The organism is Microcoleus harperi Pol14_C6, from assembly GCF_036701295.1.
Taxonomy (GTDB): domain Bacteria; phylum Cyanobacteriota; class Cyanobacteriia; order Cyanobacteriales; family Microcoleaceae; genus Microcoleus.
Window position 1 is genome coordinate 1 of the sequence record NZ_JAUBQN010000005.1, and the last position, 115,343, is coordinate 115,343.

Here is a 115,343-nt window from a genome sequence, read left to right on the forward strand (position 1 = left end):
GTAAAAGAGCGAGAGGAGAAAAACCACTAAAAAGGGGAACCAATATTTCTTTGATATCTGCTTTATCGAGTACAAAACTGGTGGCATCAAGGAATATTTATGGTGCAGTAAATGGAATAACATTTGAAGCATTCATCCTGAGAGAATTAGTCCCAAAACTTTGGAAAGGTGCTTGTGTAGTTATGGATAATGCTAAAATTCATTGCGGAGAAATGGTGAAAGAATTTATCGAAGAGGCAGGAGCAAAGTTAATTTATTTGTCTCCTTACTCTCCCGAGTTTTCCCCGATAGAAAATTTTTGGTCAAAAGTGAAATCTCTGTTAAAAAAATTTAAAGCCAGAAATTATTTAGACTTAATTGATGCAATTACAGATGCTATGCTACAAGTTACTAAAAAAGATATTCATAACTGGTTTGCTCATTGTTGTTACTGTACCTCATGACTATAGTAAACGCTATAAATCCCCTGATCGTCGACCACCTCAGTGGCAATCCAAATCACTGGCTTAACTTTGATTGATTGCAACTCTTACAACTGTTGACCTGACTCTTCTAAAATATCGATCGCGTGAGTGAGAATATTCAGAAAAGCTTGATTGATCCGAGCTGCATAATGCTCAATCTATGGCAAATTTCAGACTTCTTTCATCAGCTTGATGTCTAGCCGTCCCTCGCAAATGGTCACGTTTTTTAAATTTGCACCCAGAAAGTCAAATCTTCGCAGCGTTTTATTGCTAAAATTGAAAAAATAGTAAATAAGTGCATTCATCATTATCAATGTGACGATTTTGCATAATATTTATTAGCACCATAAGCAATAAGGGTTAAAACACTCAATGTCTGCTCAAGGGTTTTATCGTCGTTCACTCCCCGATTCAGCTATTGCCTTTTCCTCCATAGAGGGAAAGCAAATATTTCGAGAAGCGTTGGCATTGGGAGGTATGGAAGGGTATTTTGCTCTAGCGGAACAGTTTCATACTCAAGCAGAACCCGCTTTTTGTGGATTGGGTAGTTTAGTTGTTGTTCTTAATGCCTTATCCATCGATCCTGGTCGCATTTGGAAAGGGGTGTGGAGATGGTATGGAGAAGAATTTTTAGACTGTTGCTTACCTCTTTCAGTCATTAAAGAAAACGGTATCACTTTTGATGAGTTTGTCTGTATCGCACGTTGCAACGGTGCTGTTGTAAAACCTAACCGCTACCACCAAAGCAGCTTGGAAAAATTTCGGCAAGCAGTTGAGGATGTGACTGCGGCGTCAGGTGATATTCATCTAGTTGTTTCCTACAGCCGAAAGGTATTGGGACAAACGGGTGATGGTCACTTCTCACCAATTGGTGGCTATCATCCACAGCGGGATCTAGTTCTTCTGCTGGATGTTGCCCGTTTCAAATATCCACCTCACTGGGTTTCTCTGCCTTTGTTATGGCAAGCATTTGAACCTGTCGATCCCGTCACTAATCAATGTCGAGGTTATATTTTATTGCAGAAGAGTGAAAGGTTGCCAGAAACCTTCTTTCATGTTGCTTGTGATTTACATCAGTGGCGTAGTGTTGCTCCTTACTTTACAGAAATACTCCCAGACATTCTAAGAAAAGAGCAACCTGATTCAATTGCTTCATTTGTCAGTACCATCCTGCACCATTGGCCTGTTGAGTTCACAACTATGGTGCATACCTCCTCAGAGACGGCAGAGATACTTGAGAAATTACGGGCAGCTATTCAGTTAAATTCACTGTTTGATATTGTTCACCAATGCTTGTCAAGCGATGACTCGGATGCAATGTCTGTTGTACGCAAGTGGCCGCACCAGCCATTCGTAGCAGAGATAATAACAGCAATATTACTCTCGTGTCCAGAAACGCTCTATGCAACCCTCAAACCCGAGTTAAGACTGTGGTTTAGTGAGGTTCGCCACTTTGAGAAACTACTCCCTCCCTGGGATATAGAGATATCTAGATTGAGAGAACAAATGTCAGCACTCCAGGAGTTTTACACTTTATATTCCAAGGGAGATCAGTGCAATATCCCTCAGAGTTAGCACCTACCGCCTTTTGAACTCCCCAAACCTCGCCTAACGACAAAAGTTAAAATTAAAAGCAAGATTTAATAATCTGATGCTGGTGGCGGTTGTGGATGAAGATTCGTCACAGCGAAATATTAGGCTTGTAACTGATGCGAGTGACGAGTGGACAACGGAAAAAGTGGAAGTAGTGGGAAAAAAATGTAGGGCGAACATCTGGTTGGCTACAGGTTTTTGCCTAAATTCTATTTGATTGACTGTTGACTGAGGTAATCAGCACACATCTGTTTATCCTCTTCTGTCACTTTCGGGTTTGTTCTGAGATAATCGTCGATCCAATTGCAACCTAATGCCATTAGTTTATCGAAATCCCAAACCCACAGTTTGATGGTGTTGTCACTGCTTGCAGAAGCCAAAGTTTTGCCATCGGGACTAAAGGCGACGCTCCAGACCAAACCTTGATGCCCGGTGAGGGTAGCGAGGGGTTTTTGGCTTTGCAGGTGCCACAGTTTGATGGTGTTGTCACTGCTTGCAGAAGCCAATGTCTTGCCATCTGGACTAAAGGCGACGCTATAGACCGAATTGCTATGCCCGGTGAGGGTGGCGACGGGTTTTTGGCTTTCCAGATTCCACAGTTTGATGGTGTTGTCACTGCTTGCAGAAGCCAATGTCTTGCCATCTGGACTAAAGGCGACGCTCAAGACCTCATTGCTATGCCCGGTGAGGGTAGCGATGGGTTTTTGGCTTTCCAGATTCCACAGTTTGATCGTCTTATCGCTGCTTGCAGAAGCCATATTCAAGCCATCTGGACTAAAGGCGATGCTATAGACCGGATTGCTATGCCCGGTGAGGGTAGCGATGGGTTTTTGGCTTTCCAGATTCCACAGTTTGATCGTCTTGTCGTCACTTGTAGAAGCCAATGTCTTGCCATCTGGACTAAAGGCTACGCTATAGACCGGATTGCTATGCCCGGTGAGGGTAGCGATGGGTTTTTGGCTTTCCAGATTCCACAATTTGATCGTCTTGTCAAAGCTTGCAGAAGCCAATGTCTTGCCATCTGGACTCAAAGCGACGCTATAGACCGAATTGCTATGCCCGGTGAGGGTAGCGAGGGGTGTTTGGGTTTGCAGGTGCCACAGTTTGATGGTTTTGTCACTGCTTGCAGAAGCCAATGTCTTGCCATCTCGACTAAAGGCGACGCTATAGACCGGATTGCTATGCCCGGTGAGGGTAGCCGTGGGTTTTTGGCTTTCCAGGTGCCACAGTTTGATGGTGTTGTCACGGCTTGCAGAAGCCAATGTCTTGCCATCTCGACTAAAGGCGACGCTATTTACCTCATTGATATGCCCGGTGAGGGTAGCGATGGGTTTTTGACTTTGCAGGTTCCACAGTTTGATGGTGTTGTCACTGCTTGCAGAAGCCAATGTCTTGCCATCTGGACTAAAGGCGACGCTCAAGACCTCATTGCTATGCCCGGTGAGGATAGCGATGGATTTTTGGCTTTGCAGGTGCCACAGTTTGATGGTGTTGTCACGGCTTGCAGAAGCCAATGTCTTGCCATCTAGACTAAAGGCGACGCTCCACACCGGATTGCTATGCCCGGTATGGGTAGCGATGGGTTTTTGGCTTTCTAGGTGCCACAGTTTAATCGTCTTATCGCTGCTTGCAGAAGCCAATGTCTTGCCATCTGGACTAAAGGCGACGCTATTAACAGAATTGCTATGCCCGGCGAGGGTAGCGAGGGGTTTTTGGTTTTCCAGGTGCCACACTTTGATGGTGTTGTCACTGCTTGCAGAAGCCAATGTCTTGCCATCTGGACTAAAGGCGATACTCCAGACCGAATTGCTATGCCCGGTGAGGGTAGCGATGGGTTTTTGGCTTTCTAGGTGCCACAGTTTGATGGTGTTGTCACTGCTTGCAGAAGCCAATGTCTTGCCATCTGGACTCAAGGCGACGCTATTAACAGAATTGCTATGCCCTTCCAAATGATTGCGCTCTTTTACTGCGGACACTGCTTGTTGCAGCACAGCTATCACTCGTCCTCTAATATGTTTTGTCGTCTCGGATGAAGAATCTAGCTGTTTGAATGCTTGCCCTGCCTTTAATGCTTCCAACAGTGCTTGGAATGTCTGTCCTGAACGAAATGATTCATTAGAAAAAGCAGTTTCCTGGATTACATTTGCTAAATTCTGGGCTTGAGTGACTTTATACGTGGCTAATTGCTCTGCTTTAATTAGCGTCTGATTGGCTTGAGTCAAAATTTTATTCGCTTGTTTTTGTGCTTCTAACTCTCGTTCAACTTCCCGTTGTTGGACTTCCCGACTGGCATTTAAAAACTGATAATCCAAATCGCTCAAACTTTTATCTGCTGCCCAACTTTGAGCATCGTGCAAGGCTTGACCCCGCAACAGTCGCGATTCATCTTGGCAATCAGACTCTATCCAAGCTTTAAAACTTTCGCTGTAAGGGCGGAGTTCCGCTAATTGTTTTTCCACCCAATCCAGGTTAAAAACCGATTGATAAATTGGGTTATAAACTTTAAGTTTGCCAGACTGCTTAACCACCAACCCTGTTAATCGCAGTTCCATTTGTTCGGGAGTATCATCAGTCGCTATTTCATTGTGCTGCAAAATTTGCTGATAGAGTCCCAATAACCGACTGGCACGCTGTTCGCTGCGTAAAATGCGTCCTCTAATCGTTTTTAAATGTTCTGGTTCATCCTGTGCTTCCCAATTATCAATCACCTTTTCTTGGACTAAACTTTCTACCCACTCAGCGGGATTTGGAATGGGTGTATAATTTGCACTACCGAGCATTAGTTTACAAAGCTTTTGTGTTAAAAATGGCTGTCCGCCCGTCCAATATAATACTGCTTCTAACACAGATTGAGAATTTTCGGCTTGAGTTTCTAACCCCACTGCCAAAGGTTGGGCTTCTGCTAATTGAAACCCCGTTAACTCTATTCCTCGACCAATATTAAACGGAGTGCGTCGCTTGTCTTGAATTAAATCTGAGGGAGTAGCTACCCCTAACATCGTAAATGTTAATCGACGATAGTCGGGTTTATCAGCTCGATTATTATAGCAATCACGAATCACAGCAAAAAAATCTTCTATTTTAAAATTTAAGCTGAGTAAACTATCCGATTCATCGACAAAAATTACTATATTTTCTGAAATTATTTTGAGTAATACTTCTTCAAAAAATTTACTGAATCGTTTAACATTCGATAGTAAGCTGTTCTGCTCCCACCATTCATCTAAATCAAAAACGTCATACAAATCTAATCGGCTGACGATGCTATCAATCACGCCTGCATACCACTCTTCTGGCGTAATGTCTGAGGTGCCAATTTCTGTGATATCAATGCTACTACAGGCAATTCCCTCTGCTTGTAACCGCTGCATTGTCCGCACTCGCAGGGATGATTTTCCCATTTGTCGGGAATTAAGAACATAGCAAAATTCTCCAGCTTTTAAAGCTTGATAAAGTTCTTCATCCGCCTTTCTAGTGACATAAGTTGGGGCGTTTGCAGGCAGGCTACCCCCAACTTGATATTGATAATCCTTCATAAGTCATTATTAATTTATAGGTGGAAAATCCGAGAATCAAGGAATCAATTTGTACAGCCGTACAGGTTCAGTAATTCCCTTTAACTGTTGCATACCTAAGTCAATCACATTTAAAGGAGAGTGGGTTTTAACGACTTGATAAACTGTTTCAGAAATACAGATTCCTCCTGGCTCTGCTTTCCCTTCTAAACGAGCCGCTAAATTTACACCAGCCCCCCTGATATCATTATTAAGAAAGAAGATTTCCCCCAAGTGAATACCAATCCGGTGTTGCAGGACATGACTCGCAGGTAAGGTTGTAGCAGCTTCGGCGAGACTTCGCTGTATTTCTAGCGCACAGGCTACTGCTTTTACGGCACTTTCTGGAAAGAAAATTAATAAACCATCGCCCATTTCTTTAAGGACTTTGCCTTGATGTTTAGCGCAGATGTCTCGGATGATGTTGAAATCTCGATTCACTAATTCTAGTGTCAGCTTTTGGTTGGCCACTGATAAAGCGGTGGAATTAACTACATCGGAAAAAATAATAGCTGCTAAATTACTCTCTACGCTCAAGCTTAATGGGTTATTAGATTGTTGCACAGCAGTCATATTTGGTTGGGGAAAGGCTAGGCGATGGCTAAAATATTGACGATACAAACCACACAATGGCATGACAGCATTTCCCTGAAATTTGATCAACCCCATGCTTCGCAATTTAAAAGCCTCTCCGGTATTAATTTCTACAGGTTGTTCGCTGTTAATGACTTGTCTAATTGTTGCTGCTAGTTCTGCATCTTGTTCCAAGTTAACTAAATGCCGTCGTAAATGATCGTAGTAAGGGCCTTCTTCAGTAGGAGCGACTTTTAGCAAGCTATCTAAGCTAATTCTCCCTCTGGCAATTTGGTAGAGAGCAACTCGAACTAAATAAGGATGACCGCCCACCATTTCCATCAGGTCACAAATCTCTTGATTTGACCAATTTAATTGGTGTCGATTCACTAAATCTGTTACCTGTTTGTGATTGAGTTCAGGTAATTCTATGGGCAATCCCACGTTAAATGGCGACTGATTAATATTGAGAGGAATATAAACTTCTTGAGAGTGAGAAATGACCAACCTCAGCTTTTTCCAAATTTCCTCATTTTTTCCCCGTTCGTGCCAAGCTCGTAATAATCCAAAGAAGTCAGTGGCTATTTCGGAATGCTCAAAAATGCGATCGACTTCATCTAACCCTAAAACAACAGGCCGATCGCTGTTAGATAGTAGATAGCGTTGGAAATACTTCGTGCTTTTATTTTTACTGCCGAGAACGCCTTTCCAATATTCTCCTAACCTATCTTCTAAATTTAATTCATTGGTAATCTCACCACAAAACCACTGCAACAGCTCATCAAGATTGGTGAGAAAACTGCCATCAGCCCATTGAAAGTTTAAATAAGCCGTTTGATAACCCTGTTCCTTGGCGTTGTATAAAATTCGCTGCAATAAGGAAGTTTTTCCCATTTGTCGGGGGGCTTTGATTCGGATTAAAGCTCCGGCCTTAACAATAGTTTGGTAGCAGTCAGATTCAATGGGATGCCGATCGATATATAGGGGTGAATCTAAACTAACAGAACCTTCTGGGTTGTCTAAGTTGGAACTCGAAACGGGAGATACGGCGCTAGATCGCGGATTTTCCACCACAGGCGACGACTCCTCAACGATATCGCTAACAGAAGCATCGCCCGATCGCCCTGCTGCATCCAACTCAGAAAAATCCGACTTTTTCTTTAATACCGGAGTCAGCTCTTCTGGAATACCAGCCATGCTGATGCTAACGCAACCCAATTTATAGGCAAATTCGATCGACTCCCCCGCCGCCAACGTATCGTAAAAACCTACAGCAAATTCTCGTGCGGCGCTATCTCCCACCGCTTGCTTCATGCCGATCACATAGGGAATGTGACGTGCGATCGCAGCCGCTTGCACTTCTGAATAGCAAGCGTTGAGTATTACGCACTCCACGTACTCATTAAACGCCTCAAATAAAGCTGCCAAAGCTTTGGTATTGACCAGCTTAATTTGTCCCGCCTCATCTTCCAAGGCTAAACCGCCTTCTCCTGCACCATGCCCAGAGAAATGCACAATCTCTGGTTTATAATCTAATATGGCTCGCTGCATTTCTCTGGGTGTCACCGCCCACTGTTGCTCTAGTTCAAACTTGTCGCCCTTTTTAGAGCGTTGCAACCCCTCTGCAATTTCCTTCGCCTCTTTCTGTAAGTCCACAGGGGTGGTATTTTTGGGGTTGGCTGCCAAAAACAGGATAGTTTTTTTATGTATAGGAGAAATACTCATTAATGGAACCTTTAGGAGAGGAGATACAGGAGCTTAACGACACTACCTCAGTCAGGGCGAGATATTTCTTGCCTTTAGGGTATTTAACCACAAACATCTTTATTTTTGTTGAGCAGTAAACTGGCAGAAACGATCGCCCTCACTCAAGCATAACCAATCAAAAAGGCGATCGCTACTTTCAACCAATCATTTGAGCTAGGTATTTACTTGATGGATTTTTTTTTAACACCTTCAATAAAACCTCTAAAACTTGGTGTTTTAGCTACAAATTAAACATTAGTTGAAGCTACAATAAAAACTCTTGAGGCACTTTTTCCTGTTAAATATCCTCCCATTTCTTCGGCTAGTCTACCAAGCCTTGCTCCCAGTACATCTTCAAATTAAATTGCTATAATAAGTTGTTACCTCTTGCTTCTTCCTTCTGCTCTTCCTCTACGTCTAGAGGGGTGGGGAAAATAATTTAGTGATTTTGGATACAATTCCCGGCTCAACAGTCGATCGAAGCCTCAATTTTGTGTGGGGATCTAAAATTCACCTAAAGTTCGACGCCCTTTCGCAAAACCCTCCCTAAGATAGAAGTTAGGGGACGATCGGTCCAATAGCCGATTCAGGAGCAAGTGTCAAGCACTCCATCGAACCCAAACTCAGAGCCGCAAGACAGGGAGGTTATCAATATCATGGTACAAGCGCCGACAGGGGAAGCCCGATTGGGCCCGATCGATCAGGTGCAAGCCTTAGACCGCGATTGCACGACTCTATCCCGTCACGTACTCCAGCAACTCCACAGCTTTTCAGCAGATGCTCAGGATCTCAGCGCTCTGATGAATCGCATCGGACTAGCTGCCAAGCTGATCGCGCGGCGGCTCAGCAGAGCCGGGTTAATGGCAGATGCCTTGGGGTTTACAGGGGCTGTGAACGTGCAGGGAGAATCCGTCAAAAAGATGGATGTCTATGCCAACGAAGTGTTTATCTCGGTATTCCAGCAAAGCGGATTGGTATGCCGCTTAGCTTCCGAGGAAATGGAGAAACCCTACTACATTCCCGAAAATTGTCCGATCGGGCGTTACAGTCTGCTCTACGACCCCATAGACGGTTCTTCCAATCTTGACACCAATCTCAATGTAGGCTCTATATTCAGCATCCGCAAGCAAGAGGGGGACGATGCAGACGGTTCGGCTTCCGACTTGCTGCAACACGGACACAAACAAATTGCCGCTGGTTATGTACTCTACGGCCCGAGTACCATGCTGGTTTATTCGATCGGTCAGGGTGTTCATTCCTTTACCCTCGACCCCAGTTTGGGCGAGTTTATTCTAGCTAACGAAAACATTAAGGTTCCCGATCGCGGCCCGATTTACAGCGTTAATGAAGGCAACTTCTGGCAGTGGGAGGAATCTTTGAGAGACTACATTCGCTACGTACACCGCAGCGAAGGCTACACCGCCCGGTACGGTGGGGCTTTAGTGGGAGATTTCCACCGGATTTTGTTCCAGGGAGGCGTGTTTTTGTACCCCGGAACGGTGAAAAAACCGGAAGGCAAATTGCGTTTGCTCTACGAATCGGCTCCCTTGGCGTTTTTGATGGAGCAAGCCGGCGGGCGGGCCAGTACGGGAGTTCAAGACATCTTAGACGTTGTGCCAACCCAACTGCACGAGCGATCGCCCTTGATTATCGGCAGTAAAGAGAATGTAGCGATGGTCGAGTCTTTTATTCAAGATCGATCGCGCAATCCTAGAACAGCCCAAGAGTGAAGGCAGAGGGAAGTTCGGCAACGAGCAATGTACGGGATGTAACGGAGGTAACGGATGTCAGGAAGAGGGAAGAAGGAAGAGGGTTTTAACTTATAACTTTCGACTCCCAATTACCAATTTCCCATTGCCAATTTTCAATTTTCAATTTTCAATTCCCAATTTCCAAGTCCCAATTAACAGCTATCAAATTGTAGGAGTTACAGTAATGACAGCAACGTCAACGAATCACCTGTTAGAAATCAAAGAAATTGGCCAAAGTATCTGGATGGACAATTTGACTCGCGATCTGATCGAGTCCGGTGAACTCAAACAGATGATTGAAAGTAGGGGATTGCGCGGGATTACATCCAATCCGGCTATTTTTGAGAAAGCGATCGCGGGTAATGTGATTTACGACGCAGATATCGAAGCCGGCATCCGGGCTGGTAAATCTGTGATGGAGATTTACGAATCTCTGGTATTTGAAGATATCCGCAACGCTTGCGACATCTTCGCCCCAGTTTACGCAGAGTCGAAGGGTTTGGACGGTTACATCAGTATCGAAGTGCCACCGACGATCGCCAACGACACAGAAAGCACGATTAGCGAAGCCCTGCGCTATTACCAAGCCCTCGGCAAAGAAAACGTGATGATTAAGATTCCGGGAACCGCTGAAGGTTTGCCCGCAGTCGAGCGAGTCATCAGCGAAGGCATTAACGTTAACGTGACTTTGCTGTTCTCAGTTGACAGCTACGTCGAAACCTTCTGGGCTTACATTCGCGGTTTGGAAGCGCGGGCGGCTAAAGGTTTGGATGTGAGCAATATTGCTTCTGTTGCCAGTTTCTTCTTGAGCCGGATCGACATCAATGTCGATGGCAAGATTGACGAGAAACTCAAAAATGTCACAGATATTTCCACAAAAGCCAGACTGGAAGCGGTGAAGGGGAAAGTGGCGATCGCCAATGCGAAGATAGCTTACCAGAAGTATAAAGAGATCGTAGCGAGCGATCGCTGGCAAGCTTTAGCAGCCAAAGGAGCGAAAGTGCAGCGCTTGCTGTGGGCTTCCACCAGCACCAAAAACCCCAACTACAGCGATGTCATGTACGTCGATGAACTAATCGGCCCCGACACGGTTAACACTTTGCCGCCGAACACCGTGGAAGCTTGTTTCGACCACTGTGATGTCGCACCCCGGATTGAGAACAACGTTGCAGAAGCGTACACCCTGATCGAAAGTCTCAAAGATCCCGACATCGACATCAACTTGGACAAAGTGATGGCAGACTTGCTCCTCGACGGGATTGAGAAATTCGTCAATCCGTTCCAATCCCTGATGGATTCCTTGCAAGAGAAAGTCCAGAAGTTGTCACCCGTCGCTTAGGCAGATATCTGTATCCTGAAAGGCAGAAGCATTTAGGAATTGGAATAGATAATTATTTGAGTTCTTAAAGGCTGAGTTTTAAATCCTCTCTGGGAATTTTGAGATTAATGGGTGTCAGAGTTCCTAGAGAGCAAAATCATCTGCCTCCTCTAGCAGTATTAAGAATCGATTAACTATCTCACCCAGCAACTAGCAGAAATGACCGCAAACTATCATGGTGTCTTGGCAGGGTTAACACCACTAGAACAAGGAAAATAAATAATGGTAACGCTACTTGAAAATCCACTGCGGGTCGGTTTGCGAAAAGAACGGGTGCCGGAACCACAAATTCTGGTAATTTTCGGAGCTTCTGGGGATCTCACCCAGCGCAAACTGGTACCTGCAATTTATCAGATGAAGCGCGATCGGCGCTTGCCACCGGAAACTACCGTCGTGGGAGTAGCCCGCCGCCCTTGGAGTCACGATTACTTCCGAGAGCAAATGCGCGAGGGCATTGAAGAATTTGGCGGCGGCATTGGCAGTGAAGAATTTTGGCAAGATTTCGCTCAAGGTTTGTACTACTGTCCGGGCGACATTGACAACCCGGAAAGCTATCAAAAACTCAAAGCTTTCTTAGCGGAACTCGACGAAGAAAGGAGAACTCGCGGCAATCACATATTTTATCTCTCAGTTTCCCCGAACTTTTTTCCAGAAGCAATTAGGCAACTGGGCGCGGCTCAAATGTTGGTTGACCCAGCAAAACACCGCTTGGTAATTGAAAAACCCTTCGGCCGCGACTTGAGTTCGGCAAAAGCTCTCAACCGAGTCGTGCAGCAGGTTTGCCAAGAACAGCAAGTTTACCGGATCGACCACTATTTGGGTAAAGAAACTGTTCAGAATTTAATGGTATTCCGATTTGCCAACGCGATTTTTGAACCGCTGTGGAATCGGCAATTTGTCGATCACGTACAAATTACAGTTGCAGAAACAGTAGGCGTAGAAGACCGGGCCGGTTACTACGAATCATCTGGGGCGTTGCGGGATATGCTGCAAAACCACTTGATGCAGATTTTCTGTCTGACGGCGATGGAACCGCCGAATTCCTTGGACGCTGACAGCATCCGCACCGAAAAGATGAAAGTTCTGCAAGCAACTCGCTTGGCAGATTTGAATAACTTGGACTTCTCAGCGATTCGGGGTCAATATTCCGCAGGTTGGATGAAGGGCAAACCCGTCCCGGGGTATCACGAAGAACCGGGGGTTGCTCCCAACTCGACAACGCCGACTTTTGTGGCGATGAAGTTTATGATTGACAACTGGCGCTGGCAGGGAGTGCCTTTTTACCTGCGAACCGGCAAACGGTTGCCGAAAAAAGTTAGCGAAATTGCTATTCAGTTCCGCGAAGTTCCGCTGCTAATCTTTCAGTCCGCGGCCCAACAAACTACTCCTAACGTTTTGACTATGCGCGTGCATCCCAATGAGGGGATTTCGCTGAGGTTTGAGGCGAAAATGCCGGGGCCGGATTTGCGGACGCGGACGGTGGATATGGATTTCAGTTACGGTTCTTCCTTTGGGGTGACATCTTCGGATGCTTACGATCGACTGTTAATTGACTGTATGCTGGGCGACCAAACTTTGTTTACCCGTTCTGATGAAGTGGAAGAAGCTTGGCGGGTGGTAACGCCGGCGCTGATGGAGTGGGAATCGTCCAGCGACCAAGATTTGGTTCCTAAATACGAAGCGGGTACTTGGGAACCGGCGGAAGCAGAACTGCTAATTAACAGAGACGGCCGCAAGTGGCGCAGACTTTAAGAGTCATTAGTCAGCAGTCATTAGTCATTAGTTATTGGTCAGCATTAGTATTAGTGATTAGCTAAGAGCTACTAACTTATAACTACTAACTAATAACTTAATGACTAATAACCAAGGGCTAATGACTAATGACTAATAACTAATGACTAATAACAAAGGAGAAAAAATTTATGACGATGACACCGATGAAAGCTCCACCTCTGGTTTCGCTGCAAAATCCTAAAGATGTGTCGATCGACCAAATAGAGGCCGAATTGAGTCAAATTTGGGAAAGTTACAGAGAATCTGGGTCAAAGAGCGATTTTCCGATCGCTAGTAGGGCAACAACTTTTACTTTTGTAGTCTACGAACCCGAAGAAACTCAGCGGTTATTAGCGGATCTGGGGTTTTACGACGGGCCGGTGGACGGTATTACCGGGCCGATGACGGCATCTAGCATCAGGGCGGCTCAAAAAGCTTACGGGCTGCCGAGAACTGGCAAACCTAACGCTGAATTGCTGGCGACTTTGCGGGAAGAAGTGGCTCGCAAAAATTCCAATGGCGAGGAGATGGGATCGAGTGGTTTGGGTTCCGGGGGCTCGGGGGTGGCTGATGCGATCGTGGCTGCCAATCCCTGCCGGATTATTGCTCTGTGCCCGACGGCGGGGGAAGATACGGGCGTGCAGGCTCAAGTCGCTGCTTATTGTCCTGTCCACAAGCGCACCACCGGCAATCTGATCTGCTGCGAGTACATTACCCTCCGAGGTACGGAAGAGGCGCTGGAACGGGTGAGCGGCATCGTGACGGCGTTGACGATCCCCGATTTGCCGACGCTGCTGTGGTGGAAGGCGAACCCGGATGCCGATCGAGGTTTGTTCCAGCGGCTGGCGGCAATTAGCAGTTCTGTGATTGTTGACTCTAGCAGCTTTGCTGAGTGTGAAGCGGAATTGCTGTTGATGCAAAGTCTGATCGAGGAGGGAATTCCGATCGCGGATCTGAATTGGCGCCGGCTGGCCGCGTGGCAGGAGTTGGCTGCTGAGGCTTTTGACGCCCCGGAACGTCGCGCTGCGATTCGGGAAATCGATCGGGTGACGATCGATTTCGAACAGGACAATTCTACTCAAGCGCTGATGTATTTGGGTTGGCTGGCGAGCCGGCTTCAGTGGCGTCCGGTTGCTTTCAAACAAGAAGAGGGCGATTACTACATCAAGCGAATTAAATTCGCGGGGCCGGACGAACGGGTTGTCGAAGCCGAGTTAGCTGCTATTCCTACTGCTGATACGGGCGATGTCCCGGGCGATTTGATTGCTCTGCGTTTGAGTTCTACGAACGAGAAGGCTGACTGCGGTACGGTTCTGTGTTCGGAAGTGGGTGGCTGTATGCGGATGGAAACGAAGGGTGGCGCTCAAACCGATCGGTTTAACCAGGTGAGTCCTCTGTTCGATCAGGTAACGGAACAGTTGCTGGGCCAACACTTGCAGAGTTGGGGCCGAGATGTGCTTTACGAAGAAAGTTTGGCAGTGACGGCTCAAATGCTGAAGTTGGCTAAGCGGTAAAAAGAGGGAAGAAGGAAGAAGGAAGAAGGAAGAAGGAAGAAGGAAGAAGGATTGAGTTAATATTCAGTGGGGCAGGCAATGTCTGCCCTACTTTTTTAGGAGCTATGAATTTTAAGTTAGGAGTTTTGAATTAATCCTGTTATTTAACTCAAAACTCTAAATTACTTCCCAAAAGCCACTAAATTACCTCTCTTCTTCTCATTCTTCCTTCGCGCCCTAGCGCTTACGCGCTGCTTCGCCTAACGCGTATTCGCGGTTCGTTAAATATGTATTTTTTGTAACTAATCTAGAACTATGGCTTTAGTAATTGCTGGCGAACGCAGCGGGGCGGGAAAGACTACTGTAACGATCGCCCTTTTAGCTTATTTAATCCGCCGCGCCTTGAATGTTCAATCTTTTAAGGTGGGTCCCGATTACATTGACCCCATGTTTCATGCTTTTGTTACTGGTCGCCCCTGTCGGAATTTAGACCCGGTATTAACGTCTGAATATTATGTAAAAAAGTGTTTTTCTCGTCATACTCAAGATGTCGATTATGCCTTAGTTGAAGGGGTGATGGGACTATTTGATGGAGTGAGCCGAAAAAATCAGGAATCAGGAAGCCACGACACGGATACACGGATTAATTATCGAAAAGAAGAAGGCAATTATGATTTTTCCTTTGCTTCTACGGCTCATGTTGCTTATTTGCTGAATTTGCCGGTATTGTTTGTGATTGATTGCAGCAGGCTCTCTGGTTCTGTGGCTGCGATCGCCCACGGTTTTCGTTCTTTTAACCCTGACCTTAAATTCGCGGGTTTGGTTCTCAATCGGGTGGCGAGCGATCGACATTTGGAACTGCTTCAAGATGCTCTCAAACCGCTCAATTTACCGATTTTGGGCGTTTTGCGTAGGGATGAGGCTGTTACTATTCCCGATCGACATTTGGGTTTGATTCCTGCTGAGGAGTTGCCGAATCTTCATGCTGCGATCGATAAATTAGCTGATTTGGCTGCTGTTAGTTTTGACTGGGAGCAACTTTTGCCTTTGTTGGCTGCAACTCGAAATGGGGGGGGTGAGGGGTCTGAGCAACTTTTGGGTAGACACAATCTCCCTTACGAAATTATAACTAAAAAAGATGATGTTGTCAACAGTTTGGGAAAACAATTTGGAGTGAGGATTGCAGTTGCGCGCGATCGGGCTTTTAATTTTTACTATCAGGACAATCTTGATTTGTTGGAAGAGTTGGGTGCGGAGTTAGTATTTTGGAGCCCGCTTGATGATGCGGTTTTTCCTGACAATGTGCAAGGGTTATATTTTGGTGGTGGTTTTCCCGAAGTTTTTGCTCAGGAATTGAGCGGTAATGTTTTAATTCGGGATGCGGTAAGAAATGCGATTTTTTCGGGAATGCCGACTTATGCGGAGTGCGGCGGTTTGATGTATTTGTGCGATTCTATTGTAGACTTCGATGGCAATTCTTGGCCAGGGGTGGGTGTGTTGGAAACTGCTGCTGCGATGGGAAAGCGTTTGACGCTGGGATACCGAGAAGCTGTGGCGGTGAGGGATAGTTCGGTGTTAACTGCTCTTGATGAGGTTTGGGGACATGAGTTTCATCGATCGCATTTAACTGTGGAACCGAGTAATCCAGTTTATCACAGTTGGAGGTATGGGAAGCGGGGGGAAGTTGAGGCGGTTGCTGAAGGTTGGGGAGTTTGTCAGGTACACGCTTCTTATTTGCATTTGCACTGGGGTGCTCGGCCTGATATTCCGGCTCGTTTTTTGCAGCAGTGTGCTGATTTTGATTGTAAGGGTGTTTTGGGCGATCGAGAAAGCGAACTAGATTTTTTTATTTAATTAACCGCAGAGGACACAGAGAAGAGAAGAGAGCAGTGCGCTAAATTTGATTGTAAGGGTAATTTGGGCGATCGAGAAAGCGAACTAGATTTTTTTATTTAAACCGCAGAGGACACAGAGGGCACAGAGAAGAGAAGAGAGAGGATTTACTGTATTAGAATGTTCATGACGGATCAAGCTAGGGATGTTGGGATTTATGAGCGAATCAATTTCGACTAAGCAGTTGTTCGCACAATGGGTGACACCGGAGAATTTTCGGAGTTACGGTCAAGTTATCTTTGCGGCTGTTGATGGTAAGTCTTTCGATGGTGAGGATGCTCAGTTAAATTTGCAAAATGGTATTCCTAGATTTTACATTATGCGGCTGCACCATAAAGGTCGCAAGTTTGGCAAAATTACACGACACATTAAATGTACTCAGTGTTTGGGTTCTTTGGATGGGAAAGATTGGTTGATGGCGGTTGCGCCTCCTGGGGATAGCTATAAACCGAGTTTAGAGGATATGGCTGCTTTTCGGATTCCGGGCAATTGTTTTATTAAGTTAGATGTGGGGACTTGGCACGCTGGGCCGTATTTTGATGCGGATTTTGTTGATTTTTACAATCTGGAGTTGAGCAATACTAATGTGGTTGACCATTTTAGCTTTGATTTGGTGAAAAATTACAATCTGGAGTTTGAGATTGTCTGAGGTGGGCGATTTGTAGTTGCGCTTTATTTTTGGTGATTATTGTTATAGGTTGGTTTTTTGAGTAAGATTTTTTAACCGCAGAGGGCGCAGAGGACGCAGAGGAGGAGAAGGAGGGGCTTCGCAAGTAATTGGGGAATTCTTTTGGTCTTACTAGGCTGAGTAGCAGCTAGGAAGGATTACGTTTACAAGTGTTAAATTTAGGTGCAATTGTCATGCCTGAGCAAAAGTATAGCATTGTTCTGCGGCAATGTCGTTTGTTAGGTGCGATCGACGATCGCCCAACGGTAGATATTGCTATCGAGGATGACCAAATAGTCGCCGTTTCGCCTCGCATCTCAGGACTTGGCGAACGCGAAATCGACATTCAAGGCAATTTAGTTAGTCCTCCTTTTGTGGAGTCGCACATTCATCTCGATTCGGCTTTGACTGCGGGGGAACCGCGATGGAATCAAAGCGGCACTTTGTTCGAGGGAATTCAAATCTGGGGGGAACGCAAGCAAAGTTTAACTCTCGATGATGTCAAAAAACGGGCTGTTGAAACTTTAAGGCTGCAAGCGTCTCAAGGGATTTTGTTTGTCAGGAGTCACGCTGATGTTAGCGAACCGACGCTGACTGCTTTGCAAGGACTTTTGGAAGTTCGAGAACAAGTCAAAGATTGGATGACTCTGCAAGTTGTGGCTTTTCCCCAAGACGGGATTTACGGAAGTCCAGAAAATGACAAACTTTTAGAGAAATCTCTGGATATGGGTGCGGATGCTGTGGGCGGGATTCCGCATTATGAGTTGACGCGGGAAGATGGGGTGAAGTCGGTTGAGCGAATTTTTGAACTTGCTGAAAAATACAATAGATTAATAGATGTTCACTGCGATGAAATCGATGATGAACAGTCGAGATTTTTGGAAGTTGTAGCAGCTTGTGCGATTAGAAGCGGGGCTGGTTCGCGGGTGACGGCTAGCCACACTACGGCTTTCGGTTCTTATAACAATGGTTATGCTTTTAAGCTGATGGGAAGTTTGGCAAAATCGAGAATTAATTTCATTGCCAATCCTTTAATTAATATCACCCTGCAAGGCCGCGCTGATACTTATCCCAAACGCCGGGGGGTGACGCGGGTTAAGGAGTTGTGGCAGCAGGGATTGAATGTGAGTTTTGGCCACGACTGCGTGCAAGATCCTTGGTATAGTTTAGGTACGGGAAATATGTTGGATGTCGCTCATATGGCGGTTCATGTTTGTCAGATGACGGGAATGGCTGAGATTGCAGCTTGTTTTAATATGGTGACTGTCAACGGTGCTAAAACTCTCAATCTGGGAGATGATAATTATGGGATAGATGCGGGGAAACCTGCAAATTTTATTGTGTTGGATGCTGAGAATTGTTATGATGCAATTAGGAGGCGCGCTGCGGTTCGGTATGTGATTTCGCGGGGAAAGTTGCTGGCGGAAACTGAACCTGCTAAGGTTAGTTTTTATTCTCAGGAATGTGCAAGTCTCACATAAAGTAAGGTGGGTCAGAAGCCAAACCCTAAATAATCGCTATAACTACGAAATTATGACGCACCCTACAATTTGATTGCCTTGTCAAAGCGAGCGTAACTCCTGATTCTGTCTATAATTATAAACACCATGCAAGTTCGCTGTATTGCCAATACAGGTAATGCTCTCTCTGAAAGTTACCTCAAGTCTGATTTCTCTTTTACGAAAGAAGTGGAATTTCCGCTAACCCTTGGCAAGGAATATGTTGTCTACGCTCTTTACCAATCGCAGGGTAATGTTTGGTACTATATTTGTGACGATAACTACACCTCTTATCCCATGCACAATCCTGCACCGCTGTTTGAGGTGTTTGATAGTAGGGTTTCTAAGTATTGGCGGTTTGAACTAGCACCGAATGGACGGTTAGAGATTGCTTTTGAGCAGTGGTTTACTGACCCTTGTTTTTAGGATAAGCTAATGGATCAAGAAGAGGCGGAGGTTGAGATTTTTGAGCAGGTTAAGGAATTGATGGATGCTGAAGATTTTGCTTTGCCTCCGCTGGATGTTGCCGTTGAGAGGTTGCGGGAAACTGTCAGTGTTTGAGTTGGGAAAGTGGGATAGTAAATTGATTTTGTTAACCAGCTTGACTCACACACCTCCAAAGAGTATAAAATATCAAGTAGCAGAATTTTGTGAAATAAAATGGACGAAAAAGTTGAAATCCATAGAACCTATGAGACACTAGACGGCGATGATGATGTTTTGTTATTGGGTCAAGCTACTTTTACGGTACGCCGATTTAAAGAGCTAGCCTCCAGTAAGTTTAACAAGGTAATGCTTCAGACTTATGTAGCAGAAACTAACCAACGTGAGAAATCGATAATTCAGTGGATACAATATCTGTCGATTAACGAAGAAACAAAAATTATGGGAGGGGATATAAACTGGAACTCGCCTCAAGAAGGAATTGATTGTCAAATTCTAAAAATTGGTTCCAAGGGTTGGCAAAAAGGAAAGCTTCAAATAGAACTTAATCAAACTTTGCAGTCTTGGCAAACGCAGGTCTGTATAAAGTTTGCTCCTGATGAACCACCCGATCAAAAATCGCCTCTAGATGATATCAGACAATCCGAGGAATACAAAAAACTGAGCAATAATAACTGACAGCCCGATCGCGATTACAATACAATAATCGATCGCACTTATATTTGAATCTTAGATTTTTAACCGCAGATGAGGGCGGATGTACGCGGATGAACGCTGATGTTTTTTTGGGAGGGACTCATGGTAAATGTAGAAGAATATGTCGATCGCACCGCTGAACTGATAAACTTACCCTTAGACCCGGAACATCGGCCGGGTGTTGTGGTAAACTTCGAGAGGATAGCTGCGATCGCCCGACTCGTTACTGAGTTTTCTTTACCCCCAGAAGTAGAAGTCGCGCCGGTGTTTGAACCTTAGATTTTTAACCGCAGATGAGGGCAGATGAACGCTGATGAACGCAGATGTTTTTTAGATAAGGCTGATGCGGTTGCTACGGCAGCGGCGGTTAAATGTGGTAAGGTTACGGCTACAGTGGCGGTAAATGCTGCTTTGGAACGGATTGCTGTTAAGGATAAAGCTTTTAATTGCTTTACTGCAATCACTGCATCAAGCGCACTCGCAGCAGCCGAAAAAATAGATAATTCCATCGCAAATAACGAAAACCCAGGCCCTTTAGCAGGTGTTCCCTTCGCAGTTAAAAACCTGTTCGATGTCGCCGGAATTACTACTCTAGCAGGGTCAAAAATCAACGCTGACAATCCTCCGGCTACCCAGGACGCGGCTGTGGTCGCTAGACTAAAACAAGCCGGGGCTGTCCTCGTAGGTACTCTCAACATGGACGAGTACGCCTACGGTTTCGTCACGGCAAACAGCCACTACGGGCCGACTCGCAATCCCCGCAATACTACCCGCATCGCCGGCGGTTCCAGCGGCGGTTCCGCAGCAGCAGTCGCCGCCGGTTTTGTACCCATCACCCTCGGTTCTGATACTAACGGTTCCATCCGCGTACCGGCTGCTTTGTGCGGTGTCTTTGGGTTTAAGCCTACTTACGGCCGTTTGTCGAGGGCTGGCGCTTATTTATTTTCGAGTAGTTTGGATTGTGTGGGGCCGTTTGGGCGATCGCTCCGAGACATGGCGCTGCTGTACGATATCCTGCAAGGCCCTGATTCTCGCGACCCAGTTTGCACTCAACGCCCGCCTGAACTTTGTTCGCCGCAGTTGAATCAAGGCATCGAAGGATTGCGAATTGCTGTTGCTGACGGCTATTTCGCCACAGGGGCCGAACCGGAAGCAATGGATGCTGTAGAAATAGTTGCTAAAGCCTTGACAAATCTCTTGGATTGTGGTAGAGACAGAGAAAAAACAACAAACCCCCCAAAAATAGGGGGGCTTGCAACTGTCACCATACCGGAATCCGATCGCGCCAGGGCTGCGGCATTTATCATTACCGCTTGCGAGGGGGGAAACTTGCATTTAGACAATTTGCGATCGCGCCCTCAAGACTTCGATCCTGCAACGCGCGATCGCTTTTTAGCGGGAACCCTGATCCCTGCGACTTGGTACTTGCAAGCGCAGAGATTCAGACAGTGGTACCGCGATCGAATTCGCGAAATATTCCAACACACAGAAATCATCCTCGCACCCGCAACCCCGATAGCTGCCCCTGAAATTGGCGTCGAGAAAATGGTAATAGCCGGACAAGAAATCTTAGTGCGTCCCAATCTCGGACTGTTCACCCAACCCCTATCATTTATTGGCTTGCCCGTTCTTTGCGTGCCCGTACAGCGGCCCGGCGCTTTGCCCTTGGGGGTACAAATTATTGGTGCTCCCTACAGCGAAGCGGTGATTCTCCGAGTCGCTGCGGTACTAGAATCGCAAGGCATTATATCTGCCGAATCAATTTAGTGCTAATAATTCTAGGGCTTGTTATTGCGGTGAAAGCGTCTCTTAGTCCTTCTGGCAATAGCTTTGCGCTTCTGCTTTTCCAACGGAGTTTCAAAGTGGCGGTGCTTTCTCATGTCGGGGAAAATACCCGCTTTAGAAACTTGTCGCTTAAACCGTCGCAGGGCTGACTCAATCCCTTCATTTTCGCCTATTACAACTTGGGTCATTATTTCTCCTTAGTGTTTGTCAGATCAAGTTTTATCATATCAAGGTTTTTGGCCGCGCGACCTGTTGAAGGTCGCGCGATCGGCCAAAACCCCAAAATTATAGCAAATCCGCTGCCATCACTGCTCTTGATTCTTTAGTCTGCACAGCCCGACTTTCTATGTCAAGGCGCGAATTAGATTCGCGCGGTTGAATCGGTTTGGGCTATCAACTGATTTTCCTGCCGCAGGTAAGCTTGAATAAACGGGTCTAATTCGCCGTTCATTACATCTGCGATTGCCGTTGTTTCCACCCCAGTACGCAAATCCTTGACCATTTGGTATGGGTGAAAAACATAATTGCGAATTTGGTTCCCCCAAGCCGCCTCCACCATATCGCCGCGAATCTCGGCAATTTCCGAAGCCCGCTGTTCCTTAGCAATGACCAACAGCCTAGCCTTGAGTAATGCCAAAGCTTTTTCCTTATTTTGCAACTGACTGCGTTCTTCAGTGCAACGGACTGCTAAACCACTAGGAAGGTGAACGATGCGGACTGCGGTTTCTACCTTGTTAACATTTTGCCCGCCCTTGCCACCAGCGCGGGAAGTAGTGACTTCCAAATCTTTTTCTGGAATGTCCAACTGTACGGATCGATCGAGAATTGGCATCACTTCGACGCCAGCAAAACTGGTTTGACGCTTGTCGTTAGCGTTAAAAGGCGAAATTCTGACCAAGCGGTGAGTGCCTTTTTCCGATCGCATATAACCGTAAGCGTAGCGGCCGACAATTTCCAAAGAAGCCGATTTAACACCTGCTTCCTCTCCCTCGGAAATTTCCATTAAATGTACTTTGTAACCTTGACTTTCCCCCCAGCGGGTGTACATTCGCAGCAGCATTTCGGCCCAATCTTGAGCATCTGTGCCGCCGGCCCCGGCGTTAATCGTCAAAACAGCGCCGCCTTCGTCGTAGGGCCCAGATAGTAATTGTTGCAGTTCCCACTGGTCGAGTTCGCGGGTTAACTGAGAAAGACTTGATGAGGCTTCTTGGAACAGGGACTCGTCGGCTTCTAACTCCAGCAGTTCTAAAATAGCTTTAGCATCTTCCAAGCTAGTTTGCCAGCCGCGATATTGTTCTAAGTGAGATTTGAGGTCATTCAGTTCTTGGAGAGTTTCTTGAGCTCTATCTTGGTCGTCCCAAAATGCTGGTTGGGCGCAGATTTGCTCTAAGTCTTGAATTTTGGCTGTAAGTGCGGGGATGTCAAAGATAGTCCTGGGTTGTACCCAGTCGATCGGACAATGTTTCGATATTATGTTTGATGTCTAGAACTTCCACTGTTACTTTTCCTAGTTGTGGGGTGTATTGTTGATTTTAGCTGAAATTTCGACATTTCAGCAATTAATCCGTGTATCCGTGTCTAAATCCGTGTCGTGCCTTCCTTCTTATATATACTGCGAACCTGTTGAATTGAAAGTTTTACCGCATTCGTGAGCGCATACGTCCAACCTTTTAGAACAGGAAAAACTTTTTGTGAGGTCTTCGCGAAACCAATCTCTGGCGATCGCATCTTTCACCGATTGAGTTCTGAGAGAATTAAACCCCTTGCCATACTGTTCAATTAAAGCCAGAAATTGCGGTCGGTAAGTGTGGTTGTAAACAGCGTATTTAGTATGGCTTACCCAACAGCAAGGCCAGAGTTCCGCTTCAAAACTAATGAAAATTTCTTGGCTGGCTTGAGTTTGACAGCTAATTTCTACATTGCGGTAGTAATTATTTAGGCTACCAAATTTTTCTACAGCTTGGATAAATTGGTCTCCCTGGGGGTTTTTATATTGTTCCAACGATGGGGGTTGGAGTTCTTCGCTGGCGGGCTTTGATGGGGTAGGCGGAGTTTGAGCTGGTGCTTGAGAGGTTTCGATAGCTATAGCTTGGTACCAAGCATAATTTGCTTTTTCTGGTTGCCCCAACTGCGTCAACACTTTAGCTAAATTGCGATAAGCTCCGGCAAAATTGGGTTTAAGCTCGATCGCCTTTTGGTAATAAGCACTAGCTGGCTGCCACTGTTGCTGTTGAGCATAAAGACTGCCGACATTAGCATAAACTTCTGGAAAATTAGGCTGAATTTGGAGTGCCTTGGCGTAACAGTCTGCTGCTGCTTGCATCTTCCCCAAACCTTGAACAGCATTGCCTAAAGTTTTCCATGCTGCTGCAAAATTAGGCTGAATTTTTAGGGCTTGTTGGCTGGCGGCGATCGCCTCTGATAGCTTTCCTTGTTTCAAACATTCCTCAGCTTGTTGGTGAAACCCAACAGCCGTCTGTGTTTGATTTGGAGGGGCTGACGCATTAGTCGTTGCTGGTTGGTTGGGGCGATCGCTCTTAGCATCTACCTGAGAGTTTTCTGCCTTCTGAGGCTGTTGATTTGCGGACTCTTTGTCATAAATCTCTTTCGCCACAAAACGAGAGGTAGCTTTCGGTACAAACTCGACAAATCCTAATTGTTGGGCTAAATCCCGCGCTGCTTCTACTTGGTGCTGGTTGTGTTCAAATATCAAGTAATGCCATACAGCTTTTCCGCCAGCTTGGATAAAGGCATTAACAGACTGCATTATCCTGTCCCAGTTCGTATTTTGGCGGTAGATGCTGTTAGTATCAGCCAACCCGTCGATACTAAAAATGACGCGATCGTGTTCTCCTGTCATCGCCTTTGCCAGGGCTTGCCACCAGTCTGGATTGCGTCCGCTACCGTTAGTGTACAGGGAGATATGAGGAACTCCCATGCGGTGCAAATACTCGATCGCGGGAATTGTGGTATTGCTAGTCATAGCATCGCCGTAGTTGCCGCACATATACACCAAATCCAACTGAGAGCAAAACTCTTGTGGGAAAATTCTCTCAATATCCTCCATCTTTAATTCCGCCCCCGGCAAAATCGGGTTGCCGGTGCGGGGACACTGCGGGCAAGCCGCATTGCACCGGGAGGTAATTTCTACGCTGACTCTCCTAATATCTTCATATTTTAAGTACATGAGTTTTCCCCGATTAATTTGTGATTAATATTGAAATCGCGATCGACACAATTAGATAGCAAGAGTTTTGATTGAGAGATTAAAAAGTAAAATTATACCTTATGCCTGCCGGCTCTGAACATGATATAAGTTTTTTGTATGAGGGACAGAGGAGGCAATCACGACTATCTGGATTCCAAATCTTAATTAAAAAAAACCGCGGCCGGATGTCGATCGAGCCGCGGTTTTTTTTTAAGCTAAAGTTTCAATTACTCGCGGCCGTTGAGAGCAATCAGCAGGCGCAGAATGAAAATGAACAAGTTGATGTAGGTCAAGTACATAGACAGAGCGGCGGGCAAATACTGGTCGTCGCGGTAGCTGCGGGGTAATATGTAAAAATCGACGATCGCAGCGCCGGCAAATATAAACACGCCGATGCCAGAAATGCCAATTTCCAACCAGGTTGGGGTGTAGACGCCAAAGAGAGAGAGCAGAAACTGACCGCCAACGACGACTAACAAAGCAATCACACCTAAACTGATAGTTTTGGTGAGGGCCATGCCGTCTTGTTCAGAAAGGTTGGAGCCAATTTGGCGGGCGGCGATAAAGGTAATGCCGCATCCGAGGGCTGCAAAAGCGATGCCGGAGATGCCGACGCCTTGGGTTCTGAGCGCTGTAAATACCAATCCGCTGAGGGTGTAGCCGGAAAGCAGGCTGTAGGTTGCCAGCAGGGGCAAAGCGGTGTTTTTGTTGCCTTGTTCGGCGGCACCGCGGGCGATGAAGAAGAGAATTAATTCTACGACGATCGCAGCAATGAAGGTGGGAAAGAAGATCTCGGGATAGTTGCGGATCACTCCCAGGCCCCCGTAGGTGCCGACAGCAGTTAAGACAAGTCCGCCACCCACGAAGGGGAGAGCGTTGGAGATGACGTTCGGGCCTACCAGCGCGTGGTTTTTGGCCTCGCGCACGGCTTCGCGGAAATTGCTAGTGTTACTCACGAGGATTTACCTAATTTTGGCTGAGAATTGCTATCTATCATTTTGACAGCTTTACACTTTGTTTGCAAAACCTGAAAGAGTTTAAAGATTTGATAAAGAACGGGGGTGAAATCACTCCAAACCAGGGATCGATTGTTTATAATAGACTGCGTACAAGTCGGTGCCGTTTCGCTGTCTCGTGGTAAAGCTATAATTGAGTTTAAAGGATCGGCGCTATCTGTGGCCAAGGGCTAGCTTAAAGTCGCGCAAATTACAGATAGCTGAAGTCAATCAATTTGGGAGGGGGGATTTACGATTGGGGATTATGGAGTATATGCTAGAGGCAGGGACCCAACTTGATTTTAGGTTTTTGATTTGCGACTTAGTTGAAACTAGGGACAAGAAACTTCAATAATCTAAAATATAAAATATAAATAAAATTTAAAATCTAAAATCGGTTCCGTTAATTGCTAAGGTAGCTCAGACAGTAGCTAAGACAAAGGGTACCGAGAAAATCAAGGAAAAGATCGAGTTCTATCAACAAACTGCTAAATAGGTAATGTCCAATGCCCACCTTTTTTGAGCGCAAATTATTGCCCCCTACAGCCGGGATTTTATTGGCTGCCGCCGCCGTTATTTCCGGCGGTCAAGCTGCAGTTGCAGCTAATGTCCGAGCCGTTTATACCGCTGCTTCATCGCAGGGTTCAGAAAATTTGCTGCTGGCTCAGACAGGTCAACTCCCCCAAAGTACAACTTCTGCAACCCCGAACCGGGGGACGACAGACCGCGTACCTCTGCCGGTAAGAATTCCTGAGCCTTCGACGGTGGTAGGGTTGGGTTTAGTTGCGGGTTCGCTGGCGGTGAGTCGCCGGAGAGCGAGAGTAAAAAATTAGACTTTTGGCCAAAAGTCTAATTTTTTGGTTTTTAACTGCAGATAAACCCAGATAAATCCGGGTATCAGGATTTTAGCCGATCGCGTCGCGCAGAGCATTTTTAGTCATAGCTGCGATCGACTGTTCGGTAGCTTTGGGCAAGTGATAGTATTTCCCTCCAGAAGTCTTGGCCAATTCCTTCGCAAAGCCAGTCGAAATAAACTTGCTCTCGGTATCAATCACCAGCAACTGCATTCCCAACCCGCGAATTTTGGCAGCAATTTCTAACAATTCCTGCTTAATATCAGGCTTTTCTCCATCTACAATGGGTTCGCCCAAAGAACGAGCCAAAGGAATATTCCCGCGTCCGTCAGTAATGGCGACAATCGCAACTTGACCGATATCTCCCGACTGCCGCGCGTTGACTCCCACCCGCACTGCTTGAGTCAAACCGTGGGCCAGGGGGGAACCGCCTCCGCAGGGCAACCGTTCCAAACGCTTGCGGGCCAAGGCTATCGAGCGAGTCGGCGGTAGCAGCACTTCTGCTTGTTCTCCGCGAAAGGGAATGAGAGCAACTTGGTCGCGGCTTTGATAAGCTTCTGTGAGTAGTTGCATGACTGCGCCTTTGGCCGACTGCATCCGGTTGAGGGCCATCGAACCCGAAGCATCGACGACAAATACGACTAAAGCTCCAGCTTTTCTGGCCAAGCGCTTCGCCCGAATGTCTCCCTGTTCCACAAATACACGGCGCTGAACCCCCTCTTGCCCCCCCTTGCTAAGGGGGGGTTGGGGGGGGTTAGAACTCCTGTCGCGGCGGGCTTTTTGGTAGGGTGCGGCGGCTCTGAGGGTGGCGTCAACGGCGATGCGGCGGACGGGGCCTTTGGGCAATACCGGCTTGACGTAACGGCCTCTATCTTCCGAGAAAATGGTGCTTCTACTGCCCGATTTGCCTTGGCGGCTGGCGGCTTGGGCGAAGAAAAGCACGCTGGGGTCGAGAATTACCCCTTCGGGGTCGAAGAGAAATTCTTCGGGAATGGTATCTTTTTCTGGTTCTTCTTCAGGTTCCGGGTTGTCTTCATCCTCTTGATCTTCTTCGTCTTCTTGCTCGTTTTCTGGTTCGTCTTGTTCTTGTTCTGACTGCTTTTGGGGAGGCGGTGGAGGGGGAGGAGGAGGAGAGTTTTCGTCTGGGGGACTTTGGATGATGGTGGCGCGGGGTACGATGACTAATTCTACGGCGCGGCGCAGGTCTTCGGCGTTAACTTCTGTGCGTCCCTCCATGGCGGCGGCGGCTTTGGCGACGCGGACTGCGAATATTTCGGCCCGGTGTCCTTGAACGCCACCCCGGATGGCTTCTTCTACTAGGTAGGCAATTTGTTCGCGTTTAATGCTGACATCTTTGAGCCATTCTCTGGCTAGGATGATTTGGGTTTTGAGGTTGTCGGTGTCTTCGCTGTATTGATTGAGAAAGTCTTGGGGGGAGCTGGAGTAGGATAAAGCTTGTTCTACTGCATAGACTCTTTCTTCTATTTCGAGTGCTGCGTCGGCTGAAAGTACGATCGCGATGCGATCGAGCAAATGTTCTCTCAGCGGCCCTTCTTCGGGGTTGTAGGTGGCGATAAATAGAGGTTTGCAGGGGTGTTGAAAGCTAATGCCTTCGCGTTCTATTTGGTTTCGCCCTTCGGTTAATACTGTTAGCAATTGGTTGGAAATGTTGTCATCGAGGAGGTTAATTTCGTCTACATATAGTACGCCTCGATTTGCTTGTGCTAAGAGTCCGGGTTGAAATACGGTTTGGCCGAATTTTACTGATTGTTCGACATCGACTGAACCTAAGAGTCTGTCTTCCGTGACACCCAAAGGAATTTGAATGAATGGTGTGGGAATTATTTCAGTAGTTAAGGAATTAGTATCGGCGGTGTGGGCATCTTGTCCGCCATTTTCTGCTAACAAGCCTGATGCTTGTTCTGCAAGAATATCATTAGGTTCGGCGTTGCAAAAAGAATCTTTAACAATTTCAATGGGTGGCAGTAATGAGTGCAAGGCGCGGGCCATTACTGATTTTGCTGTGCCGCGGCGACCTGCGATCGCAACTCCTCCCAATCCGGGATCTACTGCTGCTAACAGCAGGGCTAATTTGATTGCTTCTTGCCCGACTACGGCGGTGAGGGGAAAGGCTGTGGTGGAAGGGCTAAGGTTGGCTGCGGGCATAGGATTTTCGGATGTAAAAATTTGAACTTAATGTTTAGCTTACTTCTTGGAGTATTTTAACTTCTTGCGGCAGAATCACGGTAAAAGTTGAGCCGACTCCTATTTCTGATACTAACTCGATTTTGCCTTGCAGCAGCGTGACGAGCCGCGATACTATTGCTAATCCCAGACCAGTGCTTTCGGTGGGAAAGAGCTGTTTGGCTGCTTCTCCTGCTTGAAAGAAGGGGTCAAAGATGCGCTTTGTATCTTCCGGGGCGATGCCAATGCCGGTATCTGTAATTGCGATCGCCCACTTTCCGTCTCCAGCAGGATGGCAACTTAATTCGATGCTACCAGATTCTGTATAGCGAATGGCATTGCTCACCAGGTTGATCAGAATTTGTTGCAGCCTCTGTGCGTCGGCGATTACTTGTCTTGGGGCGCAGTCGCTGGTAACAGCGAGCTTTAATCCTTTAGCATCAGCAATTGGCTGCATCATTTCTACTACGGTGTTAATTACTGATTGTACATTAGTTCGCTGCAGGTTAAGTTTAATTTTGCCGGCATCGGCGCGAGAAAGTTCTAGTGTGTCATTAATCATGCGAAGCAAGTGTCTGCCGTTACGCAATACTCGCTCGATGTGTTCGATGCCGGGGAGGGTATCTTTGACTTCTGATTGCCATTTTTCTTTTCGCAGGAATAGTTCGGAATAACCAATAATTGAGTTGAGAGGAGTTTTGAGTTCGTGAGCCAAATGGTAGACGTTTTCTTGATGGACGTTGACGAGGCGAGAGAGTTCTTGATTGGTGAGTTGTAACTGAGTTTGGATTTGTTGAAGTTCCTGCAGCCTCTGAGCGACGTAGCTGTTGAAACACTGGGCAATTGCTTCGTCTAGTACGGCATCTATCAGCCGAAAAGCTCTGAATACGTCGGCGGTGGTTCCTGCTAGCAATTCTGATTCTAATTGCGAGAATATTACTTGACGCAATAAGTGGTATTCCTGGGCTACTTCGGCAGCATCGTAGCCTTGTTCGGCTCTGAGAAATCCGTGATCTAAACTGGCTTCAATTATTAGTTTTATTTCGCTGTTTTGATATTGGGAAAGCACTGTGGTCATCGCCTGCAGCAGGTGAGGTATGTGATTTTCGATTGCTGAGTGCGGTAAGGCGTCAGCGGTTTCAATTTTCCGATCCTGACGAACTGCTTCAATCCAGTTTTGGACGATAGTATCGGTTTTGTCGGCGAGCACTTGGCTGTAGTCCATGATGTCTGCGTGGGGGTTGGGTTTGGCAGAGATTGCCCATGCTTCATTGTAGTTGAGCGATCGCCCGATCGCCATACCAAACTTCTGCCGATCGCGACCCTCCCAAAAGAAGTAGTTTTGAGGTGATTTTTTCCGTGTACCGGAGAGCTCTTGATGAGTCGCTCCCAGCTTGTTGCTGCCAAAATCAGCACTTAAATTTATTGACAGAAGAGCCAGAAAGTAGTATATTCACTCGAACCGAGAGTTTTTAATTTTTAAGTTTTATTATTTTCAGGGGACTAAATGGAAAACGTGCAAGCTGTGATTGCTGCAACAACATTTATATGTGTAATTTTCTTAATAATTACAGAATGGATACACCTCACAGTTGCGGCCTTTCTGGGAGCGGTGATTCTGGTTTTTACCCACGTAATGACGTTAAATAACGCGATCGAATATATCGGTCGGAGTCACGCCACGCTGGGCTTATTCTTCGGAGTCATGGTAATGGTAAGAGCCTTTGAGCCTACCAAAGTATTTGAATACTTGGCAACTCAAATGGTGCTTTTAGCGAAAGGCAAAGGCAAAAATCTTTTGTTGGGTATTGTCGGGATTACTACGCCAATTTGTGCAGTTTTGCCCAATGCCACGACAGTCATGCTCCTAGCACCATTAATTCCGCCAATGGCCGAAGAAGTCGGTGTAGATTTTGTGCCGCTGCTAATTTTAATGGTATTTGTGGCTAACAGTTCGGGACTGCTGACAATCGTAGGCGACCCGGCGACATTCATTGTCGGTGATGCTATTAACATGAGCTTTGTAGATTACCTGGTAAAACTAAGTTTGGGCGGGGCAATATCATTAGCAGTTATATTAGTTATTCTGCCTTGGATGTTCCGAGAAATTTGGAACAAAAAATTAGACGATTTGGAACATTTGCCACACCAAAAAATCAATCACCCGCGAGTTTTAGCAGTGGGCGGTGTAATTATAGCTTTCGTGCTGACATTTTTTGTAATAGGAGAGTCTCTGCCCGTGCCTATTTCACCTGCAGCGGTTGCTTTGTTGGGTGCTGCTTTGGCAATGCTTTTAGCTCACCATTCCCAAATTGATTCTGTTAATAATATTTTGCGGGATTTAGATTGGAGTACCCTGCTATTTTTTATGTCTATCTTTGTGCTGATTGGCGGTTTGGAAAAAACCGGCGTTATCGCCAGTATATCTGGAATATTAGCAGTGATTTTAGGTAAAAATATTTTTCTGGGTTCTTTAGTTTTGTTATTTTTTGTAGGTTTGATGTCGAGCGTGGTGCCAAATATTCCGCTGGTAGTGGCGATGGTACCGCTGCTAAAAGAGTATGTTGTCAATGTCGGGCTCGCACCGGCAGAGGTGCTGGCTCCGGATTTTACAGGGCAGTTTCCACCTGCTGTGCTGCCGCTGTTTTATGCGATGATGTACGGAGCAACTTTAGGCGGAAATGGCACTTTGGTAGGAGCTTCTTCTAATATTGTGGCAGCGGGAATTTCTGAACAGCACGGGCGCCGGATTTCTTTTCAAACTTTTCTGCGTTACGGGCTGCCTGTGATGGCGCTGCAATTGGTGGCTGCGGCTGTTTATGTAACTATTCGGTTTTTGATTTAAAGAAGTCATTAGTCATTAGTTGGCAGTTGGCAGTTGGCAGTCAACAGTCAACAGTCAACAGTAATCTAAAACCCTTCCAATTCTAAGGGGAAAATTACAGTGAAAGAGGAGCCAACCCCTACTTCAGAAACTAATTCGATTTTACCTTGCAAGAGCTTGACTAATCGAGCGACAATTGCTAGCCCTAAGCCGGTACTGTCAGGAATGCCAGAGCTTAGCGAGTTGTCGGCTCTAAAATAGGGTTGAAAAATCCGATCGCAGTCTTCGGGAGCAATGCCAATTCCTGTATCTGAGACAGTTACTGTCCAATATTTATCTGGCAAAAGTTCGCTTTTTATTGTAACAGTACCGGCTGTGGTGTAGCGAATGGCGTTGCTGGTTAAGTTTGTGATAATTTGCTGTAAGCGCAAGCAATCTGTCACCACTTGCTCGTCTGAGAGATGGCACTCAACAGCTATCTCTAAACCTTTGGCTTTCGCTAAAGGCTCGATTATTTCAACAACAGTGTCGAGTACATCTGGCAGTCTGATTGCAGCTAGCTGTAACTTTATTTGTCCGGCTTCGTACCGCGAAATTTCCAGAGTATCGTTGATCAATCTCAGCAACAGTCGGCCGCTGTTAAGGACTCTATCAATATGTCCTATATTGGCAACAGAACCTTTAAATTCGGAATAATTTTGTTGCTGGCGCAAAAACAAATCTGAGTAGCCGATAATAGAGGTGAGGGGAGTTTTTAATTCGTGAGCTAAGTGAGATAAGTTCTCTTGATTGGCGCGAACTAAGCGAGTCAGTTCTTGATTTGTAAGTTGCAATTGGTTTTGCAAATCCTTTAGTTCTTGGAATCTTTCCTGGGTAAAGGTTTGAAAACATTTAGCAATTACTTCGTCGAGCGCCGTGTCAATTAACCGATAAGCTCGGCTGACTTCGGTGGCAGAGGCTTTGAACAATTCTGGCTCTAAAGCCTCGAAAATTACCCAGCGCAGCAAGCGGTATTCCCGCGCAATTTCTTCGGCGTCGTAGCCTTGTTTTGCCCTGAGAGTTCCGTGTTCTAAACTTTTTTCTACGAGTGTGCGAATGTCGCTCTCTTGGGATTGGGAAAGCATGGTTACGATCGCTTGCAGTACCATTGGAACGCTGTCGCGCACGCCATTGTAGGTGAGTTCTTTAGCGCTTTCGAGTTGGTCGTCGGAGCGTACAGCTTCGATCCAGTTTTGTATAATTATGTCGATTCGATCTTGCAGCGCGAGGCTAAAGTCTCTCATGGCTTAAGTAGAGAAATAAGTGGGCGATCGCATTTTATCTCTCTAGGTGAGTTTAATTAACTTTTTGAATTTTCTCTCAACTTTTGGGCTTTGTCGATCGCCAATAGCTACTCCTAAAGACATATTGACAAACTTAAATGCTCGTGCTGGCTTATGTTAAATTGGCTTAAAAAGTCAAGCCTAATCCAGCATTGCGCCATCAAACCAAGCGTGTGGCTGGAGCGGAGGAACCAATTTTCGGGGCTAATTTCTACAAAATTAAAAAGCCAAGTTAAAAATTGCTAAGTTTGAGTGAGTGTAATTTTTAATCTTTAATTATGTAGAGAAGGACATCTCTCAGTCCTAGCCCGTCAGCTAACTTCGCAGGTATTGAGAAGAGACTGAAAAGCCAAATTTCTAAAAAATATAGTTTGGCTTCGTCAGTGTCTCAGGTTGGTATTGTTCAAGATTCTTGTACCTGCCCTGACTCTGAAGGAGATTGAAATGTTCATACAGCTTAATTTATCTGCGATCGCACTTGCAGGAGTTGCAACGTGGAAGCGGGTAAAACCCGTTGTCATCCGAGATGCTGTTTTGTTGCTTGCTGCGGGTTTTGACTGCACGGGCGTCGGATTTCTTTTCAAACTTTTCTGCGTTACGGGCGACCTGTGATGGTGCTGCAATTAATAAGTGCGGCTGTTTATATAACTATTCGGTTTCTGATTTGAAGAAGTCATTAGTCATTAGTTGGCAGTTGGCAGTTGGCAGTCATTAGTCAACAGTCAACAGTAATCTAAAATCCCTCCAATTCTAAGGGTAAAATTACAGTGAATGAGGAGCCAACTCCTACTTCAGAAACTAATTCGATTTTACCTTGCAAGAGGTTGACTAATCGAGCGACAATTGCTAGCCCTAAGCCGGTACTGTCAGGAATGCTAGAACTCAGGGAGGTGTTGGCTCGAAAATAGGGCGTAAAAATCCGATCGCAGTCTTCTGAAGCAATGCCAATTCCTGTATCTGTGATGCAGATACTCCAATGTGTGTCTGACAATAATTCGGTTTTTATGATAATAGTGCCAACTTGGGTGTAGCGAATGGCGTTGCTCGCCAAGTTGGTGATAATTTGCTGCAAGCGCAAGTAATCTGTCATTACTTGATCGAGAACCGGATCGCAGTCAACGGCGATATCTAAATTTTTTGCTTTAGCCACAGGTTCCAGTATTTCCACAACAGTGCCGATCGCCGATCGCACATTTGTGGCAGTTAGCTGCAATTTTATACGTCCCGCGTCGTACCGCGAGATTTCGAGAGTATCGTTAATTAATCTAAGTAAGCGTCTGCCGTTGCTGAGGACTTTATCAATATGTGCCAAATTGGGAGCCGAATCTTTAACTCTAGGATTGTTTATGTGGCGCAAAAACAATTCTGAGTAGCCAATAATAGAGGTGAGGGGAGTTTTCAATTCGTGAGCTAAATGAGATAGATTCTCTTGACTGGCGCGAAGTAAGCGAGTCAGCTCTTGATTTGTAAGTTCCAATTGGTTGTGCAACTCCTGTAGTTCTTGCAATCTCGCCTGGGTATAGGTTTGGAAACAGTCAGCAATTGCTTCGTCGAGGGCACTGTCAATTAAGCGATAAGCTCGGTTCACTTCAGCGGCTGAGCCTTTTAGCAATTCTGGCTCTAAAGCATCGAAAATTACCCTCCGCAGCAAGCGGTATTCCCGCGCAATTTCTGCGGCATCGTAACCTTGTGTTGCCCTGACAGTCCCGTGGTCTAAACTTTCTGCTATGACTGTCTCAATGTCACTTTCTTCTGATTGGGAAAGCAGAGTTACTATCGCTTGCAGTACAATCGGAAGGCTGTCGCGCACGGAATCGTAGGTGAGTTGCTTGGCGGTTCCGATTTGCTCGTCGGCGCGAACAGCTTCGATCCAGTTTTCGGTAATTATGTCAATTTGATCTTGTAGCGCGAGGCTAAAATCAATCATGGCCCTTATTAATATATAAATCAAGTCAGCGATCGCATTTTATCTCTCTAGGTTACTTTAATAATTAACTGTTTGAAAAATTTGTCAACTTTTGGGCTTCGCCGATCGCCAATAGCTACTTCTAAAGACCTATTGACAAACTTAAATGCTGGTGCTACCTTATGTTAAATTGGCTTAAAAAGTCAAGCCTAATCCAGCACTGCGCGATCGAACCAAGCGTGTGGCTGGAGCGGAGGAACCAATTTTCGGGGCGAATCTCTACAGAATTAAAAATCAAAGTTAAAAATTGCCAAATTTGAGTGTAATTTTTGATTTTGAAATCTAAGGAGAAGGACATCTCTCAGTCCTAGCCCGTCAGCTAACTTCGCAGGCATTGAGAAGAGACTGAAAAGCCAACTTTCTGAACAAGATAGTTTGGCTTCGTCAGTGTCTCAGGTTGGTATTGTTCAAGATTCTTGTACCTGCCCTGACTCTGAAGGAGACTGAAATGTTCATACAGCTTAATTTATTTGCGATCGCGCTTGCAGGAGTTGCAGCGTGGAAAAGGGTAAAACCCGTTGTCATTCGAGATGCTGTTTTGTTGCCTGCTGCCGGTTTTTTAGGAATTCTTGGCTTGTGGTGGATTGTTGCCAGCTTCAACAGCGATTTGATTCCCACTCCGTATCAGGCGTTAATCGCTAATTTAGATTACATATTCCATCCATTTTATCAGCGCGGACCTGGAGATTTAGGTATTGGCTGGCTGCTACTAGCGAGTTTGCGACGGGTGTTGGTGGGATTTTTCCTGGGTGCAGCAGTTGCGATTCCCGTGGGATTTCTGATCGGGATGTCGAAACCGGCAATGATGGCGCTGAATCCGCTGATTCAAATCTTCAAACCGGTATCGCCGCTAGCTTGGCTGCCGATAGCTTTATCGATTTTTAATTTAGCAGAGCCGTCGGCAATTTTTGTCATATTTATCACATCTTTGTGGCCGACAATTATCAACACAGCTTTGGGAGTTTCTAGCGTTTCCCAGGATTATCTGGATGTGGCGCGAGTTTTGGAAATCCCGCAATGGAGGCGGATTACCAAAATAATTTGGCCGGCGAGTTTGCCCTACATTTTTACAGGTTTGCGGATTAGTTTGGGGATTGCTTGGCTGGTGATTGTGGCGGTGGAAATGCTGACAGGCGGTGTGGGAATTGGCTTTTTTGTTTGGGATGAGTGGAGCCGCTTGAACCTGAGTTCGGTGTTTTTAGCGGTGTTTGTAATTGGCTTAACTGGATTGTTGCTGGACGCTGCAGTTGACAAAGTTCAGGAATTGGTAACGCATCGCTCGGTCATTAATCATTAGTAATTAGTCATTAGCTCAGGGTTATTGATGACAGACATTTAGTTATTAGCGATCGAGAATTAAATATGAGTGACAAGTTTTCCAATGAATGGAACCGCCGAGAGTTTTTGCAAGGAATCGGATCGGCGGCGGCGGGAATGGCTTTATCTGGTTGTGGAATTAGCGCGGATCGATCGGCAAAAGGACTCACTGAAGAAGCCTTAGCGGTAAAGCCGGTAGTCGATTCCCGAACCTTAGAAAAACCCAATTTAACCGTAGGATACGTGCCCGTTAACGATTGCGCGCCATTTGCGATCGCCTGGAAAAAAGGCTTTTTCCGCAAATACGGTTTAAACGTCCAACTCAACCGCGAAGCAAGCTGGGCAACCTCCCGCGACGGCGTAATCTTCGGCCGCCTCGACGCCTCCCCAGTCGTATCCGGCGCCGTCACAAACGCCCGAATTGGCGCCGAAGGAGCGCGCCACGCACCCCTGTGCGCGGCAATGACCATTCACCGCCACGGCAACGCCATGACGATGAACAAAGCTATGTGGGATTCCGGTTTACGCCCGTGGCACGAATACAACGGCAATTTGGAAGAATTTGGCAAACAATTTCGGGCTTTTTTTGACAGTCAGCCGTCGGAAAACAGAGTTTGGGCAGTGGTTCTGAGTTCTGCTATTTACGAATACTTTGTCCGCTACATATCGGCGGCTGCCGGTGTCGATCCGTTCAAAGAATTTCGGGTAATTATTGTGCCGCCGCCGCAGATGGTAACGAACATCAGGATTGGCGCCATGCAGGCTTACATGGTGGCCGAACCTTGGAATACGCGGGCAATTCAAGGCAATTTGGGAGTGGGTTTTACCTTCGTGCAAGGGAAGGAAGTTTGGCTGGGACATCCCGATCGCCTTTTGGGAGTAATGGAATCATTCATTAAGGAAAATCCCAAGACTTATTACTCGCTGGTTAAGGCAATGGTGGAAGCTTGTCAGTATTGCAGCAAGCCGGAAAATCGCAGTGAAATATCGGCGCTGCTGACTGAGCGATCGTTTACGGGGGCGAAACCGAAAAAAGGGGCGATCGACAAATTTACGCGACCGGCAATAGTTGGCGACTACAACTATGGAGGGTTTGACGAAAAAGACCGCACCATACAATCGGAAGATGCAACTATTTTCTATGACATTCCTAAGAATTTACCTCAAATACCCGGAAATCATTCAACATTTATGTGGCAGTCTCAGAGTATTTGGTTGATGACTCAAGCCGCTCGCTGGGGACAGATTAAAGAAGTGCCAAAAAATGCTGAGGAATTAGCTAAAAAAGCTTGGAAAACCGACCTTTACCGCAATATTGTTGCCGAAATGGCGATCGATTGTCCGAAGGAGGATTACCAAGTGGAACCTGCGGAACTTTTCATTGATAAAAAGGCATTCGATCCTAGCGATCCGGTGGGTTATTTGAATAGTTTTGAAATTCGAGCAAACCGCCCTCAGTCTTTTTTTCTGTCTTAATGTCTAAATTCGTGAACGCAGAACCTCTGCGAGGGCGTACACCTTACAGCTTACGCAACCGTTGGGAAATCAAATTAACACTTTACTACTTTTTAGGAGAAAACCGTGAGTCAATACTTTTCTACTTTTATTGAAGCCAGCAGCCAAGTTAAAACCAAATCTGAATTTCTCGAAATTGACAAGTTGTTCAAGTCGTATAAAAGTGCGGATGGTAGCGATTATAGCGTTTTGGAAAATATCAATTTAAGTATTGGAGAAAACGAATTTATTTCGGTAATCGGTCACTCTGGCTGTGGCAAATCAACGCTGCTAAAAATAGTGGCTGGTTTGGAAAAACAGACCGGGGGAATGGTGACACTGGAAGGAAAAGAAATTCGCAAACCTGGAGCCGATCGCATGATGGTATTTCAGCACTACGGACTGCTGCCTTGGCTGACGGTGCGAGAAAATATTCGGCTGGCAGTTGATGAAGTTTTGCAAAATCTTAGCCGTCCCGAGAAGATTAGTCTTGTCAACGAACACCTAGCAATGGTAAACTTAACGGCAGCAGCCGATAAATATCCAGACGAAATTTCAGGAGGCATGAAACAGCGGGTTGGAATTGCGCGAGCTTTGGCGATTCGACCAAAAATGTTATTAATGGACGAACCGTTTGGAGCGCTGGATGCTCTCACTCGCGGCAAGTTGCAGAAACAAGTGCTGGATATTTGGGAAAATCACAGACAAGCTGCAATGATGATTACTCACGATGTTGATGAAGCTATCTATATGTCCGATCGCATTGTGCTGATGACAAACGGTCCGGCGGCGACAATAGGGGAGATTTTGTCAGTGCCGTTTTCGCACCCGCGCAATCGCCAGGAGTTGCGGGAATCGAAGGAGTATTACGAACTCCGCAACTATGCTTTGAATTTTCTCGATCGCTACTTTACTCAAGACGAATAACACCCGACGGATCGACATAATAATTCACTTAAGAGAGGTTAAGCCTGTGAATCTCAAAACAATGTTAGCGCGTTTTGAAAGTGCATTGGGATACCAAAATTTAGCAGAAGAAATGGTATTGCTGCCAGAGCAAACATTACCAGTTTCTAAAAAATCAAAATCCCCAAAACAGGCAAAAACTATCAATTTTATTGTCGGTTACAACAGTTCTCCCCAAAGTCAAATAGCTCTAGATATTACTCTTTGGATGGCGCATCAAACTCGTTTAGTAACAACTAAAGAAGTCACGGTTCAAGTCGTCTACGTGATCGACGAATCGCCAAAAAGTTACGGTGAAGATACTTGCAAATTTGCTGTAGCAAATGCCTTGGTCGCACAGCAGAAAGTGTCTAATTTAGAGGAAGCATTCGCCCTTAATTGTGCAGCGCCTGCGCTGGCTTTACAAACCGAAATCCCATCGGTCTCCCAGCAAAAAAGTTGGATCGATCCGCATTATTTTCGAGAAATTTTTGGTCAAAAAAATGAGTACGAAGTAGCAGATAAGTTGCTGTGGCAAGCGCGCTGTTTGGCTGAGGAGTGGCGCGGTTTATTCAAAGCTCATTTACGCATCGGGCGGGTTGCTACAGAGCTGAGAAATGTGGTTGAATTAGAATCAGCCAACTTACTTTTCTTGGGCTGCGATTCGGGAAACTACTCGCTGGTTAGGGAACTAGGCAATAATTTTCCGTGCTGCGTACTCGGGATTCCTTCGGCACTCAGCTATCAGATGGATGTTCAGCCTGAAGAAAGTTTGAGCAAGTTACAGTTGGCTACAACTATACCTGCACATTAAACTTGTTCAGCACTTACGCAAAACTATATGTAAGGTTCGCAGTGCGAACGCTACCGCTATAAATTCGCACGCTAAACCTTTTTTTGCGTAAGTTATATGTCGATAAAAAATTAACAATAGTTTTCTCGATCGAAGTCCCAACTACCAGACAGTTGGGACTTTTTTGATTATTGAGATGTTTAAAATTACTATTAAGGAAAAATGTCGTCACTTACCTGAGCATAGACAATTCGTTCACTAATTTTATCCTTCCCCGGCACACAGAGCGCAGCAGCCGATCGATCGAGCGTTTGTCTTCCTCAGTCAAATTTTCGTCAAAAATAGCAGCCATCAAACCATACCTATCGGCTAGAGTAATGTAGCCATTTTGATTCACTTCGGCAAACAGCTCGGCCAAAGCAGATGGAATCAGGTGGACAGGAGTTTGCATAGCGATTGAGTCTAAATTCGACGATCGCGCGATCCGATGTTTTTGCATTAACACAAGGCGATCGCACTATAAAAGTTTAAGCTGTACTGCCTTTAAACGTGTGACAATAAACAGCAAAATTTGTGAAGTAAATCACATTTAAAATTTGCGAATTATGATAAAGCACGCAGGTGCGTTTTAGGGCAGACCGAGCAACTGCCAACTTAATGTTTTCTAAAGATTGAAAATCACCACTTCCTCCACAGGTTCAGCCAACTCAAACTTAAACACCCGCGAATAGAAATAGAATTCGCCGTCAAGAGTTCTTTTGATATTTTCAGCGCGGCGAAAACCGTGGTGTTCCCCTTCATAAGCAACATAAGCAACCGGCAAACCTTTAGCTTTCAATATTTCTACCATCATTTCCGCTTGATTGGGAGGAACCACTTTATCTTCTAATCCTTGAAAAAAGATAACGGGACAAGATAAACGTTCGGCGGAATGAATGGGCGAACGAGCCACATACAAATCTTTTCTTTCGGGATAAGGCCCTATCAATCCATCCAGATAGCGCGCTTCAAACTTGTGAGTATCTGTGGCCAAAGCTTCCAAATCGCTAACTCCATAATAGCTCGCACCCGCTTTAAACACATCGCGGAAAGTAAGAGCGCACAGAGTAGTGTACCCCCCTGCGCTGCCTCCGGCGATCGCCATTCTTTCGCCATCAACTAAACCTTTTTGAGCTAAATATTTAGCACCGTTAGCGCAGTCGTCAACATCGACAATTCCCCAACTATCTTGCAGTCTTTTTCTGTATTCTCGGCCGTAACCAGTGCTGCCGCCGTAATTAACATCGAGCACGGCAAAACCGCGACTCGTCCAATATTGAATTTTCAAATTCATGCTGCTAGAAGTAGCAGCAGTGGGGCCGCCGTGACTTTTGACCACAAGCGGGGGTTTTTCACCCGCAGGCGCTGCGAAATCTTGATTTTTCGGAGGATAGAAGAAACCGAAAGCAGTCAAATTGTTTTCTGTGGGAAACTCGATCGGTTCCGGTACAGAAAGATAACCCGGATTGATGCTTAAATTGCTCGATTGGCGCAATATTTCTAGTTGATTTGTTGCTAGATTTAGTTGTACAATAGCTGTAGATTCAGTCGGCGAACCTGCCAGAAAAACAACAGTTTCTCCCCGCCCTTTGACAGACGAAATATCAGTGTAAGGCGTCTCAATAGTTGTCAACTGCTTAGTCGTTAAATCGAGACTCGCTAAATACCACTGGCCTTGCTGAGTGTAGGTGCAAATAATTTTGCTTTCCGAGACAACGGCATAAGTAGACATTCCAAAAACCCACTGAGGAAGTCCGAATTCAGCCGCCATTTCGCACAAGCTGGTTTCTATCTCTGCTTGCCTGCTTACCAAGGAGGGATTGAGGGGGGTTCTAGATTGCCAGCGGTAGAAATTCCACCAGTTAGATTTGTCAGAAACAAAATACAAAACTCCATCGGGCGACCATTCCGGTTGAAAAATCGACTCATCAACCCCGCCAGCAACTAAGTATTTTTCCCCTAAAGAACCGTCAGCATTAATTTCTGCTACCCACAATTCTGTGCCATCCCACGGCATATTTGGATGGTTCCAACAAATCCAGGAAAGTTGAGAACCGCCAGGACTCAAACGAGGGGAAGCATAAAAATCATTGCCCTGAGTTAAGATTTGAATATCTTCGCCGTTATCTAAATTAATGCTAACAATAGTATTGACAGGTTCGCCCTCACCTGCATGGTCTTCGCGCACGCAAATCAGGCGATTTCTTTGCTTGTCAACTATCGCATCTGCATAGCGAGAATTAGCAGTAGGTGTCAGAGGTTCGGGTTGAGAATTTAATGTTTGAGTATAAATACGTTGGTCGGCAAAATGAGAAAAATAGACCACACCGCCAGCAACTGCAAAAGCAGCGCCGCCGTATTCGTTAACGCGAGTGCGAACATTAAAAGGATGCGGTGTCACGTCGCTGATTGTACCGTCAGGAGTGCGCCGCACGAGGACGCTTCTTCCGGCTTCCGAAGGCCTTCCCTCAACCCAGTAAATATCATCGCCGTCAATAGCAATTTGTCCGAGTCCGACAGTTCCAGAAACAATTAAATCGGAAGAAATAGGCGATTTCCAAGATCCGTAAGGTGATAGTGTATTCATATAGTTGAGGCAGTTGTGTTTCTCGCACAAAAAATTAATATTTGTACTTTACACTAATTCAGTTACCGGGAAGCAAAATGCCCAAAAAACTCGTACTAATGGATCACGACGGTGCAGTTGACGACTATCTCTCAGTCGTTTTGCTGATGACAATGGAAGAAGTTGAAACTCTGGGAGTAATTGTAACTCCTGCGGACTGCTACATTCAACCGGCTGTAAGTGCAACGCGCAAAATCCTCGATTTGATGGGGCGTTCAGAAGTTCCAGTGGCGGCGAGTACGGTGCGGGGACTCAACCCATTTCCGGTTTTATTTCGGCGAGATTCCTTTGCAGTCGATCGACTTCCCATTCTAAATGAAAAAGGAACCATTGACACGCCGTTAATATCAGAACCCGGACAAAACTTTATGGTGCGAGTTTTGCAAGATGCAGCCGCACCAGTCACATTAATGGTAACGGGACCGTTAACAACAGTAGCGCAAGCTTTAGATATCGCGCCCGAAATTGAAAGCAAAATTCAAGAAATTGTCTGGATGGGAGGCGCACTCAATGTTAGCGGCAATGTTAGCAAAGATATGGAACCCGGACAAGATATGTCGGCGGAATGGAATGCTTACTGGGACCCGATAGCAATCGAGAGAATTTGGCAAACCCAAATTCCCGTTGTCATGTGTCCTTTAGATATCACAAATAATGTACCGCTGACTGTAGAATTTTCCAATCTCCTAGCAAGACAGCGCAAATATCCAATTTCCGACTTAGCAGGACAGTGTTATGCCCTAGCAATATCTCAAGATTACTATTTTTGGGACATTTTGGCAACAGCTTATTTAGCGCATCCAGAATTTTACCAACTGCGAGAATGGGAAACAGAAATTGTGGCCGAAGGCATCAGCCAAGGACGCACAAAAGTTAAATTTGGAGGGCGAAAAATTCAAGCAATGGATAAAGTAGACACCGCAAAATTTTACCATTACATATTACAACAGTGGGCACGGTAAACATCGCAATATCGGCGAGGAACGAGTGCGCTAAATCTCCGTACAAAACCCGCCCTGACACGAAGATTTACCTCTTCTCTTCCTTCTTTTTCTCTGCGCCCTCTGCGGTTAATCAAAAAACCTCTCACCGAACAAATGCAAAACATTAAAAAATGCTGCCATTTCAATCAATTATCCCCTTAGCTCAAACCCCTCCCGCACTTCAAGAAATCGTCCAAATCCAAGAAGTGCGACCTCTCCCCGGACAGTTAGACAACATACCAGTATTTAACAGCAACAGTCCAGAAGTAGTGCTGCAAGAAGGAATTTTGCTTTCGACATTTCCCCCGGATGGTAAAAGATTTCCGGCGGCACATTTAAACTTTCCGTTTCAAGGACGTTTCGACATATTTGCCCACCACATAGCCCGCGCACCTTCGCCGGAAGATTTGCGAACCTTGTATCAAGGAGTAATTGTTTACAATCCGGGCAATAAGCCAGTAAAATTAGATATATTGCAAGCGGCGAGTTATCTCAGTCAACCCGATGCACCTTTTATTGAATTGCCGCCGCAAGCCGATAATTCAAACAGTAATATTTACGCGGGGCCGGGAAGCCGCGCTGTGAATGATATTCTCAGAGGTAGGAGACAGTCTGACTTTGGGCCTGGGCTAATTATTCCACCGGGAAAAAGCCAAATGTTGATGAATCATCCGATACCGGTGCGGGGATTGGTACCGCCGCTAAACGGTCGATCGACCTTGATGCGGTTACGCAGCGATGGTATAGTCTATGTTGCCAGTCTGGCGATGTTTGCCCGAGTTGACGCACAGGGAAACGAGCGATCGCCCAACTTAGCAGAATGGCAAAACTTATTAGACAATGGTAATATAGCCGGGCCGCGCGATCGAGCTCCCACACCGCCAGAAATCACCGAAGGTCAACTAATTTACGGTCGAGTTGCCGGTGTAGCATTAGGTTCAGAATGGCGAGCACTTCTTTCAGACAACCCCGCCACCTCAAACCTAGCAATTCCCCAACCCGGAACAGCCTTTTCCTATCCATTAAGCAGCCTCCCGCGTGGAATGCTGGGCACCAATCAAGTGCAAAGTGCGAGCATGTTAGTCCGCTACCCAGATACAGCATACCGCGCCCACGGCAATTACGGAATTCAATACAGTCTCAGCTTACCGCTGTACAATTCTACCAGCAAAAATCAAACTGTAACTGTCGCAATTCAAACTCCAATTAAGACAGACAAATTAGCTTCAGGAGGACTTAGTTTTTTAGAACCTCCGGCACCTCAAACTTTTTTTAGGGGAACGGTCAGAGTGCGGTATACTGATGACAATAAATTGCCTCAAACTCGCTACGTGCATTTAGTGCAGCGGCGGGGACAGCAGGGGGAACCTTTGGTAAAATTAGAAATAAAATCGGGAGAAAAGCGGCTTGTAGAAGTAGATTTTATTTATCCGCCCGATGCGTCGCCTCCACAAGTTTTGACTGTGAAAACAAATTAAATTTAACCGGCTGCTACGGCTAGGCAGACACCTACAAAGACAATGCCTAATTAACCAGGTTTGATATTTGTTTCGCGTGGCGCGAACTTGGTTGGTGTCTAGTCGGTATTGGCAAAAAACAAGATGAACTTCTCAAAAAGATTCTGGGTAATTGCTTGCTTTGTGTACGTTTTAATTCTTCTCATTATCATGCTTTTAGCAGGTACGGGGAAATTAGTCAACTTTCCTCTCGCTCATCCGCCTTATGACAAACTCGGTCACTTTATTTTGTACGGAATAGCCTCTTTTTTGTGCCATAGAGCAACTGGCAAAAAAAAGATCAATTTGTTTAATTATTCAATTCCTTTCGGGCCCGCAATTTTTACTATGTTCACTGCAGCAGAAGAAATGCTGCAAGTCATTTTACCAAATCGTACTGCTAGTATTGAAGATTTTTTATATAGTTTTTGCGGGATTGCAGTTTTTTATTGGATTGGAGAAGTTTGGGATAGAACAAAAGGGCATTGATGATATAGAAGGAAGTTCGGCAACGAGCACTGTACGGGATGTAACCGATGTCAGGAAGAAGGAAGTTCGGCAACCGATTCTGCAACGGATGTAATGGATATCAGGAAGAAGGAAGTTCGGCAACGAGCACTGTACAAGATGTAACGGATGTCAGGAAGAAAGAAGAAGGAAGTTTCTAGAGTGCACAATGCGAACCTGTTGACGAGTGTCAGCAACTTTTTTTACTGGTGACTCTGCCCGCACGGGTTAAGAGATGTGCTTACCACAAACGGGAGCAAATGTCAATACGCTGGCGGCGGCTGCCGCAGTGAAAATTTAATTCTTTTTGAAATTGTTTAACATTAGCAATTTACCTAGATTTCCCATCTGGACAATGTGTTTGAGAGCCTTCAATCACTCTCTTCCAAAAAGGTTTGTACTCGACCGCTTGGTCGCAAAACAACTCTAATTTTCGGGTTTTTGCCATTAGAAACGGCAGAAACAAACGGCTCGCCGACTAATGGCATATTAGCTTGCTCGATATAATCTGCTGCTGCTTTTCCCATCGGCACAATACTTTGAACTGACCCATTTTCATCGATCAGCACGCTGTATTCCAAAGTTTGTTCCATTCCTTCTGGAGGCTTCCAGCGTTCCTCAAAGTAAGTTCTAGCTTCTGAAACTTGAGGAATTGTATCAAATAAAGTGCGGTTTTTTTGGCTTGCCGCAGCCTGGTTGTTGTCCTCGGACTCGGTGGTTGGTTGAGCGTCCTCAAGGGGTGGGAGTTCGGTACTGGCGGGGGGGACAATCGGCTCGATCGGGCTGGGGAAAGGCTGCGGCGGGGGAACGGGAAATCGGGAAGCCGACAGCGAGGGCGGCAGGGGGGGCGGTACGGCGGGAGCTAGTCTCGGCGGTAGGGGAGGCAGCACGTAGGGTACTGGTGCGGGTGCTTGGGGGGCGGAAATGGGGGGTTCTTCGGGGGCGGGAATAGTGATTGTTTGCCCTTGAGGGAAAGCTGGGGCGCTCTGTGGGGCGCTGGCTGCGCTGCCGTTGGGGGGAAATAGCAGGGCTGGCTGCTGGATGGGGCTGGGTTTGTTGGTGGGGGGAGTTGGGGCGAGGGCGATGGGGGGCAAGCTGGGGCTGGGGGAGGCGGCGGTGTTGATGGGCGGGGGCGGCAGGGGCGGTAAAGTGGGTGTGGCGGCGGGTGTTGGTGCTGGGGGTGTCGGTAGGGCCGCAACAGGACTGGGGGAGACGCCGGCAGCTAACTGGGGGTTTCCTGGATCGGGGGCTGTGGCGGTTTGGGGGGAGGTGGCGGATCGATCGAGCATTTTGATAATTCCTGTCGTCAGGCCCGCGCTGGCGACCATCATTGCTGCCACCTTGAGCCAGGGTGAGGACAGCGGGCGTCGGGGCTCGCGGTTGAGGTTGGGAAGCGCCATCACTTCGGCGGCGCAGTCATCCAGTGCTGTGGCTAAGTCAAACAGTTGCAGGGTGCTCAAGGGAACTACTGGCCCGGATTCTACGGCGCTCAAAGAGCCTAAAAACAAGTTGTGGGCAAGCAAGCCGCGGGGTTCTAAGCGGGGGGGAACCGGAAGGTAGGAGGTTGGGAGAGAGTAGGGGTTTGAGGTTGCTAGTTCGGAACTGTTGACGGATCGATCGAATATGACGGCGTTACGCGCGACTTCTGGCGAGTCTGATCCCGCAGGGATACGGCCTGTTTGAGATGTGAGGTTGTTTTCCCAATCGCGGGATTCGCCGAGCAAGTTTTGGACGTAGTTGCTGACAGCTTCGTGGAGGGTTTCGAGTTGAATTCGATCGCCCCTGAGAGTAACGTGTTGGGTATCTGGCAGCCTGGGGTCGTCGAGTCGCAGCTCGAAACTTAAAGATTTAAACACCGGTTGGCCCGCCCAGCGAGATAGAGGCGAACTTTTGGCTGTAATTTCCAGCGTGCAAGTGGGGGGCGTGTACCGTTTGAGAACCATAGCAGAAAGTCTGTTGACTGTTGACTGTTGACCGTTGACCGTTGACCGTTGACTAATGACTGTTGTTTAATTTTTAGCACGGTCTAGAAGAGCCAGCCAGAGGCGGCGGTGGCCGCCGGGACTGCTGTAAAACAGCAAATCGATCAGGAGTTTGAGAGCCAAATCAGTCAACTCTCGGGCCGATAAATTTTCTGCATCTTCCATGCGCGAGCCATAAGTGTTGCTGAACCTGTCAATATAATCTCCCAGCAAAGCGATGGTGTGAGGTTCGCGGTTCTGCTCGGCCATTTGTTCCAGCAAAGCCACAGCGCGGCGGATTAAAGCTTGGTGCTGTTTTGCCAAATGACAGCTTATCAAAACGAGCGATCGAGCTTCCTCCACATCAAGTTTTTTGCGCCCTCCGTGGCCCTTCCGCAGCGGGTTAGATTGGCGCAGCCGCCACAAAGCTACCCGATCGGCTACCATTGGCTCTAAATTCAGTTCGGCTGCTACCTTGAGCATCGCCTCTGAGCCAATTTCTGCCAGTGCTTCTAGGGCTAACAGCACTAAATCCAGTTGGGCTTTAATGTTGTCCAACTGGGTAGGTTCTGGTGCTTTTTGGGTCAACTCTTCCCAGTTGGGAGAGGGGCCCGTTTCGTTTGTGGGAGCGGAGGACTTTACGGTCGAGCGCATGGCTTCAGCACGGGAAATTTAAGACAGGTTGAGGCAGGATATCAAACAGTATGCAGTGATTAAAGCTTTGCGGCCTGTGGGCAACAGCACATCTGTTAATTTGTCTCCATAGCTCGTTGCTTTGATTCCGGCAATCCTAACTGCTGGACGGAGTTGCGGGCTAAAAGTTGCGGTTTCAAGTTCGATCGATCGCAATCCGCAAAACTCATAGATTTTCACCCCTAACCATCCTACGCCGCAGAGTGACCGAAATCAAATCAGTGCTTTGAAACTATCGGGGCTTATATCAATGCAAAAATCCTAGCGCTCTCGAATGCTACTTATAGTCTGTCGCTACTTATAGTCTGTCAGATTATAGTTGTCATTGCTTCATCTGGCGCCATCTATGGATATTACGGAGCAATTTGGTAAAAAAGTTAGACATTTCAGAAAGCTCAGAAATCTTTCCCAAGATCAGCTTGCAGAACTATCTGAATTACATCGCACCTATATTGGTTCAGTTGAACGAGGTGAAAGGAATATAACCCTACTTAATGCAAGTAAAATAGCCAAGGCATTATCCGTTAGTCTAGCTGATCTGGTAATTGATGATGACTGAAAGAAGACTAGAGCAAATTTTAGCAATATACCCAAACTAATTTACCGAAAAAAATTATGAAGAAGAGAATGAAGAACACGATATTTTAATGGATGTGTTTGGTATTTTTCCAATAATAAAAAAATAAAATAGGCAATATTGGGGACGTGAGTTAGGTATGTGTTGGCAATTGTTAGTTACTGAAACGTGTAAAACATATTGCAGTAGCTTTCAGCCAGCATTTAAAGTTGGAAGCGATGAGCCGTGCGATCTGATTGTTGATGGGTACGCAATAGATACAAAATATCGTATTGGCTCAGAAGACTCTGGAACACTGAAAAAGTTCAAATCTTATGGCCCACTACTTCGTACTCATAATTACGAACCCGTATTTTTAATACTTATAGAAGATAATTTGCCCGCAGCTATTACAGCGTGCCAAGTAGGGACTTGGAAAGTTTACACAGGGGACGATTCCTTTGAGTTCATAAAAACAATAAGCGGGTTTGATTTAAAGTCATTTCGTAAGGATTCAGGTGAAAAATAATTGATTGAGAGCCGAAAAATATGGTAATGTAGTCAGATGAGCGAAAAACCCGAGTGATCAGCAGCACTACAATTAGGAATAGTTGAGCAGTCTAGGCGTGAGGAACTGGTCAAAATTGTGCTGACTCAACAGAAGCTGATTGAAAAACTACAAGAAGAACTCGAAAAGCTCAAAGAGAGACAGCCAAGCAATAGCAAAACATCATCGAAACCCCCATCGAGCGATCTCATACAGAAATCAGAACTCGCCAAAGTTGATAACTCAAAAGAATCAGAAACAGAGCCTACATCGCAAACCCGGAGGACAGCCGGGACATACAGCGGGAACCGCTGTAATGTGGTACAATAGATAACAATAAAATATCATTTTGTATTCAACGCTAATGAAAGCATATTCGCTCGATCTCCGATCAAAAATAGTAGCAGCACATCTGGCCCAAAAGATGTCAATTAGGAAAGTAACCATCAGGTTTGCTGTGAGCAAAAGCCTCGTCCAAAAATTGGTGAAACCACAACAAACCGAGGGTGATTTACAGCCTAAACAGAGGGGTAAACCACAACGAGCGTCACCTGACAAATGCGGAAGCACTCATCAGAACACTGGTGGCAGAGCATCAAGATGCTACCTTGGTAGAGTTGTGTGAATTATTTGCTATTAAGATAAGACGGGAAATTGGGTGAGTCGGACGGCGATGTGTCGCTACTTACAGAAATTAGGACTCAATCGTAAAAAAAAACATGGCACAGAAGCCAAGGCGGGACTGAAAGAGTCCAAAAATTCAGGGTGGAATATTGGGAAAAGATCAAAAATATCGAGCCGAAAAACTTAGTATTTTTGGATGAAACTGGTATTCTACGCTCGTTTGAGTAGAACTTATGCCCGCTCCCAGCACGGGACAAGAGTATACCAAAAAAAAGCATTCTATCGGGGTGCCAAAGTCACAGCAATTGGCGCAATTAGTATGAATAAAGTGTTGGCATTGATGACAATGAATAATGCAATGGATGGACAGGCATTTGCTATATTTATTCAGCATTTTTTATGTCCTCAATTATGGGAAGGAGCGGTAGTAGTAATGGATAATTTACCCGCCCATAAATTAGCATTAATCAAAGGGGGAACTTCCGCTGAGATCCTCAGCGGTTGTGCTGCCTTTTTAACTGCTGCTGAGATCCTTGAATCTTCCTTTTAGTGGAGATTATCGAACAGCTTGAAGTGTTCTTTTCCCTCCCGGAATATCGCTGTTAACAACATAAAAATCTTGCGGATAAATCCAGTGGGTGCCCAGGGGACCGTGAATTTGAATGCCGGTCATAACGGCATAGGTAAAAATAGATCGATCCAGGGTCTCTAAAAGATGTTCGACATCCTCAGAAATAATTCGAGATGCCAATTTGGTAATTTCTATTAAATCGGGTTTATCTCCATAGGTAATGGTTGAAAGAATTTTTTGCCGAATAATTGTTTGTTCAATATCCTGCATATCCATTTCTAGCTTTAGGTGCCCCGCTGCCAACTCTTCAACAATCGCTTCTAATGCTCCACAGGCATGGGAAGCTTTTTGAATACCATCTCGATAAACCATGCCAATATCGCCATGCCTAGAAATAGCGATGTGGGGCATGGCATAAAAGGTAAAACGACGAATTCCATCAACTATAGGGGTATGGTCTGTCGCAGAAGCTAACCCAGTTTTGCCCATCATCACAAATCCAGCTAAGCTGCAACAATTAAAGGTTTTCCCCCAGTATCTAATTACTTCGGCGAATAGGGGTTCGGCGATTTCATCTCGACAAATTGCTATCATTCCCATCGTATTTTCATCACAAAAACCGTAGGTACTCAAGCTTTGGAACGTCTTTCTCATGTACTTGCTCATGGGTAATGCCCCTGGAAAGTGAGTAGTGAGCATTTGATGAAAAGCTGGAAACACATTAGGATCATAACCATTTAGTGTTTGGGGGATAGTTTCGCTAAGCTGATTGATAGGATTCTGGGTCATCTTTTCGCTGCTTTTAATTAACTGGTGAGATCCTTCACTTTAAACTGTTAACGGTTGCACCAATTCCTTGACAGGTGCTTCACGGTCATCTGGCTGCTGCACCCGAATCAGCCACCCTTCGGCTTGGGAGTAGTTATCTTTTTGCACTTGTTTAATAGCTTGTTTGAAGTTCAACTGTACGCCCCAAACATCGCTCGTGAAGCGCTTTTCTTGCTTCATATTGTCGAAGAACCCGACGGCTTCGGGGTGAGATAAACCACCTTCGGTTTTAGCAATAGAGAGCATTACGTCATTAGTCAGGCACTTACTAAAGTGGTAAATCAACTCTTAATTATGCCACATTTGCAGTATAATCCATTCCGGTTGCATCAGTATGATATGTTCGTTGCGACTTGTGTTGCTGCATACAACTATATATAGCAATCCTAAATGACTCGTAAATTTTTAACCCCACCCCAACCCTCCCCTTACTAAGGGGAGGGAGTAAGAAATTTACAAATGATTTAGGATTGCTATAATTATGAGTCAACCGGAAATGCGTAAATTTTGATTATTTCAAATAAACCACCGTCACACCTCCACCTCCTTCTTTTTGACTGGCGAGCTCAAAGCGGGAAACCTGCGGATGAGTCGCGAGGAACTCGTGAACCCCGCGCCGCAACTGTCCCGTACCTTTGCCGTGAATTATCCACAGGACTCCGTATTCCACGGCTTTGGAAAGAGCTCTGTCTATTTCGATTTCTGCATCTGAGACTCTCGCACCCCGTAGGTCGATCGAATTATTAGCAGTACGAATGGCAATTTCGGGATTGGGTTTTGCAGGTTCCGTCGCTGCTTGCTTGGCTTTAGCCGTAGCGAGTGCTTGGGCTTGGGCGGCCGCCTTGGCTAATTGAGCTTTCGTTTCGGGTTTTTGACCGTCGAGGGATTCAATTTCTCCTAGTTTGACAGTCATTTTCATAATCCCAAACCGAACGCTCAACTCTTCGTTAGCGTCGGGGCCGCTGAGGACTTCGGCGGTTTGGCCCAAGCTGGGAATGCGGATGCGATCGCCCACTTTCGGCATAAAACTCGGTTTGGGTTTAGCCGGTTGTTGGCGAGAAGGCAGGTGTTTTTGGGAAATTTGATTTAAGGTTTCTGTCGCTTGTTGGGCATTTTGAGCCGTCTGATTGCCCGACTGCAAGCGACGAATGATTTGAGCAATTTCTGATTTTGCCGACCCGATCGCCTCATTTACTGCCACTTCCTGAGCTATTTTTAGTTCTCGCTCCCGCTCTTGCAAAGCGGCTGCTTTTTGAGAAACTTCTCTGTGCAGTTTTTCCGTTTGGTGTAGCAGTTGAGTTGCTTCTCTGGCCTTGGTTTCCTGTTTCCGGCGCTGTGCTTCGAGTCCAGCAATCACTTGATTGACATCTTGAGACGCTCCCCCCACATAGGTTTGAGCTTCTTCGACTATGGATGCTAGCAAACCGAGTCTTTGGGCAATGGTGAGGGCGTTGGAACGTCCGGGAATTCCCCACAGCAAGCGATAGGTTGGCTGCATGGAATTGTCGTCAAATTCTACTGAGGCATTTTCAAAGCGGGAGTCTTGATATTTGAGGGCTTTGAGTTCGCCAAAGTGGGTAGTTGCAACTGTTAATAGGGAATGTTGGGCGAGATATTGCAACAGGGCGATCGCCAATGCACTGCCTTCTGAGGGGTCTGTACCCGCTCCTACTTCGTCTAACAAAACTAAAGATTTGGGAATTGGTAATTGGGAATTGGGATTTGGGATTTGGGGTTGGGGAATTTGTAATTTAGGTTTGAGAATTGGGAGAGCAGAAACAGTGATCTGTGTGTCTGTGACTTCGTGGTCTTGCTGTTGGGAATTAGTAATTGGAAGGTTTGAATTTTCTTCCCCTTCAGCCTGCGATTTATTGTGTAAAACTTCTAAAATGCGGCTGATGCGGCGGATATGACCGGAGAAAGTAGACAAACTTTGCTGCAAAGATTGTTCGTCACCAATATCGGCCAAAATATTGTCGAACCAAGGCAATTCTACGGGTTCGCGGGCGGCAACAAACATTCCTGCTTTCGCCATTAAAGCTGCCAATCCCAAGGTTTTGAGGGTGACAGTTTTGCCGCCAGTGTTGGGGCCTGTGATGGCGACGACGCGGATGTGCGGCGCGATCGTTAAATCGACCGGCACGACTGGAAAGCCTTGCTCGTGCTGTTGCTGCCAAACTAATAAAGGATGGCGCAACTGGCGCAGGGTAATTTGCGATCGCAGGTTGCGAATTAATAATTGACTGTTTTCTGAGTTTTCCTCATCTTCTTTTTCCTCATCTTCTGTTTCGGGATTTTTTGGTGCTAATTCTGGTTCTCCCAATTCGATAAATTTCGGCGGATTTGCTTGCAACCAAAAACTATAACGCGCTTTAGCGACCGCTAAATCTAAAGTTGTAACTACCACCACCAATCTGTCTAAATCAGGTTTTACTGCTGCGACTTGCTCCGTGAGGGCGCGGCGGACTGCTTCTTCTTCGGCTTGTTCTTGCCTGAGCAACTGCCGCATTTGGTTGTTAAGATTGACTGTGCTGTGGGGTTCTACGTAAAGTGTCGCGCCGCTAGCCGAGGAGTCATGAACGATGCCCGGTATGGCATCTTTTTGGGGAGCTTTGACTGGAATGACAAAGCGTCCGCTTCTTTGGGTAATTAGCTGTTCTTGTACGGCGTTGGATTGGCGCTGCAAAATCCCCTGCAATATTTGATAAATGCGATCGCGCAACTGTCGCATTTGAACTCTAATTCCTGCTAATTTAGGAGTTGCTCTGTCTGCTACTTGAGCGCGATCGTCTATACAGCGGTGGATTTCTTGCTCTAGTTCGGGATAAGTCCGCAATTGGGATGCCAGTTCTTGGAGCGTCGGCACATCTGCCTGAGAGTCAATTATCCGGCGCAATTGCCTTGCTCCGGCGAGGGTAGTAGCAATTGCCAGCAATTCTTCGCCGCTGAGCAAACCTTGGAGTTCGGCTCGCTGCAGCGAAGTGCCGATGTCTTGGATTCCTTCAAAACTCAAAGCACCGCCAGCGCGGCTCTCTAACTGATAAGCTTCCTGAGTTTGGGCTAGGAGTTCTGCTGTTTGAGCTTGAGTTGCCGGGATTTCGAGGTCGAGGGCGGCGGCGACGCCGAGTTTGGTGGCCGCGAAGGTAGCCAAGTGCTGACACAGGCGCGGCCATTCTAATAGTTCTAGTGTTTCGGCTTGAATCAAAGTTGAGGTGGTGTTGGTAATTGGCATTCTCAGGCGCTGACCGAGAAGGTGAATTTGACGATACTATTAATTGATTTTAAAGTTTTTTATTGTTTCCTGGTGCAACTTGAGAAAGTATCTGCGATCGCCCTCAGCAGTCTTTCGGCCGAAAGCTCTGATGTAACATTAATTACGAAGGACAAAATTTGCATTTTTGCATTACCCGTCTAAAATTATACATTCTCGTGATACCAGTCCCCAAACAATATGCAACTTTAGGCAAGCTCCCAACTATTATACAGTAAGTCATTCCCAATTTCTTCCTCTAAAATATAAAATCTAAAATGGTATCAGCTATTTTGGGTTTTGAGGGAGCGGGGAGGAGGTGTTTTTTGATGGAATTGAACTATTTTGGAATTTTAAATCTGTCAGCGCAATTCTGGCAGTTGTATCCTAAAAAGTAATTTGTGGAGGTGGTAGAAGTATGGCAAAGATTCTGGCGATCATCGCGGATACTGTGACTTTTCAAGTTGTTCAAGAGTTACTCAGCCAAGAGGGACATCAGGTGAGAGTCGTTCCCGACGATAAGAAGAGTTTAGAATTGGCGAGGGAATTGTCCCCCGATGCGATAATTTGCGACGGGACTTCGCCTCAAATCAACTTTTTGGAGGTGTGCCGGCTGGTGAAAGCCGATCGAGAATTGGCGACAGCCTATTTTATTCTCCTGACAACACCGGACCAATTTGATGAAATTCAAGAATTGGATGTGCCCTTTGACGATTTTCTGTTTAAACCGATAGTTAAGTACGAATTATTGGCGCGGGTGCGCGCGTCTAAGCGATCGCACGAGTTGAGGGCGCGGTTGGACTTAACCCAGCAAGAATTGCAACTGTCGCGCGAGCGAATTCTGCAAAGTGAAAAAATGTCTAGTTTGGGCGAATTGGTGTCTGGGATAGCCCACGAAATTAATAACCCAATTACTTTTATTTACAGCAATCTAACTCACGTCCAAAGCTACACGACCGATTTAATTGAACTGCTGCGATTGTATCAACAAGAGCTAGTCAATCCCGGAGCGGAAATTCTGCAAAAACAACAAGATATGGATGTGGAATTCGTACTCGACGATTTATTAAAAATTGTGAGTTCCATGCGTACCGGGAGCGATCGCATCCGCCAAATAATTTTGTCACTACAGGATTTTTCCCGCAGCGATCGATCGGGCTGGCAGTTATTCGATGTTTCCGACGGTTTAGAAAATACTCTGTTGTTGTTACAGCACCGCTTGCCTGCGCGTGAGGGAAGGCGAGACATCAAGGTGATGAAAGAATTCGGCAATTTGCCACAAATTGAGTGTTATGCAGGTCTGCTCAATCAAGCTTTTCTGAATATCATCAATCACGCGATCGATGTTTTGGAAGAATCTGCTCAAGAGTTGGCAGAGTTGGAATCGAGCAAATTTAAGCCTGTGATTTTGATTACCACTCAGGTGGTCGATGCTCAGCGAATTTCTATTGAGATTGCTGATAACGACATGGCAATTAGCAAAGATATCACAGCGCAACTTTCTGAGCCATTTTTGGTTTCCCAACCTGCGGAACCACCGATATCACCGGGACTTGCTCTCAGCTATCGGATAATTGTAGAGCAGCACAAAGGAGAGTTCAAGTGTTTTTCCGAACCGGGTAAAGGCACTAAAATTCAGATAGAAATTCCGCTGCGTCATAGTTAATTAACAGTATTTACAGTTGGTGGGGCGGGTTTTAAAATTTGTTGGTTTTAGCCGGAAATTGTTGTGAATCCGCCCCTACAATGACTGCACTTTTTAAGGTAAAATTTTGTAGAGGGAATGGCAGAAGTTATCCAAAAGAGACTTGAGTTGATATTCAAGAGATTTGAAGGAGAGAGGAATAGAATAGAAATATGAATAATTCCATCGAGAGGGGCAACCACGGGAGATTGCCCCTACAAAACACGGTTATGTAGATGTTGTGTGTCTAGCAGTGGAATAACTAAAGGGAGACTTGCGCGCCTTTAGTATCGAGGCCGATCGCCCTTACCTCAGCCTTTACCCCAAATTCCCCCCAAGCAGCCGCCATCGCTTTCTCAACCGCAACAGCGTTAGCCACATCCACATCCGTTAAAGCCAAAAGCGTTGGCCCGGCACCGCTAATTACCATTCCACAAGCCCCTGCATTCACGGCGGCTTGTTGCACCGCTTCATATCCCTTAATCAGAGATTGTCGGTAAGGTTGGTGAATCTTGTCTTGGAGGGCGCAGCGCAACCAGTTTTCATTGCCCGTTTCCAAAGCCCGCACTAGCAAACCGAGGTGTGCAGCATTAAAAATCGCGTCAGCCTTACTGTAATCTGCTGGCAAAACTTGGCGCGCTTCGGCTGTAGACAGTTCAAAATCCGGGATGGCTACCACGGCCACAATATTTGGATGCCAGGGAATATCGCAAATCTCCCAAGCACCCCCCTCCTGCCCCCCCTTACTAAGGGGAGCTTGGGGGGGTGCATTGCTAGCAGCGAGGCGACAACCTCCGAGTAAAGCGGGGACAACGTTGTCGGGATGTCCTTCAAGTTCGATCGCCAATTGCATCACTTCCACCTGACTCAAAGGCTTTCCGGCTAATTCATTTGCACCGACTAACCCACCGACAATAGCTGTGGCGGAACTCCCCAAACCTCTAGCCAGCGCAACTTGCATATCTATATGTATCGCTACAGGGGGCGGCGATTGGTTGAGGCGATCGTATAGCTTGAGAAAAGCTTGATAAGCGAGATTGCTGTCGTCTGTCTTGACTTTGGCGGCTTCTTCACCCGTAACAGTAATTTTTAGTTTCTCGGTTGCTGAGGGTTCGAGTCGGGAGAATTGGAAGCGGTTGTAGAGGCTTAAAGCGGCGCCGATGCAGTCGAATCCGGGGCCCAGGTTGGCGGTTGTGGCGGGTACGGTGACGGTGACAGTGGAAGTTTCGGGCATTTTTTGAATAGTGGATTTGGAATGTTTAACCGCAGATGAATGCGGATGAACGCCGATCGCAGGTATTATACTATGTTTTCAAAAGCCATTTATTCTTGCAGCATTTCAAGGTGCTTGATGGCATCTTGATAATCGTTGGTATTGCCGTCTTTTTGATAGAGTTCGGCTGCTTTATGATAATCGGCGATCGCCCCCGGTTTGTCTTCTAAGAACTCGCGGACTCTGGCGCGGTTGTAGTAGGCGTCGCCGTAGTTGGGGTTAATTTCAATTGCGCGATCGAAATCTGCTTTAGCTGCTGGATAGTCTTTGAGATTGCGGCCGTGGATGATACCGCGTTTGTTGTAGGCTTTGGCGTAGTTGGGGTTGAGGCGAATAGCTTCGGTGTAATCAGCGATCGCCCCTTGAATATCTCCTGCTTCGGATTTGGCTAAAGCGCTGTTAAATAAGTCTTCAGCAGTATTTTGAACGATGAGTATTGGTGAGGGTTGGGTACAAATAGCCGGGGATATGTCGCCCAAAACGGTAACAAATCCCCAAAGGGCGATCGCCCGGTAAAATTGTTTCATAAATTTAAGCAAAAATCCCAGCTACAGAGCAACTAAAACCAGGTAACAAAGGCGAAGTCAATTCATCATCCCTCAACAGCGTAGCAACGAGCCTTAAACTTGCTTGTTCTCTGCGATAAACTTCAATTTGTCGCAACCGCCAATTCGCAATCCAGTATTCCTGTACTCCTCGTACCGAATAGAGTCTGAGTTTCAAATCTCTATCGCGTCTTTCATTGTCTGTACCGGGAGACAATACTTCAACAATTAACTCAGGTGCGGCGGTTAAATGTCCGGCTTCGTCTAGCAAGATATCCAAGCGTTCATTGCTGGCCCAAACTACATCAGGAATAACGTTATCAGCGTCCGTGAAAATAAGACCAGGATTGATTGCAGCTCGTCCTAAACCGGCAGACATCGACCAAGTATCAAGCACAGAGAAAAATCTGCCACAAGTCTGTTGATGCCCCCAATGCGTTGATCGAGTCACAAATAACTCTCCCTCAATTATTTCATAACGATCGCCGTTATCGGGCAACAGTTCTAAATCGGCGGTAGTCCACCGTACTTTATCAGATATTGTTTGGTTCATACAAACACTCTTGATAGGTGATAGAAACATTCTAAACGATCGAGCTTCTACACGATCCACAGCTTGAAACAATCGGCATACACTGACTTTCGCTTTTTGCAGGCGAGACTCAGAATATTGAAACCCGCCTGGGCGCGGGTTTCGTTTTTGTAGAGGCGATTTCGCATCACCAAATTGTCCGATAGCCCAATTTAAAATTATTTAAAATTTCAAATCGCGCGATTACTTCAAAATAGTTTTAGAAGCTATGCGGGTTTTCTTGCGATCGGCTTCACTCAATTGTTCACCAGACTGCAAACGAGTAGCAGAAGTTTGCAGCACAGTTGCGGCACTTTTATCGCCCATTTGCAAAGCAGTTTTAGCGGCTGTTTGTAGCATCGTGGCGGCACCGGCGCGATCGCCCTGTTGCAATCGGGTTTCTGCGAGTTGAGTTTGGCGGTATTTAGCCAAAGCTAAAATGTGCTGCTGCACCAGCGGGTTAATTGCCGGCTGATAAACTTTCAGGACATTAGCGGAAAGTGCAACGGGATCGGAAAGCAAACTTTGACCGACAGTCGGATCGTCGTAGCGAATTTGCAATTGTCCGATCGTCTGTGTACCTTCGGGCAACTGTCCAATATAAATATTAGCCAAAACTACTCGCTCTATATCCTTCATTAAATCTCCCAGGCGCACCATAAAACGATCGCCCTCTTGCTGTACCGGTAATTCGATCGTATCCGGGGAAACTTGGGCGATCGGTTTGAGTTCGGCTAACCGCACTTTTGGCATCAGTGAAAATAGCAAATAAGCATTAGTCAAACCTACACCTTGGATGCGAGTAAATAGTTTGCCAAACTCGTCAACCGCATCTTCGGGACGCTGAATGTGAGCCAGAGCACCGCCGCCCGCGTCAGCAATCTTTTCTAAAATATCCTGGTTCCAGTTATCGCCAAATCCCAAAGAATTTAAAGTCATGTTGTAGTCGGCAGCCAATTTAGCCAACTTCAAACAGCGGCTGTCGTCGCCGTGTTCGTTTTCGCCGTCAGTCAGCAGAAATGCTTGGGATATAGCTTCTTTTTTGCCTTTGCCTAACTCTTCAATACCTAACTTAATGCCCTCATCAATTGCTGTGCCACCGGCCGAGCGCAATTGCTCAATTTGCCGTTTAATGCTGCTGGGATCTCCTACAATTTGATTGGGGACGAGGACTTTGGCTTTGTGGTCGAAAGCCACCGCGCAAAAGCGATCCCCGGGCTTCAACCTGTCTAGCAACCGTCCGGCGGCTTGTTTGACGGTTTCCAAGGGGCGTCCACCCATCGAACCGCTGTGGTCGAGAATCAGGCACAGGTTTAAGGGTACGCTGGAGTCGATCGAGCTTGCCGTTGCAGACACCGAAATCGCTAGCTGGCGCTGCGTTGAGGGCGCGGCAGCGTCAAGGTTAGGATCGTTTAAAACCGGGAGCAAACTAACTTTCATGCGGGATACCTAAAGATTGCGTTAGTATTTCTTTAAGAATAGCTCCATCAGTTCAGGCAACATTTCGGTTATATGAACACACCAATTAAAGCTGTGCAATCGCCATACTACGGGGAAGGGAACTCTCGGACGCCACCTCCCGATTTGCCATCCCTGTTGCTGAAGGAGCGGATCGTTTATCTGGGGATGCCTCTGGTGCCTGCGGTAACAGAACTAATTATCGCTGAACTGTTGTTCTTGCAGTACGAAGACCCCGAGAAGCCGATCAAAATCTACATCAACTCGACCGGCACTTCTGGTTACAGTGGCGAACCCGTCGGCTTTGAAACAGAAGCCTTCGCTATCTGCGATACGATCAGGTATATTAAGCCGCCCGTGCACACTATTTGCCTCGGTTCGGCAATGGGGATGTCTGCGATGCTTTTAGCGGCTGGTACAAAAGGCTTTCGGGCGAGTTTGCCGCACGCTTCGATTGTGTTGCACCAACCCAAGGCTTACACGCGGGGTCAAGCAAGCGACATTCAAATTCGGGCTAAGGAAGTGCTGGCAAATAAAGCGACGATGCTTGAGATTTTTGCAAGCTGTACTGGCCAACCGATCGAAAAGATTACTAAAGATATGGATCGGTTGCTGTACCTGACGCCCCATGAAGCTAAAGAATACGGTTTGATCGATCGCGTTCTTGAAAGTTCGGAAGAATTGCCGAAACCGCTGCCTGCCGGAGTCATCTAATTCGGTTATTGCTTATTAGTTATTAGTTATTAGTTATTGGTTAGGGTTTATTGGTCCTTATAGCCAAAAACTAAAAAACCTAAAATAACAAGTAACAAATAACTAATAAACCCTAACCAATTGCCCGATCACCAATTACCAACTAAACGGAGTTCCGAATTATGCCTATAGGTGTGCCAAAAGTTCCCTACAAAATGCCGGGTGGTTATGATACTCAGTGGATTAATATCTACGATCGCCTCTACCGGGAACGGATTATTTTCTTGGGCAGGGACGTTGACGATGAAATTGCCAATCAAATCATCGCTGTGATGCTCTATCTCGATTCGGAAGATTCAGGTAAGGATATTATTTTGTACATCAATTCCCCAGGTGGGATGGTGTCGGCAGGCATGGCTATTTTTGATACCATGCAGCACATTAAATCGGACGTGGTGACGATTTGTGTGGGCTTGGCTGCTTCGATGGGTTCTTTCCTGTTAGCTGCCGGTGCGAAGGGGAAACGGTTAGCTTTGCCTCACTCGCGAATCATGATTCACCAGCCTTCTGGGGGCACGCGGGGACAAGCAACGGATATTCAGATTGAGGCGAAAGAGATTCTGCGGCTGCGCCACGAACTCAATAATATCTATGCTAAGAATACTGGCAAGCCGATCGAGAAAATCGAGAAGGATATGGATCGCGACTATTTCATGTCCGCTGAGGAAGCCAAGGAATACGGCTTGATTGACAGAGTGATCGAAGATCGTCCGTAAGTTATTTTTGCGCTACCGTAGTGCGGGCAACCCTCGCACTAAAACCTAGTTCGCAGTAAATTTTGGCAGAATCTTTACATTTAAGGATTCTGCCATATTTAATGGTATTATCAACGCTCATTCATGCTAGATGGATATTGCAGATTATTACCGACAGTTAGGACTGAGGTCTGGCGCGAGTTTATCGCAAGTTAAGGCCTCTTATCGGCAGTTAGCCAGACAGTATCACCCCGATGTGAATCCGGGAAACGAACAGGCTAAGAATAAGTTTATTGCTATTACTGAGGCTTATAAGTTCCTGGTGAAGGTTGCCCCCCCCGATGTTGCGGAGTCGAAAGTTGCCAATTCAACTGTGCCGCCTACTTGGACACCGCCGGATCGGGGGGTGAAAGCTCAACCCCAAGCAGTTAAAGTGACTCGAAAAGAGGCTGCGGTTCAATCTAATGCGGATCTGTCGGCTGCGGAACAAAAGTTAAAGCAAGATGCTTATTTTGAATTGCAGCAGTTGCTGAAATATCAGAGGTTCCCGCGGGCGATCGCCTTGATTGAGGGTTTGGCCCAGCGGGTTCCCGAAGATTTGGAGGTGCGTCAGTGGCAGGCGATCGCCTATCAGCGCTGGGGACGGCATTTGATCGGAGAAAAGCAGGTTGATAAGGCGAGAATTTATTTGAAAAAGGCTGTGAAAACTGACCCCCACAATCGCGCTTTGTGGGCGGAAGTTGAGCGGGATTTTCGCAGGTTGGAAGAGATTTATTGAAGCGATATTGCGTCCCCCTTTTGCAGGGGGTCTGCGTCGTGAATGTTTAATTTTTCTAATTTTTCTAAAATAACTTGGGTATTTTCAGGTCGGTTTTCCGGTAGCGGTTCGATCAATTCGTCGATCGAGTCTAGGAGTAAGGGGTCAATATCTACAGCCTGGTTCCTCCAATTAATTTTACCAGTTTTTTCATTAACGGGAAAGTCGATCGGCTCTATGCCTGTTAATAAATGTACAAAAGTACGCCCTAGGGCAAAAAAATCCGATGGCAAGCCTGCTTTACCTGCAATTTGTTCCGGTGCGGCGTATCCAGCAGAACCTATGGGTGCCGTCTCTATGCCTGCTTCTGTGGCGGCGCCGAAGTCAATTAATCTCAATTTCCCATTGGCTTCAACCATCAGGTTGGATGGCTTAATATCCCGATGCACTACATGATATTTGTGGATTTCCTGCAAAATATTGGTCATTTGTTGCAGCCAATCAAGAGCCAGCTTTTGAGAAACGTACTGTTTTTTAGTTAAGAATTCTGCCAAGTTTTCTCCGGTAATTTTTTCCATCACCAAACAAGACAATTTCTGGAAGTTATGGGGGAGTTTAATTGGGAAATAACCGTCAGGTTCGACTTGGGGAACCGATCCCTTTCCGGCCAGCCAAATCAAAACTCGCGCTTCTTGCTTGAACACGCGAACTAAATCGGGATTGTGGGTGTGTTTCAAGACTTTTAAAATTTTGACAGTTCCCCATTCGTTTTCCCCGGTTCCCAAATCTTCGACTTCAAAGATGTCTGTGGGGCGTGCGGGATTGGGCGATCGTACTGGTTTAAGGATGCGGTAGCGATCGCCAATTAACAAATCAGTGCCACAAGCCTGACAATTTTGAGCAGCAGCAGGATTTTCGCGTTGTTCGCATTGAGGATTGATGCAGTAAATCATCTGTCTTGATACGTCCAGGACTGACGGATTTAACGAATTGAATCAATTATTAGCATAAAACCCAGCAGTTCTGACCTTACTACTGGGTTTATATTTACCGCCCATTTGGGCACGCTATCACATTTAAGTCAAGGATTTAAGATTAATAGCATCGCGCTCTACCGATTGAGCTACCCCCCTGCGTTTGGTAGAGGGGGCTGGATATGAGCCAGCAACCTCGATGATGTGATTTTCCTGACATTCGTTTTAGCGATCGGCGGTGAATGCTGAGTTTAGAGTAATAGCTTGCTGTTGAATTTGTACGCAATGCTGCCTCTGCCAATTGGGCTACCCCCCTATTTTGGGCCCTATTTTGGGTAGGAGGGACAGGAGTCGAACCTGCACTGTCACATTTGTACGGTTTAAGTTGAAGTTTGAGTTTAAACTTGTACTCTGTTTATATCTTAAACCATAACTATCAAAAAAGCAAGCAATTAGCGGAAAATAAATTGAAATATTCGCTCTCCCACTCTCTGTTCCTCAACTTCAGAATTGTTAGCTTCTTCGCGGGCGAACATAACAGCTTGCTGCAAGATTTCCACCCTTTGCAGCAACTCATTGATCCGCCGCGCTGGCAAAGCTCCAGAAAACTTGACAGTCCGCCAATAGCCGATCGTAATATCTTCGTAATAAACATCGACTTGAGCCGGATGGTGTTCGGTAGCTTCAGCTTTGACGTGATTGCGCGGAGTTTTAAAAGTCTTAAGAGTTTGCACCGGTTCTGTGGCCCAACAGTCCGCCGAAGCATCGAAGTTCCAAGTCTCGGAAGCATCTAAGACAGGAAGTTTTTTGATAAATGCTTGCAAATCTGCTAACTGCTTTTCAATGAATAGCAAATAGCTGACGGGAACTTGGCTCAAAAGCACGTTTCCGTCTACAGTAACGTCCGCGCGGGCGCTACAATTTGTCCAATCTTTGGTTGCGGTTACGTCGAAGAGTTTGGTCAAAACTTCAGTCGTTTTGCGGATAATCTCTTCGGCTTTGACTTCAACTTTTTTGGACTCTGGCGGCAGTTGTTCGCCTTCTTCGTCTTTGGGACGGTAAGTGCGGGAGATTCCAGAAAGCACAGCGGGCTTCTGGAGAGCTTTTTGAGCTTCTGCCAGTTCTTGAACCGAGCTGCTTTTGATGCCTTTTTCGATCGCAATAATCTGATTTAAGCGTGCCATTGTTCGATTTTATTGACGCTGAACTCATATCAAGCCGGGTTAATACTGATAATCAAATGTTTTGTCCTGTGGCTTTTGGGGCTTTGAGAACCTTCGTCCTCAGTACAAACCTCACGATCGTTCTTTAACCAGACTTGCTCACTGTGTAGTGTGACATACTTCAAGATAAATTACAAGCTTTCTTTTCTAGGCGCGGTGCCAAGAGAGCCCGTCGCTACCGTACTCAGCAATTTATCTCTCAAAAACTCGGCAAAATCTCTAGCGTCGCTGCGGATCAAGTGAACGCCGTCATTGGTACGCCACTCTCGCTCTTTCGGGGGCGGCAGCCACTCAAAACGGTCAGACGGAAACAGCTTTTTAGCCAATTCTTGGACTTGTTTTCTCCTGAGTGCAGCGTTAACTCGCGACTCTTGCGGTATGTCAAATAAAACTACTTTTGCGCCGCTATTCTTGTTAATTTCTGCGATTTGACTTTTAATAAAATCTGCTTCTTTTTTTATAGCTTCGGCATCTTTTTCAGACAAAGGTTGACTTTGAATATCAACTACCGTTTGGATAGCTTTTTGCGATAATTCTGGAGTAAGATATCGACCTTCTAATCGGTCTAGAGCCTCTCGCGTCACTTTTTGATTCGACTTCGAGCGACTTTTAAAAAAATCCACAAAAATGCTAATCGGACGGTATTCCTCTCTCATCATCGGTAGATACTGGCGTAACCAATAAAAAATAGGATAATACAAAGAATCAATTAATTCTGCATCTATTTTGCGAACAATAGTATCGTTAATTTCTACCAAAACAAGAGGAGGCTTGCTTTTACTTCTTTTAACTATTTCTAAACCTGTTTGGCTCGCTCCTCCCCCCAAAGCTATGCTCTTTACGCCCTCTCCAATGTCTTTAATATTAAGGTTTGCAGCTAGCGAACTACCTACCATTACCATTTTTAGATCGGAATTATCCTGATATACATACCTTTGAGTTTTAACAATATTATTTTGAAGCAGGCTAACTCCGTCGGAAGCAGGCAAAACTCCGCCGCTGACGAGCACTTGATAAAAACTCATGATAAACAGAAAAATTAGTACCGGGCGCAAAATCGGTCGCAACTGGAATTTGACAAACATAGAACACCTTCTAGAATTGGAAATAAATAAATTGTTTTGAGCTACCGCTGTTGAGGAAGATCATTGCTAGCATAATTCCTAAAGCTAAATCTTGATAAAGGCTCCAGACTTTTTGGCCGTTTTTATTTGAATCCTGTTTAATGCGATTTTGCCAAGTGGGAAAATGGGGAATGTGATAAATCACTACTGGTAGCGAAAAAATTAGCGTCGGAATAATGTGACTCCAACCGGGCTTGACTTTATAGTTGCGAACTAAAGTAACTACGAAGTCAACCGCTTCTTCAAATCGAGGCAGTTTGAAAAGCAGCCATCCCACGGAAACAAAAGAGAAAATTCCTAAAACGCTAAGGCTGTCCAATAATAATTGCTGCCAGATTGGTTTGGTTTTTGCTTGATTTGATTCTTGCAATTTGTTTTTGGATTTGTCGAACCCAAAAAAGCGTTCTACTGCTAAACCCAAGCCGTGATAAATTCCCCAAACTGCATAACTCCAAGCAGCCCCATGCCATAATCCTCCTAAAGTCATTACTATCATTAAGTTAACATAAGTTCTGAGCTTTCCTTTGCGGTTTCCGCCGAGGGGAAAGTATAGATAATCTCGGAGCCAAGTTGATAGGGAAATGTGCCACCTTCTCCAGAATTCGGAGAGGGAACGAGAGATGTAAGGAAAGTCGAAGTTGTCGGGAATTTTGTAGCCCAAAGCGGCTGCAAAACCGATCGCAATTAAGGAGTAACCGGCAAAATCCGCGAAAATTTGTATTGAGTAGCCAAACAGCAGTGTCAGGTTGGTAATAGTTCCAAATCCTTGATAGTAGGGAAAGCTGATCCAAAAGGTATAGTCTTTTAAGTTGTCGGCGATGACCATTTTTAGGAAGTAGCCGACAACGAGCGAGCGAAAAATGAAACTCCAAGGAATATCTTTAAAATATTTAGGAGCAATCTGCGGATAAAATGTCTGAGATTTTAAAATCGGGCCTGATAGTAAATTGGGGAAAAAGCCAATAAAAAATGAAGTATTGAGCAGGTGTTGGCTAAAGTTTGGCGAGACGTAAGCGTTTGCTGCAGTTTCGCTTTTGTTTTTTTGAGTCAGTACGTCTACGATTAAACTTATGCCTTCAAAGGTGTAGAAAGAAATGCCAATTGGTAGAGGCAATTTTAAGAATAAATAAGCAATGCTGCCTTCGGAACGAGCAATATTAAAAACATCGGTAACAAAGTTAGTTAGCAAACCAGCGTATTTAAACAAGCTCAAAGTTAATACATTGAGAACGACTCCCGATAAAGCCCAAAAAAATCGCTGTTTTTTGTCAGAAATTCGGGCAACTTGAAAGCTGACTGTAGTGTTGATAATAATGGAAAGTAGCAGGATCAGCAACAGTGCGGGGGCGCTCCAACTGTAAAAAATAAAGCTGGCAATTATCAGGATGGGAACCTGCACTTTTTGCAACGGAGGGAAATAATATATGGCGAAAACAATCGCAAAAAATACTAAAAATTCAATACTGTTAAATAACATAATTTATGATTTTGCTCTTTTACGTAGCCTGTGACCCACTATATCAAGCGCCTGGGACTCATGGAAAGAGTGGCCCAGAACCCGATCGCGATCGCGCATCCTACCAAAGTGTAGCAAATATAACTCTTTGTCAGCACTCCAAGTACCTCTAGAGATAGATGCGGAAATCCCTCCCAGGGCGCGTTGTCATACTGGGAAACATTTCTTAACATATAGATAACAAAGGGAATCCGAGGAGACACCAAAAATCCTTAAGCCCTTGGGGTGCCCACGTTAATCAGATTTTTCGCAAACAAGGGCTAAATCAATGAACAAGCTGCAAAACTCCGAAGTTTCAGCATTTTTGCCCATGCTCCAAAAAGGCATTTGGCTGTTTGGGATTCTCTCCTGGATATTCGGGCTGACAGATAGAACTATTGCACTATTGTCTGACGGATATTTGTCGGCGATCGATATTGTCCAGCTATTTACAGCATCCTTTTTCTTCATTAGCTGGCTGTTGTTAAGCCCGTTTTTGGGTCTTAACTCCCAGAGTCAGCCGAAGGAAGAAGCATCTTCCTAGTTTTTAATTGGTAATGTTAGTTTCTCGATCGCTCTTTGTTTCTTCTGGGGCAAAGCGGGCCGGCCAAATGCGATCGCAAAAAAACAAAGTTCCCGCCGTCACGCACAGCGGAATCGCCAACAGATTCAACAGGGGAATGCTCACCAAACCCAAACAAACCACACCAAAACTCCCGCTGGCCGGCAAACTCGCCCGAATTATCTCCAACTTCTCCTGAAAAGGCCGCCTCCGCCTCTCCAAAGGTGCATCTAAAAAGTCCAAACAGACAATAGTCGCACCCAAAGCTACGCCACCCAAACTGCTAAGAATAGAGCCGAAGCCAGGGATAAAATTCAGCAGCAGCAGCGGTATGCCGACGCTCAACAAAATTTGTAGTTTTCGCAGTTCAAAGGCGATCGCCCTTTGAATATCCCCAAAACTACTCGCCAAATTCATTGGTGCTTCTGCGGGCAATTGACCGTTCCGCAGAAGTTCCAATTGTTCGGAAAGTTTGCCGTACCAGGGCGAACCTAAAATCACCCCAAACTGCACTAACAAAAATCCAATAATCAGCAAAAGTCCTGACACTAGGAGTACGCGCAGCAGCCAGCCGAAAGCAACTGTTAACACGCCGAGAAAGCTCAGCCAAGCTGGAAAACTCGCAATTAGAGCATTAAATCGGACGGATAAATCGGCAACTAAAACGTCTATCCCTGCCAAACTGGGAAATAGCAAGCTTAAATAAAGACCGATACCAATTATAAAATTTAGCACCACGGGAACTAATACATAAGTCCACAGCTTGGGAGTTTGCAAAATCAGGGTGAAAGCTCGCAAAGGATAGGTAAAACCTGCCAGGAGTCCAATTGGTGCGGTAATGGCGGCGCGGGCGGGATTTGAATTGAGCTGTTTAGACATATTTTCTGCTTTTGAGGACTTGACTCTATTTTCTATTATCCACTTTCCATTATTATTAATGATGAGGATTTATCGCAGGTTGCCCAAAAGTGAAGCTTTTTATTTACCATACCCCGGAACTTACGCCAACCGACAAAATGCCGGCTTGCGCGATCGCAGTTGATGTGCTGCGGGCGACTACGACAATGGCAACTGCCCTGAATAATGGGGCGGAAGCTGTCCAAGTTTTCAGCGACTTAGATAAGCTAATGGCCGAGAGCGAAAAATGGCCTGCAGATAAGCGGATTCGCGCCGGAGAGCGCGGCGGCGGCAAAGTTGACGGATTTGACATGGGGAATTCCCCCCTCGACTGCACGCCAGAAAAGGTGGCTGGTAAGCGAATTTTTATCAGCACAACTAACGGTACTCGGGCTTTGGAGCGAGTGCAAGCCGCAGCAACTGTGTTAACGGCGGCTTTGATTAACCGCAAATCTGTGGTGCAGTTTTTGTTAAATAAACAGCCGGAAACTATTTGGATTGTGGGTTCTGGTTGGGAAGGTAGTTATTCGTTGGAAGATACGGTTTGTGCTGGTGCGATCGCCCAAAGTCTGCTAGCAGAAAGCGGTATTCCTGCGAGCGATTTTGCTGGTAATGATGAAGTATTTGGGGCTATTGCTCTTTATTTACACTGGCAAGATCGGTTGCATGAATTGTTGGAAAGGGCAAGTCACGGTCAGCGCCTCCTCGGTTTAGGTGTTATTGAAGATTTAAAATATTGCGCGCAAACGGATACTTTAGATGTGCTGCCTATGCAGCGAGAACCGGGAGTTTTGGTTAAGTCGGATTTTAAAATTCCTCAAGCTAATTTCTGGGCTCCATCATCAGAAAAAACGGCGAATTGAAATTTTCGGCGAATGCAGTATTAGTAAGGTGCGCCTAGGCGCACCCTAAGGAAATTAGTAGGTAGTTAGTGAACAATATTTTTTTAATCAAGTAGAATTAAACATACTTGGTAGGGACAAAACAATGTTTTGTCCCTAGTCTATTGCAGGCAATTGAGAATTGCTGGATTCACCGCCGAAGCGCTGAATTAAACACTCGGCAATTCTGGCGGCTGCACCGGGTTCTCCCATGCGCCGCAAGCCATTTTCAGCGATTAGCTGCAACCTGTCGGGGTCGCGGAGCAAAGACTGCACGGTGCCTGCAACTTCAGCAGGATGTTTGACTAAAATTAATGACGGGCCTAACAGGCGACTTTGAGCTTCTGCAAAAGCTGGAGTAAATTGCGGGCCGTTTCCGGGAATGGCGATCGCCGGTTTTCCTAAACCTACAAATTGTTCTGTAGCAGTTCCGGCCATTGCTATTGCTAAATCGGCTTCGTACAAACAATCGTTAAAACTTTGCTGAGTCAAAATCATCGTGGCGTTTCTCTGCACAAATGTCAAGGGCAATAGCAAATTAGGAGATTCTTTCCGAATTTCTTGACCGCTAGAAATAGGAGGTCGCAAAATACTTCCTTCTCGCCGCTGCGTTCTAGTTTCCCCGTCTTGTCGCCAGCCGAAAAATTCTAAACTAGGTCGCAAAGCTTCTAAGTTTAACTCTGGAGAAATGGCTCCGAAAAATAACAATTGGCGATCGGCAAACAGCGACAAAATTCCGGCTACAGCCTCTACTATTAACAGCCAATTAGCATAGGCTTCCGGCGCTCTAGAACCGGGGAGTAAGGTGATGACGAGCGATCGCGACATTTCCCGAAACTCGGCGTCAGGGCCGTAAAAACCGGCGGGGTTTTCCGGTTCGAGTCCGTCCATCATCGGGTTTCCGAGATTGTAAGCCGGAATTCCCAGCTTTTGTAAAGTCTCGGCGGTTAGCGCGTCCCTGGCAAAAACGGCCCGACAGCGCGATCGAGTCATCAACCAGCGCTCCCAAGGCAAATAAACCGATCGCGGGCAACCCCACCAACCCAAGACTCGGGATTTGCGAGCCAGAGGCCCGTTCTCGTCGCGCAAATAATACTCTGACTTGGCAGTACCGACAAACGCATAGGGCGCGCCGCTGACCCAAGCAAACAGCAGCGGTACAATATCCCCGCAGGCTAAAATAAAGCCGTCTTGATTCCCAGACTGTTGTTGCGATCGCGCCCAAGCGCGGATGGCTTTAAACTGAGCGAGGGTCAACTGAAGCAGACCGCCTTTGACATCGCGCAAAAATTCCCTCCCGTCCATGTAAATAAAGCCGCCCGAAGGCATTCGCTGCACCGGGCCGATGATGCGGGCGTTTTCTAGTTGAGCGAAAGCTTGCCCTTCACCCACTAGCGGAAACACGGCTAATTCTGGCGGATGCGGGTGCTGTTGCAGTTCCTGCAAGATGCGAAGGGCGATCGCGTCTTCTCCGTGGCCGTTACTGAGGCAAAGTAATTTCAATCCCAACTCTCTCAAAAACTGTCTCTGAATATATAGAAGCAAGATTAGCCGCAGGATGCAAGGTGGTAGAGCCGAAGGAAGAAGTAAGTGGAGCGCCGATCGCACGAGTCCGGGACTTTTTGGTAAAATAGCAGATGAAACTCCTATTTTAGACGTAAAATCGGATGGTACAAACCCTGCCAAAATCTTTGACACTCCAAGAGTTTCTGAAGTTGCCAGAAACCAAACCAGCCAGCGAGTACATTGACGGTGAAATCATTCAAAAACCGATGCCTCAAGGAGAACATAGTGTCATTCAAGGCGAGTTGACAAGTGCTGCTAATCCTACTCTCAAACCTCAAAAGGTGGCGCGAGCATTTCCCGAACTACGGTGCATTTTTGGCGGTCGAGCGATCGTTCCAGACGTGACTGTATTCACTTGGGAGCGCATTCCTCGTAAAGAAAATGGTGGTGTGGCAAATGAGTTTGCGATCGCCCCGGGTTGGACAAGTGAAATCCTCTCCCCCGACCAAAACCAAACTAAAGTTACTAAAAATATTTTACATTGTCTCAAACACGGAACTCAAATGGGTTGGTTAATCGATCCAGAGGATCGGTCGGTTTTTGTATATCGGCCGACTCAATCAACGGAGGTGTTTGACGAACCGGAACAGTTATTGCCCGTGCCATCTTTTGCTAGGGAATTGCAACTGACAGTAGGAGAATTATTTGGTTGGCTATTAGAGTGATATCATGTGCGATCGAGCGGCCGGAAATGATATCACTACTGACCACTGACTACTTCCCCTCGATATATTGCTTTAAAGTATTGCGAATTTGTTTGAGCTGAAATCCTTTAGCAAGTTGGCGCAGCTTCGAGATAAACGGTACTAATTTAGGTTCTAAACTCTCCAGCTTAGCACTCTCCTCAAAAATTTCTTCAATGTCGCCCATAGCAGCGAGTTTCAAAATTTTTTCAACCGACTCAGAAGCCGCAGGTAACAGAGAAGAATAAGCAGGAAAATCCGATGCGGGTGACAAACAGGGAGTTTTGCGCTTTTTGTTTTCCGAAGTTTCCCCGTAAATCCATTCTAGACCCAAATGCACGCGCAACTGTGCCAAAAAGTGATTTGCTTCGATCGGCTTGGGAAGAAAATCATCGCACCCTTCAAGGAGTCTCTCTTCCTGCGACGCATCGAAAACACTAGCTGACATAGCGATTAACACGACATTTTTTAATTCCGGTAACTCCCGCAATCTCTTAACAGTTTCTAAGCCATCCATTACAGGCATCCCCAGGTCGATAAAAATTAAGTCCGGTTGAAATTCAACTGATTTGTACAGGGATTCTTGACGGTTTTGTGCTTCTGCAACTTCAAATCCCAAACGCCTCAGCAACCTGCACAACAAATCGCGATTTAGTTGATTTTCATCCAGGATTAGCACTTTCCGCTTGTTGCCAACAAAACCAACAACCCAGCGTTTTTCCCGCAAAGGAGACACCTCTAAGTACCGTTGGACTGCAGGCACTTCTACATCCAGCCAGAAAGTGCTGCCTTTTCCCAAAGTGCTGTTTACACCAATTTGGCTGCCCATCATTTTTGCTAATTTCTGGCTGATCGAGAGTCCGAGACCCGTACCTTCAACAAATGTATTGCCTCCTACTTGGTGGAATGGCAAAAATATTTCTTCTAACTTGCTTTGGTCTATTCCTGTGCCAGTATCCTCGACTTGAAAACGGATTTTTAAAGTGTGTTGGGCTGCGTTCGCATTTTGGGCGAAGCGCAGATAATTTTCTTTCAGTTCCGAACTCAAAATCGATAATTCATAATTTTCGCCTTGCCCTCGACTCCAGGCCTCTGTGCCTACATAGCCGACTTTAAAAGTCACACCTCCGCTGTTAGTAAACTTAACGGCATTGCTGAGTAAATTTATGAGAATTTGGCGCAATCTTTTTGGATCTACACAAACGCAGCTAGGCAGGGGAGATACTTGTTCGTAATTGAATAAAATTTCTTTTTGAGATGCCCGCATCTGAAATAGATCGGCAATGTTTTTTGTGAAATTTAGAAAATTTAACTCTTCTGGGTAGAGTTCCATTTTTCTAGCTTCGATTTTGGAAAGGTCTAAAACATCGTCGATTAGCATTAGCAGGTGTTGACCGCACTGTTGAATATTGCTGAGACTTTCTTGCTGATCTGAGTTTAAGTCTTTGTCGGTTTTCAAGATTTGAGCGTAACCTAGAACGCCGTTTAAAGGCGTGCGTAGTTCGTGGCTCATGTTGGCGAGAAATTCGCTTTTAGCGCGGTTGGCGCTTTCTGCGACTTCTTTGGCTTGTTGGAGGGCAGATTCTGCAAGTTTGCGATCGGCAATTTCGGTTTGTGCTTGTTGAAATAGCGTCGATTGCTGGATCGCGATCGCCAATTGCACGCACAATTGCCGGAGGGATTCTATTTCTGAGGAATCCCAGGGACGGGGGCCCCTGCAATCCTGGGCGATTAGCAGTCCCCAGAGCTGATTTTTTGGGGTCAGTTCGGTCTGGGAAATGCTTTCTCGTGCTTTTAAAATCGGCACTATTAAGTTAGCTTTTACTTCCAATCCTTCGAGAAATTTTATGTGGCATTCCGTCAAATTTTCTAGGTAAATATCTTCCATCGATCTAATACCGCCTTGCTGATAAACCTCAACAAATTTCTCTTTAAAACAGCCATCAAGATTGTTAAAATTTCGCAGCGAAATTCTATTTTTTGCCACTGATTCCACAACGACAAAGCCACTCCAGTCGGGATTAAAACGGTAAATAACTGTGCGGTCTGTTTGCAAAAAGTGCCGCACTTCTTCGACAGCAGTGCTGAGGACTTCTTCTAAATTGAGAGAGGAGCGAATGCGATCGAGCATGGCAACTACCAGCCGTTCTCGCCTTAATTGCTGCTGCAGGGCCATCTCGGCTTGTTTGCGTTCGGTGATATCGGTAATTACTCCCACTAACCCGATTAAATTACCAGTTTCATCTTTAATGCCGTCGGCGCGAAATAAAGTTGTTACCAGTGCGTTGTTTTTAGTGTTGATTTTGAGTTCGCCTTGCCAAGATTTGCCTTTACGGATCGTTTTAAACATTTCTAACAGCAGTTTAGTTTGGGGATAAATTGCTGTTAATCCACCTGCTGTGTTTAGTTCTTCTGCTGTGTAGCCGTACTGTTGAACAAAGGCTTGATTGTGGTAGAACGATCGCCCTGTCAAGTCAGCAATGCCGATCGCATCGCTGGTGCTTTCCACTGCTTGAGTAACTCGCAGCAAATCTAATTCTGCTTGTTTGCGATCGCTAATATCAGTAATAGTGCCGATATAGCCTTTAATCTCCTGCTTGTCTCCGATTTCTGCAATTGCCTGACCTATCACCCAGATTATCCGACCATCTGGATGCTGAAAGCGGTATTCTGATTTAAAAGGTATTTTCTCAATAATTGCGCGATGCCATTCATTTTTTACCCGCTCGACATCATCAGAATGTATGGCATTCATCCAGCCAATTTCTGCTGCTAATTCTGCCTTTAATCCCGTAATTTCGCTCCACCGTTTATTCACGTAAAGGCAATTTCCCAGGGTGTCCGTATGGAATATGCAAACTGGCGATGCTTCTGCTAAAGTTTGGTAACGACGCTGGCTCAATCTCAGGGCTGATTCTACCTGTTTTCTATTAGTTATATCGCGGACTATAGAAATAATTTCGCCACCTACGAGCATTGTCAGCGACAATTCTTGAGGGAACTTACTACCGTCCCGGCGCTGACCGAGAGCTTCTATATTGCAGTACCCTTTTTGCAGGAGCATCGGCATTATTTGTAGTTCAAAAAATATATTTTCTGCTTTGCTGTAGAGCATTTTCCATTTCTTCCCATACAGTTCGCTAGGGCTGGTCAAACCGTACATTTTGAGATAAGCGTCATTGGAATAAATACATTCTTTATTATTATTAAAAATGGCGATACCGTCATAAGCAGCGGCCATGGCTACTGCTTGTCGCTGGAGTTGGGACTCTGCTTCTTTACGAGAGGTAATATCGTGACCAACTGAGTAGATTAAACCTTCTTCGCTAAATGGCGATGCCGTCCACAGGAAGTATTTGTAAGAACCGTCTTTGCAGAGGTAGCGGTTTTCAAAGGAGATACTGGACGTACCCGCGATTAGTTTCGCTCCTTCGGCCGCAGTAGCTTTTCGATCGTCTGGATGAACAAATTCGATCATTGGCTTGGCAAACAATTCACTAATACTGTAGCCTAAAGCTGTTGACCAAGCTGGGTTTAAACGTTTAAAATAGCCGTCAAAACCAATAATACAAAGCAAGTCTAATGAGATGGTAAAAAAACGATCGCGCTCTGTTTGTGCCTGTTTTAATTCAGTAATATCCATCACTAAACCGTCCCAGAGAATATCGCCTTCGCTGCCAGATTTGCTCTCATTAGTGAGCCTTTCTGGTCTCGCAGCTCCTTGCAGCCACTTAACTTTTCCAGATGGTAAAGTCTGCCGCCACTGCTGCTGCCAAGGTTCCAGCTTAGTGGCTGAAATTGCGATCGATGCTTTTAAATCTAAGAGATCGTCTGGGTGAATTCCATTGGAAATCAGTTCCGCATTTTTCTCGATTGCTTCTGCCTCTAATTCGTAGAGTTGGCTGCTGCCTGAAGAGATGTATGGGAAAGACATTTTTCCAGTTGCTGACATTCGTAATTGATAAATTATTCCCGGCAGGTTAGCTACCAATTTTTGAAAGCGAGCTTCGCTTTGCTCCAGGGCTTTTTGTTGCTGTCTGTATTCGGTGAAATCTCTAATTGTACCCACTATTACTTTACTGCCGTCTGCTATTTGGAAGACGCTTTTTTTGGTAGAAATTATGTGTTCTCTCCCGGCAGAGTCTGTAAATTTTTCTTCTGTTTCCAAGCAGACACCCGTTGTCAATACTTCTTCATCTTTTGTCCAAAAAACAGCAGCTTCTGAGTGGGGGAAAAAGTCATAATCTGATTTGCCAATCAGTTCTTGTCGCGATTTGCCGACCAACTGACAAAAAGCATCATTTAATATCATCCAGCGGTGTTGCTCGTCTTTGACAAAAATTGGGTCTGGCGTAGCATTTATGGTGTGGTTTAAAAATTCTTCTGACGCTTTCAGTTTTGCTTCGTAGCGGTAGCGATCGCTCACATCCAAGACTACTTCGATCATCCGGTTGATTGACCCGTCCTGGCGGCGGATGCAGCGCAGGGAAACTCGCGTATGAACTATTTCTCCGTCTTTTTTGAGCCACCTTTTGTCTGAGATGTAACCGTCGATCGTACCTGCAAACATTTGAGACAATTTTTCACGATTGGCATCAAAATCCTCTGGATGAGTCAACTCTAGCCAATTGTTCTGCATGAGTTCGTAGCGTTCGTAGCCCAGCAAATTGCACAGGGCATCGTTAACTTCTATCCAATTGCAATTTTGAGGAATTTCGCAGTCAATAATTGGAGCGATGATGGCAATTCCGATCAGGGAATTTTCCACCACCGAGCGATATTTTTCTTCGCTGTTTCGCAAAGCATCTTGACTGTTCTGGCGTTCTATGGCGTAACGGAGCGATCGAATTAACAGTTCGCTGTCGATTTTTCTTTTTACCAAATAATCCTGTACGCCGACCGAAATCAACCGCAGGGCAAGTTCTTCGTCGTTTTGGGCGGTCAGAACTACGATCGGCACATTTACCCCGTACTCTTGTACCCGAGCCACGGTCTCGATTCCCACACTATCTGGCAGTGAAAGGTCTAATAAAATTATGTCAAAAGTTTCTTGATTCAATCGCTCCTGCGCTTCGCTGAGGCGCTCTACTTTCGTCAGCACTATACGCTGCGCGCCGCCTATTTCTGACAGCAAATCTTCAATCAGCTCAGCTTCATGAGGGTTGTCTTCTACTAACAGAACTTTAAAGCAGATAGGAGGCAAAGCTAAGTTAAAAACTGCTTTCATAATATTTATTGACTAACAAAATATTAAACCAAATTGAATTTTACCTTTTATTTTAAGGGCTGTCATTCAATTGCACGTACACATACATCGAGCGTCAGATTGGGGAGAGTAAGCAAGCGCTACAAAAATTATGTTTTAATTAAGATTTTATCACGCACCAACTCGACTGTCAACGGAAAATATTTTTTATTCTAACTGACATTTATACCACTTAAAAAAAGAATGCAACTGTAGCCTATCTCCCCACCCCGATAGTCACAGTGCTTCCCAATTCTTCAATCTTTTCATCTGCCCTATTAAATAGTATCAACTTCTAAATTATATCTTTTAGGTTAGAAGTTCTAACCGAGAAAATATTTAATTTTTCCTAGCTTATAGATTCTACCTTTGCAGAAATTATGTCTCAATTAAGCGAGAGTAAAGTAAAAAGTTGAACCTTGATCGGGTTCCGATTCCACCCAGATACATCCGCCGTGAAGTTCCACAATCTTTTGACAAATTGCTAAACCAATACCTGTCCCCGAATATTCTCTTTGAGTATGCAATCGCTGGAAAATTTGAAAGATACGTTTTTGATGCTGGGGAGCAATCCCAATTCCATTATCTGAGACAGAAATCAACCAGTTTTCCTCCTGTTTGCAAGCGGTAATATGAACCACAGGCGGTGCATCGTGGCGATATTTAATCGCATTGCTGACTAAATTTTGAAATAGCTGTACGAGTTGAGAAATATCCCCCATTACCGCAGGTAATTCGCTGTATGTGACAACGGCTTTAGTCTCGCGGATCGCCCCTTGCAGGTTCGCGAGTGCTTGCTCGACTGCGTGATTGCAATCAGTCAGTTCAAAAGGTTTCCGACTCCGGCCAACGCGCGAATATTCGAGTAAATCGTCAATTAAAGTTTGCATTCTGGTGCAGCCCTGAACGATATTGCTGATAAACTTACTACCTTGGCTGTCGAGTTGGTCTTTGTAGCGTTTTTCTAAAAGTTGAGCGTAACTGGCAATGGTTGCTAAAGGCGCTTGCAAGTCATGAGAAGCCACATAAGCAAATTGTTCTAGTTCTGCATTTGAACGTGCCAATTCTTGGTTAGATTTTAATAGAGCAGATTCAGCGCGCTGGCGGTGGGATATCTCTTGTTGGAGTACCAAATTTTGCTCTTGCAGAGCTTTTTCAACAGCGCGCCGGGTGCTGATTTCTTGTTGCAAAATTTTATTTTTTTCCTGAAGAGTCTTTTCTACTGCTAAGCGACTCGTGATTTCTTCTTGCAGCAGCATATTTTGTTCTTTTAGCTGCTTTTGTAAATTACGTAGGCTGAGGTGACTTTCGATGCGGGCGAGCACTTCTTCAAACTGAAATGGCTTGCTGATATAGTCAACAGCTCCCACAGCAAATGCGTTTACTTTGTCAAATACTTCATCTTTAGCGCTGATAAAAATTACCGGGATTTCGCGAGTTTTTGCTTCTAGTTTCAAGTGCTGGCAGACTTCGTAGCCGTTCATTTCCGGCATCATTATGTCGAGCAAAATCAAATCTGGTGGATTAGAATTGCAGGCTCTCAGAGCCATTTTTCCGTTAATCACGCAGCGGGGGGTGTACCCCCTCTGAGTCAACATCGTAGACAACAGACGCAGGTTTTCTGGTGTATCATCTACTACTAAAATGTTTCCTAACGGCGTCCCTGGTTGGTGATTGTTCATTAATTATTTCCCAGTTTGTCTTTTCTTCACAAAAAATGTTTGTAGCTATTTTATTTAGGACTTACGGAAAACACCCGGTTTCTAGTAAAAATATTGGGGAAATAAAACGAGGAATCCGCTCATAAACCGGGTGTTTAGCCGTTTGTGAACAAGCAAGTCCTGTTATTATTCGTTTACCAATCCTCAAATCCCCAGCAGCAGAGTCAAAGCATTATTGTCCCAAGTCAATCCTTTGTCTAAAACGTTAAATCCCGCGACTTTGCACATAGCTTCTAAAGCAGTAGCTGTAGGCAACCACCAGCACGCCGCAAAGTTGTTCATGTCAAAAACTGCTTTCTCAGTTATCCCTATAAGTTGGTTGTTGTTGATGTATGTCCGCCAATAAGCTGTTAAAATAGCTCGTTCTGCGTCGTCCAAAGCGGGAATAAACATTACTCCAGAAGCGGGAATTTCATAGCGTCCCAACTCATTTTCTATCACTTCTTGAGTAATAGCTGAAGTGAAAATTAAATGCTCGCGAGTTATCTGACGCAAAGCAACTAAAATCTGCAACGGATGGGGGTGATGGTACAAAACTCCTGCACAGTGAACTACATCGTAAGGCTCGCCAATGTCTGCAAGTTGAATCTGAGTGATATCTTGATTGATACAGTCATAATTAGCAATATTTAAACTTGTCATGCGATCGTGAAAATCTTGCCACCAGTGCATGGATGCCGGCATGGCATCAATCATTGTCAGAGAAACTGCACCGTATTTGCTAGCTACAGATACTTTTTCGCTGACAGTTCCCCACAAGCCACCAACTTCTGCAAAAGTCTTGCCTTTGGCGACTCGGGCAATGTAACGATCGCGAATATCCTTAGCTTCTAACTCTAATAATAGAGTAGATTCCCCTGTTTGACGCTGTTTTTCTAAAATCTCCTCTAATTTTTGGGATATTTCTGGATCTTTGGGTCTAATTTCTAATGCCATCAAGTACAACATTATGGCTTCGTTACGCCGATCGCTCTCAGCAAACTTTTGGGCGATTTCGCAGTAAAATTCAGGAGCGTGCAGCGGCTGCATTTCGTGGTGATAGTAGCTAGTTGCTACATCTGAATCTACCGGAGTTATTTTAATGAGAGCGTTACCTAACTTTATGTAAATTTGCGGTAGAGACGGGTCGATTTTAAGCGCATAAAGGTAGGCAGAAACAGCATCGTTCCATTGGTGACTTTCACTCAAGGCATCGCCTAAATTGTAATAAGACCAAGAAATATGGGGGTTAAGTTCAATAGCACGTTGATAAGCGGTAGCTGCGGCTTTCCACTGTTGAGTTTTTAACAGCAATTCTCCTAAATTGTGGTAAGTCCAAGAGAATTCTGGATTGAGTGCGATCGCCCGCCGATAAGCGAGTGTTGCTTCTGCAAATTTTTGAAGTTTAACTAAAGTCAAAGCTAAGTTATAATGAGACCAAAATAAAGCTGCATTTAGGGCAATCGCCCGTTCGTATGCAGCCTCAGCTTCTGACCATTTTTCTAGTTTAAAAAGAGCATCTCCTAACTTGTGAAAAGCTGCAAAAAAATTCTGGTCTACTTCAGTAGCGCGCTGGTAAGCTGCTGCGGATTCAGACCATTCTTCTAATCGATCGCAAGCTGCACCGATGCTGTAGTAAGACCAAGAATAATCCGGGTTGATTTCAACAGCCGTGCGGTAGGCGATCGCAGCTTCTTGCCATTTTTCTAAATTGAGCAGCACGCTGCCTAAGTTGTAGTATGACAAAAAAGAATTGGGATTTAAATCAATACTTTTTCGGTAGGCAGCCTCCGCTTCGTGCCAGAGTTCATTAGCTTGCAAAACATTGCCTAATTTGTAATGAAACTCCGAAATATCTGGCTGGAGTTTAATAGCTTTGCGATAGTTAACAATAGCTTCGTCCCACTGTTTTAACTCGCTAGCAGCTTCGGCTATTTTGCAATAAGCTTCGCAACAACTCGGGTTTAAAAAAATGGTTCTGTGGTAACAAACAAGCGCTTTTTCTGGCTTATTTTGGACTAGCAAAGTATTACCTAAATCGAGATATTCTTCTGATATTTCTATTGGCTCCACAATAAGTGCTTGATACCAAAAGTCTGCTGCTTCTTCAGCTTGACCGACTTGAGTAAATATCCGGCTCAAATTACGGTAAAATCCTGCAAAGTTTGGTTGCAGGGAGATGGCTTTTTGGTAACAGGCGATCGCCTCTTGCCACTGTTCCAAAGTAGCGCAGAGAGTGCCGAGGTTAGCAAAAGCTTCGGCAAAGTCGGGTTGCAGGGCGATCGCAACTTTATACCAATACCTTGCGTCTTCTAGTTTACCCTGAGCTTGCAGCGCTTTCCCCAAGGTCTTGCAAGTCTCTGCAGAGTTGGGTTCAGATGCCAAAACTTGTTGGCAAAGTGCGATCGCTCGATCGAAGTTGCCTGTAGCTAAATAAAGTTCTGCCTGTTGCTGAAAATTCACCTGCGCTGTTTCCGAATTCATTTTTTATTTTCCTTTTGAGTAATCATTCCATGTAAAATTATATGCTACACTTTGCCAAACTTCAAGTTTCTGTGAGTAGAGCTAGCGAGCTGAGAATAGTTCTGAATTTCCGCGATATTAATATAAACTAGACAGTAATAGGTTAACAGCGAGCTAAATAATGTCAACAGTCAATCCAACACCGCTAATCAGCGTAATTATACCTGTATATAATGGCGATCCCTACATTGTACAAGCGGTAGAAAGCGCCCTATGTCAAACTTTTACTAACTTGGAGATTATAGTTGTAGACGATGGTTCGACCGATCGCACGCAGCAAGTATTGCAGCCTTATTTTGACAAAATTCGCTATATATACCAGGAAAATCAAGGAGTAGCAGTCGCCAGAAATATTGCTTCCCAACTAGCGCAAGGCGAGTTTTTGGCATTTCTAGATGCCGATGACTATTTCCTACCATCCAAGCTAGAGAAACAACTAGCTTGCTTTGACGCTGACCCCACCTTAGATATGGTGCAAACAGGTTGGTTGATCGTCGATGAAAGCGGGCGAGAGATTTCTGCTGTCAAGCCTTGGCAGCAAGCGTCTAAATTAGATTTAGAAAGCTTTATTCTATATAAATGCGTGCGACCGAGTGCGATAATGCTGCGCCGAAAGTGGTGGGTAAAATTGGGCGGTTTTGATTCTCAGTTTCCACTAGCCGAAGATTTAGACTTTGCCTTGCGTTTAGCTCTAAAGGGGTGCAAAGCAGTTTGGTTAGAAGAAACACTTACCTGTTATCGCCAGCACAATTCTAATCTCATGTCAATCGGTTTTCGCGTAGTGAAGAATATAGAAATAGTGATGAAAAAATTCTTCGCTCGACCCGATTTGCCTCAGTCAATCCGGCAGTTAAAAAACCCAGAACGCTATCAATGCTTAAAATGGCTGGCATGGCGGATGTATCGCGACGGTCATCTAGCAGAGATGGCACAGTGTTTAGAAGAGTCATTACAATATACGCCTTTTTCGCCAACAAAAACAGTTTTGAATTGGCTAGAAAGTTTTCAGATAGCTTCGGAAGAATATGGTGAAAATTTTGACGCTTATTCGCTGAGTAAGTTAGCGGAATGGCAAGAGATAATTCTGATGGTGATGACTAATCCACCCCAATCTCAACAGAGTTCTATTCCCACAGCTTCACCAGCGCGTGAAGCGAAGCTATCCCCTAGGGAAACGCACATTCTACTCTACAACACCGATGATCCGGGCGTGGGAGGATTAGCGCAGTATAATCATGCCATTCTTTGTCAGTTAGCCTTGTTAGGCTATCGAATCACTTGCGTGCAAACGAAACATTCTAGCCCCTTGCTGGAACGAGAACGAGAGTTAGGTATAGAGCATTTGTGGCTGGATTTTAGCGGCCATAAAGATTTACAGCGAGTGTTAAGAAATACTCAGGATGCACGAGAGCTTTTTGCTTGCAATCAACCGGATATGATTATTTTTAGCGATGGTTGGCCCTTTTCCAATTTTGCAGCTAAACAGGTAGTTATTGAAATGGGAATACCATACATGATGGTGATTGGGTTAGTTATGCCAGAACACGCAACTTTTGCCTGCGGGGATGTAGTTCCTTATGTAGAAGGAGTGCTCTACCACTGCCTGCAAGCTAGAGCCTTGATTGTTGGCGCTTACGAACATTTGAATTTATTGTGCCAACATTTCAAGTTGCCAAAAGAGCGAGGACAAGTGATTTACTTGGGGCGTTCTCCCAAATATTTTGCACCTCCTAATGCTGCGGCTCGTCAACGCCTGCGACAAGAAATAGACATTCCTGAAGATGCGATTGTCTGTTTCACATCGGCTCGATTGGCATCGATTAAAGGGCATCGATATCAAATCGAAGCAATCAAGCAGTTGCAGCAGTCTCCTGTGTGGTCTAAACTGTATTTTGTGTGGGCAGGAACTGGTGAGGGAAGCGCTGACAATGTAGAAATAGAATTGAGGGAAACTATTAAAGAGTTAGAGGTGAGCGATCGCGTAAAGTTGATCGGACAGCGCTGGGATATCCTAGATTGGCTGGATGCTAGCGACATATTCATTTTGACTTCTCTGGCAGATGCAGCGCCTTCTCTTGCAGTCATGGAAGCGATGGCTAAGGGATTGCCAGTAGTTGCAACGGCTGTGGGCGGTATTCCTGAAGGGCTTGGCGATACAGGGAAATTGTTGCCCGATCCGAATACCGATCCAGAGGGAACCGGGAGGGAATTGGCGAAAACTGTAGAAGCTTGGGCGATGAGTCCAGAATTACGGCATCAAATCGGTCAAGCTTGCAAGCAGCGGGCCGAAAAACTATTCAAAGAGGAACGGATGTTGGCACAGTCGATGGAGGCGATCGAAAAAGCTTTAGTTGGCGATGATAACCAAACAGATCAATTTGTTACTCAAAAAGAGGTGCAGAGGTCAATAACGAAGATAGAAAGCCGGGTGCATTACAGCTCTTTAGTGTGGAATGCTTGGCAGGCTTACTGTCAAGAAGATCTAAGCAGAATGCAGAAGTCGCTTCAAGAATCTTTGAAGTACACACCTTTTTTGACTACAGAAACGCTATTAAACTGGGTAGAATATTTTGGCAATTTTTCGTCAGCTAAAGGGCATAATTTAGATACATATTCTCTCATTAATTCATCAGAATGGCAACAATTAGTCGAGGAAGTACAGGGTATTGAACCTGTATTTAATGCACGCTAAAAGACCCAATTTACCTTTCTAATTTGGATAGCTGTCAGCATTAGAATTGTATCTGCCTTATGCCTTCTGCCTTATCTCCGTTACCTCCGTTTCAGAATCAGTTACCGAACCCTTCCTTATCACCGATAAAACTCATGTCAATGGCTAATTCGACACCGCGAGTAAGTGTAATAATTCCCGCATATAATGGCGATCGCTACATCGCGCAAGCGGTAGAAAGCGTCATCAGCCAAACCTATAAAAACTGGGAAATTATCATCGTAGACGACGGCTCAACCGACGACACCCGTCAAGCGTTGCAGCCTTATGTTGAAAAAATTCGCTATGTTTATCAGGAAAACCAAGGAGTAGCTGCCGCCCGCAACCGAGGAATTCAGGAATCCCGAGGTGAATTAATTGCTTTTTTAGATCAAGATGACTTTTTACTGTCCGAAAAGTTAGCTGGACAAGTTGCTTTATTTGACGCTCAGCCATTATTAGGAATTGTTAATAGTGGCTGGCGAATGGTTAAAGAGCAAGGCGAAAGTATTTTCGATGTCAAACCCTGGGAATACTTGCCTCAGCTAGACTTAAAAACCTGGATTGTTTATCTGCCCCTACTTCCCAGCGCGATGATGTTTTCGCGGCAGTGGCTGGAACGAGTCGGTGGCTTTGATTCTCAGTATGATTCAGTAGATGATGCCGACTTAATCTTGCGTTTAGCACTATCTGGCTGCGAAGCTGCTTGGTTGCATGAAGTGACAGTATGCTACCGCCAGCACGGGCAAAATGTGTCCATCCAGAGAGCGCTAAAACAGGCTAACCTTTGTATTAAATTAAAGCAAAATTTCTTCAGTAGAGCCGACTTGCCAGAGGACATCCGCCAATTAGAAAAGCAGGCGTTGTATGAAGCTCTGACATGGATGGCGTGGCAACTTTACTACAGCGGCTATCCGGCAGAAATGACTGAGTATTTGCAAAAATCTTTGGATTATACCCCGTCCTCGCTGATACTAACTATAATAGATTGGGTAAAGCGCCTTATCGGGATTTCTAACACCTACGGCTGCCCAATTGATGGCATGGCTCTCAGAAAAATACCCGAATGGAAACAGTTAATGGCTAGTATCCTTCCTCCCAAAAAAGTGCGCGTCAGTGTCATCATCCCGGTTTACAACTGCGAGCGCTACATTGTCAGAGCCCTAGAGAGTGTTCTGGGCCAGACTTATCAAAACTGGGAAATTATCGTCGTAGACGACGGCTCAACTGACAACACTAGCCAAGTTTTGTCACCTTACCTCGATTTAATTGAATACATCTATCAAGATAACCAAGGAGCAGCAATTGCTCGAAATCATGCTTGTAAATTAGCAAAAGGAGAATTTTTAGCTTTTCTAGATGCTGACGACTTCTTCCTACCAGAAAAACTAGAAAAACAAGTAGCGTGCTTTGACGCTGACCCCACATTAGAGATGGTGCAAACAGGTTGGGTTATTGTTGACAAAAATGATAAAGGCATCTATGGAGTAAAGCCTTGGGAAGAAGAACCAAAATTAAATTTAGAAGCGTTTGTTTTGTACAAATCAGTGCGTCCCAGCGCCATGATGCTGCGGCGAGAGTGGTGGGAACGCTTGGGTGGTTTCGATCATCGCTTGCCGCCAACCGAAGATTTAGATTTTGTGCTACGTTTAGCTTTAAAAGGCTGCAAGTCAGTTTGGTTAAAAGAGATATTAACCTGCTATCGTCAGCACGACAGCAATATCATGTCTAACGGCTCCAAATTAATGAAAAATACGGAAATTTTGATGGAGCAATTTTTCGCTCGACCAGACTTACCTCAGCACATCCGCGACTTGAAACGCGCGGAACGTTACAAGTGTTTCGTATGGATAGCATGGCGGATGTACCGCGATGGATATTTGCCAGCAATGGTCGAATGTCTGGAAAAATCTCTGTATTACACTCATTTGACAGGCACTGAAACTGTTTTTAATTGGCTGGAAACTTTTAAGGGGGTTTCGGAACAGTACGGCTACAACTTTGATGCCTATACCTTAACCAACTTACAGGAATGGCAAGACATAGTGGCGATCGCAGCGAACAATCCTTATCAGTTCCAATCGGCTCCCAGTTCGACTTCTCGGCAGCCAAAAAAGCACGTACTCCTGTACACAGAAGACTCAGGAGTCGGCGGTTTGGCTCAGTTTAACCACTCGCTGATGTGTAAATTAGCTGCGGATGGCTACCGAGTAACCAGCGTTCAAAGTCAAGCTTCTAATCCTTTAATTACCGAACAAAAACAGCTAGGTATCGAACATATTTGGCTAGAGTTCGACACGATGAAAGAGTTTTTGCGAATAGCTTACAATTTAGATGACGCTCAAAAGATTTACGCCCAAGCTCGACCGGATTTAATTATATTTAGTGACGGCTGGCCGATGGCTAACTTTGCAGCAAAACAAGTTGCGATCGAGCAAAATATACCGTACATAATCAGTCTGGGTTATATCAATCGCAATTATGAGACCTTCGATCGCGGCGATCAAATTCCCTATTTCGATGCAGTTGCCTACCAGTACATGGTAGCCAAAGCAGCAGTAGCAGTTTCCCACGAGAATTTAAACTTGTTCCAAAGTCTATTTAAAGCGCATCTAGAACGAGGAAAAGTAATCTATTATGGCAGACCCAATAGTTATTTTGAGCCGCCGAATCTTTCAACTCGCCAACGCCTGCGTCAAGAACAAGGAATCCCCGAAGATGCTGTTGTTTGTTTCACGGCGGCGAGATTGACTCCAATTAAAGGATATCAGTATCAATTGCAGGCGATCGCCCAATTGAAAAATCGTCCCATTTGGTCCCAAATTTACTTTGTTTGGGCAGGTCCTGGGTCTACTACTCACGACAATCTGGAACCTGAATTAAGAGCAACTGTGAGCCAATTAGGAGTAGAAGAACAGGTTAAATTCTTAGGACAGCGCTGGGATATTGCCGATTGGCTAGACGCCAGCGACATCTTTATCTTATCTTCCGAAGCAGAGGGAATGCCACTAGCAATTATGGAAGCAATGGCGAAAGGATTGCCCGTAATTGCCACAGCAGTCAGCGGTATTCCCGAAGAATTGGGAGACACGGGAAAGCTACTGCCCGATCCTACAATCGATCCAGCAGGAACAGTAAAAAAGTTAATAGAAACGGTCGAAATATGGGCAGAAAATCCCGAAGCGCGCAGGCTTGCAGGACAATCGTGCAAAGCGCGAGCCCAAGAACTATTCAAAGAAGAACGGATGCTTCGGGAATATGGAGAAATAATTGAACAGGCATTTGTAAGTTATGATGAGAGCGACAGTTTCTCTATTAGTCCGAAACTCAAAAAGCAGGTACAGCAAGTGGATAGCCTGCTGAAATACTATTATTTAGTGTGGAAAGCTTGGGAGGCTTACGATCGGGGAGATATGTCCGAGATGGTGAATAATTTGCAATCTGCTTGGGCATGCACCCCTTATTTTACCACAGAAACTATCTTTGATTGGGTGAAAAATTTTGGTATTTTCGCTGCGGAAAAAGGAGTTAGGTTTGATACCAACGAGCTGATCAATTCGCGTTCATGGCAACAAGTTATAGAATCAATACAGGGTTTTGAAGTGTTGTCATCCGTGCGTTAAAACTGAGTTATTGCAGCATTGTTAGGAACAGGCAAGATGCCCATTCCACCAAACATCAACCAAAGAAAAATATGCAACTTACATTCAAGTTCCCACGTATTAATAAACTGCTGCCAATTGGTTTAGCTATTGTCACTGTTCTGTTAATAGCCTATTTGGGACAGCCAAGAGCGATCGCCCAACTGCGATCGAACGTTACAGTAGATTTTGGACAGCCAGCCACCGGTACAATTTCCATGAGTGGCATCCTGCACGGAATCGACACTGCCAAACCGCCGGATAGCTCGATCAAACCCTTGCAGCCCAAACTTTGGCGCGCGGGGAGACTCGATATTTACGATCGAGTAATTGCCAGCGGATCCGAGTTTCAGTTAGTAGTTAGCGACTTGTGGGGCTACGGTAGCAATCCCAATGGCTGGCCATATCAAAATTACCCCGCGTGGGAAGCATTCATCCGACAGTTAGCCCAGCAAAATAAAGGCAAAAAAATTATTTGGGATGTATGGAATGAACCAGATTTGAAAGATCCATTTTGGAAGGGAAGCAGAGAACAATTCTTTGAAACTTACAAAAGAGCTTACAAAATCTTGCGGGAAGAATTGGGACCGTCAGCAATGATTGGCGGGCCGAGCCTCGGCCGCTACAGCAAAGAATATCTCGCCGCTTTTTTGGATTACTGCAAGGCCAACAAACTTGAAGTAAACTTCCTCTCATGGCACGAACTTAACGACACGATGATTTTATTTGTTGACGATCACGTAATTGAGGCTAAACGCAATTTTCAGCAAAGTCCCTCTTACAAGGAACTGAAATTGCAAAAAATTTACGTCAATGAAATTGTGGGGAACTTAGCGCAGTACCAGCCGGGGGAAATCTTAGGTTATTTGTATAACTTGGAGTATGCAAAAGCTGACGGGGCTTGCAGAGCTTGTTGGGAGAGCAAAGGGCCAAATAAAGTTAGCAATTGCTTCAACAATACGCTGAGTGGGATGGTCACGCCTAATAATTTTGAACCGAGAGCAGCTTGGTGGACATACAAAGCTTATGCTGAGGGAGTTAATTCGCGGGTGCGGAGCTGGTCAAATAACAATCGCCTTGTCGCTTTAGCCAGCAAATCAAATTCTGAAGGTAAAGCACAGATACTTTTAGGTTATTTCGACCCCAATTTTTCCTCAGCAACAACGGTAACATTAACCCTCGGCAATTTGGAGCAGCTTGGTATTCAAAGAGGTCAAAAAATAACTCTAAAATTAGAGAAAATCCCCAACAATCAAGAAGGAGCAGTGCCACAACTTGTCACCGTTAAAGAAGAAAGTTTTTCGGTGGGTAGTGGCAGCTTGGCTTATGTTATCCCTAACTTCAACGTCCACGAAGGTTACTTATTAACGGTTAGCAAGTGAGCTACCTCTCCTATTAAATTGTGAACAAATTGTAGGGACACGGCAGTGCCTTGTCCTTACAAATATATAGATTTTAGCCGGGATTTTTTAAAGATTTTTGCACAGATTCCAACCATTCTCTGACTGTTTGATTTTCGGATTGGGGGTCGTAGTAACACCCTAATTCATCGAGGATGAATACTTCTAAATCGGCTGGGGCGATCGGCATTTCTAGCAATTGGCTCAGCTCTTGCGATGCAGCTTCAACACTTTCGGGTGGTTCGCCGTTGCGGTAGTTGTTCACTACATCACTGGGAGTGTCAGCTTCTAATGGCCAGTCTTGGTGAAAGTAGGAACTGAAAAATTGGGTTAAATGAGGAAATTGATTGATCATTGGGGATAAGCTGTGAGAATAAAGTATCCGGGAGGTAATTTGGCGCTGCGCTGGAGGACTATTCTCAGGCGAGATGTTGAAGTTGCTTTGGATGCGCGGCGACGCAGAGTAATGCCAATGATTCTGTTGGCATTGTAGTCGATCGTATAACGATTGCCTGGACTTTTCACCCAGGAGTCGATCGCACTTTGATTTCTGTTCATTGCTTCTGCAATAGCGGCTTCGGCGACATAACGATCGGTAAAAGAAGATGCTGCAGAAATTCTCGTTTCGCTTGCGAGTCGCTGTGCTAGTTGTGCTTCTGTTTTACCAACGTGTCTCTCTAAAGTGTGCCCTCCTGCTGATTCGTGAAAGTCTAATCCGCCGCCCGGTATGTTCGGAACAAAAGCTAGGGTGGTTGGTGCTATAGTTGAGCCTTCCGGTACAACAACCGTGGCGTAAACACCAGGTATAACCGATTGGAATAATATAATTATTGAGGCGATTGCACAGAGCATACCTAAAAACTTTTTTAGGCGATCGAGTTGATTTTTCATGGCTGTTGAATCTCTTTCTTATATTTAGTATAGGTACTTGCTGTTCTTTTGTCTATTTCTTAATCGACTCTTAGTAAGTTAGAAAATGCGCTGTATTAAAATATACAGTTCGCAGTACCCACCCTACTGTTAGTTAGAAATTGCGCGCAGCATTCAAATACACGCTGCGGTTGCGCGCACCCTACAATTATTTATAATAGTTCGTGATTTCTCCGGTTTACAAAGCTTCACTCACTATGAGAAAATGTTAATAATTCTTTGAAAAAAATCTTGATGATTGATGATAAGTTAATTTATTATCTTTAAAAATGTGAAAAAATGCAAGTAGTTATCCTAGCAGGCGGTCTCGGTACTCGTCTCAGAGAAGAAACAGAATTTCGTCCCAAACCCTTAGTTGAGGTGGGGGGGCATCCGATTATTTGGCACATCATGAAGATCTATGCACACTTCGGTTTCCAAAACTTTATTGTGTGCTTAGGCTATCGAGGCAACATGATTAAAGAATATTTCCTCAATTATGAAGCCATGAACAATGACTTTACTATCTGTCTGGGACGCCAAAATACCATCACTTATCACGAGGAACATCTCGAACAAGATTTTAAAGTGACACTAGCTGAAACTGGCGCCGCAAGCATGACAGGAGGGCGGGTAAAACGGATCGAAAAATATATCGATCGCGAGAATTTCATGGTGACATACGGCGATGGAGTAGCTGATGTCGATATTGAAGCCTTGATGGATTTTCACAAATCTCACGGGAAGCTGGCAACTGTCACTACGTTTCGCCCTATTTCTCGCTTTGGGATTTTGGAGGTAGACAGCGATAGCCGCGTAGTTCAATTTACTGAAAAACCTCAAATCGACGGCTGGATTAGTGTTGGATATATGATATTTAACCGCCGGGTATTCGAGTATTTAGGGGAAGATGATTGTATTTTAGAACAGGAGCCGATGCAGCGTTTGGCCGCAGAGGGACAGTTGATGGCTTACCGTCATGAAGGCTTCTTTTTTGCGATGGATACTTTTCGAGAATACAAGTATTTAAATGAGCTTTGGGATGAAGGGAAGGCTCCTTGGAAAGTGTGGAAATAAATTAGTTGGGGCGCGAAATTCAATTTCTGCCCCACACAAGTTTGAATAAAAATTACTATAAAATTACCTCATAAATCCGGTTGCTTCGTAGATTTTTCGTGACTGGTCGCAAAAATCGTAGTCACTGGGTTTTTAGAGTTCCCTATTAGTGGGAAATGAAACTTTTATAAATAAGGTAAAACTTACTATAAAATAATTATAAAGAATGGATTCCCAAGAAATTCTCAACAGCACAGAAACTTACCTACAAAAGTGCGTTGCACCCCACGCGGAAATTATCGACAGCGACTGGGAAGCGCTGAAAACAGCAGTTGCTGGATTAGAGAATCGATCGCTCTTAGCGTTGCGAGTTCCCCAAAAATGGGGCGGCGCTGAAATTGCACCGGAGATTTTTTACCAATATCAAGAATTGACGGCTCGATATTCCGGCGCTTTGTCTTTCCTGCAAACTCAGCACCACAGCGCAACTGCGATGCTTGCTAACAGCGACAATGAAATCCTAAAAAGCAGATACTTGCCCGCGATCGCCCAAAAAGAGTTACGCTTGGGTATTGGGTTTTCGCATTTAAGGCGATCGGGCAATCCGGCAGTCACCGCAACTCCCACAAAATCGGGGTATTTACTGTCAGGAAAAGTTCCTTGGGTAACAGGTTTTGGCTTGTTTCAAAAGTTTATTGTAGCCGCGGTACTTCCTGACGAACGCTCTGTTTTCGGTTTAGTGCCTTTTGCCAATATTGAACGCGAATCGGGGAAAATAGCTTTTAGCGAAATCATGCAGTTAATCGCCATGAGTTCGACTAATACTGTGACAGCCACTCTCGATAATTGGTTGCTGCATGAATCGGAAATAATTTCAGTTAAACCTGTCGGCTGGATTTCGGAAAACGACAGCAAAAATATACTGAATTTTGTTCCGGGTACTTTTGGCTGTATTCGAGCGGGGTTGGATGTAATTGCAGCAGCGGCTGCTGTTAAGAATTCACCTTTGATAGCGGCGGCTTCCCAAAAATTAGAGCAAAAGCTCGATCGGCTAAAACAGAAGTTCCCACAATCTCAACATAGCTCGAAAGCAGAACAATTAGCGCTGCGAGCTCAAGCCATTGATTTAGCAGTGCGTTGCGGGCACGCGACGGTGGCAGTTTCTAGCGGTGCTGCTAATGGTGTGCTACACCCCGCCGGGAGAGTTTACCGAGAAGCTTTGCTGTATACTGTTTCCGGACAAACAAAGGATGTTATGGAAGCAACACTCGATCGACTAATCGAATTTTAGATTTTATCTTTTATATTGAGCTTGCAAAAGGTCAAAAACTCAACTTTGTTTAATAAATAATAGATATATTTAACCTGATGACAAACAACTTCAGCTCAAATAACTTAAAAACGATAGCCTACAGCCAAATTATAGACTTAACCCATGTAATTCACCCAAATATTCCCATTTGGCCAGGAGATCCATCCCCAGAAATTGCCACAGTATCTCAAATAGAAACAGACGGGTATTTCCTGCGAAAATTCTCAATGGGAGAACATAGCGGCACTCACATCAACGCACCCAACAGCTTTTATGCAGGAGGCGCCAGCATTGATAATTATTCCCCGCAGTCGCTAGTTTTCCCCGCAATTACTATCGACATCCGAGAGCAAAGTCTTGCCAATCCCGACTACACTTTAACAATTGATGATATATTGACTTGGGAACGGCAGCACAAACTTATAGAACCGGGAAATCTAGTTTTATTGTATACTGGCTGGCAAGAAAAATGGCATGACGAGCGAGCATTTTTCAACCGAGACGAGAGCGGAATTTGCCACTTTCCCGGATTTGGCAAAGCAGCCACTCAATTTTTGCTAGAAGAACGCTATATCGCCGGAATTGGAACCGACACCCACGGAGTCGATACTGGGCGAGATGAAAGTTTTGTGGTGAATAAATTGGTATTGGAAAAGCAGCGAATAGTGCTGGAAAATCTGGCAAATCTCGACTTGTTACCTGCGGCTGACATCACTTTAGTTATCGGAATATTGCGCCTTTTGGGAGGTTCCGGCTCGCCTGTGTCGGTGTTAGCTTTTGTCGCTTAATGCGGTAAAACTTAAATATTGTACTATTCTCAAGAACAGGCAAGATGCCTGTTCCATAAAGAGTGAATTTTCTTGTGGAACAGGCATCTTGCCTGTTCCTAAATAGGTAATTGAGAATGGTGCAATATCTCAGGTAAAATTAGATTGAGAGAAGTCGAGTAAAAACAATAAGATTAATGACAGAACTGCCCAAGGATCTCAACGAGGCGATCGCCCAATCCCGCATTGCCACCGCCGCTGCCCTCTCGGACGGCAAAAATCTACTGCAAGTCGAATTAGTATTTCCAGAAATCGCCCTGCAAGCACAGTCTATCACCTTACAATTCCTCCCAGAATTTGAGGAAATCTACCCCGGAGTAAAAGTCTTTTTTCCCGACACCGGTGCGGCAGCCCTCGCGCGCCGTGACTGGGGAGAAACACCCTTTAAAGTCACTGATTTGGGTAGCAGTCGCACCCCTGTTGAAGATAAAATAGCACCGGAAGATGAACTTTTCCTTTTGATCAATCCAGCAGCCGTAGAAGTTGCCCAAGTCGAAAAAATTTACATAGCTGCGGCCGGTCGCCCAGTAATTCTACTCAACCCCCGCCTGGAAGATGTTGCCACCATAGGTATAGGCTATGCGGGCCGCCAATTGCGCGATCGATTCCTCAGCAAAATTGAATCCTGCTACTATATCAGACCCCTAGACACTGCTGCTTTATTCCGCTGCTACCCTCAACCGTGGCAAGTGTGGCTGGAAACAAACGACGAATACGAACTAATTTCTGAAACCGCCCAAAAACCAGTCGGAGACGATTTAGAGCGGATTTTAGCCGCTTCTCTCCCAAGCGCCGATCCTGACTCCACCACACCTGCCAAACCTGTAAAAAAGAAAGGTTTTTTGGCAGAACTCCAGACATTCCTCAAAGCTTTGACTCAGTGACAATCGTTAAGGCTCGATCGTCTTTTAGGGTGCGTCAGCTAGAATTATTTTCGACTTAATCGGTCGGCTAATCGCTGATGCACCCTAAAGCGTGAAATAACTCAAAGCTTTGCCTCAGTAACAGCAGTTGCAGAAGCACAATTAACAGCTTGCCTGTGTTGCTATCTGTAGCTACGCAAACAGACACTGGCGAGCTTTACACGACATTTATACAAAGCAGTATAATGGGTGACACCCCTCCACCGTAAAAGAGGGGAGGCAAATAGCAGCAAAATCAGATGCTATAAGCTAGAGATGGGGCTTTTGAGTCAGGGAAGCGGATAAACACAATGGAGCACCGGCGCATTGTTATCGGGGACGTACACGGGCATTACGACGGCTTAATGACCCTGCTAGAGGCACTTGCCCCCAGCTCGAACGATCGCGTCTATTTTTTGGGAGACTTAATCGATCGTGGCCCCAAAAGCGCTCAGGTATTAGATTTTGTGCAGCAAAGCCCCTACCAAACTCTGTTGGGCAACCACGAACAACTGATGCTGGAGGCTTTGTCGGGGACGCCGATGGATATGCGAGCGTGGCAATCTTGGCTCTACAGTGGCGGCGATGCGACAGTGGCAAGCTACAGAGATACAGGGATGATGCCGTACAAACACTTAGAGTGGCTGCGATCGCTCCCCACGCATCTGGACTTAGGGGACATCTGGCTGGTTCACGCCGGCGTTGACCCCCATCTGTCGATCGATGAACAGTCGATCGAACAACTGTGTTGGATTCGCAAGGAATTTCACACCATGTCGAAACCCTATTTTCCCAATAAATTAATTATCACCGGTCACACGATCACCTTTACCTTTCATGGGGTCAGACCGGGCGAATTAGTCAGGGGCGAAGGGTGGTTGGACATTGACACGGGTGCTTATCATCCCAAAAGCGGCTGGCTGACAGGATTTGACCTCAGCTACCGCAGAGTTTATCAAGTAAATGTATTTAACAATCAAGTCCGAATTTTGCCCTTTGACGAAGTTGTCAGGCAATTGAAGCCGCAGCCGATTGCACCGCCGGAACCTGCGATGGATTCTGTTGTTCAACAGCAGTGTTAAATCAAGTTTTAGTTGTAGGGTGCGTCAGTTTAAGTTTGATCGATTAAATCCAAATTGACCCGATCGCTGACGCACTCTAAGAACTAGATTGATTTTGTAGCGAACCGCTTTCGACGCGAACATCGCGAAGTAAGAAAAGAGAAGATAAAACAAGAGAGCGCCTGACCGATTTAGAATTGCTACGAACCTAAAAGTCTGCGGATTTCTAGCCTGTAATCCTCATTATTTAAACCTTCACCGCTAGCAAGCTCCGGATCTATAGCCTGCGAAATAGCAGCAATACGATCGCCAGTTGCCGGGTGAGTGCTCAAAATGCTAGGAGGAGAAGGCTTGTTGAGCAACTTTTTCATAAAATCAACCATCCCAGATTGAGCGTAGCCTGCTCGCCCCATAGTTTGCAATCCCAACTGATCGGCTTCATACTCAGCTTGGCGGCTGTGGGGACGACGCAAAGCCAGTTCCACCCCAATCTGAACCGCCTGAGATCGATCGAGCCCTGTCGCCGAAGCTACGCCTGAAGCTATGGCCATTTGACGCATTTGTTTAAGCGCGTGGCGAGCATTAATGTGAGCGATTTCGTGGGCGATCACACTTGCCAATTCTGCCTCATTGTCCGCCGCTGCCATCAAGCCTTTATTGACATAAACAAAACCGCCCATTGTCGCAAAAGCATTAATATTGTCGTCGTCAATCACTTGAAAAGTATAAGGAATATCGGGGCGAGTGCTTTCTTGAGCGAGCCGCTGACCGATGCGGTTGATATATTCTGTAGTATCCCGATCGCGGTCAATCTTAAACTCGCTGTTCGTTAACTGCTGATTAATTTGTTGGCCAATAGCCACCTCTTGGCGATCGGACATATTCGACAATTGAATAACTTGAATGCCCCGAAAAATCAGTTCAGGCAAAGAAAATGCTTGAGTCGGTTCCGGGGAAACCACCCCGATACCCGCAGCCACAATCAGGGACAGAAACAGATAAATCCCCCGGCCGCAAGTACGCCGGCAAGTCAACCAAAAACTTTTTAACATGAGTGATACGTGCCAGAAGTTAGATAAAATTGTAGGAAAAACTCGAAAAGTCACTAAATAGGCAGACGTAATTTGAGGCTGCTTAGTTGCTATTCTAGCTTTTTGTCAATTTTGAACGGCGCCACCAGCTTTTGGGCGATCCAGCCAAGGCTAACCAACCGCCGTTAACTGCCTTCTGGGTTAAGTGCCCCAGTCATGCGGATTTTGGGCGATCGTTGTGGTAATATCTTTTAGCTTCAGGACTTACGCATCAATAAAGTATGTCATTGCCAGCGGTAGCTCAGCAATAGCAGCATCTGTTTTTCATCGATGTCTGCGTAAGTCCTGAGCTTGTAAACATACTCCTGTCGCTATCAGTATAATAGGCGATTTATGAAAATTTTGGATTCTCAAGGCCGACTGTTCGGCAAACTCAGCATCCTAGACGTAGGTGCCGCTCTAATCGTACTGCTAGTTGCAGTCGGAATCTTCTTCTTTCCCGGCACTTCTGGCGGTTCCGTCGCCCAAGTCGGCACCAGTGTCAAACCTGTAGAAATTGATGCAATTGCGATCGGTCTCAAAGGAACAAACGTTCAAGATTTGTTCAAAGCAGGCGATAAAATCAATGTGGTGATCCGCAATCAACCCTCCGGTCAGATTACCATCAAATCTGTCAAAACTCTCACCAGAACCCTAGCAGTTCCTCAGCCCAACGGCACTCTGAAAGCTCTCCCCGATCCCAGAGAAGAAGAAGCCTTCAGCAAAAATATGATGTTTACCTTAGAGGGAAAAGGTCAACTTACTGAAAATGGTCCGGTTTTAGGTAATACGAAAGTCAAAATTGGCACTACGCTAGAGCTTGAAGGCAACAAGTACATTTTCAACGCCAGCGTTATCGACGTGCGAGTCAAAGAATAATTAGTAGTCAGTTGTCAGTTGACAGTTGTCAGTAGTGTCAAATTCAGACTAAAATTCATGATAAATCTCGCTTCTAGGAGAGTCTAGATCCCCCCTAGCCCCCCTTAAGAAAGGGGGGGACAAGATTATTGTCAAAGTCCCCCTTATTAAGGGGGATATAGACTTGGATATAAGAGATACAGCGGTCATTAGGATTAAGTTCACATCTATGGGTAGTGGGAAATTAATCTTCCTTCTTCCCTCGAACCTGGAACCTCTATCTGTGACATCCGTTTGCATCCGTTAAAAAATCCGTTGCCGAACTTCTTCACCCTTCTGAAAGCAACTTTAAATATTGCCTAATTAACCCAATCGTAACAGCGGGAATTTCTAACTGCGGAGTCAAACCTACGTTTTCCAGAGGTTGAAAAACTTTGATTGCTTCGGGGTTGAGGTTTGCCAACCGCTGGCCGATATCGGGCCCGGTAAACTGCGATTTTTCTCCCCAAATAATCGCTGTCGGTGTTGTTAGCTGAGTGATGTACAGCGACAAATCAAAGCACAAATCTCCCCGCACAAAAGACAGGGCGGCATATTCTGCATTTGGTTCCAAAGCAGATGCGAGGTAAGCATCAACAATTTCTTGGTAAACGCGACGGGAATCGGCAAATTGACGTTGTTCTAGGAAGCTACGGATGCCGCCGTCTGTGGCGATTCCGGTACTGTAGAGCAAGCGATCTAAAATTGGCGTGTTGACTAGCTTAGCGAAGAAACTGCTGCCGTAATCTTGTCCGAAGTCCGACAAACCGCTGGGTATGGTCAAAATTAGGGATTTGAAGAGATCCGGCCGTGCGATCGCAGCTCGAATCGCGATCGCCCCTGTTAGCGAAGAAGCAATCACTTCTGTCGGACTGCCGCAAGTTTTTTCGAGAAATTCGATCAAAGTTGTGATATAATCTTCTACCTGATAATTTCTTGCCGGATGTTCCGATCGCCCCCAACCGATTAAATCCGGTGCTAAAATTCGATATTCTGTCGCAAAAGCCGGATAAACTTTCGACCATTCATAGGCACTCGACCCGCCACCAAAACCGTGAAAAAATACTAAGTTTGGTTGCTTTTCCGAAGTTGAGGTCGGCAACCCCATCCAAGGCATTTTTTCAGCAGTGTAGTAAACCATTCTGCCGAGAGAAGTAACTATTGATCGCTGACCGAAGCCGAGGGGTACAAGCATAAACTAACCTCAATCGCTGTTATATTTTAGATTCTTTTCCATCGCCCCGTCTTTGTTTAAAAAACTTGCAAAGCTGGTGGCGTTTTTGTAAAGATTGAGTAATGATTTAAATCTATTTTAGTACAGGTGAAGCGTGAAACTACAGACAGCAAGTAAGTTTTGCGATTTGGGCAATTCGGCTGTGTAGTTATCCTTACCCTTGCAAACTACCGCCGATCGGAGATAATAGCAAAATGATGGGTAAGACCCCTCACCAAAATAGAGTCTGTTCGCCAGCCCCGAAAGCAGGCGCTCGGAAAGGAGGACTATTAGAAGTCGCTTTCAGGCAGGCGGCAGGTTGGCAGACCCTGGCCAATCACAAATCATTAATCACGATATTTTGCGGAGCAGTGGCTTTTGAGGTCGAAAGTCTTTGTTGGAGGGCGGGCAATGGGGTTTCGATTCCTAATTGCAGGTTTGGCAATCACTGGCCTCGCCGTTATCAATTCCAAAACAGAAGAAACAACTAATCTCAGGGAGGTCTACTAAAATGCAACTGCTCAGAAAACGGGATCGCGAGGGTTTTATGGTTGATGCAAAAAGTCTTCAATCTGACGGGTTTGCAGAATTTGACACAGCCTGTCGAAGCATGGATTTAAACGACAAAAAGTCTTTTGTCGCCACTCCAGAACGCTCAGGCGCAGGGTCAGAGGTGCGATCGCGCGCCACAACAGTACCTGCGATCGTCCGCGTAGCTTTAGAAGACTTGAAATGCTTTGAAGTAGTAGAACACCAGTTTGCACATTGGGGGGTGACTTTTAGCAATGCCGTCGCCATCCAACCTTCAAACCCAGCCTTTTTCACGGGTTCTGGAGCAACAGTGTTAATGGGGGCCCCCAAAAGCGGACTGATAGAAGTAACTTTTAAGTATCCAGTTCGCTGGGTGTCGGGGCTTGTCACCAGTTCGCGACGAACTGTTTTATCTGCTTGTGACATTGACGGCAACCCAATTGTTCAGGATGAAATGCCGGCGCCGAATCTGGTGGGGTCTAATTCTCCGATCGCCCCTAGGGCTCCCCTGCGCGTAAAAGCTCGGAATATTCATAAAATTACTTTTTACGCTTTTGACGGTCAGCTAATAGTCGATGACTTGGTGTTTGGATTTTAAAGCCATGCCATAAGTAGCATCCCAAGTCTGCAAACCTTCGAGAAGGGCATTGCGGACTAAAGCTTCTGGTTCCCGACTCAGCATCAGCCGAAAGCACTCGGCAGCGCGGGAACGGGCGATCGAACTTTTGACTGAACTCACAGGACCAAACCCACCCTTATTCACCAAATCGGTCATTTGTCGCACTGCAATCAAACGCTTCACGGGGTCAGCATCAGTCAAATCCGCTAAGATGCGATCGAGCGCCACTTCATCTTTTGCGGCCCCCAGACTCAACCCTTGCCGCAGCAACAGTCCTGCAATCGCGATCGTGCCCAAATTCTGCAAAATCAGGCTCAAAGCCATCCAATGGCTATCGGAGTCCGCCCAAATCCCCAAACTCATGTAAGCGCCCAAGGTAGCAATCCCGCCCGTACCCACCGCTAAAACAAATCGGCGGTTCGGGCCCTCCCAAAATTGCTCGCCTTTTGCCCGCAGCAATTGCCAGTCCCACGACTGCCCTCGGTAAACCAGCATCATCGCTGCTATCCCCAGACCTGTGGAAAACAGTAACTCACTGTTCCACAACCCCCAAACTCCTGCCAGCGTGACAACTGCCAGCCAACCTTTCGATCGAGTCAAATGCTCTAGCAGCCACTTGAGAAGAGCAGTAGAAACCACAGGCGATCGCGTCCAGGAGGTCTTACCATCTGCCCTCCTACGCCTTGTTTCGGCAGTCCGGCCCGTGGCTGTTGGGGTTCCCGACGCGCGATGATCGTCCGAACTAAATTCCCTCAAAGCTTGGCCATCAGTTATTTCTAAAGACAGGTCGCTCAAGGGGAGATTGCCGAGTTCCAAAGTGCGATCTGCCACTTTCACAGGCGATCTATTCAGCTTGGTTGTAGTTTTTTTAACTTCATTCATACTGACTATTTTGAAAAATAACTTAAAGTTATCCAGGCTTTTTTAGCACTGATTTAGATTCTCGGTAAACAAGAGTCTAAGACTCTATGATACCCGAAATTCAAACCCGTGACGAGTACCGCAACTGCGCGGAATTCCGAGAAATCCTTACCCAAAATAGAGCTATTGAAGATTGTTGGGAAAAGCACCACAGGTTAACAGGGAATATTTTTGCATCACTCTTGAGACAGAATGGCGCTCGGAGTTGGCATGATGGTAAAAAATCGAAATTTTTTATTTTCCAAAAATAGGTGAATTTTGAGTGATTCAATTCGTCTGCCAAGAAATGCACGACGAAAATTTAGCCTTTTGCCCGCAGGCCCGGACTCTCGCTACTACCCCGGTGTCAGATGAGGCTGGGTTCAGTTTGACCGCTAGCGGGACGAACCGCAGCCTCTGGGCGGGCCCAGAATCCAGACAGTCTTGGCGGATAATTAATAGCAGGAGCATTCCTAAACTGCTAAGATTTTTGAATTAATGGGAGTTGAGTTAATTAAACCGGGTTCTGGTAAAAAGGACTCCCTGATGCTCATGGGGAGGGGTTAAATGGCGGGAATCTCAAGTCTGATAAACTAACCGTCATTCTTGTAGAGGCCCATTCACGCCCGATCGGCAATATCGGCCAGATATCGGCGCAAAACAGCCCCGACACCTGCCTATTATGGTCGATCGACCGGATTAGATAGCAGGAAAGCCATCATCCAGGTTCCAACCCGTAAAGCAGCAAGGCAAAAAACCGACCGCGCGATCATCGTGTTCGGCAACTGCGGAGGCTGGAAAAACAGCGGCTTTTGACCAAACTCAGACAGAACTGCGGCCCCAAAGTGTGTCTGCGGAGGTTAGGCTAGTGAAGAGAGGAAAAGAATAGTTACGATCGAGACTTGATTAGTCTACCTTGTAATTTATTACTCAGTTGTCAAGCCCAACAGTTTTGCATTCTCGCGATGAGCGAGACTCTTGGCACTTCCCACAAGTGGGGAACTCGACCGTCAAAGAACTTGGGTTTGATGGTAAAGCCCTTAGTAATATGTAAACACCTTACCGATAACTCGCCGGAACAATCTTGCAAGAAAACCCATGTCTAGTATGCAAAACCAATTCACGGTTCACTTCTGGGGCGTTAGAGGTAGCATAGCGTCTCCCGGGGCAGAAACAGTACGTTACGGGGGCAACACGCCCTGTGTAGAAATGCGAGTGGGTGACAGTCGCCTAATTTTCGATGGCGGTACTGGATTGCGGGTTTTGGGACAAACTCTCCTGTCCCAGATGCCCGTAAAAGCTCATATGTTTTTTACTCACTCTCACTGGGATCACATTCAAGGATTCCCATTTTTTGTCCCAGCTTTTATTCCTGGGAACTGCTTTCACATCTATGGGGCTATTGCTCCTAATAAGGCTACTATCCAGCAGCGCCTGCACGACCAGATGCTGCACCCCAATTTTCCGGTACCCCTGCAAATTATGGGGGCAGACCTCAAATTTAACGATATAGAAGTGGGAAAACCGCTGGAGCTCGGAGAGATTAAGGTGGAAACTGCTTTGTTGAACCATCCCGGAGAAGCGATAGGCTACCGCGTCAACTGGCGGGGGTATGCGGCTGCTTACGTGACTGATACCGAACATTTTCCCGATCGTTTAGACGAAAATGTGCTGTATTTGGCTCAGGATGCTGAGGTGCTGATCTACGACGCTACTTATACCGATGAGGAGTATTATGCCGAGAAGAGCAGCAAGGTCGGCTGGGGACATTCGACTTGGCAGGAAGCGGTGAAGGTGGCAAAGGCTGCTAATGTCAAAAAGTTGGTGATTTTTCACCACGACCCGCTGCACAATGACGAGTTTTTAGACAGGGTGGGAGAACAAGTGGCTCAAAGGTTCCCGAATAGCTTGATGGCGCGGGAAGGTTTGTCGTTACAATTGCTGCCTCCCGATAACGATTTGTCGGAAGCGTCGGTGCAAGCCCCTCAAGTGTCTGTCTGAGGGATTTGAGCTTGTCAGATGGTTCTGAAATCTTGCTCAGAGAAATCTGAAATTTAAGCGAGGGCTGACCTCACTCAAAGACGGATACCGTGCCACGTACTCCTGTCGTGGAAAACCAAAAAGTTTAGACCAAAGTTCAAACTTCCAGATTTATCTGTGGAGTCAATTCTAAAATCTAACATCTAAAATCTAACATCGACTGGCGATCGCAATCTGACTAAGTATGTCAAAATTTTAAGCGTGTGGGTAACTTCTTCTTGTACCGCTGCTCTGACTCCAACTTCTGTTGCCTTGGGAAACTTTGATGGTTTGCACCTAGGGCATCGACAAGTCGTGCAGCCAATTTTAAATCGATCGCCTGGACCAAATTCTGCGACGGTTTTTGCGTCGGGGCAAAACACGCGCTCAAACGTTGACACCGATCAAAATTTGCCAAGGGAATATCCGGCGACCTGCGAAAATGACTCAGCAGCACCGCCCGATCGAGCTGGCAGCACCCATAATTTCGAGGGTTTGATAGGCATTAGGGCCGACGGCAACAGCCTCTCTGGTCGCGATTCTGATGGGGTCGATCGACTTTACAGCACTGTGGTGACATTCGATCCGCACCCGCAAGAATTCTTTACGGGTCAACCGAAAAAACTGCTAACACCTCTGGCAGAAAAGGTAGAATTGCTCGCAGCAATGGGCGTCGAGCAACTTGTGCTGCTGCCGTTCGATCGAGAATTGGCGGCTTTGACTGCTTGTGAGTTTGTCGAGGAAATTTTGGTGCGGCAACTAAAAGCGAGTCGAATTAGTGTGGGGGTTGATTTTCGGTTTGGACGGGGACGCGCTGGAACGGCTGTGGATTTACAGTCGATCGCCGCCGGTTACGGTATTGATGTTGCTCTTGCACCCCTGCACAATTGCGGTGAGGGCGATCGGATCAGCAGTTCTGCAATCCGCGAAGGTCTGACATCTGGCGACCTCACAAGAGCGAATCAGTTGCTGGGGCGACCTTACAGTTTAGTCGGAACTGTGGTTGGCGGACAGCGGCTGGGCAGGACGATCGGATTTCCTACTGCTAATATCGAACTGCCGCCGGAAAAATTTTTGCCACGTTTTGGCGTGTATGCGGTGCGAGTCTCGCTGAAGCATGGATGGGAAAAGATGAAAGAGGAAAGTTCTTCCTATCAGCGGGAAAATCCCAAATCTCTAATTCCGGGTACAGCATCCAATTTATCTTTTGTCAATGGGGTGATGAATGTTGGCTGCCGCCCGACAGTAGACGGGCTGCAACCCACTGTGGAAGTTCACCTGTTAGATTGGTCTGGGGATTTGTACGGTCAAACCTTGAGCGCGAGTTTAGTAGAGTTTTTGCGACCCGAACAAAAATTCACTTCTCTGGATGCTCTCAAAACTCAAATTCAGGCAGATTGTGATATTGCTAGAAGCCTCTTAACTGCTAAAGTCTAATAATTATGTGATATAGAACGGGCGATCGGTTTTAAAAATGGTGCAAGATGAGTCAGACTAAATTCTAGTTGTACAAATCCGCAGTCCGCAAGGCAAAGACTCAAGATTTTGGCAGTTTGATGTTCGATCAACCATTAGCAATTAGCACTTAGTAATCAGGGATATGAGACAACATATTGAGCGGCTCAAACAAAATCTAAGCAAAACTATGGTCGGCAAAGCGGATGCTATTCGCTTGGTGCTGGTAGCCGTGCTTTCGGGTGGGCACGCGCTGCTGGAAGACGTGCCCGGTGTGGGAAAAACGCTGCTGGCGAAGTCTTTGGCGCGATCGATCGATGGGAAGTTTCAGCGGATTCAGTGCACTCCCGATTTGTTACCGACGGATATCACCGGTACTAATATTTGGAATCCGCGCAGTGGAGAGTTTGAGTTTTTGCCCGGCCCAGTTTTTGCTAATGTTTTGCTTGCCGATGAAATCAATCGGGCGACGCCGCGAACTCAGTCAGCTTTGCTGGAAGTGATGGAAGAAAAGCAGGTGACAGTAGATGGAGTTTCTCGAAATGTTCCGGCGCCGTTTTTTGTGATTGCGACTCAGAACCCGATCGAATATCAAGGCACTTTTCCGCTACCGGAAGCGCAAATGGATCGGTTTACTTTGTCTTTGACTTTGGGCTATCCCGCTGCGTTGGAAGAGTTGCAAATGTTGGAACGGCTTTCTGATAGTTTTGCAGTGGAAGATTTGCAGCCTTGTATTTCTTTGGAACAGGTGCAGGAACTGCGGCGTTTGTGCGCTGCGGTGAAGGTGGAAGGCTCTTTGAAACAGTATATGGTAGATTTGGTGCGATCGACGCGGGAGGATGAGGAGATTACTCTGGGGGTGAGTCCCCGGGGTGCGGTGGCGTTGCACCGGGCCTCCCAGGCTTTGGCATTTATGGAGGGCCGGGATTTTGCTACTGATGATGATGTTAAGTATGTGGCGCCGCACGTACTATCTCACCGTTTAATTCCGGCGGGGGGAAGGAGGGCTAAGGCAATTGTCGATCGATTGTTGCGCTCTGTTCCTATTCCTTAAAAAGTTTGTAAGTAGGTCGTTCTAATTAAATAAACAGGCAAGATGCCTGTTCCACAAAGAATGATTTTTATTATGGGATAGGCATGATGCTCGCCCTTATTATATCAAATCCGGTGGCATCGGAATTAATATTACCCACCGTCAGGAAACGGCAGTGCCGTTTCCCTACCATTAATAGGGCGAGAGTTACATCCGAGGGGGGCTAATGATTATTTTGGGGTAGGGAAACAGCATTGCCTTACTAATTTTTTAATCACGGCTTAATAGCACTCTCAAACAGCGCGACTAATTTTTTGGCCTCTAAATCAACATTGTGTTGTTGAGTAACTCTCTCGGCTCCTGTTTTCCCCATTTGTTCTAGCTTTTCTAAAGGTGCTTCCAATACTGCGCGCATCGCTACCGCTAATGCTTCTGCGGAACCGGGAGGAACTAACCAACCGCAAACACCGGGTTCTACGAGCTCGGGAATGCCAGCAACATAAGTGCTAATTACGGGCCGATTGAGAGCGAGGGCTTCCATAATGACGACGGGCAAACCTTCAGCAAAACTCGGCAATACCATTGCCCGCGAAGCTAAAATCTCTTGCTGAACTCGATCGCCACTGGCCCACCCGGTAATTTCTATATGATTTTGCAAGCCGAGTTGCACAATCTGCTGTTCAATATCCGATCGCAGCGGCCCGTCTCCTACAAGTACCAACTTAAACTGCAAGCCTTGAACTGCTAGCAAGTTAGCAGCTTCTAGCAATAACAAATGACCTTTTTGTTCGCTGAGCCGGCCAATGCAAGCTAAGCGGGGTGCTGCGGGTATGGGAACGTAGGGTGCAGCTAAAAATGCGGCATCTACGCCGCAGTGTATGACGTGAATTTTTGACCAAAAAGTGCGATCGCACCACCGAAAAAGCTGACTTTTACCGAAGGAACTAACCGCTGCTACAAAGGTCGATCGTTTAATTTTTTCGTCTAAGGAAAGAAGTGTGGCTTTATCAAATTCTTCAGGGCCGTGAACGGTGAAACTGTAACTCGGACCGCCAAGCACGCGGCACAGCATTGCGACTGTTGTGGAATTTGTCCCGAAGTGAGCGTGAACGTGTGCGATACCCGATTCTGCAAACCAATTTAAAAGAATGCAAGCTTCTGCTAAATAAGCTAGATGCAGCAAAATCCCCCGTTCCGAGTGCCAGCCAACTTTAAACATTAACCGCACAGCTTCGATGAATCGAATGGGTCTAGTTGCCGCAACTCGAAGCAAACCCCACGCTAACCCCTTTACACCAACTCCTAAGATTACTTTAGTCAATTCTTGCTCTAGTTTGTCCGCCTTATCAACGAGTTCAGACTCGCAGGATCGGATCGAAAATCTTGCGACTTTCATGCCGCAATTTTCAACGGCTAGGACTTCTCTGCGGACAAAGCTGTGGCTGACTTTGGGATATTGGTTGACTAAATAAGCGATGTTCATGAACGGGGAGAAAATTTTATGGTAAAACTTAGATTAGTTTAGCCTTTGACCGCAGTACGTGGGCAACAAATTTAGCTGATTTGTTGAGCTTATTTGAGCAGGGGCGGAGGGCGATCGCTTTTGGTGGGATGGGGGAAGTGACAGCGGGGCGATCGCTATTTCGGCGAGAGGAAATCAATCCACACATTTTACATTTTTAATACAATAGTCACGACACTTTTTAGGTAGTAGTCACAAACCCTTGATTTTCACGCAGGCAGCTCGATCGCCATGAAAGCCTTTTTTTAGGGTTAGCAATCAAAAACTGTCTGAAGTATTTTCATGTGCAAACCACTCCCAACCCGGTTTAACAGCCCCCTGTTTACCTCAATAATTAGTAATTATTCAACCTGCAATTCCATCTAATTTCCTATTGTCACCTAAATTTTCCCGAAAATCACCAGCCCGAAAAATAATCACCCAAATCCCCAAAAAACCAGTAATTCTCCCAACTCTCACAACTCCCTCAACTGTCGCCACCAACGATTTTTCTGAGGCGAGTTGCTCTGCATCTACCCAAGATGACAGCAAATAAGGTAAAGTAAACGGCACAAGAGTCTAGAACTCTCCAACAACCGCAACTCGGCAAACCCGCCCCTGGCCAGCAAAACTGGCAGATACAGGCGGCATTAACCGCTAACCGTCAACCCCTAACAACCCAGAAAAATGCAAACCTACTACTACGTTTTAGCCAGCCAACGCTTTTTGCTAGAAGAAGAAGCCCTAGATGAAGTGTTTAAAGAAAGAACTCGCAACTACAACGAACAAGAAAAACAAATAGACTTCTGGTTGGTCAAACAGCCTGCTTTCCTAGAAGCACCGACAATGGCAGAAGTTAAAGCAAAATGCCCTCAGCCAGCCGCCGCTATTATTTCTACCGATCCTGTCTTCATCACCTGGTTGAAACTGCGATTAGAATATGTACTGACAGGTGAATTTCAAGCACCATCAGCAACTATTCCCGATGCCCTTGCATCCCTACAGACAGCATGAACAAAATAGCAAAATATCCGACAAAACAACTAACAATAACTAGGGGTAAATTGTACAAATTTATTTTGTCTCTCCCCCTATTTTCTGCTACCTCGATCGCCCTTTTGGTATTGACAATTTTATCGAGTTCTGTTAAAGCTCAGTCGGGCTGCAAGCCGCCCCAGTCCGATGAATATCTACTGTTAATTGTCACCCCAACACCCGAACAGCAAGAAAGAGCAAAACGCTCTTTCCCTGGAAATACTAACAACACAGTTTGTCGGTACATTAATGACACGGTGACGCGAGTGGGTGGCTTTCGGGACTCGCAAATCGCCAGCGATTGGGTTAAATACATCGAAGAAGTTGTCGGATTGCAAGCTTACGTAGTACGATCGCCCGCAGCGGCACTACCCCAAAATTTGCCAGTCTACAACCCTCAGCCAGCACCAGGTTCTGAACAAATCACTAATCCTCCAAGCGGCAATCTTGCCTTCAATCCCCAACCCCTGGGGCCTGGTTATGCAGTGTTAGTAGATTACTTCAATCAACCTGAATTAGCCGCCGAAGTCAGGCAAGCATTAGGTACGCAAGTAGGGTTAGCTTCCTACGGCCAGCGTCCCTTTTTATTCGTCGCTTATACAACGGATCAAAACGCCGCTACTGCGGCAGTAAAAACATTGAGCGATCGAGGTTTTTGGCCGATGTTAGTAGACAGCCGCCGAGTTACCGTAATTGCTCCCGCTGTTCGCTAAAAGATAATCTACCCCCACGATTATTGGCATGGTGAAATCACTACTACACCCAAAGTCCTAGCAGAGGGGGACTAATAACAATTATTGTTGTTGTTGTTTGGATTCTAGCGGGCTGCTTCCTAGCTGAATTTCTGCCCGCTTTTTTGCTTCCATTGCCGCTCCGTAATCCGGTTTGTAGCGAATTGCTTTGTCATAGGAGGCGATCGCATCTTCGTATCTTTTTACCGCTACAAGTGCATTACCGCGGCTGTACCAGGCTTCGGAGTAGTCTTGCTTGACATAAACGGCTTCGTTGTAAGACACTAGCGCATCTTCGTACCGATTCAAATTGTACTGAGCATTTCCTCTATTGTACCACACCTGATATTCTTTCGGATTTAAATCTAAGGCTCTGTTATAACACTCAATTGCTTGTTCGTACTTGCGTAATTCGTGGTACGACCAACCTAAATTGTACCACGCTTGATAATAATCCGGTTTTAATTTAACAGCTTTTTCGTAAGCTTCTACCGCTTCTTCATGTCGGCGCATTTTTAGCAAAGCGATGCCTTTACTGTACCAGGCTTGATAAAAATTTGGCTGAAACCGCACGGCTTTTTCGTAGGCTTCAAAAGCTTCTTTATTTTTGTTTAATTCTAGGAAAACATTGCCTAAGTTATACCAAGCTTCAAAATTATCGAATTTAATTTCAACTGCTTTTTGATAGGATTCTACGGCTCGATCGTACTCTTTTAATTTTTGGTAAGCTTGTCCCCGATTGTACCAAGCACGGTACAAGTTGGGCTGAAATTGTACCGCTTTTTCGTAGGAGGCGATCGCTTCTTCGTACCGCTGCGAATCTAACAGAGTATCGCCTCTGCCTTCCCACGCGGCGGCATAGTCTGGCTGGATTTTCAAAGCGTTATCAAAAGATGCGATCGCCTCTTGAGACTGTTGCAACTTCTCCAAAGCATAACCGCGTCCCGTCCAAGCTTCCAGGTATTCCGGCTTTAATTCTATGGCTTTATCATAAGCTGACTGCGATTCTCGATATTTTTTCAATTCATATAAAGTTTTGGCTTTTTCCTGCCAAACTTCCGCGTAGTCCGGCCTGAGAGTTATTGCTCGCTCGTAAGCTGCCAGAGCTTCTTCAAAGCGGCTTAAATTGTAAAGAGTATTGCCTCGGTTATATAGGTCAGTTGCATTTGCCGCATTAAAAGTATTTACACCATAAATTGATGCTAAGATAGTGACGCCTATTAAACTGGCGATTGACAATATTTTTAAATAGAGTTTTTTTCGGGATTTTACAGGCTTATTCGCAGCAGCAACCGGAGGCAATACAGGAACTGTACCGCTGAAATAATTTTTCAATTCTTTAATAGCTTGCAGCGTTTCGCCGGCACTAGAATAACGTTGCCGAAAATCGTACTTTACCATCTTATCTAAAATCTTCGCAAATTCAGGACTGACTGATGTTTTGTCCTGCCAAATAATTTCCTCTGTATCGGGGTCTTTTGGCATTTGGTGAGGATTTATGCCAGTGAGGAACTGAATTGCGATCGCACCTGCGGCATAGATATCGCTGCTGAGTTTCGGGTTGCCGTGAGCTTGTTCGCTGGGCATATAACCGGGAGTACCGATGCTCACACTCAAGCTATTTTTGATCTGAGGACTGGTGATTTGAGTAGTAATTTCTTTGACTGCGCCGAAGTCAATTAAAACTAATTTTCCGTCTCTATCTCGGCGGAGGATATTGCGTGGATTTACATCGCGGTGAATCACATTTTGCTGGTGTACGAAATCTAAAATTTCCAGAAGTTCTTGCAATATACAAATGACTTGATCTTCCTGCATGATTCCCGCATTTCCAGGGGAAGCGGCCGTAATTTCTTGACCTAAATCGTGACCTTCTATAAATTCTTGAACGAGATAGAACTCTTGATTCTCTTCAAAAAAAGCAAAAAGTCTGGGAATGCGATCGTGATTTCCCAACTTGTACAAAACTTGGGCTTCGGTATCGAATAAACGTCTTGCTACCTTTAGAGTTTCCGGATCGGTTGCGTGAGGTTTAAGCTGCTTGACGACGCAGAGGTGATTGCCTGGTAGCTGCTTATCTTCAGCTAAATAAGTTTGAGCAAATCCGCCGCCTCCCAAGTGACGGATAATACTGTAGCGATTGCCGAGTGTTATTCCAAGCATGAAATTCACCTAATATTTCCTAGTCGTTTGGAGAATTAGCTTCCAACCAAGCTGTCACATCTTCCGCATTTGAAAATTCTAACATGGCCTCTCTAATTTTTTTAATTGGTCGAACCGCCACTGGGGAGTTTAAATTTTAATAAAATCAATTTTAGGATGAAATCCTTTGTGCAGTTCTTCAATCATTAATTGAGTTCCATCAGTTTTTGCTGTCTTGTACAAAGCTAGCTGGTCTAATGCCTGCCGATTTATAACTTGAATTTCCATAATTACAACAGACGTGTCGTTGTTGAGTTTTGCGATCGCCTCTAAGTAGCTATTTTTAGTTTTGATGTCAGGCGCGCGGTGCGAACTTTACTGTGACAGTCTGTTTGCTTTCTTTCTTGTTCCCTCCCCTTAGTAAGGGGAGGGTTAGGGTGGGGTTCTAGATTTTTGCTGACATGGGGATGCTCCCACTCTAACTTAACTTTGAACCGATTTCAAAATTTCATCATCGACTGAAAAATCTATTTCAGCTTTGTCCCGTCCCGAAACTACATAATCATTCTGAAAAGAATCTTTCAATCCAGAAAGTAAGTCAAATTCCGGCTGCCAGTTAAGATCGGTGACAGCTTTATTAACTGAAGCAAAAAAATGCTGCAATCGCATCGGAAAAGCTTTCTTTTTGCCGAAGTCAAATTGTTTCGGATCGTAGTGTACAATCTTAATAGCATCAAGGGATTTGCCTGCGGCTTGAATGCAGGCGCGTGCTAAACCGTCAAAGGTGACAAATCGATCGCCCGAAACGTTGTAAATTTGCCCGATTGCCCTAGAGTTGCCCAAAACCGCCGCCATTGCTTTAGCCAAATCCTGACAGTGCCCCAACTGCGTGAAGTGCATTCCGTTACCGGGAATAGGAATCGGTCGATCGCGCACAATGCGATCGAAAAACCAAGCCTCTAAATCGTTATAATTTTGGGGGCCGTAAATGTAAGTCGGGCGAATCGAAGTCCAAGGCAAACCCGATGCGGCCAAGTAATTTTCGGTTTCGCATTTACCCAAATGCCGGCTTTTAGGATCGGTAGCGTCCCCTTCGATATGAGGCATTTGATCCGACTTCAAATAAACCCCCGCAGAGCTCATGTAAACAAAGTGCTGCACCCGCCCTTTAAATATTTCAGCTAAAGGCTTTGTATCGCTGAGTTCGCGGCCGTTGTTGTCAAAAACAGCGTCAAACTCGACCGTCGATAACTTTTCTTGCAATTGTTCGACATTTGTGCGATCGCCCTGAATCTGTTTTACCCCCGCAACCGGTACAGGCTTGTTGCCCCGGTTAAACAACACCACTTCATGTCCTTGTGCTGCTAGAATCTTAGTAAGATAAACCCCGATAAACCGAGTACCGCCCATCATTAAAATTCGCATTATTTTCGATGCTCCTTACAGTTAGTGTAAACATCTTACAATAAAGTTATGCCTTACGGAGAAACCATTTTTTTTAATAAAACACATATTAACAGCGATCAGCCCTGCTACGAAAAACCGGAACGCTTGAGTTTTTATGTGCAAATCCTAAATGTCATTTTTGTGCTTTACTAAAGTGCGAGCGCTCACAATAAACATAACTTTAATTGGCATAAAATAACCCTATGCAAGTTCCCCGGCTGCATCCAGAAACAATCGAAGAAGTTAAACAAAGAGCAGACATAGTAGATGTCATTTCCGGTCGCGTCGTGTTGCGAAAACGCGGCAAAGAATTTGTAGGTTTGTGTCCTTTTCACGATGAAAAATCTCCCAGCTTTACCGTCAGTCCAGGCAAACAAATGTATTATTGTTTCGGCTGCGGTGCAGGCGGCAATGCTTTTAAGTTTCTCATGGAACTGGAGAAACGCCCTTTCAGCGAAGTAGTATTAGAATTAGCTAAAAATTATCAAGTCGCGGTCAAAACTGTCGAACCCGAACACCGACAAGAATTGCAGCGGCAAATTTCTCTGCGGGAACAACTATATGAAATCTCAGCACTAACAGCCAACTTTTACGAACACGCTTTGCGGCAAACCCAAGGAGAAGAACCCTTAGCATATCTCAAATCAGAGCGCCAGCTAAGCGAAGAAACTATCCAACAATTTCAATTAGGTTATGCACCCCAAGGTTGGGAAGCACTTTACAGTTATTTAGTAGAACAGAAAAACTATCCGGCCCAATTAGTCGAACAAGCTGGATTAATTGTACCCCGAAAAAATGGCGGCAGCGGTTATTACGATCGCTTCCGCAATCGCATTATGATTCCCATTCGCGACACCCAAGGCAGAGTCATCGGTTTCGGCGGCAGAGCTCTCGGCGACGAACAGCCGAAATACCTCAATTCTCCCGAAACAGAACTCTTCGACAAAGGCAAAACTTTATTCGCCTTAGATACAGCGAAAACAGCCATTAGCAAAGCCGATCGCGCAGTGGTGGTAGAAGGGTACTTTGATGCGATCGCACTTCACGCCGCCGGCATCTCCAACGCCGTCGCTTCCCTCGGCACAGCGTTAAGTTTAAACCAAGTGCGGCAGTTATTGCGGTACACTGACTCCAAACAAATTATCCTCAACTTCGACGCCGACAAAGCAGGAACTCAAGCAGCAGAACGCGCTATTGGAGAAATAGAAAAACTCGCTTATCAAGGAGAAGTGCAACTGCGGGTGCTCAATATTCCCGACGGCAAAGATGCCGACGAATACCTCAAAACGTACTCCCCAGAACAATATCGAGAATTGCTCGAAAATGCTCCGTTGTGGATCGACTGGCAACTGCAACAAATGCTCGTCAATCAAAATTTAAAGCAAGCCGATACTTCCCAGCAAGTCACCAAAAAAATCATTAATTTATTAACCAATATCACTGACGACAATCAGCTAGCACATTACCTGCAAAAATGCGCCGAGATTCTGAGTAAAGGAGATTTTAGACTCACAAAAATGATTGCTGAAAACTTGCTCAATCAAGTAGTCAGCGATTGGACCAAGCGGCAGGGTCAAGACGAATCTTTAACAATGCCCCTGTTAATTAGAAACAAGCTGAAGCCGAACAAACAATATAAAAAGCAGCGTGCCAGTGGCGAAAACAAAAACTCAAAATCCAGCTTATCTGCCGTAGCGCGCAGTCTTTTAGAAGAAGCAGAAGCGCAATTATTGCAGATTTATTTGCACTGTCCCGAATATCGCCAAGATGTCAGAGAAGCAATAGAAGCTAGAGACGTGCAGTTTAGCCTTTCTCACCACAGATTTTTGTGGCATCAGATTGTGAATGCAGAAATATTGCACAAAATGTCTTTACAAGTAGCGCCTTCAGAGTTAATATTAAAATTGCAAGATAGCTTCATTGAATATCCCAATCAATTCCATCAAATTTCGCATTTATTTCACTTAAATGAGTTCTCAGAAAGAAACGTTTATCGCGCCCCTCTAGTCATTAGATCTGCCCTCGCCTGTATCGAGCAAATTATTAGCATGAAGCGGCGCCGGATTGCACTTAATATGTGGGAAAAAGCCAAGGCCGCTAGCAGTGGCGAAGAGGCTATAGAATATCATCAACTCTTCTGTGCCGAACAAGAATGGCTCAAGGAATTAGAGCGGCTGCGTCAAGTTAATTTTTACGATTTAACATCCGTACCTTGGGGCTAATACCCTTTTAGATTTGAGATTTTAGATTGCGGATGACTCGTTCGGTATAGGTTTGATGTTTACCAGCAGTTACATTTTTTCAACTGATTTAATTAATAAAGTCATTAGTACAAACAGGTTTGTACTAATGACTTTATTACTTTATTCAACGAGGCTTTTAATAGTCGCAAAAAAGAGTTTCGCGAGTATCTCTACCCGTCACGGGATTAGTACCTTTTGCCACTTTACAAAGTTTTTCTATCATATCGTCTCGCAGCAGGGTCTCAGTAAAATCTGCACCGTCAATGATAGCTCCTTCCAGCCTGGTATTGTAAGCGAAAGCACCCTCAAGGATAGCATTAGTTAAATTTGCTTTCATCATGCGAGCCAAATCTAAAGTCGCACCCGTGAAATTAGCGCCTTCTAAATTTGCTTCTTCCATATTGGCCGCAAAAAAGCTGACGCCCCGCAAATCTGCATTAGTAAAATTGCTGTTGCGAAGATTGGCTTTATTAAAGCTGTCGTCAGTCAGAACTTGCCCAGTAAAATCAGCGCCGACTAGGATTTCTTTGTCGTGATCCAAAGCGAAAGCAGGTGCGGGATTAATACCGATCGCCCCAGCCGCAATTACTGCTAAAATAACAAAACTCAGCAAGAAAGTATAAATATTTTTGCCATGTTGGCGAATTCGAGAAATCATCATACAAGTTCAAGCTAATGAGCAGTCGTGACAGTTCAGAATTGAATTCTACCAGAAAGCGCGTCAAGCTTAGCTATCCCGTAGGGAATCGCCCGTTAGCGACGGCTAACTCCAATTCCCCCCAATCCCCAAACTCTAGGGATATCGGCACATTGGGAGAAAACTTAGTCGCCGAGTGGTTGCAGCAGCAAGGTTGGGAAATTTTGCACCGGCAGTGGCACTGTCGCTGGGGAGAGATTGACATCATCGCACTCGGAAGAGATGAAGAAAGCGCAAAAAACCGAGGCTTTCCCAATCACACATCCCCAACATTAGCATTTGTAGAGGTAAAAACTCGCGGCCGGGGAAATTGGGATGCTGGTGGAATGTTGGCTGTTACTAGCACAAAACAAGCCAAACTTTGGCAAACAGCCGAAATATTTTTAAGCACTCATCCAGATTTAGCCAATAATTATTGTCGCTTTGATGTCGCCTTAGTCAGGTGCGAACCTTCACAACAAAACACCAAGCAAATATTACCAGCATTAACAGCAGCGAACTCTCAATCCGCCGTTGCAGGAAACTATCGACTCACCCTGCAAGAATACATTCCCTCGGCTTTTAGCAATTAAAAATATATAATTAAAATTTAGAGGGTAAAATCTCAAAGCAATACCACTAGGTAATTTTTAATTGTTAACTTTCCTAGGCTGTCGCGCTTTTCTCTCTTGAGCTTTAACTGAGCTGAAAAAAGCGTTAAATCTTCTCCCGCTTTCCCCTTCTCTCCCTCTCCTGTTCTGTCATCACAGTTAATTTATATGCGTAGCAATCTAGGCCAGAGTTTCCGGGCAATATCCCAGACCCTTGACAAACTGCTGGCGAAACGCTTCAATTTCTTTGCGGTCAGGGCTGCCGTGACAAACCACTGCCACCTGGTAGCGGCGCATCACGCTCAGGGGTGACTGTCCGGTTTCCAAACTCCAAAGCGCCATTTGCAAGCGAATTTCAGGATCGTAAGGAATCCCGAGTTCGTTCATAAAAGCCCGAAAATCCCCGTGCATTTCTGGAGTTAAATATTGGCTCATTTTCACCTTTACCACCCAGCCGTCAATTTGGTGAATAACAGTGATAAATTGCAAGGGAAGATGATGAGCCGTGCGTAGGTAATCCACGACTCTCAGAGTAAGGCTAGTATTGGCGATGTAGTAGAGGTATTCCATAACGATCCTTATGAGCAAAGCTGATGCTACACCTCTATCCTCGCGGGCTATACCCGCGACCACAAGGGGAAAAGCACCCGACTTTGGATGGGGGTTTTTACCCAATTTGTTACCCAGTTGACAGATCGATCGCACAGGAATTCACTCGATGACAGAGATGGACTGGTCTTTGGACGGCTACGACTACGAACTTCCGCCCTCACGCATTGCCCAAAATCCCGTAGTGCCGAGGGACAGTTCTCGCTTGCTGGCTGTAGATTCTCCCAGCAGCCACCAACACCGGATTTTCCGGGATTTACCCGATTTGCTGCAACCGGGAGACTTGCTGGTAC

At 45.7% G+C, this 115,343-nt stretch carries 94 protein-coding genes and 2 riboswitches (1 of these 96 running past the window's edge); of the genes, 51 read left to right on the forward strand and 43 right to left on the reverse strand.

Going from position 1 to position 115,343, the window contains the following annotated elements:
- Both QUA27_RS05625 and QUA27_RS05630 read left to right on the forward strand, forming a co-directional pair.
- Positions 1-443 (forward strand): transposase (locus tag QUA27_RS05625; RefSeq protein ID WP_333066883.1); only part of this gene is annotated, 443 nt, incomplete at its 5' end.
- A gap of 393 nt (positions 444-836) precedes the next feature.
- Positions 837-2,039 carry a phytochelatin synthase family protein gene (locus QUA27_RS05630; RefSeq protein WP_333066884.1) on the forward strand — a complete coding sequence of 401 codons (1,203 nt, stop codon included), beginning with the start codon at positions 837-839 and terminating at the stop codon, positions 2,037-2,039.
- A gap of 227 nt (positions 2,040-2,266) precedes the next feature.
- Here QUA27_RS05630 and QUA27_RS05635 read toward each other — a convergent pair whose 3' ends face one another.
- Positions 2,267-5,593, reverse strand: a complete 3,327-nt coding sequence (locus tag QUA27_RS05635) for a WD40 domain-containing protein (protein WP_333066885.1) — start codon at positions 5,591-5,593, stop codon at positions 2,267-2,269.
- Between the two features lie 36 nt (positions 5,594-5,629).
- Positions 5,630-7,909: an AAA-like domain-containing protein gene (locus tag QUA27_RS05640; RefSeq protein ID WP_333066886.1), complete on the reverse strand. Its 2,280-nt coding sequence runs from the start codon at positions 7,907-7,909 to the stop codon at positions 5,630-5,632.
- A gap of 677 nt (positions 7,910-8,586) precedes the next feature.
- On the opposite strand from QUA27_RS05640, the gene fbp reads away from it, so the two are divergent.
- The 12 genes from fbp (at position 8,587) to QUA27_RS05700 (ending at position 21,291) form a co-directional block, all read left to right on the forward strand.
- Positions 8,587-9,660: a class 1 fructose-bisphosphatase gene (gene fbp / locus QUA27_RS05645; protein WP_333066888.1), complete on the forward strand. Its 1,074-nt coding sequence runs from the start codon at positions 8,587-8,589 to the stop codon at positions 9,658-9,660.
- Between the two features lie 205 nt (positions 9,661-9,865).
- Positions 9,866-11,020 (forward strand): transaldolase, encoded by a 1,155-nt coding sequence (tal, locus tag QUA27_RS05650; protein ID WP_333066889.1) that lies wholly within the window; start codon positions 9,866-9,868, stop codon positions 11,018-11,020.
- Positions 11,021-11,281: 261 nt separating this feature from the next.
- Positions 11,282-12,811, forward strand: a complete 1,530-nt coding sequence (gene zwf, locus QUA27_RS05655) for a glucose-6-phosphate dehydrogenase (RefSeq protein WP_333066890.1) — start codon at positions 11,282-11,284, stop codon at positions 12,809-12,811.
- A gap of 170 nt (positions 12,812-12,981) precedes the next feature.
- A complete protein-coding gene (gene opcA / locus QUA27_RS05660) occupies positions 12,982-14,346 on the forward strand; it encodes a glucose-6-phosphate dehydrogenase assembly protein OpcA (RefSeq protein WP_333066891.1) in 1,365 nt (454 codons plus the stop codon).
- 294 nt (positions 14,347-14,640) lie between these two features.
- Positions 14,641-16,179: a cobyrinic acid a,c-diamide synthase CobB gene (locus QUA27_RS05665; RefSeq protein ID WP_333066892.1), complete on the forward strand. Its 1,539-nt coding sequence runs from the start codon at positions 14,641-14,643 to the stop codon at positions 16,177-16,179.
- Positions 16,180-16,375: 196 nt separating this feature from the next.
- Positions 16,376-16,867, forward strand: a complete 492-nt coding sequence (locus QUA27_RS05670; RefSeq protein ID WP_333066893.1) for an ureidoglycolate lyase — start codon at positions 16,376-16,378, stop codon at positions 16,865-16,867.
- A 212-nt stretch (positions 16,868-17,079) separates the two neighbouring features.
- Entirely contained in the window at positions 17,080-18,366 is a 1,287-nt protein-coding gene (codA, locus tag QUA27_RS05675; RefSeq protein WP_333066895.1) for a cytosine deaminase, read from the forward strand.
- A gap of 126 nt (positions 18,367-18,492) precedes the next feature.
- A complete protein-coding gene (locus QUA27_RS05680; protein WP_333066897.1) occupies positions 18,493-18,810 on the forward strand; it encodes a hypothetical protein in 318 nt (105 codons plus the stop codon).
- Between the two features lie 9 nt (positions 18,811-18,819).
- Positions 18,820-18,945 carry a hypothetical protein gene (locus QUA27_RS05685; RefSeq protein WP_333066898.1) on the forward strand — a complete coding sequence of 42 codons (126 nt, stop codon included), beginning with the start codon at positions 18,820-18,822 and terminating at the stop codon, positions 18,943-18,945.
- Between the two features lie 99 nt (positions 18,946-19,044).
- A complete protein-coding gene (locus tag QUA27_RS05690; RefSeq protein ID WP_333066899.1) occupies positions 19,045-19,506 on the forward strand; it encodes a KGK domain-containing protein in 462 nt (153 codons plus the stop codon).
- A gap of 120 nt (positions 19,507-19,626) precedes the next feature.
- Complete coding sequence (locus tag QUA27_RS05695) at positions 19,627-19,803, forward strand: DUF4089 domain-containing protein (RefSeq protein WP_333066900.1); 177 nt, start codon at positions 19,627-19,629, stop codon at positions 19,801-19,803.
- A 24-nt stretch (positions 19,804-19,827) separates the two neighbouring features.
- Positions 19,828-21,291 (forward strand): AtzE family amidohydrolase, encoded by a 1,464-nt coding sequence (locus QUA27_RS05700; protein WP_333066901.1) that lies wholly within the window; start codon positions 19,828-19,830, stop codon positions 21,289-21,291.
- A gap of 11 nt (positions 21,292-21,302) precedes the next feature.
- On the opposite strand, the gene rpsU is transcribed toward QUA27_RS05700, so the two are convergent.
- The 4 genes from rpsU to QUA27_RS05720 form a co-directional block, all read right to left on the reverse strand.
- Positions 21,303-21,497, reverse strand: a complete 195-nt coding sequence (gene rpsU, locus QUA27_RS05705) for a 30S ribosomal protein S21 (protein WP_006632476.1) — start codon at positions 21,495-21,497, stop codon at positions 21,303-21,305.
- A gap of 173 nt (positions 21,498-21,670) precedes the next feature.
- A protein-coding gene (prfB, locus tag QUA27_RS05710) for a peptide chain release factor 2 (RefSeq protein ID WP_333066902.1) occupies positions 21,671-22,805 on the reverse strand; the annotation gives its coding sequence in 2 pieces (ribosomal slippage) (positions 21,671-22,732 and positions 22,734-22,805; 1,134 coding nt in all).
- Positions 22,806-22,912: 107 nt separating this feature from the next.
- Entirely contained in the window at positions 22,913-24,496 is a 1,584-nt protein-coding gene (locus tag QUA27_RS05715) for a radical SAM protein (RefSeq protein ID WP_333066903.1), read from the reverse strand.
- A 248-nt stretch (positions 24,497-24,744) separates the two neighbouring features.
- Complete coding sequence (locus tag QUA27_RS05720) at positions 24,745-25,473, reverse strand: Bax inhibitor-1/YccA family protein (RefSeq protein ID WP_333066905.1); 729 nt, start codon at positions 25,471-25,473, stop codon at positions 24,745-24,747.
- Between the two features lie 545 nt (positions 25,474-26,018).
- Between QUA27_RS05720 and QUA27_RS05725 the strand changes: the two genes are divergently transcribed.
- A complete protein-coding gene (locus tag QUA27_RS05725) occupies positions 26,019-26,345 on the forward strand; it encodes a PEP-CTERM sorting domain-containing protein (protein ID WP_333066906.1) in 327 nt (108 codons plus the stop codon).
- A gap of 72 nt (positions 26,346-26,417) precedes the next feature.
- Here QUA27_RS05725 and bchD read toward each other — a convergent pair whose 3' ends face one another.
- Positions 26,418-28,532, reverse strand: coding sequence for a magnesium chelatase ATPase subunit D (bchD, locus tag QUA27_RS05730; RefSeq protein WP_333066907.1), 2,115 nt, complete (start codon positions 28,530-28,532; stop codon positions 26,418-26,420).
- A gap of 34 nt (positions 28,533-28,566) precedes the next feature.
- On the reverse strand, positions 28,567-29,850 hold the full coding sequence (locus QUA27_RS05735; RefSeq protein ID WP_333066909.1) for a sensor histidine kinase: 1,284 nt from the start codon (positions 29,848-29,850) through the stop codon (positions 28,567-28,569).
- 207 nt (positions 29,851-30,057) lie between these two features.
- Between QUA27_RS05735 and QUA27_RS05740 the strand changes: the two genes are divergently transcribed.
- Positions 30,058-31,395 carry an ArsB/NhaD family transporter gene (locus QUA27_RS05740; RefSeq protein ID WP_333066911.1) on the forward strand — a complete coding sequence of 446 codons (1,338 nt, stop codon included), beginning with the start codon at positions 30,058-30,060 and terminating at the stop codon, positions 31,393-31,395.
- A 65-nt stretch (positions 31,396-31,460) separates the two neighbouring features.
- Here the strand turns inward: QUA27_RS05740 and QUA27_RS05745 are convergent, their stop codons facing one another.
- Positions 31,461-32,657: a sensor histidine kinase gene (locus tag QUA27_RS05745; RefSeq protein WP_333066912.1), complete on the reverse strand. Its 1,197-nt coding sequence runs from the start codon at positions 32,655-32,657 to the stop codon at positions 31,461-31,463.
- Positions 32,658-32,824: 167 nt separating this feature from the next.
- Positions 32,825-33,041, forward strand: a riboswitch (cyclic di-AMP (ydaO/yuaA leader).
- Positions 33,042-33,140: 99 nt separating this feature from the next.
- On the opposite strand from QUA27_RS05745, the gene QUA27_RS05750 reads away from it, so the two are divergent.
- Positions 33,141-33,308 (forward strand): hypothetical protein, encoded by a 168-nt coding sequence (locus tag QUA27_RS05750; protein ID WP_333066913.1) that lies wholly within the window; start codon positions 33,141-33,143, stop codon positions 33,306-33,308.
- A gap of 121 nt (positions 33,309-33,429) precedes the next feature.
- On the opposite strand, the gene QUA27_RS05755 is transcribed toward QUA27_RS05750, so the two are convergent.
- Entirely contained in the window at positions 33,430-34,623 is a 1,194-nt protein-coding gene (locus QUA27_RS05755) for a sensor histidine kinase (RefSeq protein ID WP_333066915.1), read from the reverse strand.
- Positions 34,624-34,798: 175 nt separating this feature from the next.
- Positions 34,799-35,011: riboswitch (cyclic di-AMP (ydaO/yuaA leader) on the forward strand.
- A 99-nt stretch (positions 35,012-35,110) separates the two neighbouring features.
- Here QUA27_RS05755 and ntrB point away from each other — a divergent pair.
- The 4 genes from ntrB (at position 35,111) to QUA27_RS05775 (ending at position 39,232) form a co-directional block, all read left to right on the forward strand.
- Entirely contained in the window at positions 35,111-35,959 is an 849-nt protein-coding gene (gene ntrB / locus QUA27_RS05760; RefSeq protein WP_333066916.1) for a nitrate ABC transporter permease, read from the forward strand.
- A 65-nt stretch (positions 35,960-36,024) separates the two neighbouring features.
- Entirely contained in the window at positions 36,025-37,455 is a 1,431-nt protein-coding gene (locus QUA27_RS05765) for an ABC transporter substrate-binding protein (protein ID WP_333066917.1), read from the forward strand.
- 105 nt (positions 37,456-37,560) lie between these two features.
- Positions 37,561-38,400 carry an ABC transporter ATP-binding protein gene (locus tag QUA27_RS05770; RefSeq protein ID WP_333066918.1) on the forward strand — a complete coding sequence of 280 codons (840 nt, stop codon included), beginning with the start codon at positions 37,561-37,563 and terminating at the stop codon, positions 38,398-38,400.
- 46 nt (positions 38,401-38,446) lie between these two features.
- Positions 38,447-39,232, forward strand: coding sequence for a universal stress protein (locus tag QUA27_RS05775; RefSeq protein WP_333066919.1), 786 nt, complete (start codon positions 38,447-38,449; stop codon positions 39,230-39,232).
- 211 nt (positions 39,233-39,443) lie between these two features.
- Here the strand turns inward: QUA27_RS05775 and QUA27_RS05780 are convergent, their stop codons facing one another.
- Both QUA27_RS05780 and QUA27_RS05785 read right to left on the reverse strand, forming a co-directional pair.
- Positions 39,444-39,662 (reverse strand): hypothetical protein, encoded by a 219-nt coding sequence (locus tag QUA27_RS05780; RefSeq protein ID WP_333066921.1) that lies wholly within the window; start codon positions 39,660-39,662, stop codon positions 39,444-39,446.
- Between the two features lie 213 nt (positions 39,663-39,875).
- Positions 39,876-41,837 carry a S9 family peptidase gene (locus QUA27_RS05785; protein ID WP_333066923.1) on the reverse strand — a complete coding sequence of 654 codons (1,962 nt, stop codon included), beginning with the start codon at positions 41,835-41,837 and terminating at the stop codon, positions 39,876-39,878.
- Positions 41,838-41,914: 77 nt separating this feature from the next.
- Between QUA27_RS05785 and QUA27_RS05790 the strand changes: the two genes are divergently transcribed.
- The 3 genes from QUA27_RS05790 to QUA27_RS05800 all read left to right on the forward strand — a co-directional run bounded on the left by QUA27_RS05790 (position 41,915) and on the right by QUA27_RS05800 (position 44,844).
- Positions 41,915-42,838: a nucleoside hydrolase gene (locus QUA27_RS05790; RefSeq protein WP_333066924.1), complete on the forward strand. Its 924-nt coding sequence runs from the start codon at positions 41,915-41,917 to the stop codon at positions 42,836-42,838.
- A gap of 152 nt (positions 42,839-42,990) precedes the next feature.
- On the forward strand, positions 42,991-44,337 hold the full coding sequence (locus QUA27_RS05795; protein WP_333066925.1) for a DUF3370 domain-containing protein: 1,347 nt from the start codon (positions 42,991-42,993) through the stop codon (positions 44,335-44,337).
- Positions 44,338-44,460: 123 nt separating this feature from the next.
- The gene (locus QUA27_RS05800) at positions 44,461-44,844 is read left to right on the forward strand and encodes a VanZ family protein (RefSeq protein WP_333066927.1); all 384 of its coding nucleotides are present in this window, start codon (positions 44,461-44,463) and stop codon (positions 44,842-44,844) included.
- Positions 44,845-45,233: 389 nt separating this feature from the next.
- Here QUA27_RS05800 and QUA27_RS05805 read toward each other — a convergent pair whose 3' ends face one another.
- The 3 genes from QUA27_RS05805 to QUA27_RS05815 all read right to left on the reverse strand — a co-directional run bounded on the left by QUA27_RS05805 (position 45,234) and on the right by QUA27_RS05815 (position 47,696).
- Positions 45,234-46,805, reverse strand: a complete 1,572-nt coding sequence (locus tag QUA27_RS05805; protein WP_333066929.1) for a DUF4335 domain-containing protein — start codon at positions 46,803-46,805, stop codon at positions 45,234-45,236.
- 66 nt (positions 46,806-46,871) lie between these two features.
- Positions 46,872-47,477, reverse strand: coding sequence for a DUF3038 domain-containing protein (locus QUA27_RS05810; protein ID WP_333044296.1), 606 nt, complete (start codon positions 47,475-47,477; stop codon positions 46,872-46,874).
- Between the two features lie 18 nt (positions 47,478-47,495).
- Positions 47,496-47,696 (reverse strand): hypothetical protein, encoded by a 201-nt coding sequence (locus QUA27_RS05815; protein WP_333066930.1) that lies wholly within the window; start codon positions 47,694-47,696, stop codon positions 47,496-47,498.
- A 166-nt stretch (positions 47,697-47,862) separates the two neighbouring features.
- On the opposite strand from QUA27_RS05815, the gene QUA27_RS05820 reads away from it, so the two are divergent.
- Both QUA27_RS05820 and QUA27_RS05825 read left to right on the forward strand, forming a co-directional pair.
- Positions 47,863-48,075 carry a helix-turn-helix domain-containing protein gene (locus QUA27_RS05820; protein ID WP_242715747.1) on the forward strand — a complete coding sequence of 71 codons (213 nt, stop codon included), beginning with the start codon at positions 47,863-47,865 and terminating at the stop codon, positions 48,073-48,075.
- 1,364 nt (positions 48,076-49,439) lie between these two features.
- Complete coding sequence (locus QUA27_RS05825) at positions 49,440-49,793, forward strand: transposase (RefSeq protein WP_333066931.1); 354 nt, start codon at positions 49,440-49,442, stop codon at positions 49,791-49,793.
- Positions 49,794-49,799: 6 nt separating this feature from the next.
- Here QUA27_RS05825 and QUA27_RS05830 read toward each other — a convergent pair whose 3' ends face one another.
- The 3 genes from QUA27_RS05830 to QUA27_RS05840 all read right to left on the reverse strand — a co-directional run bounded on the left by QUA27_RS05830 (position 49,800) and on the right by QUA27_RS05840 (position 53,847).
- Positions 49,800-50,603, reverse strand: coding sequence for an LCIB family protein (locus QUA27_RS05830; protein ID WP_333066932.1), 804 nt, complete (start codon positions 50,601-50,603; stop codon positions 49,800-49,802).
- A 39-nt stretch (positions 50,604-50,642) separates the two neighbouring features.
- Positions 50,643-50,888, reverse strand: coding sequence for a hypothetical protein (locus QUA27_RS05835; protein ID WP_333066933.1), 246 nt, complete (start codon positions 50,886-50,888; stop codon positions 50,643-50,645).
- Positions 50,889-51,153: 265 nt separating this feature from the next.
- Positions 51,154-53,847: an endonuclease MutS2 gene (locus QUA27_RS05840; RefSeq protein ID WP_333067089.1), complete on the reverse strand. Its 2,694-nt coding sequence runs from the start codon at positions 53,845-53,847 to the stop codon at positions 51,154-51,156.
- Positions 53,848-54,310: 463 nt separating this feature from the next.
- Between QUA27_RS05840 and QUA27_RS05845 the strand changes: the two genes are divergently transcribed.
- A complete protein-coding gene (locus QUA27_RS05845) occupies positions 54,311-55,558 on the forward strand; it encodes a sensor histidine kinase (RefSeq protein WP_333066934.1) in 1,248 nt (415 codons plus the stop codon).
- A 280-nt stretch (positions 55,559-55,838) separates the two neighbouring features.
- On the opposite strand, the gene thrB is transcribed toward QUA27_RS05845, so the two are convergent.
- The 4 genes from thrB to QUA27_RS05865 form a co-directional block, all read right to left on the reverse strand.
- Positions 55,839-56,810, reverse strand: a complete 972-nt coding sequence (thrB, locus tag QUA27_RS05850; RefSeq protein ID WP_333066935.1) for a homoserine kinase — start codon at positions 56,808-56,810, stop codon at positions 55,839-55,841.
- Between the two features lie 89 nt (positions 56,811-56,899).
- Positions 56,900-57,376, reverse strand: coding sequence for a tetratricopeptide repeat protein (locus QUA27_RS05855; RefSeq protein ID WP_333066936.1), 477 nt, complete (start codon positions 57,374-57,376; stop codon positions 56,900-56,902).
- 4 nt (positions 57,377-57,380) lie between these two features.
- Entirely contained in the window at positions 57,381-57,947 is a 567-nt protein-coding gene (locus QUA27_RS05860; protein ID WP_333066937.1) for a Uma2 family endonuclease, read from the reverse strand.
- Between the two features lie 222 nt (positions 57,948-58,169).
- Positions 58,170-59,405: a vWA domain-containing protein gene (locus tag QUA27_RS05865; RefSeq protein ID WP_333066938.1), complete on the reverse strand. Its 1,236-nt coding sequence runs from the start codon at positions 59,403-59,405 to the stop codon at positions 58,170-58,172.
- 72 nt (positions 59,406-59,477) lie between these two features.
- On the opposite strand from QUA27_RS05865, the gene QUA27_RS05870 reads away from it, so the two are divergent.
- The 3 genes from QUA27_RS05870 to QUA27_RS05880 all read left to right on the forward strand — a co-directional run bounded on the left by QUA27_RS05870 (position 59,478) and on the right by QUA27_RS05880 (position 61,649).
- Positions 59,478-60,137, forward strand: coding sequence for an ATP-dependent Clp protease proteolytic subunit (locus tag QUA27_RS05870; protein WP_333066940.1), 660 nt, complete (start codon positions 59,478-59,480; stop codon positions 60,135-60,137).
- A 161-nt stretch (positions 60,138-60,298) separates the two neighbouring features.
- Positions 60,299-60,892: an ATP-dependent Clp protease proteolytic subunit gene (locus QUA27_RS05875; RefSeq protein ID WP_190657906.1), complete on the forward strand. Its 594-nt coding sequence runs from the start codon at positions 60,299-60,301 to the stop codon at positions 60,890-60,892.
- Positions 60,893-61,022: 130 nt separating this feature from the next.
- On the forward strand, positions 61,023-61,649 hold the full coding sequence (locus QUA27_RS05880) for a J domain-containing protein (protein WP_333066942.1): 627 nt from the start codon (positions 61,023-61,025) through the stop codon (positions 61,647-61,649).
- Here the strand turns inward: QUA27_RS05880 and QUA27_RS05885 are convergent.
- The 4 genes from QUA27_RS05885 to QUA27_RS05900 all read right to left on the reverse strand — a co-directional run bounded on the left by QUA27_RS05885 (position 61,643) and on the right by QUA27_RS05900 (position 66,426).
- On the reverse strand, positions 61,643-62,581 hold the full coding sequence (locus tag QUA27_RS05885; RefSeq protein WP_333066943.1) for a protein kinase domain-containing protein: 939 nt from the start codon (positions 62,579-62,581) through the stop codon (positions 61,643-61,645). The two genes, QUA27_RS05880 and QUA27_RS05885, sit on opposite strands and share 7 nt — an antisense overlap.
- A 473-nt stretch (positions 62,582-63,054) precedes the next feature.
- Entirely contained in the window at positions 63,055-63,786 is a 732-nt protein-coding gene (locus QUA27_RS05890; RefSeq protein ID WP_333066945.1) for a DUF7873 family protein, read from the reverse strand.
- A gap of 170 nt (positions 63,787-63,956) precedes the next feature.
- Positions 63,957-64,910: a hypothetical protein gene (locus QUA27_RS05895; protein WP_333066947.1), complete on the reverse strand. Its 954-nt coding sequence runs from the start codon at positions 64,908-64,910 to the stop codon at positions 63,957-63,959.
- A gap of 10 nt (positions 64,911-64,920) precedes the next feature.
- Entirely contained in the window at positions 64,921-66,426 is a 1,506-nt protein-coding gene (locus QUA27_RS05900; RefSeq protein ID WP_333066948.1) for an MBOAT family O-acyltransferase, read from the reverse strand.
- A gap of 307 nt (positions 66,427-66,733) precedes the next feature.
- Here QUA27_RS05900 and QUA27_RS05905 point away from each other — a divergent pair, with 307 nt between their 5' ends.
- Entirely contained in the window at positions 66,734-66,988 is a 255-nt protein-coding gene (locus tag QUA27_RS05905; protein WP_333066950.1) for a hypothetical protein, read from the forward strand.
- 3 nt (positions 66,989-66,991) lie between these two features.
- Here QUA27_RS05905 and QUA27_RS05910 read toward each other — a convergent pair whose 3' ends face one another.
- The gene (locus QUA27_RS05910; RefSeq protein ID WP_333066951.1) at positions 66,992-67,885 is read right to left on the reverse strand and encodes an EI24 domain-containing protein; all 894 of its coding nucleotides are present in this window, start codon (positions 67,883-67,885) and stop codon (positions 66,992-66,994) included.
- 89 nt (positions 67,886-67,974) lie between these two features.
- On the opposite strand from QUA27_RS05910, the gene QUA27_RS05915 reads away from it, so the two are divergent.
- Positions 67,975-68,766 (forward strand): 2-phosphosulfolactate phosphatase family protein, encoded by a 792-nt coding sequence (locus tag QUA27_RS05915; RefSeq protein ID WP_333066952.1) that lies wholly within the window; start codon positions 67,975-67,977, stop codon positions 68,764-68,766.
- Positions 68,767-68,901: 135 nt separating this feature from the next.
- On the opposite strand, the gene QUA27_RS05920 is transcribed toward QUA27_RS05915, so the two are convergent.
- Positions 68,902-70,287, reverse strand: a complete 1,386-nt coding sequence (locus QUA27_RS05920; RefSeq protein ID WP_333066954.1) for a lipid-A-disaccharide synthase-related protein — start codon at positions 70,285-70,287, stop codon at positions 68,902-68,904.
- A gap of 164 nt (positions 70,288-70,451) precedes the next feature.
- Here QUA27_RS05920 and QUA27_RS05925 point away from each other — a divergent pair, with 164 nt between their 5' ends.
- A complete protein-coding gene (locus QUA27_RS05925; protein ID WP_333066955.1) occupies positions 70,452-71,015 on the forward strand; it encodes a Uma2 family endonuclease in 564 nt (187 codons plus the stop codon).
- Positions 71,016-71,064: 49 nt separating this feature from the next.
- Here QUA27_RS05925 and QUA27_RS05930 read toward each other — a convergent pair whose 3' ends face one another.
- The 3 genes from QUA27_RS05930 to QUA27_RS05940 all read right to left on the reverse strand — a co-directional run bounded on the left by QUA27_RS05930 (position 71,065) and on the right by QUA27_RS05940 (position 80,462).
- Complete coding sequence (locus QUA27_RS05930; protein WP_333066957.1) at positions 71,065-76,260, reverse strand: PAS domain S-box protein; 5,196 nt, start codon at positions 76,258-76,260, stop codon at positions 71,065-71,067.
- A gap of 407 nt (positions 76,261-76,667) precedes the next feature.
- Entirely contained in the window at positions 76,668-77,960 is a 1,293-nt protein-coding gene (locus QUA27_RS05935; protein WP_333066958.1) for an ATP-binding protein, read from the reverse strand.
- Between the two features lie 183 nt (positions 77,961-78,143).
- Entirely contained in the window at positions 78,144-80,462 is a 2,319-nt protein-coding gene (locus QUA27_RS05940; RefSeq protein ID WP_333066959.1) for a tetratricopeptide repeat protein, read from the reverse strand.
- Between the two features lie 160 nt (positions 80,463-80,622).
- Here QUA27_RS05940 and QUA27_RS05945 point away from each other — a divergent pair, with 160 nt between their 5' ends.
- The 3 genes from QUA27_RS05945 to QUA27_RS05955 all read left to right on the forward strand — a co-directional run bounded on the left by QUA27_RS05945 (position 80,623) and on the right by QUA27_RS05955 (position 88,234).
- Entirely contained in the window at positions 80,623-83,193 is a 2,571-nt protein-coding gene (locus QUA27_RS05945) for a glycosyltransferase (protein WP_333066960.1), read from the forward strand.
- 134 nt (positions 83,194-83,327) lie between these two features.
- Positions 83,328-86,834, forward strand: coding sequence for a glycosyltransferase (locus QUA27_RS05950; protein WP_333066962.1), 3,507 nt, complete (start codon positions 83,328-83,330; stop codon positions 86,832-86,834).
- Positions 86,835-86,905: 71 nt separating this feature from the next.
- Positions 86,906-88,234: a GH39 family glycosyl hydrolase gene (locus QUA27_RS05955; protein WP_333066963.1), complete on the forward strand. Its 1,329-nt coding sequence runs from the start codon at positions 86,906-86,908 to the stop codon at positions 88,232-88,234.
- 73 nt (positions 88,235-88,307) lie between these two features.
- On the opposite strand, the gene QUA27_RS05960 is transcribed toward QUA27_RS05955, so the two are convergent.
- Both QUA27_RS05960 and QUA27_RS05965 read right to left on the reverse strand, forming a co-directional pair.
- Positions 88,308-88,607, reverse strand: a complete 300-nt coding sequence (locus QUA27_RS05960) for a contact-dependent growth inhibition system immunity protein (RefSeq protein WP_333066965.1) — start codon at positions 88,605-88,607, stop codon at positions 88,308-88,310.
- Positions 88,604-89,143, reverse strand: coding sequence for an RNase A-like domain-containing protein (locus QUA27_RS05965; RefSeq protein WP_333066967.1), 540 nt, complete (start codon positions 89,141-89,143; stop codon positions 88,604-88,606). Before QUA27_RS05965 ends, QUA27_RS05960 begins: the two co-directional genes overlap by 4 nt.
- A 318-nt stretch (positions 89,144-89,461) precedes the next feature.
- Here QUA27_RS05965 and rfbF point away from each other — a divergent pair, with 318 nt between their 5' ends.
- The 5 genes from rfbF to QUA27_RS05990 all read left to right on the forward strand — a co-directional run bounded on the left by rfbF (position 89,462) and on the right by QUA27_RS05990 (position 94,340).
- The gene (gene rfbF, locus QUA27_RS05970; RefSeq protein ID WP_333066969.1) at positions 89,462-90,238 is read left to right on the forward strand and encodes a glucose-1-phosphate cytidylyltransferase; all 777 of its coding nucleotides are present in this window, start codon (positions 89,462-89,464) and stop codon (positions 90,236-90,238) included.
- 205 nt (positions 90,239-90,443) lie between these two features.
- Complete coding sequence (locus tag QUA27_RS05975) at positions 90,444-91,508, forward strand: acyl-CoA dehydrogenase family protein (protein ID WP_333066971.1); 1,065 nt, start codon at positions 90,444-90,446, stop codon at positions 91,506-91,508.
- A 77-nt stretch (positions 91,509-91,585) separates the two neighbouring features.
- Entirely contained in the window at positions 91,586-92,317 is a 732-nt protein-coding gene (locus QUA27_RS05980) for a cyclase family protein (protein ID WP_333066973.1), read from the forward strand.
- A 176-nt stretch (positions 92,318-92,493) separates the two neighbouring features.
- Entirely contained in the window at positions 92,494-93,240 is a 747-nt protein-coding gene (locus tag QUA27_RS05985) for a DUF1995 family protein (protein ID WP_333066975.1), read from the forward strand.
- Positions 93,241-93,569: 329 nt separating this feature from the next.
- On the forward strand, positions 93,570-94,340 hold the full coding sequence (locus tag QUA27_RS05990) for a metallophosphoesterase family protein (RefSeq protein WP_333066977.1): 771 nt from the start codon (positions 93,570-93,572) through the stop codon (positions 94,338-94,340).
- Positions 94,341-94,519: 179 nt separating this feature from the next.
- On the opposite strand, the gene QUA27_RS05995 is transcribed toward QUA27_RS05990, so the two are convergent.
- Complete coding sequence (locus QUA27_RS05995; RefSeq protein ID WP_333066979.1) at positions 94,520-95,371, reverse strand: M48 family metallopeptidase; 852 nt, start codon at positions 95,369-95,371, stop codon at positions 94,520-94,522.
- A gap of 372 nt (positions 95,372-95,743) precedes the next feature.
- Here QUA27_RS05995 and QUA27_RS06000 point away from each other — a divergent pair, with 372 nt between their 5' ends.
- Positions 95,744-96,268, forward strand: a complete 525-nt coding sequence (locus tag QUA27_RS06000; RefSeq protein ID WP_172188290.1) for a DUF4330 domain-containing protein — start codon at positions 95,744-95,746, stop codon at positions 96,266-96,268.
- 307 nt (positions 96,269-96,575) lie between these two features.
- On the opposite strand, the gene QUA27_RS06005 is transcribed toward QUA27_RS06000, so the two are convergent.
- A complete protein-coding gene (locus QUA27_RS06005; protein ID WP_333066981.1) occupies positions 96,576-97,481 on the reverse strand; it encodes an alpha/beta fold hydrolase in 906 nt (301 codons plus the stop codon).
- A 529-nt stretch (positions 97,482-98,010) separates the two neighbouring features.
- Here QUA27_RS06005 and QUA27_RS06010 point away from each other — a divergent pair.
- Positions 98,011-98,628: a hypothetical protein gene (locus QUA27_RS06010; RefSeq protein ID WP_333066982.1), complete on the forward strand. Its 618-nt coding sequence runs from the start codon at positions 98,011-98,013 to the stop codon at positions 98,626-98,628.
- Here QUA27_RS06010 and QUA27_RS06015 read toward each other — a convergent pair.
- Positions 98,596-99,531 carry a hypothetical protein gene (locus QUA27_RS06015; RefSeq protein ID WP_333066983.1) on the reverse strand — a complete coding sequence of 312 codons (936 nt, stop codon included), beginning with the start codon at positions 99,529-99,531 and terminating at the stop codon, positions 98,596-98,598. The two genes, QUA27_RS06010 and QUA27_RS06015, sit on opposite strands and share 33 nt — an antisense overlap.
- A 1,116-nt stretch (positions 99,532-100,647) precedes the next feature.
- Here QUA27_RS06015 and QUA27_RS06020 point away from each other — a divergent pair.
- The 3 genes from QUA27_RS06020 (at position 100,648) to QUA27_RS06030 (ending at position 104,077) form a co-directional block, all read left to right on the forward strand.
- Positions 100,648-101,550 carry an MBL fold metallo-hydrolase gene (locus tag QUA27_RS06020; protein WP_333042449.1) on the forward strand — a complete coding sequence of 301 codons (903 nt, stop codon included), beginning with the start codon at positions 100,648-100,650 and terminating at the stop codon, positions 101,548-101,550.
- Between the two features lie 240 nt (positions 101,551-101,790).
- A complete protein-coding gene (locus QUA27_RS06025) occupies positions 101,791-103,005 on the forward strand; it encodes a bifunctional riboflavin kinase/FAD synthetase (protein ID WP_333066984.1) in 1,215 nt (404 codons plus the stop codon).
- A 163-nt stretch (positions 103,006-103,168) separates the two neighbouring features.
- The gene (locus QUA27_RS06030) at positions 103,169-104,077 is read left to right on the forward strand and encodes an AAA family ATPase (RefSeq protein WP_333066985.1); all 909 of its coding nucleotides are present in this window, start codon (positions 103,169-103,171) and stop codon (positions 104,075-104,077) included.
- 253 nt (positions 104,078-104,330) lie between these two features.
- On the opposite strand, the gene QUA27_RS06035 is transcribed toward QUA27_RS06030, so the two are convergent.
- Positions 104,331-105,539 carry a glycosyltransferase gene (locus QUA27_RS06035; RefSeq protein WP_333066986.1) on the reverse strand — a complete coding sequence of 403 codons (1,209 nt, stop codon included), beginning with the start codon at positions 105,537-105,539 and terminating at the stop codon, positions 104,331-104,333.
- A 384-nt stretch (positions 105,540-105,923) separates the two neighbouring features.
- Complete coding sequence (locus QUA27_RS06040) at positions 105,924-106,130, reverse strand: hypothetical protein (protein WP_333066987.1); 207 nt, start codon at positions 106,128-106,130, stop codon at positions 105,924-105,926.
- Positions 106,131-106,244: 114 nt separating this feature from the next.
- Between QUA27_RS06040 and QUA27_RS06045 the strand changes: the two genes are divergently transcribed.
- Together QUA27_RS06045 and QUA27_RS06050 are read left to right on the forward strand one after the other, a co-directional pair.
- Complete coding sequence (locus QUA27_RS06045; RefSeq protein ID WP_333042436.1) at positions 106,245-106,571, forward strand: MgPME-cyclase complex family protein; 327 nt, start codon at positions 106,245-106,247, stop codon at positions 106,569-106,571.
- A complete protein-coding gene (locus tag QUA27_RS06050; protein WP_333066988.1) occupies positions 106,568-107,305 on the forward strand; it encodes a hypothetical protein in 738 nt (245 codons plus the stop codon). The genes QUA27_RS06045 and QUA27_RS06050 overlap by 4 nt, the downstream gene beginning before the upstream one ends.
- 81 nt (positions 107,306-107,386) lie before the next feature.
- Here QUA27_RS06050 and QUA27_RS06055 read toward each other — a convergent pair whose 3' ends face one another.
- From QUA27_RS06055 to QUA27_RS06065, 3 genes are all read right to left on the reverse strand, one after another.
- Positions 107,387-109,486: a tetratricopeptide repeat protein gene (locus tag QUA27_RS06055; protein WP_333066989.1), complete on the reverse strand. Its 2,100-nt coding sequence runs from the start codon at positions 109,484-109,486 to the stop codon at positions 107,387-107,389.
- A gap of 129 nt (positions 109,487-109,615) precedes the next feature.
- A complete protein-coding gene (locus QUA27_RS06060) occupies positions 109,616-109,753 on the reverse strand; it encodes a hypothetical protein (protein WP_333066990.1) in 138 nt (45 codons plus the stop codon).
- A gap of 195 nt (positions 109,754-109,948) precedes the next feature.
- A complete protein-coding gene (locus QUA27_RS06065; protein WP_333066991.1) occupies positions 109,949-110,890 on the reverse strand; it encodes an NAD-dependent epimerase/dehydratase family protein in 942 nt (313 codons plus the stop codon).
- Positions 110,891-111,114: 224 nt separating this feature from the next.
- On the opposite strand from QUA27_RS06065, the gene dnaG reads away from it, so the two are divergent.
- The gene (gene dnaG, locus QUA27_RS06070; protein ID WP_333066992.1) at positions 111,115-113,133 is read left to right on the forward strand and encodes a DNA primase; all 2,019 of its coding nucleotides are present in this window, start codon (positions 111,115-111,117) and stop codon (positions 113,131-113,133) included.
- A 157-nt stretch (positions 113,134-113,290) separates the two neighbouring features.
- Here the strand turns inward: dnaG and QUA27_RS06075 are convergent, their stop codons facing one another.
- A complete protein-coding gene (locus tag QUA27_RS06075; protein WP_333066993.1) occupies positions 113,291-113,815 on the reverse strand; it encodes a pentapeptide repeat-containing protein in 525 nt (174 codons plus the stop codon).
- Between the two features lie 14 nt (positions 113,816-113,829).
- Here QUA27_RS06075 and QUA27_RS06080 point away from each other — a divergent pair, with 14 nt between their 5' ends.
- Positions 113,830-114,423, forward strand: coding sequence for a YraN family protein (locus QUA27_RS06080; protein ID WP_333066994.1), 594 nt, complete (start codon positions 113,830-113,832; stop codon positions 114,421-114,423).
- A 198-nt stretch (positions 114,424-114,621) separates the two neighbouring features.
- Here QUA27_RS06080 and QUA27_RS06085 read toward each other — a convergent pair whose 3' ends face one another.
- A complete protein-coding gene (locus tag QUA27_RS06085) occupies positions 114,622-115,011 on the reverse strand; it encodes a hypothetical protein (RefSeq protein ID WP_006632408.1) in 390 nt (129 codons plus the stop codon).
- A 148-nt stretch (positions 115,012-115,159) separates the two neighbouring features.
- Between QUA27_RS06085 and queA the strand changes: the two genes are divergently transcribed.
- A protein-coding gene (gene queA / locus QUA27_RS06090) for a tRNA preQ1(34) S-adenosylmethionine ribosyltransferase-isomerase QueA (protein ID WP_333066995.1) crosses the window boundary here: on the forward strand, positions 115,160-115,343 show its 5' end (the start). Its footprint extends 956 nt past the window's final position; 184 of the gene's 1,140 nt are visible here — the first part of the coding sequence; the start codon lies at positions 115,160-115,162; its stop codon lies beyond the right edge, outside the window.

What these genes read in the sequence shown, in the direction of transcription:
- QUA27_RS05630 (WP_333066884.1), top strand. Translation starts at nt 837, where the DNA reads ATGTCTGCTCAAGGGTTTTATCGTCGTTCACTCCCCGATTCAGCTATT.
- QUA27_RS05635 (WP_333066885.1), bottom strand. Translation starts at nt 5,593, where the DNA reads ATGAAGGATTATCAATATCAAGTTGGGGGTAGCCTGCCTGCAAACGCC.
- QUA27_RS05640 (WP_333066886.1), bottom strand. Translation starts at nt 7,909, where the DNA reads ATGAGTATTTCTCCTATACATAAAAAAACTATCCTGTTTTTGGCAGCC.
- fbp (WP_333066888.1), top strand. Translation starts at nt 8,587, where the DNA reads ATGGTACAAGCGCCGACAGGGGAAGCCCGATTGGGCCCGATCGATCAG.
- tal (WP_333066889.1), top strand. Translation starts at nt 9,866, where the DNA reads ATGACAGCAACGTCAACGAATCACCTGTTAGAAATCAAAGAAATTGGC.
- zwf (WP_333066890.1), top strand. Translation starts at nt 11,282, where the DNA reads ATGGTAACGCTACTTGAAAATCCACTGCGGGTCGGTTTGCGAAAAGAA.
- opcA (WP_333066891.1), top strand. Translation starts at nt 12,982, where the DNA reads ATGACGATGACACCGATGAAAGCTCCACCTCTGGTTTCGCTGCAAAAT.
- QUA27_RS05665 (WP_333066892.1), top strand. Translation starts at nt 14,641, where the DNA reads ATGGCTTTAGTAATTGCTGGCGAACGCAGCGGGGCGGGAAAGACTACT.
- QUA27_RS05670 (WP_333066893.1), top strand. Translation starts at nt 16,376, where the DNA reads ATGAGCGAATCAATTTCGACTAAGCAGTTGTTCGCACAATGGGTGACA.
- codA (WP_333066895.1), top strand. Translation starts at nt 17,080, where the DNA reads ATGCCTGAGCAAAAGTATAGCATTGTTCTGCGGCAATGTCGTTTGTTA.
- QUA27_RS05680 (WP_333066897.1), top strand. Translation starts at nt 18,493, where the DNA reads ATGCAAGTTCGCTGTATTGCCAATACAGGTAATGCTCTCTCTGAAAGT.
- QUA27_RS05685 (WP_333066898.1), top strand. Translation starts at nt 18,820, where the DNA reads ATGGATCAAGAAGAGGCGGAGGTTGAGATTTTTGAGCAGGTTAAGGAA.
- QUA27_RS05690 (WP_333066899.1), top strand. Translation starts at nt 19,045, where the DNA reads ATGGACGAAAAAGTTGAAATCCATAGAACCTATGAGACACTAGACGGC.
- QUA27_RS05695 (WP_333066900.1), top strand. Translation starts at nt 19,627, where the DNA reads ATGGTAAATGTAGAAGAATATGTCGATCGCACCGCTGAACTGATAAAC.
- QUA27_RS05700 (WP_333066901.1), top strand. Translation starts at nt 19,828, where the DNA reads ATGAACGCTGATGAACGCAGATGTTTTTTAGATAAGGCTGATGCGGTT.
- rpsU (WP_006632476.1), bottom strand. Translation starts at nt 21,497, where the DNA reads ATGACCCAAGTTGTAATAGGCGAAAATGAAGGGATTGAGTCAGCCCTG.
- QUA27_RS05715 (WP_333066903.1), bottom strand. Translation starts at nt 24,496, where the DNA reads ATGTACTTAAAATATGAAGATATTAGGAGAGTCAGCGTAGAAATTACC.
- QUA27_RS05725 (WP_333066906.1), top strand. Translation starts at nt 26,019, where the DNA reads ATGCCCACCTTTTTTGAGCGCAAATTATTGCCCCCTACAGCCGGGATT.
- bchD (WP_333066907.1), bottom strand. Translation starts at nt 28,532, where the DNA reads ATGCCCGCAGCCAACCTTAGCCCTTCCACCACAGCCTTTCCCCTCACC.
- QUA27_RS05735 (WP_333066909.1), bottom strand. Translation starts at nt 29,850, where the DNA reads ATGGCGATCGGGCGATCGCTCAACTACAATGAAGCATGGGCAATCTCT.
- QUA27_RS05740 (WP_333066911.1), top strand. Translation starts at nt 30,058, where the DNA reads ATGGAAAACGTGCAAGCTGTGATTGCTGCAACAACATTTATATGTGTA.
- QUA27_RS05745 (WP_333066912.1), bottom strand. Translation starts at nt 32,657, where the DNA reads ATGAGAGACTTTAGCCTCGCGCTGCAAGATCGAATCGACATAATTATA.
- QUA27_RS05750 (WP_333066913.1), top strand. Translation starts at nt 33,141, where the DNA reads ATGTTCATACAGCTTAATTTATCTGCGATCGCACTTGCAGGAGTTGCA.
- QUA27_RS05755 (WP_333066915.1), bottom strand. Translation starts at nt 34,623, where the DNA reads ATGATTGATTTTAGCCTCGCGCTACAAGATCAAATTGACATAATTACC.
- ntrB (WP_333066916.1), top strand. Translation starts at nt 35,111, where the DNA reads ATGTTCATACAGCTTAATTTATTTGCGATCGCGCTTGCAGGAGTTGCA.
- QUA27_RS05765 (WP_333066917.1), top strand. Translation starts at nt 36,025, where the DNA reads ATGAGTGACAAGTTTTCCAATGAATGGAACCGCCGAGAGTTTTTGCAA.
- QUA27_RS05780 (WP_333066921.1), bottom strand. Translation starts at nt 39,662, where the DNA reads ATGCAAACTCCTGTCCACCTGATTCCATCTGCTTTGGCCGAGCTGTTT.
- QUA27_RS05785 (WP_333066923.1), bottom strand. Translation starts at nt 41,837, where the DNA reads ATGAATACACTATCACCTTACGGATCTTGGAAATCGCCTATTTCTTCC.
- QUA27_RS05790 (WP_333066924.1), top strand. Translation starts at nt 41,915, where the DNA reads ATGCCCAAAAAACTCGTACTAATGGATCACGACGGTGCAGTTGACGAC.
- QUA27_RS05795 (WP_333066925.1), top strand. Translation starts at nt 42,991, where the DNA reads ATGCTGCCATTTCAATCAATTATCCCCTTAGCTCAAACCCCTCCCGCA.
- QUA27_RS05800 (WP_333066927.1), top strand. Translation starts at nt 44,461, where the DNA reads ATGAACTTCTCAAAAAGATTCTGGGTAATTGCTTGCTTTGTGTACGTT.
- QUA27_RS05805 (WP_333066929.1), bottom strand. Translation starts at nt 46,805, where the DNA reads ATGGTTCTCAAACGGTACACGCCCCCCACTTGCACGCTGGAAATTACA.
- QUA27_RS05810 (WP_333044296.1), bottom strand. Translation starts at nt 47,477, where the DNA reads ATGCGCTCGACCGTAAAGTCCTCCGCTCCCACAAACGAAACGGGCCCC.
- QUA27_RS05820 (WP_242715747.1), top strand. Translation starts at nt 47,863, where the DNA reads ATGGATATTACGGAGCAATTTGGTAAAAAAGTTAGACATTTCAGAAAG.
- QUA27_RS05825 (WP_333066931.1), top strand. Translation starts at nt 49,440, where the DNA reads ATGAAACTGGTATTCTACGCTCGTTTGAGTAGAACTTATGCCCGCTCC.
- QUA27_RS05830 (WP_333066932.1), bottom strand. Translation starts at nt 50,603, where the DNA reads ATGACCCAGAATCCTATCAATCAGCTTAGCGAAACTATCCCCCAAACA.
- QUA27_RS05835 (WP_333066933.1), bottom strand. Translation starts at nt 50,888, where the DNA reads ATGCTCTCTATTGCTAAAACCGAAGGTGGTTTATCTCACCCCGAAGCC.
- QUA27_RS05845 (WP_333066934.1), top strand. Translation starts at nt 54,311, where the DNA reads ATGGCAAAGATTCTGGCGATCATCGCGGATACTGTGACTTTTCAAGTT.
- thrB (WP_333066935.1), bottom strand. Translation starts at nt 56,810, where the DNA reads ATGCCCGAAACTTCCACTGTCACCGTCACCGTACCCGCCACAACCGCC.
- QUA27_RS05855 (WP_333066936.1), bottom strand. Translation starts at nt 57,376, where the DNA reads ATGAAACAATTTTACCGGGCGATCGCCCTTTGGGGATTTGTTACCGTT.
- QUA27_RS05860 (WP_333066937.1), bottom strand. Translation starts at nt 57,947, where the DNA reads ATGAACCAAACAATATCTGATAAAGTACGGTGGACTACCGCCGATTTA.
- QUA27_RS05865 (WP_333066938.1), bottom strand. Translation starts at nt 59,405, where the DNA reads ATGAAAGTTAGTTTGCTCCCGGTTTTAAACGATCCTAACCTTGACGCT.
- QUA27_RS05870 (WP_333066940.1), top strand. Translation starts at nt 59,478, where the DNA reads ATGAACACACCAATTAAAGCTGTGCAATCGCCATACTACGGGGAAGGG.
- QUA27_RS05875 (WP_190657906.1), top strand. Translation starts at nt 60,299, where the DNA reads ATGCCTATAGGTGTGCCAAAAGTTCCCTACAAAATGCCGGGTGGTTAT.
- QUA27_RS05880 (WP_333066942.1), top strand. Translation starts at nt 61,023, where the DNA reads ATGGATATTGCAGATTATTACCGACAGTTAGGACTGAGGTCTGGCGCG.
- QUA27_RS05885 (WP_333066943.1), bottom strand. Translation starts at nt 62,581, where the DNA reads ATGATTTACTGCATCAATCCTCAATGCGAACAACGCGAAAATCCTGCT.
- QUA27_RS05890 (WP_333066945.1), bottom strand. Translation starts at nt 63,786, where the DNA reads ATGGCACGCTTAAATCAGATTATTGCGATCGAAAAAGGCATCAAAAGC.
- QUA27_RS05895 (WP_333066947.1), bottom strand. Translation starts at nt 64,910, where the DNA reads ATGTTTGTCAAATTCCAGTTGCGACCGATTTTGCGCCCGGTACTAATT.
- QUA27_RS05900 (WP_333066948.1), bottom strand. Translation starts at nt 66,426, where the DNA reads ATGTTATTTAACAGTATTGAATTTTTAGTATTTTTTGCGATTGTTTTC.
- QUA27_RS05905 (WP_333066950.1), top strand. Translation starts at nt 66,734, where the DNA reads ATGAACAAGCTGCAAAACTCCGAAGTTTCAGCATTTTTGCCCATGCTC.
- QUA27_RS05910 (WP_333066951.1), bottom strand. Translation starts at nt 67,885, where the DNA reads ATGTCTAAACAGCTCAATTCAAATCCCGCCCGCGCCGCCATTACCGCA.
- QUA27_RS05925 (WP_333066955.1), top strand. Translation starts at nt 70,452, where the DNA reads ATGGTACAAACCCTGCCAAAATCTTTGACACTCCAAGAGTTTCTGAAG.
- QUA27_RS05930 (WP_333066957.1), bottom strand. Translation starts at nt 76,260, where the DNA reads ATGAAAGCAGTTTTTAACTTAGCTTTGCCTCCTATCTGCTTTAAAGTT.
- QUA27_RS05935 (WP_333066958.1), bottom strand. Translation starts at nt 77,960, where the DNA reads ATGAACAATCACCAACCAGGGACGCCGTTAGGAAACATTTTAGTAGTA.
- QUA27_RS05940 (WP_333066959.1), bottom strand. Translation starts at nt 80,462, where the DNA reads ATGAATTCGGAAACAGCGCAGGTGAATTTTCAGCAACAGGCAGAACTT.
- QUA27_RS05945 (WP_333066960.1), top strand. Translation starts at nt 80,623, where the DNA reads ATGTCAACAGTCAATCCAACACCGCTAATCAGCGTAATTATACCTGTA.
- QUA27_RS05950 (WP_333066962.1), top strand. Translation starts at nt 83,328, where the DNA reads ATGTCAATGGCTAATTCGACACCGCGAGTAAGTGTAATAATTCCCGCA.
- QUA27_RS05955 (WP_333066963.1), top strand. Translation starts at nt 86,906, where the DNA reads ATGCAACTTACATTCAAGTTCCCACGTATTAATAAACTGCTGCCAATT.
- QUA27_RS05960 (WP_333066965.1), bottom strand. Translation starts at nt 88,607, where the DNA reads ATGATCAATCAATTTCCTCATTTAACCCAATTTTTCAGTTCCTACTTT.
- QUA27_RS05965 (WP_333066967.1), bottom strand. Translation starts at nt 89,143, where the DNA reads ATGAAAAATCAACTCGATCGCCTAAAAAAGTTTTTAGGTATGCTCTGT.
- rfbF (WP_333066969.1), top strand. Translation starts at nt 89,462, where the DNA reads ATGCAAGTAGTTATCCTAGCAGGCGGTCTCGGTACTCGTCTCAGAGAA.
- QUA27_RS05975 (WP_333066971.1), top strand. Translation starts at nt 90,444, where the DNA reads ATGGATTCCCAAGAAATTCTCAACAGCACAGAAACTTACCTACAAAAG.
- QUA27_RS05980 (WP_333066973.1), top strand. Translation starts at nt 91,586, where the DNA reads ATGACAAACAACTTCAGCTCAAATAACTTAAAAACGATAGCCTACAGC.
- QUA27_RS05985 (WP_333066975.1), top strand. Translation starts at nt 92,494, where the DNA reads ATGACAGAACTGCCCAAGGATCTCAACGAGGCGATCGCCCAATCCCGC.
- QUA27_RS05990 (WP_333066977.1), top strand. Translation starts at nt 93,570, where the DNA reads ATGGAGCACCGGCGCATTGTTATCGGGGACGTACACGGGCATTACGAC.
- QUA27_RS05995 (WP_333066979.1), bottom strand. Translation starts at nt 95,371, where the DNA reads ATGTTAAAAAGTTTTTGGTTGACTTGCCGGCGTACTTGCGGCCGGGGG.
- QUA27_RS06000 (WP_172188290.1), top strand. Translation starts at nt 95,744, where the DNA reads ATGAAAATTTTGGATTCTCAAGGCCGACTGTTCGGCAAACTCAGCATC.
- QUA27_RS06005 (WP_333066981.1), bottom strand. Translation starts at nt 97,481, where the DNA reads ATGCTTGTACCCCTCGGCTTCGGTCAGCGATCAATAGTTACTTCTCTC.
- QUA27_RS06010 (WP_333066982.1), top strand. Translation starts at nt 98,011, where the DNA reads ATGCAACTGCTCAGAAAACGGGATCGCGAGGGTTTTATGGTTGATGCA.
- QUA27_RS06015 (WP_333066983.1), bottom strand. Translation starts at nt 99,531, where the DNA reads ATGAATGAAGTTAAAAAAACTACAACCAAGCTGAATAGATCGCCTGTG.
- QUA27_RS06020 (WP_333042449.1), top strand. Translation starts at nt 100,648, where the DNA reads ATGTCTAGTATGCAAAACCAATTCACGGTTCACTTCTGGGGCGTTAGA.
- QUA27_RS06030 (WP_333066985.1), top strand. Translation starts at nt 103,169, where the DNA reads ATGAGACAACATATTGAGCGGCTCAAACAAAATCTAAGCAAAACTATG.
- QUA27_RS06035 (WP_333066986.1), bottom strand. Translation starts at nt 105,539, where the DNA reads ATGAACATCGCTTATTTAGTCAACCAATATCCCAAAGTCAGCCACAGC.
- QUA27_RS06045 (WP_333042436.1), top strand. Translation starts at nt 106,245, where the DNA reads ATGCAAACCTACTACTACGTTTTAGCCAGCCAACGCTTTTTGCTAGAA.
- QUA27_RS06050 (WP_333066988.1), top strand. Translation starts at nt 106,568, where the DNA reads ATGAACAAAATAGCAAAATATCCGACAAAACAACTAACAATAACTAGG.
- QUA27_RS06055 (WP_333066989.1), bottom strand. Translation starts at nt 109,486, where the DNA reads ATGCTTGGAATAACACTCGGCAATCGCTACAGTATTATCCGTCACTTG.
- QUA27_RS06060 (WP_333066990.1), bottom strand. Translation starts at nt 109,753, where the DNA reads ATGGAAATTCAAGTTATAAATCGGCAGGCATTAGACCAGCTAGCTTTG.
- QUA27_RS06065 (WP_333066991.1), bottom strand. Translation starts at nt 110,890, where the DNA reads ATGCGAATTTTAATGATGGGCGGTACTCGGTTTATCGGGGTTTATCTT.
- dnaG (WP_333066992.1), top strand. Translation starts at nt 111,115, where the DNA reads ATGCAAGTTCCCCGGCTGCATCCAGAAACAATCGAAGAAGTTAAACAA.
- QUA27_RS06075 (WP_333066993.1), bottom strand. Translation starts at nt 113,815, where the DNA reads ATGATGATTTCTCGAATTCGCCAACATGGCAAAAATATTTATACTTTC.
- QUA27_RS06080 (WP_333066994.1), top strand. Translation starts at nt 113,830, where the DNA reads ATGAGCAGTCGTGACAGTTCAGAATTGAATTCTACCAGAAAGCGCGTC.
- QUA27_RS06085 (WP_006632408.1), bottom strand. Translation starts at nt 115,011, where the DNA reads ATGGAATACCTCTACTACATCGCCAATACTAGCCTTACTCTGAGAGTC.